The organism is Nitratiruptor tergarcus DSM 16512, from assembly GCF_027946175.1.
GTDB lineage: Bacteria > Campylobacterota > Campylobacteria > Campylobacterales > Nitratiruptoraceae > Nitratiruptor > Nitratiruptor tergarcus.
Window position 1 is genome coordinate 1,611,774 of the sequence record NZ_AP026671.1, and the last position, 115,343, is coordinate 1,727,116.

Genomic DNA, 115,343 nt, shown 5'->3' on the forward strand with positions numbered 1-115,343 from the left:
CCCAAAAGGAGAAAAATCACTCCAGCAATTTTGGAGTGTTTCTCAAACTTTTTTAATAGCTCTTTATCTTGAAGTAGATTATTATATCCGACCATAATATCCTCCTATAGGGTCAGATCCATTATCTCTTTGGCTTTTTCAATAAGCTCATGAGATACGGCTCTGTTTTCTTCATCAATCTTTTTCATAATGCGTGCTAAAACAAGAGTCAAACCACCCACAATTTCAGGTAGACTCTTTTCAAGTTCAGCTTCAAGCTCTAAGAGTGGAGGATATGTTGCAAGGCGATCTAAAATATCTTTGAGATCCAACTCTTGCTCAAGTTTTTTAAACTCATTTATTGTCTCTTCTAAGCCTTTTGTTATAGGAAGATCATACTTCCAAATCACATCTCGCCCATTATATTTTGCAGCTTTTTGTCCCATAAGGAGCAAATCATACAACTTTTGCTCAACAATATCAGTTACCTCTTTTGCATGTCCTTTTTTGATATCAAGACTTGCACCTCTTCTAAAAAGTTCTTCTAAATGATGAAATCCAACTACTGCCATGTCTCCTCCTTTATTTTTTTCGGGGCAAAGCCCCTAGATTATTTATTGATTGTTTTGACCGCTTTTTCTTTGAACTCTTTGAGTTTTGCTATGAGATCTTCAAAGAGTTTTTCTGCACTATTTTTACCTTTGACCTCTTTTTCTATTTTTTCTATCTCTTCTTCAAGCATCTTATATGTTGTATCAGAATCACTTGTATATCCTAAAGCTTCTGCTTTTTTAAGGGCATTTTTAGCACTTTTGAGCATATCAAGGGCTTTTTTTCGATCTTTTTTTGCAGCATCTTTTGCTACTTCTACAAGATGAATCGCTTGCAAAAGAGGAATAGGTGTCACTACATCTACCTCAACAAACGTTGCCAAAGCTTGATTGAGAACATTTTTTGCTTCATCTACACGGTTTTCATGCAAAAATTTTGCTGCAAGTTTCAAAGCAGCTGGGTATGATGCCAATGGTAAATTGATAACTTTGAGCACAATCTCACTACGCAAAGTATCAAGGATTGCTCTTGCTTCTTGAACTTTATTCTCTGCAAGCAGTGCCTTTGCGCTAATGAGAGCTGTTTTAATATCTTGCACACTTCCAGGAAAATCGACTACCTCAATAGCACTATCGATTGGAATAAGTGCAGGTGCATGAGGAGCTGAGAGAACTACTTCAAGCTTTCCTATGGCTTTTTCAAGATCTTTAATAGCTTCATCCTTTTGACCTTTATCTAACTCCACTAATACTTTATTTGTCAACGCAACAGCTTCAACAGCCTCATTAACAATTTTTACCTCTTTTTGCTCTTTAACAATTTTCGCCTTTGCTTGGCTTACAGCTTTGTTTGATTCAGCTTTTGTTGCAGTCGATGCAAATGCACCAGTGACCAAAAGACCAGCAGCTACACATGAAAGTAGCAGTTTTTTCATTATCAACCTCCTTGAGTTTTTTGGTTGATAAAATTTTAGTACTTTTTTATCAAAGATACTGCTACTTTAGTTGCAACCGATCTAAAAGATTCGCAATATTTGTGAGTTTTATCTTCTTTCTCTCGACTTCTAGCGAGCCCTCTTTTTTAAGTTCTTGAATATGGCGGTTTACCACATGGCGCACAGTTCCTATTAAAGAGGCCAACTCTTCATGAGGGAGATCGTGAATGAGTTTGAGTTTTGCAGTTTGGGGGTCAAAGTGTTTGAGCAAAAGCTTTATAAAGCGCGTAGAGGTATCAAGGAGGCTAAGATCTGTTGCTAACTCTTCAAGACTGCGCATCTCACCTGCAACATAGCGAAAAAAAAGTTTTCTAAAATCTGCATTGGTATCGATCCATTCACGCACACGATCCAATGGAACACGCAGTGCCTTAGAATCTTCATAGGCTTCAGTAACTACATCATGGGGTTTATTGTCTAAAAGAACAATTACATCAAACATATCCCCTCGTGAAAGGATCTTAATAGTCTGCTCTTTTGATGTCTCGAAATTGAACTGATAGACTTTAATACGCCCTTCAATAATGAAATAGAAATACTTCATCGTATCGTCACTGCTCATAGCAGGCATGTTTTTATAAAACTCTACAATTTTGCCATAGCGATTAATATCATCGATGATGAATTTTGGCACAGCAGAAAAGAGCTCAATATTATACTCTCTCGCCTCCATTAAAACTCCAATCCAAAACTGCCAAAATTTGCCATATGCGGATTGGTATGTCCAAATTTAGCAGCCCAGCTTTGCAGCATTAATATATCGTTCTTTGGATCAATTCCTTGAGGACAAACCTCTGTACAGTTACCGCAGAGTATACAATCCCAAATACCATCAGTTACTACTGCATCAATATGATCTTTTTTATCTTCTTCTCTGCTATCAGCAACATAGCGGTATGTTCTGCTCAGTGCAAATGGCCCTAAAAAAGAGAAGTTTGTCTCATACACAGGACAACTGCTATAGCAGCTATTGCACAAAATACAATCACTCTGCCGCTCTATAAGTTTCTCTTCCTCTTCACTCATCCCTGCATGCATAGCTAGAGGATAGGTTTTAGCACTTTTGAGCTTTTCTAAAGGACGAGATAAATCAACCACTAAATCACGGATACAATCCACAAAATTTAAAGGCTCAATATAATCGCCCTCTTGCACACGATATTCACACGCTAACACCTCTTTGCCATTGACGCGCACTGCACAACTACCACACACTCCACTGCGGCACATAGAAGAAAATGTAAGAGTTCTATCCTTTTCTTTTTTGATAAATTCCAAACTCTCTAAAAGCGTTAAATCTTTTGGAACTTCATACTCCATATCTATTGATGGAGGCTCAAAATGTGGATGATATCTTCGTACTTTTATCTTCATATCAACTTCTCTTCTCATTATTATGCATTTCTATAAGTAATTATAGTGCAATTTGATTACAATTATATTAAGAAAACAGATGGAGAAAAATATGAGTAAAACTTCTCTTAAACGCGTTGTCACACTTCCTTATCTCGTTTTTTATGGAGCTGGCAATATAATAGGGGCTGGAATATATGTGCTCATCGGAAAAATTGCACAAATAAGTGGATATTATGCACCTTTTTCCTTTTTACTTGCATGTATTGCAGTTCTTTTTACAGCTCTTTGCTACGCTGAACTTGCAGCGCGCTACCCTTATGCATCAGCAGAAGCCTATTATCTTGAGCGTGCATTCTCTTTATCAAATATTTCTACTCTTGTGGGTTTAGTTATCATTATCACTGGCATTCTCTCATCTTCCGCAATAATTAGTGGATTTTACGGTTATCTCAAGCCCTTAGTCGATATAGGTGAGCTCGCAACAGAGTTTTTGATAATGCTATTTTTAACTGGCGTTGCAGTATGGGGAGTAAAAGAGTCTGTTACATTAACTGCACTCTTTACCCTTATTGAAATTTTTGGTCTCTTGCTCATTATTTTTTACGGTTTTGTATCGATAGATGTAACAAATATCTCATTTGAGCATTATATCCCGCCATTAAAAATCGATGTCTGGATCAATATCGCACTTGGGAGCTTTCTAGCATTTTATGCATTTATCGGTTTTGAAGATATTGTCAAACTCTCTGAAGAGGTAGTAGATGTACAAAAAACAATGCCTAGAGCCATCATTATCACACTCATCCTTGTAACACTCCTCTATATACTTGTCACTTTTGTGAGTATCATTACATTAGATCCCCAAACTTTAGGAGAGAGTGATGCACCTTTGGATGAGGTATTCAAAAAGCTCACCGGGGATAAGCATCACATTTTAGGAATCATAGCACTTTTTGCTATTGTCAATGGAGTACTTGTGCAGATTATTATGGTCTCAAGGATGCTCTATGGTTTAGCAAAACAGAGAGTCTTTCCAAAATTTTTAGCAACTATTCATCCTGCTACCCAAACACCAATCTACGCTACTCTCATTACCGGATTTTTCATCCTCCTATTTGCCTATTTTATCGATCTTGTTAAACTTGCAGAGCTTACAAGTTATGGTATTTTTATCGTTTTTATCCTCATCAACATAGCACTCATAAAAATTAAGAAAAAAGAGCCAAACTTTTCTGGATTCAAAGTTCCTCTATTCATACCCTATATCGCTATTTTTATTAACGCAACACTGCTTTTACTCAAACTCTTCTGGGATCTTTTGAAAATCGGCACATAAAACGCCATCTTCTTTCCATATAAGAGTGTGCGCATCGAAAGCGCTATTTTGTTTTGGATAATCCGTGCGAAAGTGTGCACCTCTACTCTCATTTCTTTGGATTGCTCCTACGAGCACTGCTTCAGTGATTTCGAGCATATTGCCATACTCTAAAAATTGTACTAATTCTTTGTTATAGAGAGGGCTTTTATCTTTGATACCCATAAAAGCGAGCTCTTTTTGGTGTTGGCGTACAAGGCTCAGTACCCCTTTGAGCGAGAGCTCTTCACGAAAAACTCCAGCATTTCTATAGAGCACCTTATGCAAAAAATCCCTTCTTTCTATGAAATCTATTTTATTTGGCAGCCCGAAAACAGCCTTGATAAATTGCTCATCAATAGTAGTTCTCTCATATTTTTTCTCTTGGGGCTTATCTTTTATCTGCACAGCACTTCTTGCTGCAACTCTCCCCATCACCACAAGTTCTAAAAGCGAATTACCTCCAAGCCTGTTTGCACCATGGAGTTTTACATTAGCACACTCTCCCACAGCAAAAAGCCCTTTAATATTGGTAGCACAATTTATATCCGTATCAATTCCCCCCATAGTGTAGTGCGCAGCAGGCTTAATAGGTACTGGCTCTTTTGCTGGATCGATCCCTTCATAGATGAGTGAGAGTTTTCGCTCTTGAGGAAGCTCTTTTTGTATAAAATCCTCTCCCAAATGCGTAATATCTAAAAAGACTTGATTTCCTTTTTCTATCTGCTCATAGATTGTACGTGAGAGTTTATCGCGGGTTGTGAGCTCATCAACAAAACGCTCACCATTTTGATTGATGATTTTGCCTCCAGCGCCTCTTGCAGCTTCACTTATCAAAATCGAGCTTTTCGCTAATGCTGTAGGATGGAACTGAACAAATTCAAGATCGCTCAGCTTCGCTCCAGCTCGCATAGCAGCCCCAACGCCTTCTCCAAAGCTTCCATTGCCATTAGTGCTAAATTCTCCATAGATTTTTGCATATCCGCCAGTTGCTAAAATAATTGACGAAGCTAAGAGCTGCTCCACTTTTGCTGTGCGGATATCAAGGAGCGTTACGCCACAAGCTCTCTCATCTTCAGTAATGATATTGAGAAGAAACTTTTCATGCAAAAATTTCACACCAGCTTTTATACAGTTATCATATAAAGAGTGTAAAATCTTAAGCCCCGTATAGTCTTGCGCATAACATGCGCGCGGCGCTGAGGCACCACCTAGTCTTCTTTGCGCAATTTTGTCCTCTTTTCTACTAAAGGGAACACCAATGCTATCAAGCCACTTTATAGCTTTTGGAGCTTCATTGCAAACAAATTCGATAACTCTCCTCTCACCAAGTCCAGCAGCGGAGCGCAGTGTATCTTCTATATGATTCTCAATAGAATCATTTTCACTCATTGCCGCATTGATACCACCTTGCGCCATAGAGGTTTGTGCCTGCGTAGGATAATTTTTTGTAACAACGACAACTTCAGCCCCTAGACTTCTTGCTTCAAGTGCTGCTACAAGACCCGCTCCACCACTTCCAATAATTACTATTTGCATCCTACTCCCCAAAAACTGGCTCAATTTTAACTATGCGATTTCGCTTCAAAAATATTCTGACTCTATCTCCTTTGCGAAACCAAAAACCTTTTGCATAATCGACTCGCACTACTGTTGCAATCTCTTCACCATTATCGAGGCGAATAATAAGCTCTTGGGCATTTGCTTCATTGAGTCTACTTCCTATTACTCCTCCCGCAATTGCACCTGCAGCAGTCGCTATATCATTACCGCTTCCACCTCCAAACTGATGGCCAATGATAGCTCCAATAATCGCTCCTAATATAGTTCCTTCCCCTGTATCGTGCACCTTTACAGCTCTTACAGCAATTACTTTTCCATAGCGAGGATAACTTACTTCATTTATCTGCGCTGTGGTATAGCCTCTTTGTGCGCATCCCCAAAAAAAGAGTAATAATAAAGCAGAAAATATTATTTGTCTCATTTTTCCTTCTCCAATTGGTCTGAATCTATCTCTATTATAGTATGGACATTTCCGCGTGGATTAAAATCTGCAACCAATTTCATATATCTTGGCTGCAATTTTTCATACAATGTATCAAAAATCTCATTAGCACTATCTTCATGTGAGATATAGCGATCACGAAATGAATTGATATAAAGTTTAAGTGCTTTAAGCTCTACAACATACTTATTTGGAATATAATCAAGATAGATTGTAGCATAGTCTGGATATCCGCTTCTGGGACAAAGACAGCTAAACTCTGGGAGTGTTATACGAATTTTATAACTCTTTTCGTGCTTGTTTTCCCATATTTCTAAATCTTTTTTGGGATCAAACTCTTTTATCTCTTTTTCACCATAGCGCATTTTTACTCCTCCACTCTAAAAATTCTTTGCTTTCCATTGGCTTTGCAATAGCAAACCCTTCTATAAAATCTACATTCAAAGTTTTTACTCTCTCAAGGATCTCTTGATTATCAATAAATTTTACAACACTTTTCATTCCTAATGTGTGCAATGCATCAATCCACGTTTGCAAAAGTGTACGATAGCGTATATTTTCAATATTTCTTGTAAAAAACTTATCAAAAAAGAGATAATCTACATTGATACTTTTAATATACTCTATCGATGCATTACAAGCCCCAAAATTGTCAAAAGCGATAGAGAATCCTTCCGTTTGATATTCTTGAATCACACTCCTAAAATATTTCACATCTTTATAGATACTGTTTTCATACAATTTTATGATAAAAAGTCTCTTTGGAACATCATATTTCTCAAAAATTTCAAAAAATCTCTGTGTAAAGCGCCTATTACGCACAGAATAGGGAGAGATATTAAAGCAGTAGGAAAAATCCATAAAGAGTTTATGAGATACAATTATTTCAAGAAGAGCTTCTGTTAAAGCAATATCAAATGCATTTTCAAGACCTAAACGGTTAATAGTAGGAATGTATTGACTTGGATGAATAAGTTTTCCCTCATCATCTAAGAGTTTCACAATAATTTCAGCAAAATCAAAACTTTCTGTTTTAAGATTATATACAGGCTGAAAAAGCAAAGAGAAATGTTTTTGTTTGACTATCTCTTCAATGAGTTTATCAAAATCGCTTATATTTTCCCTCTTTTTACTATACAAAGCACCTTTATTTGCCTCTTTTTTACATTCTCCTTTACAAAAGTAGAGATCTTCATAGAGACGATCAATAAGAAATTTGAGACTTTTATGATTGAGAGGTTGATAGGCCGCATAGAGCTTAATCTCAATATTGTTTATAAAGCTATTATCGTATATTTGCAAAAATTTCTCTAAGACATTTTGAAGCTGTGCTTCATCACTTCTTACAAGAAGCAGAAAATCTCCTGCTTTGAGCCTAGCAATAGGAACAGAACCAAAATAGAGACTAAAAAAACCATCCACGATCTTTGCAAATTCTCTTAAAACTCTATCTCCATTTTCAAGACCATAGCGCTCATTTATCTCTCTTATATTATCAACAGAAAGAAGTATCAAATAATTTTTCTTCTGTGCAAGCTTGCTAAAATATTTTTCAAAATAGTGTCTATCAAAAGTATCAGTGATTTCATCAAGAACCTTCTCTTCTTTTGCACGAAATATCATGAGAAAAATATAGTAAACAGCAATAAAGAGTGCTCCCACACCTAAAAATAGATTAAAAGCAAGGGAGCGATTTTCTGTAAAAATCACATAGACTAATAGAGCAGTAAGAAGTACAATAGGAACAGAAGTGCGAAGGGAAAGGAGAAATTTCTCCCTTCTTTCGGTATTTAAAGAGTACACTTATACATCCAGATGTTTGACATCTTTGGCGTGTTCTTCAATATATTTTTTGCGTGGTTCTACCTCATCACCCATAAAGAGTGTAAAAATCTCACTTGCATGCTCTGCATTATCTACAGTCACACGCAAAAGCCTTCTATTTTGTGGATCCATTGTAGTTTCCCAAAGCTGCTCAGGATTCATCTCACCAAGCCCTTTATAGCGTTGAATATAGGCACCTTTTTTGGCATTTTTTTCTACTTTTTCTAAAATTTCTAAGAGATCTTTATCTTTAAACTCTTCTGGCATTCTCTCTTCAATTTTTTCATAAATATAGACACCCTCCACATAGAAGGGATTGGTAAAAAGCTCATCATCTATAATGATCTCTTCAAGTCCATCTTCTGTTTGCACATAGAGATGAATCTTCTCCTCATCAATCGTCTTATTAAGGATATTAAATCCTTTTTGTCCAAGAAAATCTTCAATTTTTTTATAAAGCTCCTTATTTGGGAGTGCTGGAAGATCTTTATTTTCAATGAGATAGCGTACCACTTCAATGAGAGCGTAGCGCTTTTCAAGATCTTTTAAAATCATCCGGTAATGTGCAACAAGTTTGAGAAAATCTATGAGATCGTATCTGCCCAGATTCACATCTTCTAGCAATACATCTACACCATTTTCTATCAAAAACTGGTTGAGCTCATGCTCATCTTTGAGATACACCTCTTTTTTTCCCTTTTTATAGCGATATAGAGGAGGCTGTGCCATATAGAGATAACCCTTTTCTACTACAGGATATAAGAAGCGAAAGAAGAATGTCAAAAGAAGTGTTTGAATATGGCTCCCATCTACATCTGCATCTGTCATAATAATTATTTTGTGATAGCGAAGTTTATTTTCATCAAACTCTTCGCCGATGCCACATCCAAGAGCAGTAATGATATTTTTAATCTCTTCAGATTTTAAGATCTTATCAAGCCGTGCTTTTTCTACATTAAGGATCTTCCCTTTTAAAGGCAAAATCGCTTGAAAAACTCTATCACGCCCCTGCTTGGCACTTCCACCAGCACTATCTCCCTCAACCAAAAAGAGCTCGCTCATTGCAGGATCTTTACTTTGACAATCCGCAAGTTTACCTGGAAGGGTACCCACACTCATACTATCTTTTCTACGTACTAGCTCCCTCGCTTTTTTCGCAGCCTCTCTTCCTCTGGCAGCTGCTAGTGCTTTTTGCATAATTGCTTTAGCATCGATGGGGTTCTCTTCAAAATATTTTGTTAATTTTTCATATGTGAGCTTTTGCGTGATAGGACGCACATAAGAAGATCCTAATTTTCCTTTTGTTTGCCCTTCAAATTGCGGCTCAGGTACTTTGACGCTGACTACAGCCACAAGACCTTCGCGTACATCATCTCCCGTGATTTTAATGCTTTTTTCACGCTGATTTGCATTTTGTGCTATGTAGTTTGAGATGGCACGTGTGAGACCTGCACGAAATCCGCTCTCATGGGTGCCACCTTCTGGTGTGCGGATATTGTTGACAAAGCTAAGAACCTTCTCATCATATCCAGTGTTATAAAGCAGAGCTATATCGACTTCTACATCATCAACTTTGTCTTGGAAATGGATTGTTTTAGTAATCTGCTCTTTTTTACTCAGATCCTCTACAAATTGAGAAAGTCCCCCTTCAAAGTGGTAGACCTCTTTTTTCTCTTCTCTTTCGTCTTTAAAAGTTATTGTAATGTTTGGATTGAGGTATGCAAGCTCTTTGAATCTACGAGCAAGGATATCGTATTGAAAATTGACAGTTTCAAAAATCTCATCATCTGGCCAAAACTCAATAGTCGTACCTGTACGATTTGTCTCACCAATAGTTACAAGATCGGTAATAGGTATACCTCTTTCAAACTCTTGACGCCATATTTTTCCATCGCGTTTAATAGTCATAATAAGCTTTTTAGATAGAGCATTAACTACGCTTACACCAACACCGTGCAAACCTCCACTTACTTTATAAGCACTGTCGCCACCAAATTTTCCTCCTGCATGGAGTACTGTGAGTACAACTGTTGCAGCAGGGATCTTTTCAGTGGGGTGAATATCGACAGGAATCCCTCTTCCATTATCACTTATTTTTGCGCTTCCATCTTTTGTAAGAGTAATTTCGATTTTGTCACAATATCCTGCCATCGCTTCATCGATGGAGTTATCTACTACTTCATAGATAAGATGGTGAAGGCCTTTGATACTCGTATCGCCAATGTACATCCCTGGACGTTTACGAACAGCTTCAAGACCTTTGAGAACCTTTATTTTCTCAGCACTATATTGACTCATTGATTCTCTATCCCTTTAGTAAAATTATCTCTATTATATCTTTTTTTAGATAACGATAGGCATAACTATAGTGATGAAGTTCTCTTTTTTAAGCTCAAATGGGAGCTCCGGTTCATTGATACCCATTAAAAATTCATTATCTTCAATATGTGTAAGAAAGTCAAGGATATAACGGCTATTTACTGCCATAATAAACTTCTCTTCAAAAGGAGTTTCTACTTCAAGCTCTGTTTGCGCTTCAATATTTTCTTGCGAGAGATTTTTGAAAATGATCCTATCTTTTAAAAATGTAAGTTTAATCTCATTAGAGATAATTGTAATTTGCTTAATTGCTTCAATCATCTTATCTTTTGGAAGGGTCATCTCATATTGTAAAGATTTTGGAAGAATACGTTCATAGTCTGGATATTTACCACTTATAAGTTTGGTAAAAAAGAGATATTGATTGTTTTTGAGAATGAGATAGGTCTCATCGTAGTGCATATCGATTTCATCAAAAAAGAGCTTTTGTATTTCAATGATTGCTTTTTTAGGAATTATAAGGTTGAACTCTTTGTCCATATTTTGCAAAAGTGTAACGAGAGCAAGACGCTTTGTATCTGTTGCTACAAAATTTATGCGATCACTTTTTATATCAATAAGAGCTCCATTGAGTTCAAATTTAGGATTGTTATTATCAATTGCAGGAGTGATTTTTTTCAATGAACTTATAAACTTATCACTCTCTATAGCGATTTTTGGCATTGCATCAATTTCTGGGAATTTTGGAAACTGTTCTGCATCAAACATTGGAAGCTTAAATTTAGACTGATTTTGACTGATTTGGAGGTGATCATCCCTTGTTTCTATTGTGATGGTACCATCTTTTAGGATGCGTACAATATCAAGGAGTTTTTTACCGTTTGCAGTAGCTTTTCCTTCTTTGATGAGATTTATCGAATCTGTTTGCGTTTTTAAGCCTGTTTCATAGTCGGTAGCTTTGATGGTAAGGGTACCATTGGATGCTGCTAAGTATACGTGTGATGTAATTTGGCTGAGATCCTTTTTTTCCAAAAAAGGTTGCATTTGTGAAAGGATCTGCTCGAGCAGCGATTTTTGCATTTCAATTTTCATTGTGCTCTCCGATTAAGGGTTTTTTAATATTGTATATTCTATTTCGTTAAAGTTTGCTTTATATTATTTAAATTAGATAGATTTAGTAGTATCATGGCGTGAATTTGTGAAAAAGTTAGATAAAGGGCTTTGTTAGATAGGATATCTCTTTTGAGGGATAAGTTTTTTGTTCACATCTATTCACTGTTCGCGTGTTTGATTTTATGGAGGAGTTCATCGATTTGGACTTTGAAATTGGCATCTTTTTCCATGAGTTCTTTAACTTTTTTCATTGCATGACTTACTGATGTATGATCTTTCATGCCAAAAAATTGTGCTAGTGATGGCATAGAGTTTGGTGTGAGGTTGCGTGCAAGGTAGATGACAATGCGTCTTGCATTGACTATTTGACGGTTACGACTTTTGCTTTTAATTTCGCTTGGTTTGATGTTAAGTTCATTAGCTACTACATCTACAATCTCTTTGAGTGATATCTCTTTTTGTTGCTCTCTTTTTTGCTCATTGAGGACATTTTTTGCAAGCTCCATGGTAATCTCTTGATTGACAAGAGTGGAGTATGCATTGAGTTTGAGAATGATCCCTTCGATTTCTCGAATATTACTATCCATATTTGCAGCAAGATAGTTGACAATCTCATCTTCGAGTTGAATACCGTTGAGCTCGCACTTTTTCTTGATAATTGCTATTTTGGTTTCAAGTTCTGGTGGTTGAATATCTGCTATGAGTCCCCACTCAAAGCGGCTTTTGAGTCTCTCTTCAAGTCCAGCAATCTTTTTAGGAGGTTGATCGCTTGTAAGGACAATCTGCTTGCCATCTGTGTGGAGTTCATTAAAGGTGTGAAAAAACTCCTCTTGCGTTCCCTCTTTGCCGCTGAGAAACTGGATATCATCAATGAGTAAAATATCACATTTTCTATACTTTTCTCTAAAGTTTTCTATAGTTTTTTGTCGCAGATGATAGGTGAAATCATTCATAAACTGTTCAATGGTTGCATAAATAATAGTCTTGCTTTTTTTAAGATTGAAATTGCCTATAGCGTGAAGAAGGTGTGTTTTTCCAAGCCCTGTTCCGCCGTAGATATAAAGAGGGTTATACACCTCTCCTGGCTTTTCTGCAACGCGGTGTGCAGCAGTATAGGCAAACTGGTTTGAGCTTCCTACGACAAAATTTTCAAAAGTATATGTTGGATTGATTTTTGTACTTGTTGTTGGTTGATTTATTTCTGGTTTTTTTTCTGCAAGTTTTTTGATGCTTGGCTCTTTTTTTGTTGTAATCTCTACAAAGGTTTCCACTCCCGTTTCAAGCTCAAAAAGCTGTGAGAGCTTTTTACTATATTTTCTCTTTACCCAATTGGCTACAAAGAGATTGGGAGCAATGAAGACGGCATGATCGACTTTTGAACGCTTCTCATCGTAGCGAAGGTTTTTGATATAGCGCTCATACTCGATTTGAGGAATCTCCTCTTTTAATTTTTCGATGATCTTCTCACCAAGCACCAGTGCCCTTTATGTGAATAATTTTTTCAGCGTGATGTGAATAATAGTGCTATTGTATCTAAAATAGCCGAAAATTGGCTACAATTTTTTGTGAGAATAGTTGTTCACATTGTGAATAATATGTGAATAATTTTGTGAAAATGTGTGAATAATCACCAAAAACAGGGATATTTGAAAAGGTGACAAATGTGAATATTTTAGGAATAGATCCAGGAAGCCGCAATCTTGGTTATGCAATTATTTCACTACAAAATTCACAAATGCGTTTGATAGAAGCGGGACTTATAAAGATTACTCCGCAAGATTTTCAGTATCAACTCTCTCAAATGATCGAGGGGCTTGATATGGTTTTTCAAAGCTTTGCAATAGATGAAGTAGCTATGGAGGATATATTTTATGCCTACAATCCAAAAACAGTTTTAAAACTTGCCCAGTTTCGAGGAGCGTTAGCGTTACGGATTATTCAGATGCATGGAAATTTTAGCGAGTATACTCCCTTGCAGGTAAAAAGGGCTCTTACTGGAAAAGCAAAAGCCTCAAAAGAGCAGGTTGCTTTTATGGTAAAAAAGATTTTAGGGATAAAAAAAGAGATTAAACCGTTAGATATTACTGATGCAATGGCAGTTGCAATTACTCATGCCCAAAGAGTGCGTTTGCGTTAAGAGTGGCTTATATACTCTTCATAGAGGTATTTATGATCCTCTGGGAGTGCATCAAAAATTGCAAAAGCTAACTTTCTTATCTCCCAAAGAGCCGATTTAGAGCTGCGGAGGGCAAGGAAATTTTGCAATGAACGAGCGTTAATAGTCCAGGTAAGCTCTGTTTTATAGCACTCTGGCAAGCAATATTTTGCAAAATCGTTTGAGACTCCCTCTTGTAGCACTTTTTGGAGGTTATTAAGCGCTTTAATACTCATACTATCTACTAGCTCATTGCCTGTGAGGACAATATATTTGCTTGCACCTTCAAAGTCATTTTCATCAAAAGGCTCGGCATTTTTGAGCTCTTTGAGGGTGTAGCGGGTAGATTTTACACTTAGACTTGCCATGCGGTGGCGGGCAAGCTCTTGCAAAAGGGCGCGGCTAATACCTTGAATATAGAAGGTGTAGACAAGATGCTCGAGTGTTGAGGCATGTTTATACTTGTTACCCACCCGATCGATAAGCTCTTGATCTTTTGGGCCTCCACCATCGCTTTTATCAAAGCTTTGCCAGCAAGTACGTATTGCATGGGCAGCAATTGGTAGAGGAGTATAGTGGAGCAATGTCACCTTCATGAGCATCCTTTTGCTATAATTGAGTAAGATTATACCAAAAAGGACTACCATGACTGCTCGCTATATTCCAGAATATACCTATGAAGACTATAAACAGTGGGAGGGGGATTGGGAGCTTATTGATGGAGTGCCAATTGCAATGGCGCCAAGTCCTGTGAGTGAGCATCAGATGCTACTTTCTCGTATTGCATATGAGCTGGAAAAATCATTAGAGGAGTGTGATGAATGTTTTGTGTTAGTAGAAGAGGATTGGAAGATAGATGAGAAAAATGTAGTGCGTCCAGATATAAGTGTGGTATGTGGGGAACTTACCGATTTTATCCAAAAAGCTCCTTTTATTATAGTTGAGATTGTAAGTCCATCAAGTGCTACAAGAGATGAGGATATAAAATTTGCAATGTATGCTGAGGAAGGAGTAGAGTATTATATCCTCGTCTATCCAAAAGATTATAAAGCAAAAGTTTATAAGCTTAAAGATGGAAAATATAGGAAGATTGGCGATTTTTTGAGTGAAAAGGTAAAACTTGAAGGAAAATGCGATGTAGCAATCGATTTTGCTAATGTTTTTAGAAAACTAAAAAAACTCAAAAATGCAGTGCACTGATCGGTTTTATCCAAGTATCAAAGATTTTCGCGACTCCTTTTATCGCGATCGTGATCGCATTATCCACTCTTCTTCTTTTCGCCGCTTAGAATATAAAACACAAGTCTTTATCAACTATGTAGGTGATTATTTTCGTACGAGGCTCACACATTCTCTCGAAGTTGCACAGATTTCACGAACCATTGCAAGAGAGCTTGGTCTTAGTGAGCCTTTGGCTGAAGCTATCGCGCTAGCGCATGATCTAGGACACACTCCCTTTGGGCATGTGGGGGGAGATGAGCTTGATAGACTTATTAAAGATCGCTTTAGTGCAAATGGTTTTGAGCACAATTTCCAATCCTTTCGCGTTGTGACAAAACTTGAAAAGCGCTATAAAGATTTTGATGGGCTCAATCTTACCTTTGCAACACTCGAAGGAATTTTAAAACACTCCTATCCCTATAAAAAGCCATTTTTGAGTAAGTGGTACGATGAGGTATTCAAACTTGATCGCCATCCAAGTCTTGAAGCGATGATCGTAGATAAAGCAGATGAGATAGCCTATATCAGCGCCGATATCGATGATGGTATTAAATATGGGCTAATTAGTTTTGCAACAATTGAGGAGAATGAGCTAGTACAAGAAGTAATACTAGAAGCACAAACAGAAGGATATAAAAAGGAAGAGAAGCTTTTTCGCTACCGCTTCACTTCGCTACTCATTGCTAAAATGGTAATTTCCCTCATAAATGAATCAAAAAAATATATTCCAAAAAGTGATAATGTGCTTTGTGCGACTATTCTAGCAAGCGAGCCTTTGCCGATTCGATATCCAGATGCTTTAGCTACGCAGATCAAAAAACTGAAAAAAATCCTTTATGAAAAACTCTATCGCCATCCACAGATTTTGCGTAAGATGTATGCTGGTAAACAGTGTATTGAAGGGCTTTTTAAAGCATTAACAGAAGAGCCAAGACTTATGCCAGATGAGTATTACCAAAGAGCACAAAAAGAGAAAATTTACCGCGTAGCAGCCGATTTTATTGCTGGGATGAGTGATCGCTATGCTATGAATATATATCATGAAATATATGGGATTAAGTTATAGAAAAGGCGCAAAGCGCCTTTTTATTAATTTCTTCTAATTTTTCTACTTCCTGCAAATCCAAAGAGAGCTGCCAAAAATCCAAGAGCAAGTGGGGAGAGAGGAACAGTGACGGAAGGTTGAGGCTGTGGAATATATGGTCCGCCCGGGTCTTTGATGACACCGTTGACTCGGCCATCAGCATCATTAACTCCACCATCGACAAGAGTAAAGCTTATAATAGTTTGATTATTGTCCGGGTCATGCCGTACATTGGCCTCTATTGGAAACCATTGGTCATCTATCTTTTTGATATATCCCATTATGTTTGGATTGTAAGGATAAGCGAGCGAAACAGTCGTACTTTCTCCTGGATTGTTTACTTCTAAATCAAAGCTTATTATCCCATAGGGAAGTTCTATCTTTTTTCCGCCTGGTAAAGGAATATCTAACGGTTGATTATCTACTACCTTAACATCCATAAGTCTGCCTGATTCAACTTTTACGGTAAGACTTTTTTGTTGTTCCTCTAAACCCGGTAGAGATAGAGGAATACTAATAAATGTTCCATTTACTTCCTGACCTGGCAATGTTCCATTTACTTCCTGACCTGGCAATGTTCCATTTACTTCCTGACCTGGCAATGTTCCATTTACTTCCTGACCTGGCAATGTTCCATTTACTTCCTGACCTGGCAATGTTCCATTTACTTCCTGACCTGGCAATGTTCCATTTACTTCCTGACCTGGCAATGTTCCATTTACTTCCTGACCTGGCAATGTAGATGGGCCGATAAATTGTCCAAAGACAGGACCATTGGTTCCAACATCTGTAATGGAAGCTATAATACTGTTAGTAGCGGTATCAATGACACTAATATCACTCGATGTTACATATATCCTATTACCATCTGGCGTGATTGCTATTCCTAAAGACCCATATTCTATATTAATTGTAGTGATAACACTATTTGTTTTAGTACCTATGACGCTAATGATAGTATCACTATTATTTACTACATATACCCAGTAACCATCTGGAGTGATAGCAATGCCTAAAGGACCTTTTCCTACATTTATTGTAGCGGTGACATTGTTTGTTGCAGTATCGATAACACTGACGGTATCGCTATAATTATTTGTTACATAGACCCTATTACCGTCAGGAGTGATGGCAATATTTGTGGGCCCATCACCTACATTTATTGTAGCGGTAACATTGTTTGTTGCAGTATTGATAACACTGACGGTATCGTCACTGTTATTTGCGACATAAACTTTACTGCCATCTGGAGTTATAGCAATACCTTCAGGACCATTTCCTACATTTATTGTAGCGGTGACATTGTTTGTTGCAGTATTGATAACACTGACGGTATCGTCACTGTTATTTGCGACATAAACTTTACTGCCATCTGGAGTTATAGCAATACCTTCAGGACCATTTCCTACATTTATTGTAGCGGTGACATTGTTTGTACTGGTGTCAATGACAGTTACGGTATTATCACCACGGTTATTTGTTACATAGACTCTACTTCCATTTGGAATTATAGCAATTCCTACGGGTCCATTTCCTACATTTATTGTATCTGTAATTGTATTTGTGGCAGTATCGATGACACTGACAATATTATTATCTATATTTGTAACATAAGCAAACGGAGTGGCATACGCGAAATGTATCGTAAAGAGAAAAAGAAGGAATTTTCTCATAATTTTTCCTTTCAAAAGTATTATAATCTTTCATTTTAGAAAAATATAACTGTGAGATAACTTAAGTTAAATAAAAATTTAATAGGCAGTTTGCTATAGTAAGTTTTACAAAGGAGAGAAATGAAAAAATTTGTAACTCTTTATGTTCTCTATCTTGCAATCGCCTTTTTTCTTGTAGATTTTGAGCCTATGAGAAAAGCTTTGCATATCGAGTCTTTTTACAATAGTTTCATAGCATCTCTTTCAGCCTTTTTTATTCATATGCTTGGTATTGTGGTTACTGCCACAAATGATACGCTCCATCTTCCTCATGCAGATATGATTATCAAGTTTGGTTGCAACGGTCTTGAGGCAGTGCTTATCTATCTTGCGGGAGTCTTTGCCTATCCGGCAAAATCAAAATTGAAGATTATTTATGGCATTTTTGGGACGATTATTTTAGAAGTGATAAATATAGCCCGTATAGCTTTGCTTGCTTGGACGATAGAGCACTATCCAAAATATTTTGAATTGATGCACACATATCTCACCCAAAGTATCATGATCGTCTTGGCATTTTTGGCTTTTCTTTTTTACTTGCAAAGGGTAAGTGATGAAAAGCCATCTGCTTAAGCTCTTTGTGCTCTTTTTGCTTCTTCTATTTCCTACGATTTTGGGATGGAGTTATATCAAAAATTACTACAACTTCTTTATTTCCAACACAGCATTTGGTATCGCCGCAAGATATTATGATCTTGCTGTACAAAAAACCGATATAAAAGGAAAAGAGATTATTTTTAGCATAAAAAATGCTACTCCAATTAAAGATATAAATGGAAAAAGTCATGACTTTGCAATGGATATCTCTTTGGATATGGAAGCAGTGACATTCAATGTCCCACTAACGCTTTCACTCCTTTTAGCGATAGTTTTAGGATTCAAAATGCCTTTAAAGAAAAGATGGGAGATATTTTATACGGGAATGCTTCTGCTTTTTATGCTTCACTTTTTTTCTATGCTGCTTTTCTCTTTTTGTACAATAGCTCCTGTTGCCAATATAAATCCCTATGTGCACTTCTATCTTGCAAGACACTACTTGGCTGGAGAAATACTTTGTGCCATCAAAGATTTTTTCATCAACTATGTTGCAAGGTTTGAGCCATTTTTGATTGGTGTCTATGGGTGGTGGGAGGTGCAGAGAAGATGAAAATAATAAGGTATAAACTATATTTAATGAATTTTATATTATTATTTTTTTAAAAAACTAATAAAGGATTAAGTATGAAAAGATTACGCTCTATCTTATGGTTTGTATTGTTTTTTCCTGCTTTTGTGTTTGCTCTGTCAGAACCTGTTACTATTATATTGACTAAGTATATTGCCCCTCCACCTATTGAAACCGGATGTTCTAGCCGTGAGAGTTTTGACAATTATGTCAAATTAAATACTCCAACTTTATCAAGTGTATTAGATGCTGTATGGGGAGCAGGTGTGGAATATGAAATATTGGAAGTCAATGCATCGGGAGATTGTGAGGTGGGGGGTCCACCTGATTATAATGTGAGTTTCTGTAGATCTACAGATAATTGTAATAGACATATTCATAGAGAGTCATTATCAAAAGTTATCGAAGAAGATGAAGATTTTATTATTCACACCTTTTATATAACAATTGAAGATTACTACTTTTCTTGCCAAGAGGATGACAATACGACTGAAGATCCAACAGTAGATATCAACCACGATGATATGAAAGATGCATGCGAATATAATGTAGCCACTCCACAAGGAGGAGATTATCTTATAGGAGTAGCTACTGATGAAACTAATAAGCTCTATCATGTTGTAAAGGATGAGACTCCTAAAATTGTTACTACGCAAAATGGCGAACAGATAGAGCTTCCATATGGAACGGTAAGTTTCGACATTAATGTAAGCAATGCTGGAGATAGTGCAACTGTACATATTTACTATCCCTATAATCCAGATATAACAGGATATGCCAAAGAGATAAATGGTAATTGGGTAAAAGTTGATTCAACCGTACAGCATGACCAAGCACATAATCAGACAATTGTGAGTTTTACTCTCACTGATGGGGGAGCTTTAGATGATGATGGTATTGCAAATAAAGTGATCAAAGATCCAGGAGGAGGATACATTGGCCAAGGGCAACCACAAACATCTGTTACTGTTCCCCTTTCACCATTAGCTCTTGGATTTTTAATAGCTCTTTTTGGATTTGCAGGTAGTAGAAGAATTCAAAGGAGATAAAGAGAGGCGCTTTTGCGCCTTGAAAAAATTATATTTGTGAAATAGTAAATGCTAATTTAAAATTAATAGAATCAAGCTTTAAGAGATAATAATATCTCTTTTAACTCCTCCACACTTTTAATAGCATCTTCATACTCACTCCATCCCCAATTAACTTTCAAAAAGCCAATACTTGCTGCTTGAGCAGCTTCTTCATCAGTTTTTCCATCGCCAATAAGCATGATTTCATTTTTATCACATTCAAAAAAATCAATAATTTTAAAAATCATATCGGGAGCTGGTTTTGGATGAGCTACCTCATCACCACAAACGATTATTTCAAAGTAATCGTAAATTCCAAGATTTTTGAGAATTAGCTCAGCACTCACGCGATAAGCATTTGTGGCGAGGGAGAGGCAAAAGTAGGGCTTTATCTCTTCAAGAAGCTCCTTTACCCCTGTATATAACAGGGTCTCTTTATGGTGATTGTTGGCATAGTACTCTCTAAACCACTCTACATGTTTTGGTTCATACTCTTCTACACCATAAAAAAATTTTGGTCTGTGGATAGAGGTATCGTTGACTGCTTCTAAGATTACCTTTTTATCCATGGGCGGAAGTCCAAGCTTGCTGCGCACATAGTTGATTGAATTTGAGATAATTGCAGAGCTGTCAATAAGTGTGCCATCCATATCAAAAATCAAGTAATTAATCATTTAATCTCTCCTTTTGCAAAAGGGTAGTAAAATAAGATAAATTTTAGATTAAAAAGAGGAAATGGATGCAAAATATTCGCAATATTGCAGTTATAGCACACGTTGATCATGGAAAAACTACCCTTGTAGATGAGCTTTTAAAACAATCAGGAACAATTGAAGCGCACAAAGAGCTTGCTGAGCGAGCGATGGATAGCAACGATTTAGAAAGAGAGCGGGGAATTACGATCCTCTCAAAAAATACAGCGATCCGCTATGGCGGTTTTAAAATCAATATTATTGACACCCCAGGACACGCTGATTTTGGTGGTGAAGTAGAGCGGGTACTCAAGATGGTTGATGGAGTTTTACTCCTTGTTGATGCTCAAGAAGGGGTAATGCCTCAAACAAAATTTGTGGTCAAAAAAGCGATTAGTCTTGGACTCAAGCCGATAGTAGTTATCAATAAAATTGATAAACCAGCAGCTGAGCCAGAGCGGGTAGTGGATGAGATATTTGATCTCTTTGTAGCGATGGATGCCAGTGAAGATCAGCTCGATTTTCCTATCCTCTATGCAGCAGCGAGAGAAGGATATGCTAAATGGAATTTAGAAGATGAAAATAAAGACATCACTCCTGTTTTTGAAGCTATTATTGAGCATGTTCCAGCTCCAAGTGGTAGTGCTGATAATCCAGCGCAGATGCAAGTATTTACACTCGATTATGACAACTACGTAGGGCGTATAGGAATTGCGAGGATTTTTAATGGCCGCATTAAGCGAGGGGATGAGCTTTTGCTTGTCAAAGCCAATGGTGAAGAGAAAAAGGGGCGCATAAGCAAACTCATAGGCTTTTTGGGGCTTAATAGACTCGAGATTGATGAGGCTGAAGCTGGAGATATTGTGGCAGTTGCAGGATTTGAAGATATTGATGTAGGTGATAGTCTTGTAGATCCTGCAAATCCTATGCCGCTTGATCCCCTCCATATCGAAGAGCCAACTCTGAGCGTCTTTTTTAGCGTCAACGACTCACCTCTTGCTGGACGAGAAGGTAAGCATGTCACATCCAATAAGCTCAAAGATCGTCTCATGAAAGAAATGGAGACAAATATTGCTATGCGAGTAGAAGAGGTGGGCGAAGGGCGCTTCAAAGTGAGTGGCCGCGGTGAGCTACAGATTACAATCTTGGCAGAGAATATGCGAAGAGAGGGGTATGAATTTAGCATCTCTCGTCCTGAAGTTATTATCAAAGAGGAAAATGGTGTGAAGTTAGAGCCGTTTGAGTATCTTGTGATTGATACGCCAGAAGATTATAGTGGGACAGTTATTGATAAGCTTGGACGTCGCAAGGCAGTGATGAAGTCAATGACACCTATGGATGAGGGGAGTGTGAGGATCGAGTTTGAGATCCCAGCACGAGGACTTATTGGATTTCGCAGTGAGTTTTTGACAGATACTAAAGGTGAAGGAGTGATGAACCATTCATTTTTAGATTTTCGCCCCTTTGTTGGAGAGGTTGAGCATCGCAAAAATGGAGCCCTCATCTCTATGGAAAATGGCAAAGCTTTAGCTTACGCACTCTTTAACCTCCAAGAGCGTGGAGTGCTCTTCATAGAGCCAGGTACTGAAGTCTATGTGGGGATGATTATTGGAGAGCATTCACGCCCCAATGATCTAGAAGTGAATCCCATCAAGGGAAAAAACCTCACCAATGTGCGTGCAGCAGGAAGTGACGAGGCTATCAAGCTTACTCCACCACGCAAGATGACACTCGAGCGAGCGTTAGAGTGGATAGAGGAGGATGAGCTTGTAGAGGTGACGCCAAAGTCCATTCGACTGAGAAAACGCTATCTTGATCCGCATGTAAGAAAAAGGATGGCAAAACAAAAGAAATAGGAGAGCATTATGAGTAAATTGCAGCAGATCCAATCTATCACACAAGAGGCGAGGGAGCTAGTAGAGGAGTTTGAAAAAGAGTTAAATGAAAACATCCAAGAGTTTAATGCAACGTTAGCTGAATTTAAAAGCCTCAAGGATGCTATTGCCCTTTCTCATCTTGAAGAGATGAAAGAGGCTTTGAGTGAAATTAAAAATATTCCCCAAATTGCATCTACACCGATTATTGAGTGTGAGGATAAGGAGCGAATTGTAAAAGAGATAGAACCACTAGAGCCTTTTGAAATCAAAGAGCCGCGCTCAGGCACATTTGGGGCAAAATTTTGGGGAGTGCTCACAGCACTTATAGTGTTTTTTGGTTTTGGAGCAGTGGGTGCATATTTTAAAAAGCTCAATTTTGATCCTAATATGATAGATTTGAAATTTTTTGAGCAAGCTTATGGATTTTATAGCGATCTCTTCACAGGTACAAGCGGTGCAGCGCCAGCTTTGGGAATTGCATTTAGCGTTCTCGTAGCTTTCATATTTGGATATCTTGTCTACTACCTCAAGATGCATGCAGCAGCTTCAAGCAACTTAGAAAGAGCAAAGGCACTCTTTGAATCAGCTAAAGAGTATGTGAAGCAGCAGCAACCTCTCTTGGCAAAGGTACGCAATCTCAAAGAGTCTCTCAAAAAAGCAATCTTTGCAATAAAAGGTTCAAAACTCTTTGCTGATGAGATGAGTGCGAAAGTTGAGCGCATCAAATTTTTTGAAGGGGATGATTTTAATAACTATGTGCAAAATTCAAAGAGAGATATTGAAGATCTTTTGATTCTCAATGACAAACTCATAGCAGTTGTTCATACAGAGATCTTTGCAGAGGATGAGGATCTTGCGCGTGAGGTAAAGCAGTTTTTTGATGAAATAAAAGAGGTTGTAGAGAAAATAAAGGGACGCGTCTATGGAGGATAAATTTCTTGCTGCAATGCAGCGACGATTTGCATGCAAGAGATTTCTTCAAAAGAGTATCCCGCAAGAGGAAATTGAAGTCATATTAGAGTATGCAAGGCTCAGTCCAAGCTCTTTTGGGATGGAGCCTTGGAGACTGCTTGTAGTAACAGATCAAAAAATAAAAGAGGAGTTGCAACCTCTTTGCTGGAATCAAAAGCAAATAACTACATGTAGCCATTTGGTTGTTATTAAAGCTGATAGCGCGGTTGTGCAAAATAGAGAGTATATAGCAAAGATGTTTGCTAGGCGTGGCCTCAGCCCTGAGGCTACGAAGGCATATATCGATCGCTACTTTGCATTTTTGCAAAAGCAAGATATCGATTGTTGGGTGCAAAAGCAGTGCTACATAGCAGCAGCCAATATGATGACAGGAGCTGCATATAGAGGGATTGATAGCTGCCCTATTGAAGGGTTTGAAAAAGAAAAAGTAGAAGAGTATTTGCAACTGCACAATCAAAGTGTAGCGCTTATGGTAGCTTTTGGGTATTGTGCTATGGAGAGACCACCAAAAAAGAGACTGCAAAGAGATGAAATAGTAGAATTTCGCTAAAGGAGGAAACATGGAAGAGAAAGTTTTAGAGCTTATCAAAAATAAAGCGATGAAAGCTGGCGAAATCGCAGAGGCTTTAGGAGTAGAAAAGAAAGAGGTTGATAAAATCATCAAAAAACTTAAAGCCGAAGGAAAAATCGAATCTCCAAAACGCTGCTACTACCAAGCAAAAGTATAAATTTTAAAGCGGCCAATTTATTCTTGGCTGCTATGAGATTTTTTTATATTCCAAAAAGAGCACAAGGCTTGCAAGAAGTGCTACTCCTGCAGCATACATAAAAAGATACTTTCCATACACTACACCTGCCAAGAGACTTCCTACCATTCCTCCCAGTCCAAAGCTTACACCTCCAAAAAACTGCTGTGCAAGTGTTTTGTTTTTGTAGAGAAAAAAGAGATGACTAATTGCAGCTGTGTAGTAGAGTGCAAAACTAAAAGCGTGGAGCGATTGGGCAAAGTAGAGCAGTGGTAGATTTGTAGGGAAAAAGTGGAGTATTAGCCATCGTCCAGCAGTAATGAAGCTACATAGTTGTAAAAGTTTTAAGAGATTTTTTTTGAGAAGAGGCCCTTGAAAATAGAGCATGAAAATTTCAGCGATAACACCAAATGTCCAAAGATAGCTAATGGTAGTGTAATCAAGTCCATGCTCTTTTTCATAAATTGTAAAAAAGTTATAAAATGGCCCAAAACTTACCTGCAATAAAAAGATATTTACCCATAATGGCCAGTGAGCAAGGAGTGAAAAGCTCTCTTGCGAGGCCTCTTTACTCTTTGTTAAATCCTCTTTTGCAAGAGCAAATCCAAAAAGAGCAGTAAAGCAGATTGCACCAAATAAAAACCAAAGTGCTATCTTAGGACTCTCCATAAATTTTGCTAAAACAAGTGCTATAACAATAAAACCAATCGATCCAAATAGCCGGCTTTTGCCGTACCGCTCTTTACCAATATGGGCTAAAGCAATTGTCTCTACAAAGGGGAGAGTAAGTGCAAAAGATATTCCAAGAAGTGTATTTGGAATGGTGAAGAGATAGAAATTATCGATTGTAAAAAAGAATAAAATTCCAGCAATGAGTGCTAAAAAAAGTGCGAATTTATAGATTTTTGGTGTAAGTTGCCACTTTTTAAGGAAAAAAAATGGGGTGAGAAAGCGTGTCAATGGTGATATAGCAAAAATGATACCAATTTGGAGCGAAGTGTATCCCAAAATATCAAGAACTTTTGGAAGATAGATCACATAAACGCCAATAATGGCGAAGAAAAAGAAATAAAATGCACTAGTAAGACTAAATATCTGCAACCTTCACAAGCCTTGTGAATGATATAAGGTCATGGAGCGTCTGTTTATCTTTACGAAAGAGGGCAATAGCAACTCCAATAACAGAAAGAATAGAAATTGGCATAAAGATATAGCGTAGGAGTGATTGAAAAAAGTTTGGAAGTCTGTTGGGATCGTTAAAGCGCGTGATTTTAATATCATAGGCTTTCATACCTGGAGTCTGCCCCTTAATACTCCAAAGAAGTGTGACGATGAGCATGTGAGGAATAATAATATAGAGCCATCCTTGTGCCATATGATCGCGAAAACCCTCTCTACTTCCCATTATGAAATAGATCACAATATAGATAATAGGCATAGTAATCATAAATGTATCTGTTAAAAAAGCTTTGAGCCTATCGGCTATAGGAGCTGGCGTAAAAGCTGTTTGAGGCTCATTGTATTGTTGTTGTGGAATTTTGCCTTTTTTGATATCACGCCAGCGAGCCATCAATTGCCTCTGCTACCAGGTTTTATAGGAGTTGAGCCCTGTTTACAGAGTGGACACTCTTGTGGCTCATATATTGGAAAAGTAAAATCTGCAAGTGCAAAAAGTGGTTTGTCGTTAGGGAGCTTACATTCTGGCTGCGATTTTTCTAATCCCCCCTCTCTTTTGCATACGCCTCTATTTGCTAAGGCAGCAAATCCTACTACTTCTGCACCTCTTTTTTGGATCTCCTGGGCAGCTTCCATAGCGGAACCACCCGTAGTGATAATGTCTTCGCAGATGAGTACCTTTTCACCTGGCTCTACACTAAAGCCTCTGCGCAATGTCATCTTTCCATCTTTGCGCTCGGTAAAAATAAAGCGCACACCAAGGGCACGTGCCAGTTCATATCCGGCCAAAAGCCCTCCGATAGCTGGAGAGCAGACAGTATCTATTTTTATGCCAGCATCTTGAATCTGCTTTGCTAGCTCTTTGGCTAATATCTCAGCTCTTTTAGGATCTTCTAATACTTTTGCACTTTGAAGATAATTGGTACTGTGTTTGCCAGAAGAGAGCAGAAAATGCCCTTCAAGCAGTGCACTAGAATCTTTATAAATCTTTTTGATATCTACCATTTTTATCCTTGCTGTGAAGAGTTTGCGTGACTCACTATAGCTAGTAACCGAAAACTATCTTCGTTTTACTCAGCTTTGTTTTCTTCAAGGTAACCCAGCTATTCATATGCTCATCACTAAAATTGTTGATTTTAGGATTCGTATATATTCATAGCTTTTTGCTAAGACACGCAAGCAAAGCAGTTTGCTTGCTCAGCCTTCGGCTGGTCTTAGCTACACCTTCATGATCTCTTGCTCTTTTTGTTTGACAAGCTCATCTACTTTTTTGACAAACTCATCTGTGATTTTTTGTACCTCCTCAAGAGCTCTTTTTTCTTCATCTTCTGTAATTACTTTATCTTTGAAGAGTTTTTTTATCTTATCATTTGCTTCCCGTCTTACATTGCGGATTGCGATCTTTGCTTTTTCGCCAAACTGTTTTGCTTTTTTTGCTTCAGCTTCTCTTTGCTCTACCGTCATTGGTGGAAAGAAAAGTTTTATCTGTTCACCGTCATTATTGGGATTAACACCAATATTTGCCTCTTGTATAGCTCGCTCGATTTCTCCAAGTAAGGATTTATCCCAAGGGGAGATTACGATTGTTGTTGCATCAGCAGCAACTACACTTGCAGCTTGATTGAGAGGAGTTGGGACTCCATAGTAATCTACTTTAATGTTTTCTACAACTGCAGTAGTAACACGTCCTGTGCGCAAAGTATTGAAGTCTTTTTTCAATACTTCAAGACTTTTTTGCATATGATCTTTGGCAAATTCATACACTTCATTCAGTTCCATCTCGACTCCTTACTAAAATTTTTGTATTAATTTTACTATGTTTTACCTTTATAATTACCCTTACACGATCTCTTTTGAGTTTGTAGCCAAGGTATTCATTAACAATACCATTTTTTATTTTTACACGTTTCCAACCATAATCTGTAACATAGAGCCATCCAGTGGTATATTGTGGAGACACTTTTATTTTTACATTTTCTAAAATACCTGTGCGAGGATAATGTATGGGTGCAAGCCATTGTGCGTTGAGATGCTGAATGCGAAGCTGTTTTGCAATATTGCTTTTGCCTACAAGTGCTATGCGGTCAAGATCATAAACATCTGATGTTTTGCTAATAGCTCCTATGTTCTGATTACAAATTGCACTAAATCCAAAACTTTTTATAATCTTTTTGACTCTCTCATCATACTCTCCATAGGGGTAAGCATACGATTTTGGTTGCATACTTAGATGTTTTTGAAAAAGTTGTAATGCCTGTTGAGTATCTTTTTGGATCTGATCATTTGAGAGATTAACAAGATGTGGATGAGCGTGGGAGTGTAGACCAATTTCACCAAACCGTTTGATGAGACGTAAATCTTCCCAGTGCAAAAAGTCTCCATACCTGTTTTCAATGGGCTTAGTAGCTATAAAAATAGTAAATGGGTATTTGAATTTGCGAAAAAGAGGGAGAGCTTTTAAAAAACTTTTATAGCCATCATCGATAGTGAGCACTACCCATTTATCATCGATTTTTTCTCTGTTTTTGAGTGCATCTACAAGCTGCTGTAAAGGGATAACTTTATAGTGATGCTCTTTGAGATATGTAAAATCCTTTTTTAGTTGCTCTAAAGATGTATTGGTAGCAGGATAGCGTGGATCATCGAAACGGTGATAGACAAAAATATGCGCATCGCCAAAGAGGCTGAGCGCAAAAAAGAGACTACTTCGTAGAAGGAGCTTGCGGAACATCTGTTTTTGGTGCAGGAGTAGGTGCTGGAACTGTAGGAATCGGTGATGTTTTTTCTGTCTTAATTTTATCTACTACAGATTTATTGTACTCTTTGTTATACATATAGCCTAGCAAAATAGTATTGAGAACAAAAACCGTAGCTAAGAAAAATGTAGCTCTTGCTAAAAATCCTTGTGGTCCTTTTGCACCAAATACCGATTCATTGCTTCCACTGTATGCCCCAAGCCCAATTGAAGAGCTTTTTTGTAGTAAAATAATAATAGTTAAAATAACCGCCAAAACGATCTGTAAAATAAATAGGATCTTTATCATCTGGTTCCTTTGCAAAAATTTTGCCCAATTATATCGAATGTAAGGTAAATATATATTGAAACATATTAAAGAATTTGATAGATTTGCTTCCGCCTACCAACGCCAAAAGATTATTCAAACAAAAGTAGCAAAATATTTAGTTGAAAACTCTCCTTTTCAAGGAAAATATATTTTGGATCTTGGTGCTGGAAGTGGAGAGGTATATAGGGCTATTACATGGGATTTTGAGAAATTTTATGCCCTTGATCTCTCTGCAAAAATGCTCTCGTTTCATCCTACTACAAAGGTAGAGAAGATCTATTGCAGTTTTGATAGCGAACTTTGCTGGCAAAAGCTAAAAAAAAGAAAAATTGACCAAGTTTTTGCTTCATCCTCACTGCAATGGAGCAAAGATCTTGATACCGTTTTTATGCATCTGCAAAATTTTCCTCATCTATCGGCAGCTCTTTTTACAAATAATACTTTTCGCTCGATTCATGAAAAATTAGGTATCAAATCTCCAATACGTCCAGTCAAAGAGGTTTTGGACATTGCAAAAAAATATTTTATGGTAAACTATGAGATACGGGAGTATAAACTTTTTTTTCCAGATATAAAGAGTGCTTTTTTTTATATCAAAAAAAGCGGTATAAGTAGTGGAGAAAAGAGAGCTTCAGTAGCAAGTCTGAGGCAATTTATGCGAACATTTGATAAAAATTATCTTGAATTTGAAGTGATATTTCTATGGTGCGAAAAATAGTACTCATCCTTTTCCCTCTGTTGATTGTTGCAGATATTGTCTGTCAGCAAGAGAATGAGAGAATAACATGTACATATTTTATTCAAAGATCTGATAATGCACATGGGCTAACGGTTGAGTTTCACTGGTACTCTCCCAAAGGAGATGATGATCGTATCAAAAGATTTAAAGTACCACCATTTTATGGCTCAGTATATGATTATCGCTTTGTGCCAGGAAGAGAAGAGGGTAGATGGAGGGTAGTAGTAAGAGAACTTGAAACAAACAAGAGTGCAACAACTTTTTTTGATTTAAATGGAAGTAGTGAAGAGTTTTTTGCAGACTAAAGCTCTTTTTCTATATCGTAAAGTTCATAGCGAATAGTTTTAAAAAGTTCTGCATAATTTGGATCAATGAGCTTCAAAGCTTCTTCCAATACCCGTGCAGACTCTTGCGCTCGCTTCATATTGGCTTTTATAATCTCTTCAATAGTTTCTCTTTGCATTTCACTTTTTGTGCTTTTTTTGAGAACATCATTGCGTATATCTCTGTATTGAAGAAGCAGCGGATCATCAAATCGTATTTGATGGCGAATTTTTTTAAGTCTCGATGCTGTTTCTTTATTATCGTAGATATAGCGTACAACATCTTCGACTACGCGAATGCCTTCGCGTAGCCTGTTGATATTAGCGTCAATGAGTCTATAGAATTTAGGATCATTAGATGGAGCTGTATCACTCTTCATTACCAAAAATTCCTAAAAGTTGTAAAAGAGAGATAAAGAGGTTGAGTACGTCAAGATAGAGTGCAATTGCAGCCTCTACCGGACTTGCAAAGTTTCCTCTAATAATGTTTTGTGTATCAAAGAGAATAAATGCACTAAATAAAATTGCGCCAATTGCTGCAATTGCTGTTTGCAAAAGAGGGCTTCCAACAAAAATATTAATGAGTCCAGCAACTACCAAAATAATCAATGTAACAAAAAGGAATTTTCCCATGAAAGTAAAGTCTCTTTTTGTATTTATTGCAAAGAGGCTGATGCCACCAAAAGCAACTCCTGTAAGAAGCAGTGCATTTGTAACGATTGATGCCCCAGCTGGAAGAGCTAATATTGCGCTAAGAAGTGGTGTAAGTGTTAAACCTGTCATAAATGTAAAGACAAAAAGCATTAAAAGATTGATACCGGGTTTATTTTTAGTAAAGTAGATACCAAAGAGAGCTGCAAATTCTAAAATTACTAATCCCCAATACCAAGACGCAATGGCTGGTGCCATCTGCATACCTATATATGCACCGGCAGTTGCTGCAATGAGACTTGCTGCAAAAAGTTGATATGTCATTTTTATAAATGTGGCTATATCATACTTTTTTTCCTCTGTTGTTTTGGCTTTTTGAGAAGCTATTCGCTCTTTCATCTGTAAAATATCGTTATCGTAAGCTTTCATATTTTTCCTCCTGTTGTTATTAGTTTTTGCAATACTATAATAGATATAGAAAACCTGTCAAGCATAATGATACAGAAGAATGATAAATTATTGCTATATAAACCATCTTAAATCACTTGTTTCATTATAGAAAAATTTTTATGGCTTAAATGCAATTATGTATATTGGAGTTATACAACAGCTTGACAAACACACTAGATTAAAATATAATTCCGGCTCCAAACGCGAGAGAGGTCTTTGGGGAGACCAGAGCGAGAGGGGGAAGTTGAGTGACTCTTGACAAAGAGCTGAAAGTTTGGCATAATTTCAGTCCTCGAAAAAAGAGGGGAATTGAGAGAAATCTGAAGAGAGATTTCAAAGAGCTCTTGACAAAAATCGAGAGATTGAGTAAAATAACGCCCCTTGAAAAAGAGAGCTGAGAAGAGTTCAAATCACTTATCTTGAGTGAAGATGAGTGAGAGAGTTCTTGTGAATTTAGGATCTTTGACAACTAGACAGAGACGAGTCCTTTGAGTTTTAAAAGAGGATTTTAAAACTTCATAAAGATATTTATGGAGAGTTTGATCCTGGCTCAGAGTGAACGCTGGCGGCGTGCTTAACACATGCAAGTCGAGCGAGAACGGCTCTATCCTTCGGGATAGAGTGTCAGCTAAGCGGCGCACGGGTGAGTAACACGTAGCTAACCTGCCCCATAGTGGGGGATAACAGCCCGAAAGGGCTGCTAATACCCTATACTCCTTCCATACGAAAGTATGGTTGTGGAAAGCGTTAGCGCTATGGGATGGGGCTGCGGCCTATCAGCTAGTTGGTGGGGTAAAGGCCTACCAAGGCTATGACGGGTAGCTGGTCTGAGAGGATGGTCAGCCACACTGGAACTGAGACACGGTCCAGACTCCTACGGGAGGCAGCAGTGGGGAATATTGCACAATGGGGGAAACCCTGATGCAGCAACGCCGCGTGGAGGATGACGCCCTTCGGGGTGTAAACTCCTTTTGACAGGGAAGAAGATGACGGTACCTGTCGAATAAGCACCGGCTAACTCCGTGCCAGCAGCCGCGGTAATACGGAGGGTGCAAGCGTTACTCGGAATCACTGGGCGTAAAGGGCGCGTAGGCGGTCTGCTAAGTTGGATGTGAAAGCCCACAGCTTAACTGTGGAACTGCGTCCAAAACTGGTAGACTAGAGTCCGGAAGAGGCAGGTGGAATTGGTGGTGTAGGGGTAAAATCCGTAGAGATCACCAGGAATACCCATTGCGAAGGCGACCTGCTGGGACGGTACTGACGCTGAGGCGCGAAAGCGTGGGGAGCAAACAGGATTAGATACCCTGGTAGTCCACGCCCTAAACGATGGATGCTAGTCGTTGGGGTGCTAGTCACCTCAGTGATGCAGCTAACGCAATAAGCATCCCGCCTGGGGAGTACGGCCGCAAGGCTAAAACTCAAAGGAATAGACGGGGACCCGCACAAGCGGTGGAGCATGTGGTTTAATTCGAAGATACGCGAAGAACCTTACCTGGGCTTGACATCCCTGGAACCCTCTAGAGATAGAGGGGTGCCTCCTTTTGGGGGAGCCAGGTGACAGGTGCTGCACGGCTGTCGTCAGCTCGTGTCGTGAGATGTTGGGTTAAGTCCCGCAACGAGCGCAACCCTCGTCCTTAGTTGCCAGCACTTCGGGTGGGCACTCTAAGGAGACTGCCCGGGTAACCGGGAGGAAGGTGAGGATGACGTCAAGTCATCATGGCCCTTATGCCCAGGGCGACACACGTGCTACAATGGCGCGTACAGAGAGAGGCAATACCGCGAGGTGGAGCAAATCTCTAAAGCGCGTCCCAGTTCGGATTGCAGTCTGCAACTCGACTGCATGAAGTCGGAATCGCTAGTAATCGCGGATCAGCCATGCCGCGGTGAATACGTTCCCGGGTCTTGTACTCACCGCCCGTCACACCATGGGAGTTGAGCTCACCCGAAGCCGGGGGACCGACCCGAAAGGGAGGACCCCTGTCGACGGTGGGCTCAGCGACTGGGGTGAAGTCGTAACAAGGTAACCGTAGGAGAACCTGCGGTTGGATCACCTCCTTTCTAGAGTGATGATCCAAAGATTCGTTTCTTTGGATGGAAGAGTCAATAAGTACTCACACTTATTGACTCAGGGGGCTCGTTCTCTGTCTAGTTGTGAGAGATCAAGGATGTTCTTTGAAAAGGAAAAGTGGAGTCAAGAGCTAAGAGAAGCCCTTATCAGGGGCGGAGCTTTAATAATGGGCCTGTAGCTCAGGTGGTTAGAGCGCACCCCTGATAAGGGTGAGGTCAGAGGTTCAAGTCCTCTCAGGCCCACCAGTTTAGTTGAATCTTGCCTAGATTTTCCAGCTCACGTACTCAGTTGTACGCTACGCTAAAAAATCTAAACAATTCACAACTAAACACAAGATGGGGTCTTAGCTCAGCTGGGAGAGCGCCTGCCTTGCACGCAGGAGGTCACCGGTTCGATCCCGGTAGACTCCACCAAGATAAAAGCACGTAGTTGGGAGTGTAAGAGAGATTACATTGCCGACTGCGTGCTTTGCACGGGAGGAGCGTAAAGCAAACGACAACTGCTTGTCGTTTGTAGCTGCGCACGGCGATGCGTATATGCGCGAGCGGAGCGAGTGCATAGCATACGCCTGTGAGAGGTTACCGGAAGGGTCATCGGTAGACTCCACCAAAGTCTAAAAAGAATCTTCAGAGGAAGATTGTTTTTAGACTTTTAAGTCTAAGGTTATTTGACAACTCATTGTTCGTAGTAAAAGAGGTAAAAACAATAGGCAAGCTGTTTTACTTGACTAAGGTAGTTGAGTAAGGCGGCGGTGCGTCTTAGAAGTAGGTGTAAGCTACAAAGGGCGTACGGTGGATGCCTAGGGTGATGGAGGCGATGAAGGACGTGCTAGGCTGCGAAAAGCCTCGGGGAGCTGCCAAGAAGCGTTGATCCGGGGATTTCCGAATGGGGCAACCCGGCCAGTAGTAATACTGGTCACCTGACTATGTCAGGGGCGAACCCGGGGAAGTGAAACATCTCAGTACCCGGAGGAAAAGAAATCAACCGAGATTCTCCTAGTAGCGGCGAGCGAACGGGGAGTAGCCCGCCTCTGTGTAGCCTACATTATAGTTGAATTACCTGGAAAGGTAAGCCATAGAAGGTGATAGCCCTGTAGACGAAATAGTGTAGGTGGGACTAAGCAGAGGCCTTGCGAGTAGGTCGGGACACGTGTTATCCTGACTGAAGATGGGGGGACCACCCTCCAAGGCTAAATACTACCATCACACCGATAGTGCACAAGTACCGTGAGGGAAAGGTGAAAAGAACCCCAGTGAGGGGAGTGAAATAGAACCTGAAACCGTATGCCTACAATCATTCGGAGCCCTATGAGCTTCGGCTCAGGGTGACGGACTGCCTTTTGCATAATGAGCCTGCGAGTTGTGGTCAGTGGCGAGGTTAAGCAAACGCGAAGCCGTAGCGAAAGCGAGTCTGAATAGGGCGATTGAGTCACTGGCTGCAGACCCGAAGCCGGGTGATCTATCCATGGCCAGGCTGAAGTGGGGGTAAGACCCCATGGAGGGCCGAACCAGTGGAGGTTGAAAACTCCTTGGATGAGCTGTGGATAGGGGTGAAAGGCCAAACAAACTCGGTGATAGCTGGTTCTCTGCGAAATATATTTAGGTATAGCCTCAGGAAGTAGCTACAGGGGGTAGAGCACTGATAGGGCTAGGGCTGCTCACCGCGGTACCAAACCCTGTCAAACTCCGAATACCTGTAGTGTAATCCTGGGAGTCAGGCGTAGGGTGATAAAATCCTATGTCGAGAGGGGAACAACCCAGACTGCCGACTAAGGTCCCCAAGTTGTGACTAAGTGGAAAACGATGTGGGGCTGCTTAGACAACCAGGAGGTTGGCTTAGAAGCAGCCATCCTTTAAAGAAAGCGTAACAGCTCACTGGTCTAGCGGCCCTGCGCGGAAAATATAACGGGGCTAAGTCACACACCGAAGTCGCAGGTGCATACTGGTGTATGCGCGGTAGCAGAGCGTTCCAGTCAGCGGTGAAGCTGTACCGGTGAGGAGCAGTGGAGCGGCTGGAAGTGAGCATGCAGGCATGAGTAGCGATAAAAGTGGTGAGAATCCACTTCGCCGAAAACCCAAGGTTTCCTACGCGATGCTCGTCAACGTAGGGTTAGTCGGGTCCTAAGCCGAGTCCGAGAGGGGTAGGCGATGGGAAATCGGTTAATATTCCGATACCTACTTACTACAAGGCGATGGAGGGACGCTTAGGGCTAGCCGGGGTCCGTGATGGAATACGGGCTCGAAGGGTGTAGGCTGCTAGGTAGGCAAATCCGCCTAGCGTGAGGCCGAGACCTGACAGGCCCCCAAAGCCCTTCGGGGCGGCGGGGGAACCGGTGATGCCGTCGAGCCGAGAAAAGCTTCTAAGCCGTTTAAGTAGTAAGTAGCCCGTACCGTAAACCGACACAGGTGGGTGAGATGAGTATTCTAAGGCGCGCGGAAGAACCCTGGTCAAGGAACTCTGCAAACTGGCACCGTATCTTCGGTATAAGGTGTGCCCGTAGTAGGTGAAGGCCCATGCGGCTGGAGCCGAGGCGGGTCGCAGCGAAGCGCTCCATCCGACTGTTTATCAAAAACACAGCACTATGCTAACTCGTAAGAGGATGTATATGGTGTGACGCCTGCCCGGTGCCGGAAGGTTAAGGGGATCGCTTAGCTCTTCGGAGCGAAGGCGTGAACCGAAGCCCCGGTAAACGGCGGCCGTAACTATAACGGTCCTAAGGTAGCGAAATTCCTTGTCGGTTAAATACCGACCTGCATGAATGGCGTAACGAGATGGGGGCTGTCTCGACCAGGGATCCGGTGAAATTGTAGTGGAGGTGAAAATTCCTCCTACCCGCGGAAAGACGGAAAGACCCCGTGGACCTTTACTACAGCTTGGTACTGCCATCGGGATGAGGATGTGCAGGATAGGTGGGAGGCTGAGAAGCCAGGGCGCCAGCTCTGGTGGAGCCGTCCTTGAGATACCACCCTTCCTCATTCTGGTGGCTAACTCGCCACAGTTATCCTGTGGGAGGACAATGCCTGGCGGGTAGTTTGACTGGGGCGGTCGCCTCCTAAAGAGTAACGGAGGCTTACAAAGGTTGGCTCAAAGCGGTTGGAAATCGCTTGGAGAGTATAAAGGCATAAGCCAGCCTGACTGTGAGAGAGACAACTCGAGCAGAGACGAAAGTCGGTCTTAGTGATCCGGTGGTTCTGAGTGGAAGGGCCATCGCTCAAAGGATAAAAGGTACCCCGGGGATAACAGGCTGATCTCCCCCAAGAGCTCACATCGACGGGGAGGTTTGGCACCTCGATGTCGGCTCATCGCATCCTGGGGCTGGAGCAGGTCCCAAGGGTATGGCTGTTCGCCATTTAAAGCGGTACGCGAGCTGGGTTCAGAACGTCGTGAGACAGTTCGGTCCCTATCTTCCGTGGGCGTAGGAAGGCTGAGGAGAGCTGACCCTAGTACGAGAGGACCGGGTTGGACGTGCCACTGGTGTACCAGTTGTCCTGCCAAGGGCACCGCTGGGTAGCTATGCACGGAACGGATAACCGCTGAAGGCATCTAAGCGGGAAGCCGACTCCAAGATGAGCCTTCCCTGAAGGACGGTGGAAGACTACCACCTTGATAGGCTGGGTGTGTAAGCGCAGCAATGCGTTTAGCTGACCAGTACTAATAGTCCGTTTGGCTTACACATAACATATGCACCGCCGCCTTACTGAGCTACCGCTCTTTGCTACGAACAATGAGTGTTCTTTAAATAAAACTATTGTCTCAATGACAAGAGAAGAGAGTCTTTTAACTCCAAAAGCCTCTCTTCTCTTGTCCTGGTGCCTATAGAGCGGAGGAAACGCCCAGTCCCATTTCGAACCTGGAAGCTAAGCTCCGCATCGCTGATGATACTGCAGCCTTCGGCTGTGGAAAAGTAGGTCGGCGCCAGGCCAAGATTTTTTCTCTTCAATTTTTACCTTCCACAATTATTAAGTAGGTTTCTCCTTCATATCACTATAATTTTACCAGTAAAGATTCTTCTATCAGTTTTTGATCCTGACTACTTTTTTTAATCTTACTACAAAAAGTATCACTTATATGCAAATTAACATTTTATTAACCTATTATTTAATCTCTATTTATTTTTATGACGCTATAATACTTACTTGTAAATTCATTTTGAAGGAGACTACATGAAAAGAATTGCAAGCATTATCTTTGCAGCACTTCTAGGAGCAAGCTTTATAAGCACAGCAGCATTTGCTAGTGCAGATAAAGGGCAAAAGATCTACCAAAAGAAACTCAAAAAGGTATGCGGTTTTAACGGTGCAAAATTTGCAGCGAAACATACCCAAGATGAGTGGGAAGAGATTAATGAGGCTGGAAAGTTTGAAGATGAGATCCAAAAACTCTGCCCAAAATATAAAAAAGGGTATCTCAAACCTAGCCAACTCAAGCATATCTATGATTTTGCGTATGAGTATGCAAGCGACAGTGGTAACGTACCTAGCTGTTAAAAAATTTTATAGATGAGGGTCTCCTCATCTATAAAAAAAATTAATAAAAATTATTTCATCTCCAATTGAATTCTTAAGTTTCCTTTAACTCCTAATCTACTATAATGAGATACAATTTACCAATAAAAAAGGAGAGGTAAAAATGAAAAAGTTGATAGCTATATCTGCTGTTGCTGCATTTGCTACGATGAGTTTTGCAAGTGGCGGACCTTCGACAGGGAGTGATGATTTAAGGGCTGAACTCGAGCAACTCAAAAAAGAGATTGCAGAGCTTAAACAAGCACAAGCAAAAATCAATCTTAAAGCATTGAAAAAGCAGATTCGTGAAATCAAAGCACACGATGCAGGTGATAATATCAAGTGGAATGTTGATTTTAGAACAGCTTATGATATTATTGGATATAAATATGCGTCTGGTACAAGTGATTGGAATCAGATATTCTCTAATAGATTGTGGTTAGGAATGGGTTTTGCACCAACAAATAACCTTGTATTCAAAGGATTACTAAGCTACTATAAAGCTTATGGCCAAATGGCAGGTGCAAAGCAGGGATTTAACTATTTTGACTGGATTGTTAATGAGACTCCAAATCCAGCAGGAGAACTACGAGTAAAAGAGGCATATTGGCTCTATTTTGGAGAGAGCTTCTTAGGTGCAGATATTCCTTGGACAGCAAGTTTTGGTAGAAGACCAGCTACAGATGGACTTCTTGCAAGTTATAGAGAAGATCAAAATCCAAAATCTCCTCTTGGTCATATAATTAATACTGAGTTTGATGGTGCAAGTTTTAAATTTAACCTTGAGAAAGTCACTGACATTTCTGGAATGTATTTTAAACTCTGCATGGGTCGCGGTATGACTAATGCAAATGTTCGTTATGCAGCCATCAATCAAGCACCAAATGGCACTATTACAGTCTCTTCATTTAAAGGAAGTGAATACACTAAAGTTCCAGGAGCAAAAACGGTAGATCTAGCTGGTTTTATCTTTGTTCCATATGATGATGGACAATATTCAATTCACACCACAGCATTTAAGGCGTGGAATTTGCCAGGTCTTATAACACAAACAATGAATGTGTATGATATGGATGGCAACCCAAATACCCGAGCTGATCAAATGTATATGCCTACTTCATTCCAGTTTGGACCAACTGGTGATATGTATGGTGCAGCAATTAGCTTGTTAGCAGAGGGAATTGGTGATGGAATTAACGATTTTCTTGATGATACAAATTTCTTTGTAAGTTTTGCATGGAGCAAAACAGATCCTAGTCAAGATGCAAGCAGTGTACAAGCAAATATCATAAATGCTCAAAATGGACAAAACATTGCATCAGTTAATATGCCAAGTCAAATAGGAATGCTCGGAAGTACTGACAAGAAAACAGGTACATCTATTTATGCTGGAATCAATTGGCCTTGTCAGCTCATCGATAATGCCAGAGTAGGTGTTGAATATAATCATGGAAGCAAATATTGGAGAAGCTTTACATATGCTGAAGATACTCTTGCAGGAAGTAAGCTTGCTACACGTGGTGATGCATATGAAATTTGGTTTAATAAAGAGTTAATAGGTAAAACTCTTACTGCACAAGTAAGATATACATATATGGATTATGATTATACAGGAAGTAATGGATTTTTCGGAGATGGCGGTAACCCAATCGATACTGATAGCCAGATGGCAAAACAGATGGGAGCTTTAGAAAAAGCGCAGGATCTTCGTCTCTATATCCGCTATAGATACTAAAATCTAACCGCCTTTGGCGGTTGGAAATGAAGGAAGGGATATTTTCAAGTTTAGAAACTGGCTTATTGTTTTTATTATTATTCTTCTTATCGCATCTTCTATTTTTTTATATATCTTTTCTTTGAACATCGAAAAAAATCTTCATAAAAAAGTAGCAGATACGATAACAAATTATCTCAATATGAGTCTCAATAAACAAAAATCACAAGCTTTGACAATGACAATTCTTCTATCACAAAATGAAGCCTTACAAGAAGCGCTCCTTGATCTAGATGAAGATAGAGGTTATGAGATTCTTTCTCAATCTCTCAACATACTCAAACAATATACCAATATCCAAGGTATTAAAGCGCAAGTTATAGCAAAAGATCTCACGATATTTGCACGAAATTGGGATAGGGATTTTGTTGGAATGCCACTTGAAGGATTTCGTAAAGATCTTTCAAGTTTTAAAATCAATAAACCAAAGGTCTCTATAGAAACAGGAAGACTGCTCTCTATTAAGGCGACTGCACCGATAAAAAAGGGTTATAAAACAATAGGATATATGGAGATAATATCTTTGTTTGAACCACTTACCTTGCAACTGAGGAAAATTGGTGTTGAGTTGTTAGTATTGATGCATGAAAAGTATCTTAATGTTGCAACGCTTATGCGTGATAACCCAATGATTGGAAAGTATGTGATTAGCAATAGAAATTATAATAGATTTGTTGTTGCTAAGATTACGCCCTCAATTTTACAGCAGATAGAGCAAAAAGGATATTTTTATAATGGTAAAAACCTATACTTTTATCACCCGATGTTTAATAGTAGAGGAGAGCGTTTAGGGATCTTTTTAATGGTTATAAATAATGAAGGAATAGAGAGATTTCAACATTACAAAGATACACTCTCATTTTTTCTCTCACTAGATAATAGTGAATTTCGTGATGTAATAAATGAATGGGAGCGACCTGAAGGTGGTTTTCGATCTGTTTATGATCGTAGTGTTGCCCAGTTTCTTAGCAAAAATGTAGATAGTGAACTAAAAAAAGATTTTGAATTTGAATTGAGAGAGATATTACAAAATTACACAAAAGAGGAGCTAATTGATATTATTGTAGAAAAAAATAGAATGACAAAAAAACGAGGAGTCATCAAGTGAAAATTATGGTTCTAGAAGATGAATATGCTCTTCGTATTAGTATTGAAGAGTTCTTGAATGATCTTGGCTTTGAAGTGATAAGTTTTGAGAGGGGTGATGAGCTTCTTGATGCACTTTACAGTGAGCCTTGTGATGCTCTTTTATTGGATGTAAAAGTTCCTGGAATCAATGGATTTGAACTACTTAAAGAGTTGAGGGAAGCTGGCAACGAAATACCCGCTATATTCATAACCTCTATGACACATGTAGATGATCTTGCAAGAGGGTTCGAGCTAGGTTGCTGTGATTATATAAAAAAACCATTTGATCTTAAAGAGTTGGAAGTACGGCTGAGAAATGTTTTAAAAAGAGAGTGTTTTGGTGCCAAAAAAGAGATTGTTGAGTTGCCAAATGGTTATACATATGATTTAGCAGCTTTTGAATTAAAGCAAAATGGCAAAAGCATACCTTTAACAAAACAGGAAAAAAGGATCTTGGAGCTTCTTATCAAGCAAAGAGGGAATGTTGTAAGCATTGAACAGTTTTGCGATGAAGTATGGGGAGAGTATGTGGATTCGGCCAATATTCGTGTGCATATAACGAAGCTGAGAAAAAAAATAGGTAAAGATATAATCAAAAATGTTCACGGGTTAGGATATAAAATTGATTCTTGATGCAAAAAAATACTCTTATCGCTATGCTCTTTTTTATACTTTGATTATAGCAACGCTTCTTTTTGTACCACTATTTGTCTATACCTCTTTGGTTTTAGATATTAATGAAGCCAAAAATGAGCGTGATCTCAAAGAGAAGGCTTTGCAAATAGTAGGTAAAATGGAAGAGTACAATAATGATGGTATTTTTCAATATCCCCGTTTTGCCAGTTTCAAATCTGGACTCTATGATGAGAACTTTAAACCAATTTTTTCACTTTTGGATTTTATTCCGGACTCTTTTAATTTGGGATATCATAAGCAACAAACAAAACGCTACTATATTGTAGAGCTTCCAGATGAACACTATTTTGGAGCAAAATATCTCATTGTTGCAAAAGAGTTTGATCCATGGAAAATATATAGAACCAGTTTTTTGATAGGGTTAGGGATTGTATTAATTCTTTTTCTCTTCTCTTACATTGTTCTTAAAAATTTTAGCCGCCCTTTTGAAAAAGTCAATCAAACACTTGATAATTTTATTAAAGACTCTATGCATGAGATTAATACGCCGCTTTCTATCATTAATGTCAATATTGATCTTTTCACAAGAAAGTTTGGTGAAAACCGTTATCTTTCCCGCATTAAATCAGCAGCAAAAACACTCAGTAATATCTATAATGATATGGATTATCTTATTAAAAAAGATCGCATTGAATACAAAAAAGAAAAAATTGATTTTTCAGCATTTTTGCAAGAGAGGGTTGATTATTTTCAAGAGATTGCAAATTTAAGACAAATTAAACTAATTGCCAAAATTAAACCAAACCTTTGTATTTATATAAATAAAACAAAACTACAACGAATTGTTGATAATACTCTTTCTAATGCCGTTAAATACTCAAAAGAGCGATCAAAAGTAAAAATTTACCTCATACGAGTTGGTCAAAAAGCGGTACTTACAGTAAAAGATTATGGTATTGGAATAGAACAACCGCAAAAGATTTTTAATCGCTTTTATAGAGAGGAGCATGACAAGGGAGGTTTTGGAATAGGTCTTAGCATTGTTCATAACATTATCAATCAAGAAAATATAACTTTAAAAGTTGTCTCCAAACCTTCGAGGGGAAGCGCTTTTATCTACTACTTCAATTTATCTGCATAATTACATAAATCATTTTTACAATTTTTTTACACTTTATAGTTACCATTTTGTTACCAATCAAGAAGGAGCCGATATGAAAAAAGGATTGATTGCAGTGGTGCTCTCCTCTTTAGTGCTTACTAGCCTGAGTGCGAAAGATTACAAAAGTGCCATTGAGTCGCCTGATGCGACGAAGATTTTAGAAAAAGATAAGCTCCCGCCTCCAAAAAAGTACATAATGCCAAAAAACTGTATTACAAAAGATCCTTTGGCAATCGCGAGAGGGAAGTTTATTTTCCATAATCTCAATGGAAAAAAGGCAAAAAAGGCACCTCCTACAGGTCTTACGCGCTATGTGGTTGTTAAGGGGAAGAAAAAGCCAAAGCAGTATGGAAACTGTGTGGCTTGTCATAATATCGAAGGTGCTATAGGTCCTGGAAATGTTGGTCCAGATTTGCACAATTATAAAAAACACTTTATAGATTCTGGTGTCAGAGACTATCAGTATGTCTATCAACAAATTGCAGATCCAAGAGTGTTTAATCCAACAACACACATGACTGTGAATCTAACTACAAAACTCTTTACGCCACAAGAGATTTGTGAAATTGTATCGTATATAGTAAGTGAGAAAAAGGAGAAATGATGGAAAGAAGAAGTTTTTTAAAAAGTTTAAGTGCTGTTCCAGCCCTTGGACTCGTGAGTCTTGGAAGTGTTAATCTCTTAGCAGATGCAAAGAAGGCGAAGCCAAAAGGAAAAAATGCGATTACCTTTAAAAAAGCACTCTCTGTAATAACAGATGGGAAAGGTGCCAAAGAGAGTAGTAAGGTAAAACTCATTGTTCCTGAAATTGCAGAAAATGGAGCTGTTGTTCCAGTTAAAGTGAATGTAGATGAGCCTATTGAAAATGTCAAATCGATTCATGTTTTATCTACAAAAAACTCTAACGCAAGATGTGCGGATGTTTTTTTGAGTCCAAGAAATGGAAAAGCCTATTTTGCAACGCGTATCAAACTGAGCGGAACACAAGAAGTCGTAGCTGTAGCGGTGTTAAAAGATGGAAGTGCTATTATGGCCAAAAAACCGGTTAAAGTAACTATTGGTGGATGTGGATAAGAAAAGGAGTAAACAATGGCTAAAAGAAAATCAATTATCAAAATCAAACCAAGAAAATATAAAGTAGGAGATGTAGTAAAAGTAGATTTTATTGTAATTCACCCGATGGAGACGGGGATGAGAAAAGATAAAAAGACAGGCAAAATCAAACCTATGCACTATATCAATGAGGTGAAGTTTTACTTCAATGATGAACTTTTTACGACAATTTTACCGTGGGAGACAGTTTCAACAAATCCCTATTTTTCAATCAATATGAAAGTAACAGGTCCTGGGAAAATCAAAGTTGTGTACAGAGATAATCTTGGTGAAGTACACGAAAAGAGTAAAAAAGTAAAGCCGAAAGGATAAGCCATGAAGAGATTACTATCCTTTGCCCTCTCGCTTGCTTTGGCCTCTTCATTGGCCATTGCTGATGAGAAACTGAGCATGACAGAAGCAGATCGTGCCCTTTATCAAGAGATGCTTGAAAACAATCCAGCAGACATTTTCGTAGAAGAGGGTGCAGAACTTCTTGAAGAGCTTGGTGGAGAAGAGGCACTTGCAAAATTTTTGGGAGTAAGCGAGGAAAAACTACCAAAATATATTGCAGGATTTCCAAGATATATCGACAAAATAGGAATGGTTGTAAGCATTGATCAGATGCTGCAAGCCTTTATGTATGACCAGGGTAAAAAGCCATATAAGCTCAAATCTGCATTGATGGATTCTTTGCAGGCCTATGTAAAGTCGATAGCTAATGGAGAGAAGATCAATATCGATGTGAATGCCAATGAGCATATGAAAAAAGCCTATAAACTAGGCAAGCAGATGTTTGAACTCAGACGAGGTAAAAGAGGCCTTTCTTGCTATAGTTGTCATAGTCCAGATGTTGTAGGTTTGCGACTTAGAATGCAGATACTACCAGATCTTGGTGATCCAAAAGTGAAAGCTGCCGCAACCTGGCCAGCATATAGAATGACAAAAGGAAAGATGTTTACACTGCAAAAGAGATTTCAGCAGTGTATGAAAAATGCTCTTTTGGCCAAAATCCCTTTAGGAAGCCCGCAGATGGTGGCGCTAGAAGTGTATGTAACGAATATGGCTAAGGGAGAAGAGATCCATATTCCAGGGTTAAAAAGGTAGATCATGAATATCAATAGACGTGATTTTTTACACATTGCAGCAGCCCTGGGCCTTATGGGTGTAAGTGGTGGAAAACTGCATGCGGCAAAAAGAGCCGATGAGGTGACAGCAAACGATATTTTGGATTTTGATCCAGTGGGAAAGGTGACGCTGCTTCATATTTGTGATATGCATGCGCATCTCAAACCACTCTACTGGAGAGAACCCTCAACGCTCATTAGTGCTAAAAATCTTGTAGGAACTCCAGGATTTTTGTGCGGAAAAGCCTTTATGGATTTTTATGGGATAAAGCCAAATACGTTGGAAGCCTATTTTGATACTTATCTCAATTTTGAAGAACTAGCAAAAAAGTTTGGGAAAATGGGTGGCGTAGCCCATATGAAGACGATTATAGATGAGGTGCGAAGAGACCGAGGCAAAGATAATGTATTGCTTTTAGATAGTGGCGATACTTGGCAAGGGACTGCCGTTGCACTAAAAACCAAGGGAGAAGCGATTGTAGATGCGCAAAACTATCTTGGTGTGGATGTGATGGTTGGACACTGGGAGTTTACCTATGGCAAAGAGCGTGTGATGGAGCTTCTTGATAAGCTCAATGCCGATTTTGTATCGCAAAATGTGGTAGATAATGATCCATTCAGTGATACATTTGAAGAAACCGTCTTCAAGCCTTATACTATCAAAGAGGTAGGCGGTGCAAAAATAGGAATTATTGGACAATCTTTTCCATTTACGTCCACTGCAAATCCAAAACGTTTTACCGAAGGGTGGAGTTTTGGTCTGCGGTTAGATTCTTTGCAGGGGTATGTGGATGAGTTAAGAAAAGAGAAAAAGGTTGATTGCGTTGTGCTTCTGAGTCACGATGGATTTAGTGTAGATCAAGAGGTGGCCAGGAAAGTGCATGGTATAGACTTTATCCTCAGTGGCCATACACACGATCCTGGACCAAAACCTATCACGATTAATGGGACAACTATTATTATAGCAGGAAGTCATGGGAAGTTTGTAGGAAGACTCGATATCGATATCCAAAAAGGGCGCGTGAAAGATTTTCGCTATAAGCTGATTCCTGTTGCATCAAAACTTATTCCTGCAGATAAAAAGGGAATAGAGCTAGTTGATAAATGGTATAAGCCATACAATAGAGAGCTGAGTCAAGTACTAGGAAAAACAAAAGGAACGCTTTATAAACGAGATACTTTCTATTCAACATTTGATGCACTCATAGGTGATGCAATACGTGATACGATGGATTGTGAAATATCCTTTACACCAGGGTATCGATGGGGAACCACGCTACTGCCTGGTGACGATATTTTGGTAGACAATGTTTATGAGATGACAGCAATTACCTATCCAGAAGTCTATACATTTGAGCTTAAAGGTGCAAAAATAGCGGCTTTACTTGAGGATATTGCAGATAACGTTTTCAATGCGAATCCTCTCTACCAACAGGGTGGGGATATGAGTCGGCTTGGTGGTGTGAGTTATGATATTAAAATAGCAGCACCTAGTGGTAAAAGAATTAGAAATCTCAAAGTCAACGGTAAAGATCTCGATCCAAATCGCAACTACGTTGTAAGTGCTTGGGGCGGAAATTTGCAAAATGCTGGCGAAAACCTGCGAGAAGCAAAAATCAAGCCAGTTTATGATGTGGTTGTAGATTATGTAAAACGTAAAGGAAAAGTGGATATTAGCAACAAATCCAATGTAAAAATTCTGGATTACGACTGTGGATGTCCCCAAAAAGGTGGGATATGTTCATAAATAAAGGAGATGGTATGAGATTATTAAAATTGAGCTTAGTAGCAGCAGTATGTATAGCAGGTGCCACAGCAACAACTGCAATGGCAAAAGAGAAAAGGACGCTTAAAGGTAATATGACACTCAAATATAATGTTTTGCCAGGTAATGCTGAAACTTTAAGTGAAATGTTTACAAAAGGGGAGTGGTATGGGAGAGTTCGCTTCAACTCCTTTCTTTGGGATTGGGATACAGAGTATGCAGGAAAGACAAAAGATAACTGGGCTATGGGAATTGGTGGTAGCTTAGAGTATAAAACTGCATATTGGAATGGACTAGGGGCAACTGCAGCTTTGTATACTTCTCAAAATCCATGGCACATGGACAAAGATGAAGTGAAGTTTGTTAAAGCTGGAAAAGATACTTTTTCAAGATATAAAGTTAAAAAAGATGGAACTTTTGGAATGACGGTTTTGGCACAAGCCTATCTTGAGTATAAACGGAACAAAACAAGTCTTAAAGTTGGACGCCAGATTTTTGAGAGTATGCTGACAAAAAGCAATGATACAAAGATGATCCCAAATACATTTGAAGGGTATAGCCTTACAAGCAGATATTTTAGTGGTACAACAATTAAACTCGCTTACTTTTTAAAGCAAAAACTGCGAGATCATACCTCTTTTCATGATGTGATCACTTTTAAAGATGCAAATGGCGAGAGCTGGGCAAATAATGATGATAGTGCAGTCAATAAAGCTTTGAGTTATGCAAACTTTGTGGCTGCTGGCAAAGATGCCAATCATGATCTAATTGTTGCAGAGATTGCAAACAAATCTCTTGTTCCAAATCTTAAAATCAAACTCAACTACACTATGGTTCCAGAAGTAGTAGCTCTTGGGGGAATAGAAGCCCACTATAAAATTCCTCTAGGAGACTATAACCTTGTGCCAGGATTTCGATATATCAAGCAGTGGGATAGAGGTGCAGATGATATAGGTGCTCTTGGTGTTGCAGTTGCAAACCTCAAAGGTAAAGGTGTAGGATACGATGATCCAGGCAGTGTTGATAGCTCTATCTGGATGGCGCGACTTGATCTTAAAGCCAAAAACAAAATCTGGTGGGCAAGAATTGGTTATTCCGAAGTAGCAGATGATGCAGATATCATTGCTCCATGGCGTGGTTTTCCAACAGGTGGATTTACAAGGGCAATGGCACAGTACAACTGGTATGCAAATACCAAAACGTGGATGGTGCGAGGCGTAGTAAATTTGGATAAAGCAGGAGTTGTTCCAGGACTTAAAGCAAGTTTGCGCTACGCAATGCAAGATTTTGATGATGATAAACCTGGTGTACAAGCAGATAGCAATATTATCCATTTAGATTTAGTTGAAAAGATCAAATCTGTTCCAGGACTCTATCTCAAGTTTAGAACAGGTATTGTGAGCGGTGATGATGATACTATAGCAGCGGATGGAAAACTTAAGAAAGATCCATCCTATAATGAATATCGCTTTGAGATTAATTACCTCTTCTAATGAAAGCAATACTTATTCTTTGTGCCTGGCTGAGCATAGCTCTTGCCTGGCACTACGAGCTTCATCCAGTAAAGGTAAGTGAGGGAGTAGTCTGTTTTTTTGGTAAGAACGAAGTTCCTACTCCTTCTAATGGAGGGGCAATTAGCAATAGTTGCTATATTGATGTAGGGGATTACTGGGTGGTTTTCGATCCTGGTCCCACTGCTCTTTTTGCCAAAGAGGCGTATGCAAAGGTGGCTGGGGACAAGCCAGTGAAGATAGTGCTAAATTCTCATGGTCATGATGACCATACTCTAGGTAATGCTTTTTTTACAAAAAGTACTATCATTGGAGCTGAAGGGATTGAAGCTTTTATGGAGCCAAGGCTATTGAAATGGTTGAATAAAGAGCAGCTACAGGGCAGTTTTTTAAAAATTCCTGATCTGCTTTTGAGCAAAAAAGCAAAAATAGCAAGCAAGAAGAGAATAGAGCTTTATGTAGTGGAAGCTCATACGAAAGCGGACTTAATCGCCTATATGCCAGAGCAAAAGATTCTTTTTGCTGGTGATATAATCTTTACCGAGCGCCTCCCATCTATTCGGGATGGGAATTTACAAAAATGGATAGCGGTGTTGGAGTGGATAAAAAAGCTTCATCCTCGTATCATCGTACCAGGACATGGCAAGAAGTACGGAGCAAAGGCTTATGCTATGACGCTAGGTTATCTCAAAGATCTCAAGGCAAAAGTAGCAAAGGCTCTCGAAGATGGCATAGAGTATGATGAGGTAACGAAAGTAGTGGATATGAGCAGATATAAAAATTTGGCTTTGTATAAAATGCTCAATAATCTCAATATTTTAGAGGTTTATCAGCAGCTGGAGATGGAGATAGAATGAAAAAAATTCTTTTAATGATTCCATTGATTATGTTTGGAATAGACTACTATTCATACAAAGATGCAGTTAAAAAAGCAAAAGAGTTGCATAAGCCTGTGATGATTGAGATTACGTCGAGTCGTTGCCACTACTGCAAATGGATGGAGAGTACTACTTTGCAAGATAAAGAGGTCGTATCTTTTATTCAAAAAAACTTTATTCCTGTGCGCATTGATGTGAGCAAAGAGGAGATTCCTAAAGGAATAGAGTATAGTATGACACCAACTTTTATTTTTATGGATCCAAAAGGGAGAATTATCAAAAAGATTCCTGGAGCTTGGAAAAAAGAGGATTTTTTTAAGATCTTAAAAGAGGTGAAGGAATGAAAAAGATAATAGCCCTTCTTTTTGGAGCGCTTTTACTCCTGGCTGATACAGAGTTTGCTGAGCCAAAACCAAGCATAGACAATCCCAGAAAGATTGTCTTTCCTATTACTCATGGGGATGATGAATCGATCAATCACGTTTTAAGTTCAGCCAATAACGTGATGAAGTTTTATGGGCCAGAAAAGGTAATGATAGCGATTATCTGCTATTCAAAAGGTATTCGTACACTGCTAAAAAAAGAGAAGAAGATTGCCGCAAGAGTACGAAGTCTCATGACGTATGATGTAGAGTTTATTGCTTGTGGCAATACGATGCGAACGAAAAATATAAAAAAAGAGGATCTTATCGAAGGGGTGGAGATTGTTACTGCTGGTATTGTAGAGTTGGTAGAGCGAGACCTCAAAGGTTGGATCTATATACGACCATAAGGAGAGAAGATGAAAAAGATACTATTACTACTTGCTATGGCACTTTTTGTATTTGCCAATGAGGAGATAATTCTTTTCTCAACTACACAAAAAGTAACGCCTATACAAATTGAAGAGACTTTTCAAAAGGCGGGATACTCTATTCAGCAAAATAGAGATATGAATGGGCCTTATAAAAAGCAGTTCAAACAGACAGATTTTACAATTTATAATCTCTTAACAGTCTACTATCCAAAAATTGCTATGGATCTTGTTTTGCAAGAGCCAGATAGTGGAATTTTTGCTCCATTTAGTATTGTTATCTATCAAAAAAAAGGTGAGAAAAAGCTCTATGCTGGAGTACTGAGCGCTAAGGCTAAGGCGAAAATTTTGGGACTAAAGTATAGCGATAAACTATTAAATGAATTAGAGAAAAAAAATATCGCAACTTTGAAAAAAGCTCTACCAAATGCTAAACGAGAAAAACTTAGCTACAAACCGCAACCTGTAAAAGAGAAACTTCTAACAAAATATAGCTTTGAAGTAGAGGAGAGTGAGGCATTGGATGCCAAAGATGAGCTTGAGATGATGATAGAAGATGGCTTGAAACCTATTGGATTTGTTATGGCAAATTTTAATGATTTTAACTATGATCTCAAAGAGGCTGGTATAAAAGATTTTATCTTCTATGATACCTATTCACTCTGTAAGCTCAAAGTAATCTACAATATCTCAAAAATCCGCCCAGAAGCTGGAGTCTTTGCACCATGTACAATGGCAGTGTATCAAAAAAAGGGAACAAATAAGATGCATATCGTTTTTCCCAATATTTTCAACTGGATTGCAACGCTTCATATAAAAGATCCAAAAATTATTGCGATTCTCAAAAAAGCACAAAATGATATGATTGATGTTATTGAAAATGCCTTGCCCTGAGGGGTAAGGTATTGTTACTTTTTGTTTTTCGTCAAATTACTCACAATTTATTCAATTCTCCTAATGCTTGAAAATATTTTTTAAGAGAGTAATCTTATCACTCAAAGTTGTTGAGGTTTTTTTAATGAAGGAACAGTATTAACTCTCTGGTATCATTGGTAGTTTCCACAATCCCAATTAAATGGATAAAAAATAGGTTTTTACAATATTTTGGAACACGATATTAAAATTGATAAAGAATCTACAAAAAATACTGACATTATCCTACAACCAATAAACTCTTTTCGCAATATTTATAAGATTGTTCCTTTTTATAGGATTTAGTTATAAAGTTGATAAGATATGTCTATTATTAAGTATTTATAAAGAACAAAATGATATTATGAGTAATAGCTTACTTTAAAGGATATGCCATGAAACTACTTAAATTCTTCATTATTAGCTTGGCAATGATAATAGCTCTTGTTAGTATTGAAGCTAATAATGATGTGCAAAGAAGTGTTATTTATAGTTTAAAAAATAGCTCTTCTGATATCGTATCTATCACCGGTACCTTGGCTAATAAACAATTTCCTATCAAAGGATATTTTTCAAATTATGGTACAGGAGCCTTTGATTGGATTTACAAAACTTCTAATTCAAAAGGTCTTTATAAACTTAACGGGATGGATGAGAATGGCTATTTCAAATGGATAAATCTGACAAATTATATCAGTTCCCATGTAGAAAATGGCAAAATTATTATAGGTCATATGCAATATAATGGGAATGAAAATATCTCAAAAATAGTAAACAAATTGGAAAATAGAGAATTTCCTATCAAAGGATATTTTTCAAATTATGGTACAGGAGCCTTTGATTGGATTTACAAAACTTCTAATTCAAAAGGTCTTTATAAACTTAACGGGATGGATGAGAATGGCTATTTCAAATGGATAAATCTGACAGAAAATTTCAATACAACCCAAGTCCAAGATAACAAGATTATAATTGGTGATACTCTTGGTCAAAACATAAAATTAGAATCTGTTATATGTCTCAATACCAACAATATGGAAGCGGGTAGAAATATTCAATTAAGAAGTATCATTGATGCTCCTGATGGTATAAATATTGTGATTGTATATAAAATCCTTCCTAATGGAGTAGACAATAATGTAACAGGTACATATATTGCAAGTGACAGATTTGTAGCTAACCAGAGTAGAACCATAAGAGAGCTTAATGCAACACTTCCCTCTTCACTTCAAAGTGGTACATATAAAATAGTCGCAGTTATGAATGATAATGACGCATTTGCACCTGACTATAATCTCAGTACGGCACAGACAGATCAGTCTACAAGTACCGAACCTTTTTATGTTCAAGCAAATGATGGAAAGCCAGATTTGGAGGTAATATCATTTAAAATCAGTACCAATACAAATGCAAGAATAAACAATCGTTCTATAACTTCTGAAACACCGACTCTTATAACGTTCGATGTCGGTGTTGTAAAAGGCAAAGTTATTCTAAATAGTAGAGGGATTTCACTAGACGGTATCGTTGGTGTCCAAGATTATATTGCCAAGGCTGAAAATTTTAAAATATCAGCATGTATTAACATTGGAGACAGCTGCCGGCCGATAGAGATGTATAGTGTTGATGAGACAAACCAGACACACTACGATGCATTTATGACAGTAAAATCTGCTGAACCTGGTGACCCAAAAACAGTAGTCTTTAACGGAATCATCCGTGGCCAATTACTCAACGATATTGCAAATAAAACAATGGAAGATGGAAACTTTACAACATCAATCAAAGTATTAATAGGAGGTATTGAGGAATCATCTACACAGATCCCCCAAAGAAACAGTAGCTCTACTGCTGTTAAGTTTTCGCCAGTTTTCCTTAACCAGGCTAATATTGACAATACAAACGACAGGGTCGCATTGGCGATGAGTAATTACAGACTTAGTATGAAATCCTATATCGACAAAATCAAAGCAATCGATCCTACCTATAATGTACAAGTGAGTAGTGGTGGTCTCAATCTTTTTAACCCCAACCTGCAATGGACTGTAACCGATCCTATCGAAGGTATTGCCCTACAACAACAAAATGTTCATCAGTTCACCAGTGAACCGATTCAGCTAAGGCCGATTGTAGAGCCTTCCAATATCAAAATGGTTCCTCCAATGATCCCACAGCCAAGTGGTATTAATAAGAAAAACGATCCAATCAACAATATCCAGCCAGTCGAAGATTATATTGCATACCTGACAATGAATGCAACAATCTCGCCAGCATGGAAAAAAACTATTGAAAATGCTGAATTAACAACAGATGAAGTTTCATATAAATATTTTGGAATAGATGCTGACATCCCACTCATGCTCAATAATGATGTAGGTTTAAAAGGGAACATAGGTGGGTATGCAAAATTTGACTTCGGAGGTGTACATTTTTTGGGATATGGTGGAATTAAAGTGTATTTAATAGATACCTGGTACGACTTTCTCGACATTGAGGCACGTCAACAAACGACACCTGGGAACCTGGAACACACAGGTTACAGCTTTCAACTTGGCTTTTTGGAGAAAACTGTGTATGAGCAATCCAGATATGTTACCGATGGAGATGGAATATTTACTTCCCATGCGGCGACACTCCGTGAAAGGATAAAGGAAAATATAGAAACACTTGAGAATATAAATGGAGATATTCTCTCTTATCATGATGCCTTAGGATGGGCAGATGGTTATGATGATGGAGGTACTTTTTGGGCCTCAGGCATACCAATTGCCTATAGATATGGATATGAAGGACAGCTTGGTGTTAAAATGGACCTTGACATCAAGAGTCTTGGTCGCATCGATGCAGCTGCAACTCCGTATATGGAATTCAGTGGTTATGGATCAGGAGGAATAGGCATTGAATACTACGGATTTGGAGTTTCGGTAGGTATTGAAGGTGATCTGCAGCTTATTGATGAGAAATTAATTTGTGGTGGAAGCGCAGGGATAACATTTGTTACCGGGGATAAAGGGATCGAAAGCTATATTGGTGAACTACATGAAAACATAACTAATGAATTTATCGGTCCAAATGGAGGAGTATATGTTTATGCTAAAGCTACTCTACTTGGAACATACAAACATAAAATTGCAGATTTTGACACTGTAAACTCTACCAAAGAGCTACTCGATAAACATCAAACTCTCTTTAAGGTCGTGTTGCCTTGAGCAAAAAAAAGCTTCTACTTATTGCGCTGCTGCTTTGTATAGTAGCAGCACTTTTTGCTAGTTATCAATTTTTTGCTAATCAAGAAAAATATATTCATCATTGCAACAAATCCCACTATTCTTACATCATCAATCAAAAATTGATCTACACTTTCTCATCCAAAGTTACAATACGTCTACTTGAACTAAACCGTTCCAGTACCATTAGTACATTGATGAAAGGTTTGCTTAATGTACGTTTTTATGGACATGACTCCAATGGTACCATTGCTTTGATGCAACTTTCAAATCTCTCTCTTGACCTCGGTAACCCCGAAATAGAAAGGATATTAAAAAAGGTCTATTCTCAAATGTTTGTAGTACATTTTACGGCTGATGGGCATATCTTTAACTATACGTTCAAAGGAAATGATGAAGACTCAAAAGGTTTGCAGCAATTGATCAGTGAATTTCAGATCGTTTTAAAACAGATGCCGGACTACACTACAGAAGAAAACACAGCGGATGGAACAGTTTATGCGCAATATAAAAGAGATGAGATATTACCTTGCTTTTTAAAAAAACAGAGACATGGATTCTATATAAACAAACAGCAGTCGTATAAAAAAAATATTATCAAATCAGATGCCAATGCTACAATCGCAAAAAGCTGGATAGAAACTTTTGATTCAAAAGAGATTATAGAAGTTGTATCCGGAACAAAGAAAATTTCCGAATACGTCAAGCAGATTTCGCTTACAAAGGTGGAACAGCCTATCGACAACACTTTGGATATTTGGCGATATAGTGGAGATATCAATAATCTAATTGAACACTATAAAAACGACTCAGAAGAGAGTTATATCAAAAAGGCCTCAAAAGAAGCAGCAAAAAAATATATAAAGCAAAATAGAATTTCTCTTGATTCTCTTCTTCTTAGTATCAAGGGAAAGGATCCTCAACAACTCATGAAGATTGCAGAATATCTAAAACTTTTTCCTGATGAAGCTACAAAACTGTTACCATTCATCAAAAGTGCTGATTACAAGATGGCCGCAGATCTTATCTTTGTTCTTCAGCGTGCAGGCACAGTACAGGCTCAGCTTGTATTGCAAAAGATTGTACAAGATACTGACTATAAACAGGTTAATCGTATACGTGCCATTATTGCTTTGGGTGGAGTTAAGGAGCCGTCCGAGGACACCATCAATTTTCTTTGGCAAATCCAATCTAAAAGAGACTCTTTAAACGACAAACGACTATCTGATACTGCCTTACTCAATATTGGAAGGTTTGGAAAGAACTCACCCTATGCAGACGAAATTAAAGCAAAACTTTCTGAACTCGCTCAAAATATACCCAATGATAGTTCAGAAAAAAGAATTCTCCTATTAAGTATGAAGAATGCAGACGCACAATATTTTGAAAGCGATATAGTTGATGCACTCAGAAGTAGCAATCCGCGTGTACGCTCTGCTGCTGTTAAGGCACTTTCCAAGCTCAACAAAGAGTCTGTCAGAGATGAACTACTGCCGCTGTTTACAACGGATGAAGATCTTGAAGTACGCCAGCAGCTTGCAAAAACACTTCTCACTATTGATCCGAATGGTGCATTGATGTCTCGTGCCAGGGAAAATATTCTCAAAGAGGATGATAGCCTTGTAAGAAAAAATCTCATCCTGTATCTTTTAAAATATAGGGAGAAGTACCCTGAAAATGACAATATACTCAAAAAACTCCGAAAAATAGAAAGGGATAAAAATAATCAGATTCTACTGATTAAAAATGGTTATTAATTAAAGCAGATTGGTGTACATTCTTGTTATAAAAAATGTACGATTATCAAAAAATATGAAGAAAATAAAAATGAGTAGAGGCAGTAGAGTAAAAAGTGATACATTTTAGGTTGTATTTGATAGGTTTGAGCAACTAAACTGAAAATGACTTGCCCTAAAGGGTAAGGTATTGTTACTTTTCGTTTATCTTCATTTATCTACAGTTTGCCCAATCCCCCTATAATTGTAATGCTTGTATACAGGTATTAAACCAAAAGGAGGATTTATGAAAAAGTTCCATAAAATCTGGATATCTGTTGTGATTGCTGTCTCAATGGCAACAGCTGCGCAGATTAAAGGGCAAGGAAATAGTGCTAATACATATATGCAAAATCCACAGTCACCACAAGATACAATGTTACCGCCAATGAAGAGGTACCATCGTTATAAGCTTGTAAATAGGATTTTTCAAGAGATTGATCTCACTCATGAGCAAAAAGAGGCACTCAAAGAGTTAATACGTCAGCACCGTCTAAAGAAAATGCAAGAGTGTGGAGAAAAGAAAAGGATAGATATCTCTTCCTAGATCAATGAGAACGGATTTGATAGTGCTAGCTTTTCTCAAGATATGATTGCGAATGCAACAAAGCGCATAATAGACAGAGCCGATTATATTAAAAGTATTATCGATATTTTAATACCTCAACAAAGAGTAAGACTCAAAAAGATTTTGCAAAAAAGAGCTCTACGTCAAAGAAAAAATCTTCGTTATTAAGAATATAGTATATGCAAAGAGAATATTCAAGATAATCTTAGTTATTAGTTTTGAGTGCCTGTTTCAATTTTGATAATAAAAATCTTTGGAAAATTTCATTAACTATAATGCAGTATAAATGGGAATGGATGCGATGCAGGTGGTGATGGTCGAAGATGATCTGGAGATGGCGGGGCTTCTTTACGAATATCTTACTAAGTATAATATTAAGGTGAGCAATTTTACTACTCCGTATTTGGGTTTGAGTGCTTTGCAAGCCCAAAAGTACGATCTATTAATCCTTGATCTTTCACTGCCGGAGATTGATGGTTTGGAAGTATGCAGAATGGTGCGGGAGTTTTCCGATATTCCTATTATTATCTCTTTAGCTAGAAGTGATATGGATGATAAGAGTGTGTGCTTTTATATGGGTGCAGATGATTATTCCTAAGCCTTATGAGCCCAAAGAACTTCTTTTACGCATCCATTCCATCCTGTGCCGTCTCAAAAAAAACCAAAGAGTCACAAGAGAGCATTGTTTTTACATCTAATGAAAAGAAGCGAGAGGTGCGCAAAAATGGAAAAATAGTGCATCTTACAAACGCAGAGTTTGAAATCATGCACTATCTTATTAAACGATCAGGTTTTGCTGTCTCAAGAGAGGAGATACTTACCAATATCGAGTCAATTAAATTATGAAAGCTCCCTTAAAAGTATTGATATACTTATCGGAAGACTTCGCAAAAAGATTGAAGATGATCCTAAAGCCCCGCTATATAATCTCTTTGCGTGGGATTGCATATAAGCTGATAATGAATAAGCACTCTCTTTTTTTGCATATCACACTCTTTTTTGTAGGGCTCTTTGTCATTGTCAATCTCCTTATTTTCTATGAGTGGCAAAGTGAGCGAAAAAAATGCGCTCTATGAGAGTCTGGAGAAATTTAAATATATAAAAGAGGTGCTTTTTCGAGCCCGTCAAGAAGAGTTAGCTTTTGATTTGTAAATGTGAGACTGTAGGATACACTTGGAGTTACAATGCTAAAAAATCGTACTCTTCCAAAAAAGAGTAAAGAGCGCTTTGAGCAGATTCTTTCAAGGCTCGATTTATTGCTAAGAGAGTTTGCGAAAGTAGAACGGGTAACATTAGATGAGTTTACTCTCAATCCAAAAGAGTTTCGTGTTGTCGATCTTTTTGATCATGTGTTAGATCTTTTAATGGTAGACCTCTCCAAAATAGATATCTATATTGAGGGTAATGAGATAATCTTAGCTGATTTTGAAATGTTTAGCGTGGCGCTGAAAAATCTTATCGATAACGCCCTTCGCTACTCATCAAGCAAACCAAAAATAGTAGTAAGAGGAAAGAAAATTTCCATTATTTCTACTGGAGAACCTTTAGATACGCAGATGTTTAAGAATAATTCAATAGAAAATTTGAAGAGAGCCAGGGAGGATTGGGACTTGGAATCTATATCGCAAAAAGTATAATTCAAAAGCATAGATTTGCTTTATTGTATGAGCATAGAGATGGCAAAAATATTTTTACTATCGAGTGCATAAATGCAGCCTAGCGCTGCATTTTAGAGGTTGAAATCTGTTGTTGCAAGAAGTTTGTCTACTATCTCTTGATAATATTTTTTATGTCTTGCTTCTCCCATAGCTACAGGAGGCATTCCCTCATCACTCAGTGAGCGGATCTCTATCTCCAAAGGGATCTGCCCTAGAAAAGGTATATCATATTGGATACTGAGAGCCTTTCCGCCATCACTACCAAAGATGTCGTAGCGTTTTCCGGTATCTGGGGCGATAAAGTAGCTCATATTCTCAATAAGTCCCCCAATATGTACACCAATATCTTTAAACATCATGATGGCTCTACTTACATCATCGGCTGCTACCATTTGTGGAGTAGTTACTAATACACCTGCTGTAATTGGAAGCTCTTGTGCCATTGTAAGCTGGATATCGCCAGTACCTGGGGGCATATCGATAATCAAAAAGTCAAGCTCTCCCCAGTCAACATCCTCTAAAAATTGAATCAAGGCACTCACTGCAACACTGCTACGCCACACAAGTGGAGTATCAGGACTTGGGGTTGTGAGACCTACACTCATAATTTTAATACCAAAATTTTCGCTAGGAATGATTTTGTCATTATCTCCCCAGCGCAATTTTTCATGCTCGACCCCTACCATTCTTGGGATATCAGGACCATACACATCTGCATCCAAAAGACCTACTTTGTACCCTTTTTGCGCTAAGGCAATAGAGAGGTTAGTACTCACTGTACTTTTTCCAACCCCACCTTTACCACTTGTCACGGCTATAACATTTTTTGCATAGGGTGCTCGGTTGTTAGGATTAGCGGTAGATCCATAATGTATATTTTTTTTAGGTTGCGCTTTGAGCTTGACTTCTACTTCATACCCTTTGAGTAGATCCTTGATAGCTCCTTCAATAAGAGGAAAGACTTCCTGATTAGCAATATTGAGAGTAATAGTAATAGTATTGCCATGTCTCTTTATTGCATCTATTGTACGCAGTTCAACTATATTTTTATCAAGTCCAGGATATTTGACTGCTTTAAGTTTATTAAGTATCTCTTTTTCCATCTCTTTCCCTATTCGTAAGGATTCATACGAGCACGTTGCTGTAAAAGCATCAGTGTTGCACGAGTTTTTTGTATATAACTACCTATAATATCTTGTGCGTAAGGGTAACGATTTGCAAGAGTAGTGTACTCTTGTATACGGGAATTGAGCAGCTTTGTAAAAGCAGCTATGAGTTGTACCATTTTATTCTCTTCCATCGCTTTTTTGAGGAGTGTTTTGAGCATCTTCTCTCGGTCAGCCAAATCGAGATCTATGCCAATTTCTTGGGCAAGTTGCTGAAATTCAAAGTTTGTAATATAGCTGCCATTGTAGTGGAGCGCTAAAATTTGCTTTTCTAAAAGAGAGAATCCTTGCTGTCTCATGCTAGCTTCTCCAGGCGTAGTTGTGCTGCTTTACTGACATCTTTATCAACATCATCTGCAAGTTTTTGGAGAATCTCTTTTGGTGTTGCAGGGTTTTCAGCCACACGCAGTCTTACTAGCTTGTCTGTATCTTTAGCAAGCTCTTCTAAAATCTCTTGTGGAGCATTTGGATTGCCGCTAATCCCATCTCTTACAATCTTTTCATCCTGCATAAAAGTATAGAGGCATGTGGTTGGGGTATTAGGATTTGTAGCAACTAAGGCGCGTACAAGATTGACGCTATCCTTGGCTAGTTTTTCTAAAATTTCTGCAGGAGTGTGAGGATTTTTCGCTACAGCCCACCGGCTTCCCATATCTGGTACTTCACTGAGCGCAATAAGCAGTTCAGTCATGATAGGACTTTTGCCTTTTTCTCTATCGTATACACTTGTTCTCAGGCTCAAATTCATAGCTACCATACCTACAATCTCCATATCGTTGTGAAACTCCTCAAAAATCTCTTTCACTCTTTCTAGAGAGAGATTTTTATCTTCTAATAGTTCTAAGGCTTCTTCCCTTTGCATTGTGTCCCTTTTTCCTTTTTTGATTATAGTAGCAAAATTTATATATCAATTTTATTTTTTTGTCACATCAAATATTTTGAATCAAAACATGATATTGAGTATATACTAGCCATTTTTATTTAAATTTATGGCAAAAATGGGTTGTAGCAAAAACGTTAAGCCTCTATTAAGTAGCTATATTGTTATAATGATGTCGAATGCATGAAAGCCCGAAAAATCGGGTATAAGTGCGCCTGATTACTTTTATAAGGAGTTATAATGAAGAGGTTCATTCAAGCCCTTTTGGTGCTTGCCTTCATGGCTGGTGCTTCTTTTGCAAAAGAGCAGTTGACAATTAGCGCAAAAGAGGCCTATAAGCTTATTGGCAAACCTGGTGTAGTGTTTGTAAGTGGTGACAGTGAAACTGCCTTTGAGAATGGTCATATCAAAGGCTCAGTCAATATGTATGCGCACCATTTGCACCACTCTGATATTATGGGTCGTATGCACTGTGCACCTCTGTTTCAGTGTCCTGAAGATGCAGCTCATCTATTAGGAACACTTGGTATTAGCAATGACACAACGGTGATTGCGTACGATAACTGGAGAGGGCCAAATGCAACTGGTGTTTTGGCATTTATGAAAAGCTATGGACACAAAAAAGTCTATGTTCTTGATGGTGGAGTTGATGCTATAAAAGCACTCGATCCGAATCAGAAAAAATATGATGAGCTCAAAGCTAAATCTAAAAAGATCAAAAAAGCGTATAAAAAAGCAAAAAAAGCTGGCAAGATGGATGAGTACAAAAAGCTCAAAGCCGAATATAAAGCTATAAAAAAAGAGATGAAAAAGCTTGCAAAAAAACTCATCATCCAAAGAGGTATCAAAAAAGTAGACCTTGGCCATGGTCATTATGCTTATATGTGTCCAGAGAGTGAGAGAAAAATTACTCCAACAGAGTATCACATGGATCCAAAAAAGTTTGATTATAGCTGGGTTGCAGGAAAAGATGAGGTCTATCATGCAGTACTAGATAGACTCAAAAAGGGTGATAAGAGTAAATATGTTGTGATTGATACAAGAAGTATGATTGAGATTATTGGTGAGAGAAAAATGGATAATGTTGCTCGCGGTGGACATATTCCAACTGCAAAATTTATTGAGTGGAAAAATATCACAGATTTCAAGAGAAAACTAAGTTTTAGAGATAAAAAAGAGTTAGAAAAGGTCTTCAAAAAATATGGTGTAACGAAAGATAAGGTCATCTATGCTTACTGCCAAGTTGGTACGGGACGAGGTTCAGATATCATAACAGCACTGAAACTTCTTGGGTATCCAAATGCAAAAGTGTACAGCGGTAGCTGGGATGAGTGGGGCAACGATATGAACTTACCTATTAGACGATAAGGAGAGGGTGTATGAATACGCAAAGAAGAGATTTTCTTAAAATTTCCGGTGCTACAGCAGCTCTTGTGGCAAGCAGCGGAAGCCTTTTTGCCAAAACAAATGTTGTCAAAGTAGAGAACGGAAAGCATAATTATCCAAATACTACTTATACTGAGCAGATGTATCGTAATGAATTTGGTTTTACATACGGGAAAAAAGAGGAGCATGGTTACGCATATCACTGTGTAAACTGTCAAGGTAACTGTGCTTGGGAAATTTGGGGTAATAATGGTGTAGTTACTCGTGAAAATCAAAGTGCGAGGTATCCACGCATTAACCCAAAAATTCCTGATTTTAACCCTCGTGGATGTAATAAGGGAATTCAGCATTCACAAGTAATGTATGAAAAAGATCGCATCCTCTATCCTATGAAAAGAGTAGGTAAAAGAGGAGAGGGTAAATGGAAGCGCATTAGCTGGGATGAGGCAGCAGAGATCGTTGCACAAAAAATCTGGGATGTTATGACAGATCCTAAAAAAGGTCCAGAGAGGCTTATGGTACATGCTGGAACAGGTCTTTTGACTGAGGGTAGACGTGGGGCACCTCTTCGCTTTTCTACTCAACTTGGTGCATACAGAATCTATCCTGCATCCTACCTAGGAGATATGTTCAGTGGTGCAGCAGTTGCTTATGGTGAAGGAAACGTTGGATGTACCTATGATTTCATGTATACAGTAGATACTGCAGTATTTTGGGGAGGTAACCCAAGCGTATCAAGAATTCCTGACGCGCACTTTGTATGGGAAGGAAAATATAACGGAGCAAAAGTAATCGTTATTACGCCAGAGTTTAACGGCTCTGCAAAATCAGCAGACCTATGGATCCCCATTAAACCTGGAACTGACCAATTCTTGGCAATGAGCGTTATGTATGAAATTATCAAAAATAAAATGTATAAACCAGGATTTATGAAAATCTATACAGACCTTCCATTCTTGGTAAGATTGGATAACAAAAAGCTTCTTCGCCGCATAGATATTGAAGATCCACATAATGAAGAAGAGCATGAGCATTATGAAGCGCAATTTTATACAATGAACAAGAAAACTGGCAAAATCGCTTTGATGCCAGGAAGTGAAGGAAGTGAGCATAAAACACTCGATATAAAAGAGCGCGGAATTGATCCAGAGCTTGAAGGAGAGTGGGAAGTAACGCTTAAAGATGGTAAAAAAGTTAAAGTAACTACTGTTTTTGAGATTTTGAAAAAAAATGTAGAGCAGTTCTCTCCAGAAAAGACTCAAGAGATTACTGGAGTGCATCCAGATACTGTAAGAGTTTTGGCAAAAGAGATAGCACTTCCAAAAGTTGTAGAGATTACAACTGGATTTAGTTTGAATAAATACTTCAATGGTATCCTCAATATATGGAATATCGCATCTATCTGTGGCTTGACTGGACGCCTTGGACCATATGGTGGTCTTAACACTGAAAATGAATTTAGCTTAAGTGGTTTAGGTGCACTCTCTGGTTTTGGTGGAAAATATAAACCGCGCTTTGGATCTGGATTTGTAGGCGAGTTTGTCTTTGGTGATGGAATGGATACATTTAAAAAATATTTCAGTGACGAGGATGTGAAGCGAGCTACTGGTGGAAAAATTAGTAAAGATGAGTATATTAAGATTGTAGAAGAGGCTCTTAAAGCTGGAGAAGATGGAAAAGATAGAACGGAAGAGGAAGAATATTACAAACCTTGGTGGACACCAGAAGTGGCTGTGATTGTTGCAGACTCTAAATTTAGACGAAACAAAGGAAGCGAATATCGCAAAGCATTCCTCAAGAAAACGAAATTCTTCGCATATGTTGACTATAAAATGAGCGAAGCAGCGATGTTTGCTGATGTTTTACTTCCAGCAAAAAGTCACTATGAAGTGTATGATATTAGAACAAGCCCAGGATACCATCGCTTTACTAACCTTGCACAACCACTTGCTAACATGAAGCCAGTTGGTGAAGCGAAAGATGAATGGAGTATGTTTGCATTCCTAGCAAAAAAACTAGAAGAAATAGCAAACAGACCCGAAAACAAGAAAAAAGCAAAAGTCCCAGATAGCAAAAAGTATGCAAGAACTGGATATAGAGATCTAGCAAACTTCTATAAAGAGTATACTAATACTGACGAAGAGTCTGAAGCGGCGATGGAGCCATATTTGGGAACAGATAAACTTGCCGTACAAGCAGCACTCGAAAAATGTGAGCAGTATGCACCTTGGACAATGGAGAAGATGTATCAAGCAGGTGGTTTCTTACAGCTTAATGAAAAAGCTGCAAAGTTGAGTCCACTCTATGCAGATAGACCATACAATTCTGGTGAGTTTACGCTCTTTAAACTTGAGCCGTTTGAAACATTAACAGGAAGACAAACGTTCTATATAGATCATCCAACATATTTAAAACTAGTCAATGGTACAAACTATGCTCTTAAACCACTTGCGCCGCAAAGCAAGAAAAACCCATTTATGCTCATGACACCGCATGCAAGATGGTCAATACATTCTAACTGGAAAAATAGTAGAACATTGCAGCGTCTACAACGTGGGGTGCCATATGTTGCAGTGAATAGAAAGATTGCCCAGATGAAAGGTATCAAAGATGGTGATACCATCAGAATCTTCAACGAGCTTGGTGAATTTTATGCTATGGCAAAAGTGAGCTCTTCTGTAGCTCCGGATACTCTTGTTATGGAACATGGTTGGGAGCCATATCAATACCTCTTTAATAAAGGGCACAATGAGGTAGTTCCAATGTCACTCAACCTTCTTGAATTAGCAGATGGTTGGGGACACCTCAAATTTGGTGGTCTTTGGGATGGTAACCAGTATGCCTATGATGGGGCAGTTGATATTGAAAAATCTACGAAGTTTACATATTAATAGGAGCGTGGCATGTCTAAAAGACAACTAGCAATGGTAATGGATCTGAATAAATGTATCGGATGCCAAACCTGTACAGTCGCATGTAAAACACAATGGACCAATAGAAATGGTCGTGAATATATGTACTGGAATAATGTTGAAACATATCCAGGCGATGGATATCCAAAAAAATGGATGGAGCTTGGTGGTGGTTTTGATGCTGCAGGCGATCTCCAGCCTGGCATCATTCCAAATATTGAAGCAGATTATGGTGTGCCTTGGGATTACAACTATGAGTCACTTGCAGAACAAAACTTATTGAGTGATAAACCAGAGCCTGGTTTTAGACCAGATCAAAGTCCAACATGGGGACCAAACTGGGATGAAGATGAGGGAGCAGGTAACTTCCCAATGGACAATTACTTCTTCTATCTTCCACGGATTTGTAACCACTGTTCAAATCCAGGATGTCTTAGCGCTTGTCCAAGAGATGCAATTTTTAAACGAGAAGAGGATGGTGTAGTTTTAGTGGATCTTGATAGATGTCAGGGATACCGCTACTGTATCGCGGGATGTCCATATAAAAAGATCTATTTCAATCCAAAAATCTCTAAGAGTGAAAAGTGTATTCTCTGTTTCCCAAGAATTGAGCAGGGACTCCCGCCAGCCTGTGCACAGAGCTGTGTTGGTCGTATTCGATTCGTAGGCTTTTTGGATGATGAAGAGAGTCAAGTTTATAAATTGGTACATAAATATAAAGTTGCATTGCCACTCAGACCAGATTACGGCACACAGCCAAATGTTTACTATGTACCGCCAACAGAAGCGCCACCAAAATTTGATGAAAATGGTAAAATTATTGAAGGCAGCAACAGGATTCCTATTGAAGAGCTAGAAAAACTCTTTGGACCAGCAGTACATGATGCTATTAAAACAATCAAAGCTGAGCGTGAAAAACGTAAAAAGACTGGGAAATCAGAGCTTATGGATATATTGATTGCATATCAGCATCAAGATATGTTTAGACTCGACCATAATTACTATGTAGAAGTTGCGAAGAAGAAAGGTATGAAGCCACTGCCACTTGTTGATGAGAGATATGTGGCTGGAAAACATACAAAACCATCTTCAATATCTCATTTTAAGGTGCACGCATGAGAAGAGTAATAACATTTACAGCAGCCCTCAGCTTGGCTGCAGTAACGGCAATGGCTGGAAATGTGGTAACCGCTGTTAAGGTTAAGAGTTTGAAAAATCTCCAATGTGGTGCAAAATTGGTACGTAAACATGCAAAATTTGTGCCTGTAACACTCTATCCACAAACTACTGTCAAACTTAATGATAAAAAGGCACTTGAGCTTAATAAAGATGCAAAAGCAAAAGTGGCTGAAGTAGCTGCATTTACTGATGGAAAAAATGTAGCAATCATTATGCGCTGGCCAGATAAGAGTAAAGATGTTTACAAAGGCTACGAAAGCGACAGCTATCCAGATGGATTTGCTGTACAATTTGCAGCAGATGCAAGCAACCCTCAAAAGCTTCCGTATATAGGTATGGGAAGTGATGGCAGACCTGTTGAGATTTTCATTAGAAAAGCTTATGGACAAGGAGTATATGAGCCAAATGGCAATGGAGATGTTGCACATCAAGTAAATGAGCACAATACCAATTATTTTGGAAAAGGACTCAAAAAATTTAAAAAAGAGGTGAAAAAACTTGGAGTACTTCCATATCAAAGAGCCTTTGTGAGCGAAGGTTTTCGCAGTATGACGGAAATCAAAGATGGAAGTGTTAACTACCGCACTGATATGCATTACGTCAATAAAAAAGGTGGAATGTGGGGTGGAATGGTTGTGAAGCCTCTCAAAGATGCTTATGCAGCACCAAGTAAGAATGAGTTAGCTGTTGCTGTGGCAGCGTGGGACGGAAAAGAGCTGCAAAGAGATGGTCTCAAAAGACTCTCTAGCTGGATTGCCGTCAAACTTCCTGGAGCAAAAAATAAGGCTTTAGAAGCAGTTGTAACAGAAAAAGCCAAAGGTGATGTTGCTAACGGAAAGAAAGAGTTTGAGACTAATTGTGCAAGCTGTCACCGTGACAGAAATTTCCAAAATGCTCCTCTTTACATGGCACCAGGTCTTGAAAATATAGGTGGGCAGACTACTGCTGCATATATTAGAGAATCGATTCTTGATCCAAATGCGGTTGTGGTTCCTGGATATAACAGAAATGCTCATCCAAACTTTGCGTGGTATACAGTGGATGACAAAGGTAACAGAACTTCAACTATGCCACCATTCAACTATCTTGATAAAAAAGTTGTAGAAGATATCGTGGCATATCTGCAGACACAAAAAGCGGAGGTTGCAAAATGAAAAAAATAGCGCTTTTAGCCCTTGTGGCTGCTGGCATGCTTTTTGCTAGCAGTGGTGAAAAGGGTGAGTTTGAGAAAAAAGGTTTTTTGACAACAAAATGGTGTGCGCAAAACGATCTTTTTGCAGACTGTCGTCTCGAATCTTACCATTGTGGTAGTGAAGGGTGCTATCGCAACTGGGTTCCTGGAGAACCAGGAAAAACAGAGATAGTACTTTATGTACATGATGAAGGAAAAATCTATGAAATCAAGCCAAGTGGCGTGCATGTGAGTGAGCTTTTGGAAAAGGCTGCAAACCGCAACGAGGTGACAATCATTGGTAAATTAGAGAGCGATGGTAAAACTATTGAAGCTATGGAGTTTAAAGCTCCACCACCTCCTAAAAAGTCTTTCTTTAAAGGTTGTCTCTAATTCCAAACCGCCTTGGGCGGTTTTGGCTTTTAGATATGAAAATTCGATACAATTGCTAAAATTTTTATATCTAAAGGGTTTGTGTGGACAATAAAGCAAGAGCATTTGTGTATGCATTTTTATCAAGAGTCTTTGAAAAAGAGTTAGGAAAAAAAGAGATTGAAGATCTCAAAAAGAGCCCCGATCTTCTTGCAGCTATTGGAGAAGAGACAAAAAACTACTTCAATGCTACTGATACACAGGAGATAGAGGAGGCTCTCAATATCGATTTTAACTCCCTTTTTATAATAAATTCGCAACCAGTTGAATCACTTGTTATTGATTCAACCGGAGAGATTTTGGTGGGACTGCAAAATCCTGTTATGTTCTTCTATTTTGAAAATGGGTATGAGATAGATATGAACCGCACAGAAATCTTGGCTCCCGATCATTTGGCAATAGAGTTTGGATTTATGCAAAACCTGGCATATAGAGATGAGGACAAGACTGCACTTAAATTTTTACAAAATCATCTTTTACAGTGGGTACCTCCCTATTTACTCGCGATGCAAAAGGTAGCACAAACGCCATTTTATAAAGATATTTGTGATTTTACTACTGATTATCTTTTTAGTGACTATGAGCTTTTACGTAAGGAAATAGGTGATGATGGAGTATAAGCAAAAAGGAAAGCTCTTTACCTTTGATCTGCTTAAATGTTTGCGTACTGACTATTTTCATAATGACTGTAAAAAATGTATGGAGATCTGTCCTGAAAATGCATTCTATTTTGATCGCAAACGTTTGAGTATCGATTTCGATAAATGTACTAACTGCTCTGTATGTCTTGGTGTCTGTCCAACTGAGGCTCTTACTTTAGATTTTTTTGACCCAAACGATTACATACTTAAGAATGAGACACATCTTTCATGCAAAAAAGATATACCATGTTTGAGTGCATTTTCAAGCGAGCACTTTATTACTATCGCTTTGCGTCATGGCACTTTAAGCTGTGATCTTTCACATTGTGAGGGGTGCCATCTCAATCCAGAGAATAAGACACTTCACTCAATCCGTGAGCGACTTGAAGAGGCTAAGCGATTTTTAGATGAGAGTGGTGCAGAAGCTGTTATTGAAGAAAAACCTTATCAAGAGGATAGAAGAGGCTTTTTTAAAGCGATTTTTAGTGCAGCCAAAGAGACAACAAAAGAAGAAAAGCTCTCCTCCTTGCAAAGCGATCTCAATAGAGTCCCTTTGAAGCTCACACTTTTGAAAAACTCTTTAAAAAAAGCGAGCAAAGATCTTACAAATAAAGAGATAAGCACTGCGTATAGCTTTCTTGGCAATAAAAAGATTGATGAGAATTGTACAAACTGTAGAGATTGTGTGCAGTTTTGCCCTACAAATGCGCTGTTTACTTCCAGTGAGGGAGATGCTATCTGGTTTATTGCAGGTAAATGTATCGATTGTGCAATATGTAACGGTATTTGTAAACCAAAGTCGATTACAGATGCGCAGACTCTCGATCTCGTAGCCTTTGCTTTTGATAGAGGTGAAGAGCTGATTCATCACCAAATTGAGATTTGTAGTGAGTGTAAAACTCCATTTGCCTATAAGAGTGGGGAAATGCTGTGTGACCGCTGCAAAAGTTTTGTAGATGAGTTTGCTGATATATTTAAACTTGCAAGTGATATGGAGTAATGCACTTTAGTTTTGAATACCCTTTTGCATTTTTTTGGCTTTTTATACTTTTTTGTTTTTTTCGCTGCAAAAGAGAGTATTGCAAAATCTATTTTGCAAAAACTAACTTCTTACCACGCACACTTTTAAGCAAAGATTATCTCCCTCTCATTATCGCAGCTCTTTTTATCACTGCCCTTGCTTCACCATTTACCTATTCGGCTTTTGCAAAGAGTGGAAAAAAGGGGCGCGATCTTGTGCTAGCTATCGATGCAAGCGGTTCTATGGGAGGAGATTTTGGTCAAAGAAGTAAATTTGATACTCTCATTGATCTTGCTCGTACCTTTATTCAGCATCGCTACGATGACAACATTGGTGTGGTAGTCTTTGGTACCTTTGCATACCCTGCAAGTCCAATAACATACGATACTAAGGCACTGCAGTTTTTATTAAACTATCTTGAACTCTCTATTGCAGGCAATAATACTGCCATAGGCGATGCGATTATGGAAGCGGTGAAGATGCTCAAAAAAAGCGATGCAAAAGAGAAGGTCATTGTACTCTTTACAGATGGTTACCACAATAGCGGAAGTATCTCACCAAAACAGGCAGTAAAAGAGGCAAAAAAGATTAAAGCCAAAATTTATACTGTAGGAATTGGAGAGGAATTTGACAAAAAACTGCTTGAACGAATCGCTAAAGAGACAGGGGGAGAGAGTTTTAGTGCAAAAGATGAGAAGGCTTTGGCTGCAGTAATGGAACGCATTGATGAGCTTGAAAAGAGTCCTCTGCGCAGTGGCGTCTATATCGATAAACGAACTCTTTTCCCTTGGATTGGAATAGCGTTAGTAGGGTTATTGCTCTATGATATAAGGCGAAAAATATGAGCTTTTTATATCCATATCTTCTCTTTTTTACAATACCAGCACTTTTACTCACCTTTTTAATAAAGAAAAAACGCGCAAAACTTCCATTTAATCCAAAAATTGTTATAGCAAACCAAAGTGTCAATTATCTGCTCTTACCCTTTGTTCTTGCTTTAGTCATAGTTGCACTTGCTAGGCCAGTTCTCAAAAAACCGCTTCTAGCGCAAAAATCCGTCCAGCCACTCTTTATAGCTATCGATTTTTCCAACTCGATGCGTGCTGAAGGGCGACTTGAAAAAGCAAAGAGGATCGCACTTGATTTAATACAAGAAGCCCCTTTTAAAATTTCTTTGCTTATTTTTACTACCAATCCACTCATTATCGCTCCTCCAACAAGTGATAAAGAGGCATTAAAAATGGCACTTGCAAGTATCAATCAAGATGCAATTTTGACAAAAGGCACCGATTTTGCAAAACTGTTGGAGTTTATAGGAGAGTTTGAAGGGAAAAAGAATCTTGTTATTATCAGCGATGGGGGAGATTTTAAAGATCCATCAATATTGGAAAAAATAGCGAAAAAGCATGATATAGCAATATATAGTGTTGGTGTTGGAAGTCGCAGTGGTGCACTCATTCCAACACGTGAAGGGTATCTTAAAAGTGAAGGCAAGCTTGTAGTAACAAAACGCAACCCCAATTTTGAAAAACTTGGGAACTTTTATGATGAGCAAAATTATCTTGCAATTGTAGATGATATTGATAAAGAGCTGAGTCAGCAGCAGCAAAATGAGATTGTAGAGCTTTTTTGGATTCCGCTCTTGATTGCATTTTTGCTTTATTTCCATGCCTATACCACACTTTTTGAAAAGCTCCGTACAAAAAAACTTTTTCTTCTTGCTTTGGCTATAGGTGTGCATGCTTCATTATTGGATGAATTTGCACTCCAAAGAGGCTATAAGCAAATAAAAAATCACCAATATAGTGATGCTGTGCAAACGCTCTCTTCCATACCCTATCTTGAAGCACGCTATGCTTACGCGGTAGCGCTCTTTCATCTTGGGAAAGTTCCTGAAGCTCTTAAAGTTTTTAAAACAATACGGAGCAAAGATCCAAAAGTAAAAGCAAAAATCTACTACAACATAGGTCTTTGCTATGAAAAGATGAGAAAGTATGAAGAGGCGTTGCGCTTTTTTATCAAAGCCTGTCAACTGCAAAGAGATGGAAAATGCCTCAAAAAAATAGAAAAGCTTGCTTTCAAAAAAAATCAAAAAAAGCAGCTTCTCCCCTTTGCGAAGCAAAAGATCGTACCAAAGGCAGGAAAAAAGGGCGAAAAGAGCAAACAAAAAAGCGCAGGAGGATCTAATATCAATCTTGCAATGCAGAGTGGAAGTGCACAAGGGGGCAAGAAGAGTAGGGGAGGGAGTCTTAGCAAAAAAGGAGAGGCACATCCAGTTAGTTCAAAAGTATATGAGTTAATTAATAAAGGATATATTGATGAGAAGCGTCCTTGGTAGTATTCTATTAGTTGTAGCGCTCTTTGGTGCAGATGTGCAAGTGAGCACTACTACGCCATTTTATAAAGAGCCGGTACTTCTTACATTTACATATAGCGATCCAGAGCCACAAAAGATTGTTTGGGTAAAGTTTTCTCCCGTTAAAGATCCTGCAATAGAGAGTCACTTTCTCAAAAAAACAGTAAATAGTGGATCGTATACGTTCTCTTATCTCCTTTTCCCTCTCAAAGAGGGCGAAATCACGATGCATTATATATTGAAGGTGAAAAAGTCGGCTGTGGAAGTGATTCAGCAAGATATTTTAGGCACAGGATATGAGCAGACAAATCCAATAGAGGGAAAAGTGTATACCATCGATGTGGCACCTACAATATTCCATGTAAAGCATGTGAAGCCAGTAGATCTCTATGGTGATTTTCATATTACATTGGATGTAGATAAAAACAAGGTGGAGAGTTATGAGCCACTCTATGTGAGTGTGCGGCTGCGAGGTGTTGGATATGTACCACAACTAGAAGATCCTTTGCAAATTCCTGGAGTAAAGATTCTCAAAGATAAACCACAAAAGAGTGTGCAATTTACTCCTAAGGGAGCTGAAGTTGATTATATCTTTCGCTATGCAGTTGTGAGTGATCATAACTTTACGATTCCAGCACTGCGGCTCAAAGAGTTTGATTTTGCTCGCTATAAAGATCTCACAACTCCTGCATATACAATTACAGTAATTCGCCCAAAAAATCTTGTTGATAAAGAGAATAATCCACTAAAAATAGAGCCAACATTTGAAAAGTTTCAAGCGGTTTTACTCTATGTGGCAGTTTTTCTTGCAGGTGTGTTAAGTGGAGTGATTCTTTACTTGCTATGGCGAAGAAAAGAGATAGAGGATATTTTGCTTGCACGCAATCATAAAGAGCTCTTAGCACTTTTGGTGGTACGCTATCCTAACTGTTTTGCAAAGGAGAAAGAGGCGCTTGAGCGTGAAGAGAATCTACAAAAAATCAAAAAAGAGATTATCAAAGGATTGAAACAATGCAAATCATCCAAGCACTAAAAAATGAGGTAAAAAGAGTTATTGTTGGCCAAGAAGATATGCTTGATGCGATTATCGTGGCACTTTTGAGTGAAGGGCATATACTGTTAGAAGGGATGCCGGGACTTGCAAAAACCACCACTATTAAAACTTTTGCTCATGTTGTAGGTTTAAAATTTCAGCGTGTCCAGTTTACCCCTGATTTGCTACCAAGTGATATCATTGGAGCCAATATCTACAATCCTGCCGAGAGTAGATTTTATATAAGAAGAGGGCCCATTTTTACAAATCTCTTATTAGCAGATGAGATCAATAGAGCTCCAGCAAAGGTGCAATCAGCTCTTTTAGAGGCGATGCAGGAGCGCCAAGTTACCATTGATAAAGAAAGCTATAGACTCGATGAGCCTTTTGTAGTCATGGCAACGCAAAACCCTATTGAGCAAGAGGGAACATACAATTTACCAGAAGCACAACTCGATAGATTTATGATGAAAATAGTGCTTACATATAATACAAAAGATGAGGAGTTTGAGATACTTAATCGTTCTGAGAAAGGATTTGCTACAGATTTTGCGCAAGTTATTACAAAAGAGGATCTCTTACAGGCGAAAGAGCAGGTGAGTAAAATATTTATAGATGATGCTCTCAAGCGCTATATTCTTGATATCATCTTTGCTACACGCAAGCATCCTGATCTCTTCTATGGTTCAAGCCCAAGAGGAAGTATCGATCTGCTTAAAGCTGCGAAAGCGAAAGCTTACATGCGTGGGAGTGATTTTGTAACCCCAAGAGATATTTTAGAGATGGCCAAGCCAGTACTTAGGCATCGGGTGATACTCAGTTATGAGGCAAAAGCGAGTGGCAAAGATAGTGATAAGATTTTAGATGAGATCCTTACAAAAGTGCCTATGCCATGATTGATACACTCATAATAAAGACAAAAAGAGATGTTTTTAGTAAAAGCAGTGGTGTTTTTAGTTCCTCACAGCTAGGAGAGGGGTTTGATTTTTATGAGATGCGTGAATATAACTATGGAGAAGATGCAAGAAAAATAGACTGGCTTGTGAGTGCCAAACTGCAAAAGCCGTATGTGCGCATCTATCAAGAAGAGAAACTGCGCAATATTGTACTTGTCTTTTTGCTTGGAGGCTCACTCTATTTTGGATCAAAGCGACTGAAAATCGAAACTCTTTTAGAAGCCTTTTTACTCATTGCTTTAAGTGGCGTGCGGATGGGAGAGAGAGTGATTGGCGTTGCCGATACGATGCAGCAGCTACCTAATATTTTCACTGTGGAGCAGTTTGTAAAAGATGTAACAGCAAGAAAGCTTCTTGGCAGGAGTGTAACACTCGATCTCCAGTCGCTCTTTTACGCAATTCATGAAAAATCACTTGTAATCTTTTTAGGAGATTTTTTAGATCCTATAGATTTACGCCTCTTTGCTGCAAAGCATGAAGTAATTGCGCTTGTAGCGAGAGACTCTATAGAAAACACATCGTTGCATAGTGCATGTGAGGTTGTGGACTGTGAGAGTCTTAGAGAAAGAAGTGTAGTCTTTCATAAAAAGACTCTTAGCTCATACCGCTCAAATATACAGCAAGCTCTGGAGCAAAATTTTAAGGAGTTTCAAAAACTCCATATAGACTATCTGGAACTGTATGATACGGATGAGGTTTTTGGAAAATTAGCAAAATTTTTTATAGGAAGATAGATGGAGTTGCTTCCTTTACCACCCTTTCATCATGCTTTATTGTTTGGTGTGTTTAGTATCTTTTGTATTGTAATTGTTTGGATATTGATGCGAAGAAAAAAGCGAGAGCCTCTACCAAAACTACGCAGCAAAGAGGATATTTATACCTTTTCTAAGCAGTTGCAGCTTCTTGGAAATGATGCAGAGATCCAAAAGCTTTTACAAGATTTAGCCCAATATAAATACTCTCCTCATCCTCCAAAACTTCCAAAAGACCTGCGCAAAAAGGCACTTGTTCTTTACAAAAGACGCCTCCAAACTCAAAAACAGAAAGGCTTTTTACAACTTCTGCAAGCATTAAAAAAGAGGCATTGACTAAACAGACCCAATAAGAGTGTAAATTTTTTACCACTCCAAAAAGTTCAAAGTGCAAAAAGCTACGCTGCCCTTCGAGTGCGATGCACTTTTTAACGCTTTTTCTTGGTTAAACTTACAACTGTTTCACTCTATTTACTCAGTACCAAAAATATTGATATGTATCAATGACATTCCAGTGACACACCATTATAATTAGGAGTAAATTTATCTTAATTAGGAGGTTGCTATGGAAGTTATTCCACAGGATGCACAAAAGGTCGAAGTTGAAGGAGCAACGGTAGATTTTTATAAATTTCAAAAGGATGGTGTTACTTACTACGCTTTTGATACATCACGATGTGGTCCTCCTGAACCTATGGTCAATGCAATGGCAGGACTCAAACTCATTACTTCACCAGATGTGAAACTCATAATGATTAATCACAAAATGCCTATGGGGCTTTTGAATAAGATTGAAGAAAACTTCAATATAGAAAAAGAGAATCTCGATGATGGAAGAGTGAAACTGGTTTTTAGTTATAAGCCAGGAGCGAGTGAAAAAGCAGATCTTGCAGATAGCGCCTGTCACGGTTAAAAAGGAGGGGGAGGGTGTTTAATATTTCCAAAGATTTTGCGCCACCATTTTCATTAATATCACCATTTTTCGTTGCTGGTGTTGTCTTCTATCTACTAGCAACTGTGGCGTTGCTATTTTACGGGGTAGATTTCTCCTACATGCAGCCTCAAATTGCTGGATGGGTACATCTCTTTTTGCTTGGCTATGTAATGATGATAATTTTTGGGGCAATGGCGCAGCTTATTCCAGTAGTTTTAGAGACAGGACACTTTAGTGTAGATTGGTACTATCTTATCTTTCCACTGCTATTAGTAGGTGTTGTTGGATTAGTAATAGGTTTTTGGCTAGATCCTTTATGGCTCAGTTTTGGTGGCATATTTGTACTCATTGCAATGATTATTTTTGCAATTGATGTATTTTTGACGGTAAAAAAGAGTAGTATTGATACCTTTGTGCTTAAAGCTGTGAAATATTCCAATATCTTTTTACTCCTAGGAATTTTGAGCGGGTTTTTGATGGCTTTGACACTTAGTGGATTTATGGGAGTCGATATTGCACAGGTACTTAAACTCCATGTTTTTGCTGTTGTTGGAGGGTATGTACTCCTTACAATTTATGGCATTAGTCTTGTATTGCTTCCTATGTTTGGTTTAGCCCACGGTTTTGATGAAAAACCTGTACACAAAGCACTCTGGCTTATGGTGGCTGCAGTTGGATCTATTTTTATAGCAGTTTTGTTTGATTGGCAAATTTTTGCATATATGAGCTATATCTTTGCTCTTCTCTCAGTCGCACTCTATTTTTATCAGGTTTTTCTCATCTACAAAACACGTGTACGCAAAGAGCTTGATATATGGTATCGCTCTATGCTCTTTGGGTATGCAAGCTTTATGCTCGCTACAATTTTAGGAGTGCTCTATCTTTTGAGTGGACTCCAAAGTAGCCATCTCTTATATGGAATGTTTTGGTTTTTGTTTGTTTTTTTCATTTTTCTCATAAATGGGCATTTGTATAAAATAGTTCCGTTTTTAGTCTGGTTTCATAGATTTAGCGATCTCGTAGGCAAGCAAAAGGTACCAATGCTCCATGAGATGTATCCAAAAAAGCAGGCTGATTATCAGTTCTTTTTTACTGCTCTTGGAACTTTGTTTGTTGGTGTTGGATTGATAGCAAATAATGTGCAGTTATTCCATGCAGGTGGGAGCTTTATGGTAGCTGGAGCTCTCTTTTTAGTTACAAGCCTTCGATGGATGTTACAGTTTAGGAGTACACATGGCTAAGGTGACAAAAGAGCAAGTCTATGATGCGATACGCACTGTTATAGATCCCGAAGTGGGATTTAATCTTGTGGATCTTGGACTTATCTATGATGTAGATATCGATGAAGAGAATAATGTACATGTAAAAATGACACTCTCCACACGGGGATGTCCACTGCATCAGATGATGCAGCAGTGGGTGAAGGAGGCGGTAGAGCGCATACCTGATGTAAAAAGTGTAGAGGTAGAGATTGTTTGGGATCCACCTTGGAATATCTCTATGGCGAGTGATGTTGTGAAAAAAGCGCTGGGGGCGAAGTGAGAGAGCTGCAAAGCTTTCTGCGCCACTTCTATGGCGCAGGGATTCTGTTTTTTTACTATATGAAGTGGCCTATAGTATTAGGTCTGCCAGTACTCTACTTTTATCTTGGTTATCCAAGATATTGGCTACTCGATTTGCTGTGGCTCTACTGCCTTGGACTTATAATCAAAGATATTGTTGTGGTTGTTTTACGCTGGAAGAGAGGAGAGAAGATATGGAGATAACACTCGATACAAAAATTTATGATTTACTTCAAGAGTATCCATTTTTAGAAGAGGAACTCATAAAAATCAATCCAAAATTTAAAAAGCTCAAAAATCCCATTTTGCGTAGAACTGTTGCAAGAGTAGCTTCAATCAAACAAGCAGCAGCTGTAGGTGGTATGGATGCGGTAGAGCTGCTCAATGCATTGCGCAAGCGGGTGGGGCAAGAGCCAGTAGAAGTGGAAGTTACAAAAGAGCAAGAGAGTGCTCCTAGTTGGATTGCGCAAGAGCCAAAAGCTATTTTGGATGCAAATGAGCTTTTAGATAGTGGCAAAAACCCTTTGGCTGAGATGAGTAAACTTTTAAAAACGTTGCAAGAAGGTGATATTATTTTGCTTAAATCCGATTTTAAACCAGAGCCCTTGATTGAGGAGATGCGCAAAAAAGGTATTGCAGTCTTCTCCCAGCAAGTGGGAGAGAGTGAGTTTTTTACTTATTTGAAGAAATAGTAAGAACTCTGTTCCAATTCTCTTTGTTAAGTAAAATCTTCTCAACACGCTCTTGCCAAAGGGACTGGAACATCTTTTTCTCCTCTATACCTGCTTTCCCCATTATAAGTAGTTGCATAAGCTCTTTCATTTTTGGATTTGGCGGCACACTTGATGGATCGTAAGCTAGATCTACATACTCCCCGTTATCTACTCGCTCAAGTCTTACTTGCCCTGATATCGGAGCATCATAAAAAAGTTTATTGCTTCTATTAAATCTGCCCCCTATACCCTTAAAGCCTGCTTCATCGCTTACACCGCAAATGTAGGCAATGGTATTACCGATGACCCCATTAACCTCTGCATCCTTTTTCCCTTTGACTAAAACTTTTATTTCACCTCTGTGGGGCATTGCATCAGGAAAGAGTTTTTCAAGCCCAAGTTTTGCCATAAGGTATGCACCTGCGACAGTAGGGCAAGAGTGACCAGCAAATTTCACCACATCTAAATAGGTGATCTCTATAACGCCAGATTCTATTGCACCAAGAAAATCTGCAAGAGGATCATAGAGCATTATCGATTCCACACGGTCAAAAAACTCTGGATATGTCATAAGGATCCTTTGTTTAAAATTTTTTAATGATAACAAAAAATGATTCAAAAAAAGTTGACTAAAATCAAAATAGGAGTAATTTTATCTTAATTTATTCTTGGGAGTTTTAATTAAATTTGATTTATGTCAAGGATTAAATAACCTTATACTTGTAAAATGGATAGTGTGAAAAAATACGCTTATCATGTAAGCAGTAAAAGAGGAGGCTTCAATGGCTTTAAGTAGACGTGATTTTCTCAAAAGCACAGCTGCAGCAGCTGCGGCGAGTGCAGTGGGACTGAGTGTTCCAAAAGAGATGGAAGCTGCCGCAAACAAGGCAGAGGCTGGATGGCGCTGGGATAAAGCGGTGTGCCGCTTCTGTGGTACGGGATGTGGTATTATGGTTGCTACCAAAGATGACCGCATCGTTGCAGTCAAAGGTGACCCATTAGCTCCAGTTAACCGTGGTCTTAACTGTATCAAAGGATACTTTACAGCAAAAATTATGTATGGAGCTGACAGACTCAAAACTCCACTCCTTCGTATGAATGATAAAGGGGAGTTTGATAAAAAAGGAAAATTCCGCCCAGTTAGTTGGAAACGAGCTTTTGATGAGATGGAAAAGCAGTTCAAGAGAGCTTACAATGAGCTTGGACCAACTGGTGTGGCATTCTTTGGTTCTGGTCAGTACACTGTCCAGGAAGGATATGCTGCTGCTAAACTTATGAAAGCTGGATTTAGAAGCAACAACATCGACCCAAATGCACGCCACTGTATGGCAAGTGCCGTTGCTGGATTTATCCAGACGTTTGGTATAGATGAGCCAGCAGGATGTTATGACGATATCGAGCTTACTGATACTATCGTGCTTTGGGGTTCTAATATGGCAGAGATGCACCCAATTTTGTGGGCGCGCTGTACCGATAGAAAGCTTTCAAACCCAGATAAAGTAAAAGTTGTAGTACTCTCAACCTATACGCACAGAAGCTGTGACTTAGCAGATGATGTAATTATCTTCAAGCCAAACACAGACCTTGCTATTTGGAACTATATTGCTAGAAGTATTGTTTATGATCATCCAGATGCAATCGATTGGAAATTTGTAAAAGAGTATACTGTCTTTGCTACCGGATATCCTGACATCGGCTACGGTATGAGAAATCCAAAACATGCCGAAAAGCTTGGATATAGCAAGAAAGAGATGGAGACAGTATGGCATCAAGATCATAAAAAACTCTCAGAAGAGGAGAAGAAAGCCCTTGCTCCATTTGGATATGGTAAAACTGACGTAATGAAGATGAAGCATGCTAAAGCTGCAGGTAAACACTGGGCTATCAGCTTTGAAGATTTCAAAAAATCACTTGAACCATATACGCTTGATTATGTAGCAAAAGTAGCTAAAGGTGATCCTGATGAGAGCCTTGAGAGCTTCAAAGCAAAACTTAAAAGACTCAAAGATCTCTATGTAGAAAAAGGGCGAAAAGTTGTAAGCTTCTGGACAATGGGTATGAACCAGCACACCAGAGGTACTTGGGATAATGAGCTTAGCTACGTAGTACACTTCTTACTTGGTAAACAAGCCAAACCAGGTGATGGAGCATTCTCACTTACTGGACAGCCAAGTGCATGTGGTACAGCACGTGAAGTTGGTACATTTGCTCATAGACTACCAGCAGATATGGTTGTATTCAATCCTAAACATAGAGCAATTTCTGAAAAAATCTGGAAACTTCCTAAAGGAACGCTCAATCCAAAAGTGGGAAGCCATATCGTAAAAATTATGCGTGATCTTGAAGATGGCAAAATCAAATTTGCTTGGGTACATGTATGTAACCCATGGCAAGATACTGCTAACGCGAACCACTGGATCAAAGCAGCACGTACAATGGATAACTTTATCGTTGTGAGTGATGGTTATCCAGGAATTAGTGCAAAAGTTGCAGACTTAATCTTGCCAAGTGCAATGATATATGAAAAATGGGGAGCATACGGAAATGCTGAACGCCGTACGCAGCACTGGAGACAGCAAGTAACGCCAGTGGGTGATGCGATGCCAGATATTTGGCAGTATACTGAGTTTGCGAAACGATTTAAACTCAAAGAGGTATGGAAAGAGTGGAAACTTCCTGATGGAACAGTACTTCCAAACGTGCTTGATGAAGCGAAAAAGATGGGATATAGCCCAGATGATACACTCTTTGATGTACTCTTTGCAAATGACTACTATAGAAGCTTCAAATGGCCAGATCCTATTGGAGAAGGATTTGCTAATACTGAAGCTGAAGGTGACAAGCGTAATGTCATTGGTGCAGATGGTAAACCGTGGAAAGGGTATGGATTCTTTATCCAAAAAGCTCTTTGGGAAGAGTATAGAAAATTTGGTGAAGGACGTGGTCACGACTATGCGCCATTTGATGTTTACCATAAAGTTAGAGGTCTACGTTGGCCAGTTGTAAATGGTAAAGATACACCATGGAGATTTAATGTCAACTACGATCCTTATGCGAAACGTGAAAAAGAGCTTGGCCATGTGAAAGGTGAGTTTGCATTCTATGGACATGCACTCAAAGCTATTCCACAAGGCTCACTCTCTGGTCCAGATAAATCTAAGCCAAAAATTCACTTGCCAAACAAAGCAAAAATCTTTGCAAGACCTTACATGGAGCCACCTGAAAAACCAGATAGCTACTATGATACATGGCTCTGTACAGGACGTGTGCTTGAGCATTGGCACAGTGGTACTATGACTATGAGAGTTCCTGAGCTCTATAGAGCGGTTCCAGAGGCTCTATGCTATATGCATCCAGAAGATGCGAAAAAACGTGGTGTAAAACGTGGTGAACTTGTATGGATTGAGAGCCGCCGCGGTAAAATCAAAGCAAGAGTTGAGACAAGAGGTCGTAACCGTCCGCCACGTGGACTCGTATTTGTACCTTGGTTTGATGAGAGGGTATATATCAACAAAGTTACTCTTGATGCAACATGTCCAATCTCTAAACAGACAGATTACAAAAAATGTGCTGTAAGGATTACAAAGGCGTAATGCCTTAAGGGGAGGGGATAATGGATAAAAACAGAAGGGCTTTTCTCGTATCGATGGCACAAAATGTTGCCATTGCTGCGACAGGTGGATTTTTGTGGGCTGCCTATGTGGATGAAGTAAAGGCAAACCCACTCATTTTGCGTCCACCTGGAGCAAGAAAAGAGGATGAGTTTATTAGTCTTTGTATCAAGTGTGGGCTGTGTGTAGAAGCTTGCCCCTATGATACATTGATGCTGGCAAAACCAGGAGATAATAAGCCTCTTGGAACGCCATATTTTATACCGAGGGATATCCCATGCTATATGTGTGATGATATCCCTTGTGTGCCTCCCTGTCCTACTGGTGCTCTTGATATTGAGAGTGTCAGTGAGGTAAAAAATGGGCAGAGGGTCTTTGACATCACAAAGATGGATATGGGTGTAGCGATAGTGGATATGAAAAGCTGTATCGCATACTGGGGTATCCAGTGCGATGCATGCTACCGGGCGTGTCCACTCCTGGATCGTGCAATCTATATGGAGTATCGCAAGAATGAGCGCACAGGGAAGCATGCAAAGCTTTTGCCTGTAGTAGATCCTGATCACTGTACAGGATGTGGGCTTTGCGAGCATGCCTGTGTGACAGAAAAAGCAGCAATCAGAGTACTGCCAAGAGAGGTGGCGTTGGGAAAAGTTGGAAGCCACTATGTCAAAGGATGGCAAAAGAGTGATGAAGCGCGTCTCAAAGGAAGTAAAGGAATCCAAACTACGATTACGCCAAAAAGTAAAAAGAGTGCTGTAGATACACTCAATGAAGGGATAGATTTTGAGTAAATTATGGAAAAAATATCGCTTCCTTATTTTGAGACGCTTCACACAGATTGCTATCCTTGCTCTCTATATAGGTGCAAATCTATGGGGATGGAAAATTTTGCAAGGGAATCTTAGCTCGTCTAAGCTTTTTGATGTAGTTCCTCTTGCAGATCCTTATGCGGTACTCCAGATTTTTGCTACGGGAAGCCTTGTAGCTGCTGATGCACTCATTGGTGCAATTATTATCACGCTTTTTTATGCGACGGTTGGGGGAAGAGCATTTTGTAGCTACGTCTGTCCAGTCAATATGGTAACAGATTTGGCAAATTTCCTCAGACGCAAATGGAATTTGGATAAATTTGAGAAAAAATGGTGGGCAAGTAGGAATATTCGCTATTGGGTGATAGGAATAAGCTTTATCCTCTCGTTTGTGCTTGGTACAGCAGCTTTTGAGTTAGTAAGCCCTGTTTCTATGACACATCGTGGCTTGATATTTGGTATGGGGTTTGGTTGGGCTGCGATTGTGACAATATTTTTGTTTGATCTGTTCATTCTCAAAAATGGATGGTGTGGGCATATCTGTCCATTAGGGGGCTTTTACTCACTCATTGGTCGATTTAGCCTCTTTCGTGTGCGTCATAATCAGCCAAACTGTACACTCTGTATGAAGTGTAAAGAGGTGTGTCCTGAAAAAGAGGTGCTCTATATGATAGGCAAAAAAAGTCAGATCGTAGATATGGGCGAATGTACACTCTGTGGCAGATGTGTAGAAGTATGTGATGATGACGCACTCGGGTTTAGTATACGTAATTTTGTAAAAAAAGGAGATCAAGATGAAACTTAAAAAATTCTTGGGAGTTTCTGCAGTGCTTGCAATGCTCTTTGCAGCAGGGTGCGGTGCAGCAACTGCACAAAAAACTAAAGTTGTAAGTGAAGATCAGCTCAGCTATCAAAGTAAAGGAACTCCACCAAAAGTAGAATATTCTAATGCAGCTCCTGGGACTGCAAAAAAATTTGCTAGAAGTTATGAGAATGCTCCACCTATGATTCCTCATAGTGTAGATGGGCTTTTACCTATTACTATAAAAAACAATGCGTGCCTTGGATGTCATATGCCTAGTGTTGCAAAAAGTATGGGGGCAACGCCAATACCACCTACACACTTTAAAGACTTTTTCTTTGCAACGAAGAAAAAGCTTATCAAACAAAAACTTTATGAAGATAAGCAAGCGTATGAGAAGAGACTTGCCCTTATGGCAAAAAAAGAGGATATAGCACCACAACGATATAATTGTAGTCAGTGCCATGCACCACAGGCAAATGCGAAACCGCTTGTTGCAAATACATTCAAGCCAGATTTTCGCGATCCTAATGCGAAGCACAGCTCGAAGCTTTACAAAAACTTGATGGAGGGTGTGAAATAGTGAAAAGACGTGAGTTTTTCACTTCACTTCTCAAACCTGTAAAACAAAGAAAAGAGGAACAACCTCCTCTTTTCCCTCCCTATTTTAATGATATTAAAGATTTTGAAAAATGTAGAGAGTGTGAAAGTAAAGCATGCGTAGCAGCGTGTGAAGAGCAGATCATTGTTATTGTTGATGCAAAACCCTCTTTAGATTTTTCAAAATCTGGCTGCACCTTTTGTGATGCATGTGCAATTGCTTGTGAAGATGGTGTTCTTACTGTAGAGAATAAGCAGACTTTGCCAAAATTAATGATTGATATGTTAGGATGTCTTGCATGGCAAAAGACAATATGCAATATGTGCAAGGATGTCTGTTTAGAAAATGCGATAGAATTTAGTGGGCTTTTTAATCCACAAATAAATGATAGATGTACTGGATGTGGGTTTTGCGTGGGAGTTTGCCCTACGCAAGCAATAAAGGGGGGAGAAGGGTGAAAAAAATAGCATTGTTTATCTATTTAATATCCTATGTTTTTGCAGCTACTGCTATAGAGCCTGTAAAAAGAGCAAAAGTTGATGCTGCAATTCTTGATATGGCTATTGCCAATGGTAAAATATATTTAGCTACAGATGCAAGTGAAGTTGTTATTGCAGATACAAATCTCACTATTTTAGATCGCATTAAAGTGCGTAAAATCAAGGATTTTATGGGCACGCTTAACAATGCAGATATCTATAGTGTTGATGTATTAGACGAAAAGGTGCTCTATTTAGCGCAAGCAGAGGGTGGATATGCAGAGCTTTTTGTTTATGAAAACGGAAAGAGTGTAAAAGTACTTGATAAATCTTTGATGCTCTATGCAAAGGCAGCAAAGTTTGTAGATAGCAAAAGAGCAATTATTGCCCTCATGAGTGATGAGGTTCTTCTTTATGATATAGCGAGCAGAAAGATTCTCAAACGTGTAAAGGCAGGGGAGTATTTTTACTCTTGTATGGCTATAGAGAAGGGAAGAAAATATGTAGCCATAGGAGATGAGGGTGGAGAGGTAATCGTTGTTGACACACAGACACTGCAGCGAGTAAAACTTTTTAAAGATGTGAATAAAGATAAGATTCTCTCTATTTATATAAATGGGAATCTCATTGCTGCCGGAAGTAGAGCCGATAAGACACTAGCACTCTACTCATTAGATGGAAGTAGACCAAAAGTCTATAAAAATCCGGATTTTTTTATCTATGTAGTAGGACTAAGTCCAAATAATCATTATGTTGTCTTTGGTGATAATGAGAAGTATATTCTTAAAGTTGCTGATACAAATAGTTTAGATATTCGCTATAAACTTATAGGACATAAGAACCTTGTTAATGTTGTAAGGTTTTTAGATGCAAATAGTTTGCTTACAGGAAGTGAAACCGGAGAACTTATTAAATGGAGGTTAAAATGACACTCAGTAGTTGTGTGATACGTTGCAATCCGCGTGATTTAGAAGATGTAAAAAAAAGAGTTGAAGAGGCAAATGTATGTGATATCCATATTGTAGATGAGAGTGGATATATTGTTGTTACAATTGAGGGTGAAAATACTGCCCAAGAGATTGATAAACTCAAAACATTGCAGTTTTTAGATGGTGTGCTCTCAGCTGATCTTATTTATTCATATAGTGAAGAAGAGTTGGAGGCTTTGCGTGAAGATCTTGAGGTGCAAGAGCCAGTCCCTGAAATTTTAGAAAAAGATGTACCTGCAGAGCAGATTGTGTATCACGGTGATTTGAAAAAGAAATATATTTAGGAAAAAAGATGGATACTCGTTGGGATATGTTTATAGAAACAGAAGTACCACAAGATGAGCTTATCATCTCGCGCACCGATCTCAAAGGTATTATTACGTACGCCAATGAGACTTTTGCGCGCATTAGCGGATATAGACCAGAGGAGTTAATTGGAAAACCTCATAATATTTTAAGACACCCCGATATGCCAAAATCTGTCTTTAAAGATCTATGGGAGACAATCAAAGCAGAGAAAATTTGGAAAGGCTATGTGAAGAATCTTCGCAAAGACAGGGGCTATTATTGGGTATATGCCGAAATTAGCGGAGTTTATAAAGATGGAAAGCTTGTCGAGTATAAATCGATGCGCAGTTGGATACCTAAAGATAAAAGAATCGAAATGCAAAATCTCTATGACAAAATGCGTCTAGAAGAGGGGATTAATATTCGAGCAGTGAGCTATTTAGATGGTAAAACGTACCAAAATCTTCTTGATAAGAGTCAAAAGGCAGGAGTAACGCCAGAAAAACTTATCGCTAATTTAATCAATGAAGTAGAAAATTGATTTAAATCAAGGAAATAGAAATTAAGTTTTTTATATGATGTTAATAACATTTAGTTAACGAGATGTAATGGAACAATGTTAATTTAACCAATTCAAAGGAGTAAGAATGAGAAAAATTCATTTAAGTCTAGTATCAGCAGTGGTACTTGCTGGAGCAATTACAAGTGGAGCAAGTGCAGGAGTATTGGAAGATATTATTTCCAATCCGAAAGTAAGCCTGGAAATTCGTCCACGCTTTGAATATGTAGATCAAGATGGAGTTAGTGATGAAGCAAATGCGGTAACTGTACGAACGGCACTTGGACTTAATACTGCACTCTTTGGTGTAGAGGGACTTGGTGCACAATTGCAGGTTATGAATGTTACTGCATTAAATGATGATTATGCGCCTGAAAATGATTCAGGACATTATCCAGTAGTAGCAGATCCTGAGCAAACAAGAGTAACACAGGCGAATGTAAGCTATGCTGCAAATGGATTTGTAGGTATTGTTGGTAGAAAAATGGTCGTACTCGATAATGCTAGATTTATCGGTAATGTTGGTTGGAGACAGATGCCACAAACTTATGATTTGGCAGCTGTAATCTATAATGGAGTAGAAAATCTTAGCCTTTTAGGTGCTTATGTATGGAATGTAAATAGAATTTTTAATGCTGATGGAAATGGTCCAAAGAAAAAACACCTCTCAACTGGTTCAGTGTTGTTGCATGCAAGCTATAAAGTCTCACCAGCACTAAATATAACAGCTTATGATTATATGATAGAAAACCTTATGGATCACATTGGTCTAAGACTTACTGGAAAATTTGATCTCAATGATGTAAAACTTAGCTATGTAGCTGAATATGCATTGCAAGATGATCCAAGTTTGGATGACAGTGATGATCCTCTCTACTCTCCAAACAGAGAGCAAGACACTGAGTACTATAACCTTGCTTTGAATGCAAAATATAATGCTTTTGTAGCGGGAATAGGTTTTGAGCATTTAGGAGATAAAGGTTCAGGTGATATGGCGTTTACTACTCCTCTTGCAACACTCCATGCAATGAACGGTTGGGCTGATGTATTTCTCGGAACTCCTGCTGAAGGTCTTGAAGATTTGAGTGTGAAACTCGGTTACAATTTTGGAGAGTATGGAAATATTGTGGCTATTTATCATAGCTTCTCATCAGATACTAACAATGCAGCAGGAGATGATGATCTCGGAGATGAACTCGATATTGCATACAAATATAAAATCGATAAAAATCTTGGATTGTTACTCAAGTATGCAGATTACAATGCGGGTGATGCCTCTTTTGGTAAAAAAGATGTAACTAAATATTGGGTACAACTCGACTATAAATTTAGCGCAGAGCTTTAATATCTTCTCCCTTCGGGGAGAATAGAGAGCAGCACATTTTGCCAGTTTCATCCCCTCCCTTGTGCTGCTCTCTATTCAAAAAAAGAACGAAGTCCCTCTTTGTTTGCTACTATGTATTGATTCCTCTCTTTTTGTAAAATCTTTGCTTTTTTAAATTTTGAGATGATACGTGAAAGAGTTTCAGGCGTGATATTAAGTAGTGTTGCTATTTCATTTTTCTTTAAGTTCATGAACTCATATTCATGCTCATAGATAAATTTTGCTACTCTCGCAGTAGAACTGAGTACTAAATCGTTAGTAATAACATGCTCCAAATAGCGGATTTTATTTGTGAGTGATTTGATAATAGTAAAAGCTACTTCGGGATCTTTTAAAAATTCATTTTCAAAAATATTGTAATCAATGAGAATAACTTTCCCATCTGTGAGAAATTCACCAGTTGCAGGATAGGGCATTTTTTCGAAATTGACCACTTCGGCTATAAGATTTGGAGGGTAAAAGACATGCAAAACAATCTTATTTCCTTTATGATCTGTTTTGTAAATTTGCAATATACCTTTTGTTAGTATCATTAAATGATTAGTAATCTCTCCCTCATAAAAAGCAATAGAGCCTTTTTTGAACTCTTTTGTCTTAGAAATCTCTTGAAGCCTCTGGAGCTGCTTCGGTGGTAAGTTATCGAAGAGGTAAAAGTTTTTAATTGTTTCCATGTGCCTATCTTACTACTAATTTATATGGAAAAAAATTATAGTTGTAAACTAATTAAAGAGAGATTAAACAGTGTGTCAAAATTGTGACATTTGACTAACATCAAACATTTGAATTGAAAATATCTATAAAATAAATCTGTAATATGAATATTAAGAGAAGGAGAGGCAATGGAATATTACATGCAAGATATTCCATATCAGGACTTTTTACCAATCTTTGTTATCTCGGCCGCTGTTATTATGTTTGGGATGATGTATGCCGGATTTTTTACTTTGGTAAAACTTAGATTGGTAAAAAAGTTCTTTATGGTATTTGCATATCTCTCCTGGTTTGCACTGGTTGGGTGTATGTACTACCTAGGTGAACTTTTGCGTGTAGAGCCTTATACGCAAAAAGTTCTCATTGGTGCCATGGTTGGCTATCTTGTCTTTCCGCATGTTGTCTATTTTCTTTTAGAGAAGGTACATGCGAGATTTGAGCATAATGAGGCTATCAATTCATAGAAGGAGGCAGTATGGAAAATAGGCCATCAGTGTGGAGCTCTAATCGCTTCTGGCGAAGGTCTGCTACATGGGTAACGGGTGTATCGGCAGTATTGCTGATATTTTTAACGATGGATTCAATGTCCCAGATGACAATGGGAACAGCCAAAGATATCCAAAATAAAGTCACCAAGCGCATTCCATCACCGGTAGTGATCAACTATAAGATCGACTATCAGCTCAATAGAAAGCGCGGACATGAAGTGCCAATTATTGGTGGCATGGATGCAAACGGCAATAGTAAATATGAAGAGAAAGAGAAGTTTTTTGGGAGAGACGATTACAGTGAAAAAGAAGCACAAGCTCTTATTCACAAAGGAAAACTAACAATCCAAGCGAAAAACTGTATGGATTGCCATACACTTTTAGGAAATGGTGCATACTACGCTCCAGATCTCACTAAAGCATGGCTCGATCCAACATGGAATACATTAGCAGCTGCATATGGAGGCAAAGAGTATGCAATAGCAAAATTTTTAGAAAATCCGCCTGCTATGGCTATGCATGAGCGCAAAATGCCAAATTTAGGTATTACACCAGAAGAAGCAAAAGCTGTGGTTGCATATCTTAAATTTATGGCGGCAATTGATACAAACGGATTTCCAAGAAACTTTGGAAAAATAAAAGGAGCGGTAGATGCAAGGAAATAATGTACAACTCTACGAAGGACAGAAGTTAGCACTCAAGTACTTTACGGTTGCGATTGCACTTTTTGGTGCACAGCTGCTTTTTGGGCTTTTGGCTGCAATTCAGTTTTTGTATCCAGATTTTCTATTTGGAGTGATCGATTTCTCTATCAATAGAATTTTACATATCAATGCACTAGTAGTTTGGCTTCTCTATGCGATGATAGGTGCAGTTTATTGGCTGCTGCCTGATGAGGCCGGTGTTGAAGTAGTTGGTGTTAAGCTAGGAAATTTAGCTTTTTACATACTCACTGCAGCAGTTGTAGTTGTTGTACTTGTCTATTTGCTTGTGCAAATTGGACCAGGTAAAGAGTCTACAATTTGGTTTATTACTGAAGGTCGCGAATATATTGAAGCACCACGATGGGCAGATATTGGTATCGTTGCAGTGGTATTAGTATTCTTGTTTAATGTATATGCTACTGTAATGAAGGGACGCCATACTGGTATTTTGGTTGTATTGATGGCAGACCTTATCGCACTAGCTGGTCTTTACTTAGCTGGTATGTTCTATACTGATAATATCGCAGTAGATCAATACTGGTGGTGGTGGGTTGTACACCTCTGGGTTGAAGCTACTTGGGAAGTCTATGTAGCAGCAGTTGGTGGTTATATTCTTATCAAAACTCTCAATGCTAACAGAAAAGTGGTTGAGATGTGGCTATGGATAGAGGTAGCCATGATGTTTGGTTCTGGTATCCTAGGTCTAGGTCACCACTATTTCTGGATTGGTACGCCTGAGTATTGGTGGGAAATTGGAGCACTCTTTAGTGCACTCGAGCCAGTTCCATTAGTAGGTCTCTTTGTGCATGTTCTCTATGACTGGGGTAAAGAGAGAGGTAAAGGAAATACAATTAAAAATGTCCCAGCTTTTGCATGGCTTACTGTTGAGACTTTTGGAAACTTCCTTGGTGCAGGTGTTTGGGGATTTATGCATACTCTCCCTCAAATCAACCTCTATACTCACGGAACGCAGTGGCCAGCAGCACATGGACACTTAGCATTCTTTGGAGCATATGTCGCAATAATGATTGCTGCAGTCTATCTTGCAATTCAAGGAAAAGCAGGTTTGAAAGAACTTAAAATGACAAAAGCTGGCTGGTGGGCAATCACTTTGATTACTGTAGGTGTGCTTTTGATGACTGTTGCATTGACACTCTCAGCATACGTGCAAACAATGGTTGAGAGAGGTATGTATGGAGGTACTTGGGAAGGATACTTTGTAGCGCAAGCAAATCAATGGTTTGTACAAGGCTTGGGATGGAGACTTGCTACAGGTCTTATGGTTATAGCTGGTTATGTACTTTTGGTATATGATCTCTTAACTTGTACTAAAAAACAACCATCTGAAGTGTATGAAGCAAGTGGAGCAGCTGCAGCAGCGTAATGCTGCACTGCTTATTAGCTAATAAAAATTTTGAGAAGGAGTTATTATGATAGAACCATGTACCGATATAGTATGTAGTTTTTGGTCAATACTCAATCAAGGACCAATGACATTGACTATTACACTACATACATTGATTGTATTGCCAATGATTTGGATCTACTTCGATGAGAAGAAAAAGATGGAAAGAGGCGATATTCCTCAAGAGTAGAAGGTAAGATTGGGGAAGGGGGAAATTTAACCCTATGAAAGGAGTAACAATGAAACTCAAAATTGGAATGAGTGCTGTACTAGCAGTAAGTGCCTTTGCAAGTGTGGCTTTAGCAGGAGGAGATATATATCTCGGCTCTGATGAGATGAAAAAGGCAACGCAGATCTATTTTGATAGATGTGCGGGATGTCACGGGATGTTAAGAAAAGGAGCTCTTGGTCCAAACTTGCTTCCTAAAAAAACCAAAGCAATGGGGACTGAGACGCTAGAGTATATTATTTATAATGGTACTCCTGGTGGTATGCCTGACTGGGGTGCATCAGGTGAGCTTACAAAAGCTGAAACGAAGTTGATGGCAAAATTTATCCAACTTCCTCCAGTATCACCTCCAGAAAAGAGTATGGCTGATATGAAAAAGAGCTGGAAGCTTTTGGTACCACCAGAAAAGCGTCCTACAAAGCCAGAAACTACGAGAAATTGGGAGAACTATTTTGGTATAGTACTCAGAGATGTGGGTAAAGTAGCAATTGTTGATGGCGATACAAAAGAGCTTGTAAGCATTGTACCTTCAGGATTTGCAACTCATATCCTCAGAACCTCTAAATCTGGCCGCTATATGTATGCGATTGGGCGCGATGGTAAAGCAAGCGTTATTGATCTTTGGATGAAAAAACCACAAAATGTTGCGGAAATTAGAACATGTAACGATGCAAGAAGTATCGATACTTCAAAAGCAAAAGGGTATGAAGATGAGTATGCAGTAGTTGGATGTTACTGGCCTCCTTCAATCGTAACACTCAAAGGTGATACGTTAGAGCCAATTCAAATCGTATCAACTGCAAGCTATACCTATGATACAGGAGAATTTACACGAGAAGCTCGTGTTGCTTCTATTGTTGCAAATCACCATAAACCTGAATGGGTTATCAACGTTAAAGAGACAGGACAAGTATGGCTCTATAACTATGCAGATCCAAGAAACCCAGATATCCATATGCTTATGGCTGAGAGATATCTCCATGATGGTGGTTGGGATTTGACTAAACGCTACTTCCTTGTAGCTGCAAACGCAAGAAACAAAGTAGTTGCAGTCGATACAAAAGAGGGTGAAGTTGCTGCAATTATTCCAAGTGGCGGTACAAAACCACATCCAGGACGTGGTGCTAATATCAACCATCCAAAATATGGTCCACTATGGGCAACTGGTCATATCGGCTCAAATGATATTAGCTTTATTGGTACAGATCCAACATATCATCCACAATATGCTTGGAGAGTTGTGAAAAAAATAAGCTTGCCAGGTGATGGTGGTGGTAACCTCTTTATCAAAACACACCCAGCTTGTAAATATATCATTGCTGATAGACCAGTTAACCCAGATAGAAAGCTACAAACACAACTCTATGTTATAGATAAGAACAAACTTGAGGTTGTAAAAACTATCAAAATTCCTAAAAAATATGTGAAAGAGCGCACTGTAAAAGTTAACGGTAAAAAAATCAAAGTTAAACCTCGTGGTCCAGTGCATATCGAGTTTAACAAAGATGGTGATGAATTTTGGGTAAGTGTATGGGGTAATAAACTTCTCCCAAGTGCAATCTTGGTATATGATTCTGATTCACTTAAACTCAAAAAAGCAATCACTGGCGATTGGGTACGTACTCCAACCGGTAAATTCAACGTATTTAATACTAAATACGATATCTATTGAGAGAATGGGGCTCAGCCCCCTCTCAATTTTTTTTGTGTAAAATAATGATGAGCAAGAAGTGATAAGGCGACTTATTAGTTCTTGCTCCTCAAAGAGGAGTAGAATATGAAAAGAGTCTTTTTTTCCCTTTTTTTTATTGGACTACTACATGCTGATGTGCTCATTCATGAGTTAGAAGCAAAATCCTCGCAAAAAAGCGGTTATGATATCTATTATAAATATTGCTCCATGTGTCACGGAAAGCAGAGAGAGGGTATCTCTGCTCCTCCCCTTTTACCATCTTTTATAAAGCGTATGAGTGATGAGAGATTGCGAGATATTATCAAAAACTCTCTCCCGCAAACACTCATGCCAAAATTCGATTTTTTAAGTGATGGAGAGGTTGCAAAAATTATCGCATATCTTCGATCTCCAGCGAAAAATATACGTTGGACAAAAGAAGATATTAAAAAAAGTAAAGTAGCATTTAACAATCCTAAAAAAAACCTCGGCATCAAAAATATTGAGAATATAACACTAGTAGTGGAGCGTGGAGCAAACCGTGTGTGGGTAATGGAAAATGAGAAGGTTTTAGATAGATTCTCCTTTGTGAATGTGCATGGAGGATTAAAATATACGCTTGATGGAAAAAACTTTTATGTGCCTACGAGAGATGGGTGGATAGGTCACTATAGTCTTGAGCATGGAAGAGTAGAGCATAAAATCAGAGCCTGTGTTAATCTACGCAATATCTCTTTGAGTCGTGATGGAAAATACCTCTTTGCTACTGCATAAGTTCAAACACATATGGCACTCCGAGAGGGAGAGTGAGGAGTGCAAATCAAATACACGTTGCCAGGGCTCAAAGGATATAAAAGATTAGAGAGGATATACTACAATTCGCTTATGATAAGCGAAGAGGCAAAAAGAAGAAAAAAGATATTGGAGTTTTGGGAAAAATATGGACTAGCAGCAACAACTGAAGCTTTTGGAGTAAGCAGAAGAACACTCTTTCGATGGAAAAAGAGTTTAAATGATGCAAATGGCGATATCAAAGCCTTAAATCCAAAATCACGAAGACCAAAAAGAGTAAGAGAGTCAAAAGTACCAAGAGAAGTTATTAATGAGATAAAAAGATTAAGAAAAGAGTATCCCAACATCGGCAAAGCAAAACTCTACCACCTGCTTAAACCTTTTTGTGAAGAAAAAGAACTTAAAACTCCCTCGGAATCCACAATAGGAAGAATAATCGCAAAAGCACCAGATACAATGAGACTTTTTCCCTACCGCATCGATACAAAAGGAAAAGTGAAACCAAAAAAGAAGACACAAAAAAACAGAAAACCAAAAAACCTCAAATCTAAACCATTTGAACTCTGGGCAGTCGATACCATCCAAATAGTATCAAACGGTATAAAACGATATATCCTTACTATGATTGACCCACTCACACGTATTGCATTCGCAGTAGCAATTCCATCTAAAAGAGCAAAACATACTGCATATGCTCTTGAAGCTTTAATTGATGGAATAACCTCCATCAAACAAAAACGTAAACTTGCAATTCTTTCAGATAATGGCAGTGAATTTAAAAAAGAGTTTGATGCTCTGCTTGAACAAAAAGGCTTTACACACTACTGGACATATCCAAGGAGCCCTAAAATGAATGCACACAATGAAAGATTCAATAGAACAATTCAAGAACAATTTATTCAATACTATGAAGATTTACTCTTTACAGATTTGGATGAATTCAATAAAAAATTAGCAAAATGGCTCATCGATTACAATACCAAAATACCACACTCTTCTCTTAATTTTAAATCTCCGGTACAATACCTTCTTGAAAATCATTATGAGTGCCATATGTATTGGACTTATACAGCTACTTGCCTGCTCCCACAAATGGTAGTAGTATTCGATAGAGCAAACTTGGTTCCTGTGAAAACCCAAAAAGTTCAAGGCAAAATAAGTGCGCTCTATGAGCTTTATAGCAAAGATGAAGCAGTTTTTACGCTGCGCAACAAACCTGAACTCTATAGAGTAGATACGAAAACATTAGAGTTTAAAAAATTTCCACTTGATAAACCGATTGAAGATTTTTTTATTGATCCTTTTGAAGAGTATATAATTGGCACTACGCGCCACGGAAAAGATCTGCGTGTCTATGAGATAGATTCTCTCAAAGAGGTGTTTCACGCTCCAATGGAAGGGATGCCACATCTTTTTAGTGCAACTTACTGGTATAAAGATGGAAAATTCTATTTTGCGACACCACATTTGCGAAGGCCTTTTATCACTGTATGGCAGATGTATGATTGGAAACTTGTGAAAAAAATTGATGTAGGAGGAGATGGATTTTTTGTCAAAACCCATCCTATGAGCGATTTTTTATGGGTAGATAATGGTAGCGATGAGCTTGTGTTAGTGGATAAAAGCTCGTTTGCTCTCAAAAAAATCGTTCCACGCAAAGGTAAACGCTATATTCATACAGAGTTTAGTGGAGATGGCAAATACGCATATTTGAGTATTTATGAGAGCGATGGGGATCTTTTAGTATGGCAGACAGATACATTTAAAGAGCTCAAAGACTACTCTGCAAATGTACCTGTAGGAAAGTATAACTTTATTAATAAAAACAGGAAATTTTACCCGAGACTTTTTGGTCTATCTCTCTTTAAAGAGAAGTGTTGGGGATGCCATCATCAAACGGCTATGGCTTTTGGCCCTCCTTTTGCAGCAATTGCAAAAAAGCGGACACGGGATGAGATGATCGCGCAAATTCTTGATCCAAAAAATATGTATAAGCATTTGGGATACAAGAGAAACTCTATGCCAGCATTTAAGCTCTCTCCTAAAGAGTTGCAAAGTATAACTGATTATATTATGAGTTTTAAGGATAAGTAGTGTTTAGATTAAGTAATCTACTCAAATCCACTCTGGAAGAGAAACCTTCAAGAGCTTTAAATGGTGCAATAGCGATATGGAATTTTACAAATCGCTGCAATCTTAGTTGTCTGCACTGCTATTCTAAAAGTGGTCTTGATGCAACAGATACGCTTACAACAGAAAAGATTCTCTCTACTATTCCCCAGCTTAAAAATGCTGGAATCAAGTTTGTTATCTTTAGCGGAGGAGAGCCGCTTACGAGAAAAGATATCTTTTTGATTGCCAAAGTCATGAAAGATGAGGGAATAATGACCTATCTTTCTACAAATGGGCTCTATATTAATCCTGGAAATGTAGAAAAAATTATTGATACATTTGGCTATATAGGTATTAGCATAGATGGAGATGAGAAGACGCATGATAGATTTAGAGGACTCGTAGGGTCGTATGCTAAGAGTCTGCAAGCAATTGATTTGATCCATCAAGCAGGTGGAAAAGTTGGGATACGTTTTACGATAACAAAAGAGACAAAAGAGAGCCTTGCACATATTTTTGAGCTAGCTGAGACAAAAGGTATTGATAAAATCTACATCTCCCATCTTGTCTATAGTGGTCGAGGCCTCGATAATCTTGCTATGGATCTTACAAAAGAGGAGCGTAAGGAGGCAGTTGACTTTATCATTGAGAAGGCTTTTGCTTACTATGATGAGGGGCGTGATATCGATATAGTTACAGGCAATATGGAGATGGATGCAGTAGTTTTTTTAGAAAAATTGAGACAAAAATATCCGCACAAAAACCACGTTTTAGAAGAGAAACTTCGACGTTGGGGTGGAAATAGTGCAGGGAGAAACTTAGTCAATATCAATAGCGAAGGTGATGTAAAGCCAGATCCCTTTTTTCCAATAACTCTTGGTAATATTTTTGATAAACCATTTGATGAAATTTGGCTGGATAATGAAAATCCCTATTTGCAAAGGTTGCGCCAATTCCCGCGAAAAATTGGTGGTAAATGTGCTGCGTGTGAATGGATTGAGATATGCAATGGGGGTAGCCGTCCAAGAGCATGGGCAATAAGTGGAGATCTGTGGGATGAAGATCCTAGTTGCTATATTGTGTAGATTTACTGCGAAAGGAAGAAAATGCGAATAACTCTTTTGATTTTTTTACTTCTTAGTGCACTTTTAGCTCGCGAGAAGGTATTTGTGGTGGAGCGAGAAAACAGTGCATTAGCTGTGATAGAAAATCATAAATTGAAAAATGAAATACCAAATATGCACAATTTCAATCATGCAGTTGTGAAGTTTATAGAAAATGATGGGTATGCCATTACACGTGATGGATATTTGATTAAATTTGATCCACTGAAAGAGAAAAAACTCAAAGAGGTCAAAGCGAGCCAAAGTGCTATTGGTTTTACATTGGCAAAAGATTTTGTAGCAGTAGCTAATTATGCCAACAAAACAGTAGAGATTTTTGATAGAGATCTTCATAAACTCCAAACTATCAAAACAGGCTCACGCAATGTAGGAATTAAAACATACAAAGACTACCTCATTTTTGCAGCAATGGATAGTGATGCAATATGGGTTATGAAAAAGATTTCTACAACCACTTTTGATAGATTTGGTGTGCCACACAAAAAGATTTTTTTTAAAAAAGTAAAAGTTATTGAAAATGCTGGAGAGGTTCCTTTTGATGCAATGATCAATAAAAATCTCTATGTGGTGGGATTTTTCAACTCCCCCTTTGTTGGCGTATTGAATCTTGATACCTTTGAATATAAGCAAGTCCCACTGCAACTAGAAAAAAGGACAATAGTATTAAAAGTTCCCCATTTTGGCTTTTGGTCTATTATGAAAGATAAATTTTTCATCCCAGCCGTAGGGGATAATAAAGTCTTTGTGTTTGATAAAGATTTTCATTTTATTAAAGCTATTGAAGTAGAAGGAAATCCAGTCTTTACTTCTCTTAGCCCTGATAGAAAATTTTTAGCAGTGACATTCAGTGGCAAAAAATTTCCTATTGTGCAAATAGTTGATACTAAAAGTTTGCAAGTTATTAAACGATTTGATTTTGGCGGAATGGTGCTGCATGTAAGATGGAGTGCAGAGGAGCCTTTGTTGTACGTTTCTAATAATGGAAAAAGTGAAGTTATAGGGATGGATACCCGAAACTGGCAAAAGCTTTTTAGTGTAGCTGTGCCAAAACCTTCAGGGATTTTTATATTCAAATATTGATGTAGGTCATTGTTTTTGATATGATGAACATATACAATGTGATAATTAATGTAAAAGGATAAGCAATGGGAAAGGTCTATCTTACTGGTGCTGGACCTGGTGATATTGAGCTTTTGACGCTCAAAGCTGCAAGGGTTATTAAAGAGGCCGATGTTATTATTTATGATAGACTTGCCAATCCTGAAATTTTACAAATGGCTAAAAATGGCTGTGAATTTATCTATGTCGGTAAAGAGGATGGTAAACATATTCTCCCTCAAGAGCAAATCAATGAAGTTATTTACAAAAGCGCTCTGCGTTATGATGTAGTAGTACGCTTGAAGGGCGGAGATCCTTTTGTTTTTGGAAGAGGAGGAGAAGAGGGAAAATATCTTTTTGAAAGAGGAGTTGATTTTGAAATAATTCCAGGAATCACATCTTCAATAAGTGTGCCAGCCTATGCAGGAATACCTGTGACACATAGAGGCGTGAGTGTGAGCTTTCGCGTAGTAACTGGCCATGAAGCTCCTAATAAAGAGGCGAGCCAAATACCCTGGGAAAACTTTAAAACAGATGATACTATCGTTTTTTTGATGGGACTCCATAACCTCCAACAAATTGCACAAAAACTTATTGAAATTGGCAAACCTAAAGATTTTCCTGTCGCAGTAATATCAAAAGGCACTACTCCTGAACAAAAAACAGTCGTAGGTACTTTAGAAAATATCTATGAAAAGGCAAGAGATCTTCCTACTCCTGCACTCATTGTAGTAGGTAAAGTTGTTAATTTAAGAGAGAGTCTTAACTGGTTTGAAAAGTCTGCTCGGCAAAACGCACTTGCCTACGCTTAGCAAGCATTTTTATAAAATCATTGATATAAATCAATTTCTTTAAAGAAATATTTCGCATTATAAAATTTATGAAAATTTTTACACTACAAATACTCCAAAAAGTGGCAATTTTATGACAAATCTATGTCTGTCACCAAAATGTCACAATTCTTAAACCCTTTTCATTTTTTTGATAAAAAAAAGTAAAAATTTTTATAAAACTAGGTAATTTTTAAGCTTTGAGTAAGGGACGTTGGCCTATAATTTTTTTAACGCCCATTTAACATAAAGGAGGTATCTATGAGGCGAACATTTAAACGGCTCTTAAGTCTTGCCGCTGCGGTAGGGCTGGTCTCGAGTGCTGCTGTTGCGCAGAGTGAACTTGAAAAGATCATGAAAGAGCGGGGTCTTACCCAAGATGACATTTTGGCTGCTGCCAAAACCTATACTCCATCAGGAGGAAGAGATAAGTATATAGTATTCAGTTCTGGTGGACAGTCTGGTCAGATAATGGTTTATGGCGTTCCATCAATGCGTATATTGAAGTTTATAGGTGTTTTTACGCCAGAGCCATGGCAAGGTTGGGGTTATGATGATGATACAAAAAAAGTCCTCAAAGAGGGATGGTATCGAGGTAAGCCAATAACATGGGGTGATACGCACCACCCAGCTATTAGTGAAACTAATGGTGTATATGATGGAAAATGGCTTGCAATCAATGATAAAGCAAACCCAAGAATCGCTATTATTGATCTCAAAGACTTCGTAACAAAACAGATAGTTGTTAACCCTGTTTTTAAATCAGATCATGGTGGTGCATTTTTTACACCAAATAGTGAATATATTCTTGAAGCGTGTCAGTATGGTGCACCATTTGATAATGAATATCATCCGATGGAAGAGTATGCAGATGTTTATCGTGGTGGTGTGACATGTTGGAAATTTGATCATGAAAATGGTCGTGTAATAAAAGATGAATCTTTTGTTATAGAGATGCCACCATATATGCAAGATTTGAGTGATGCAGGTAAAGAGATGAGTTATGGATGGGGATTTACTAACTCATTCAACTCAGAGTTATATACAGGTGGTATTGAAAAAGGTCTTCCTCCATTTGAAGCGGGAATGAGTCGTAACGATACTGACTATCTGCATGTATATAACTGGAGAAAGCTTGCAGAACTTGCAAAAGATCCAAAAAATGTGAAAGTTATTAATGGAATTAAAGTAATTCCTATTGAAGTGGCAGTAAAAAATGATTGTCTCTTCCTCATTCCAGAACCAAAATCACCACATGGTGTTGATGTAAGCCCAGATGGACGCTATATTGTTGTGTGTGGTAAGCTTGATACCCATGCAACTGTGTATGATTTCAAAAAGATTATGGAAGCAGTGAAAAATCACGATTTTGCTGGAAAAGATCCTTACGGTATTCCTATTATTGATATGAAAAAAGCTATGCATTGTCAAGCTGAGCTTGGTCTTGGACCACTACATAACCAGTATGGACCAAAATGGAAAACAGAAGGGGAAATTTATACTTCACTCTATGTTGACTCTCAAGTTGTAAAATGGGATTATCTCACCTGTGAAGTAAAAGATAGAGTAAATGTGAATTACAACATCGGACACCTTTGTGGTATGGAAGGAAAAACTGAAGATCCACAAGGCGAATATATTATTGCATTAAATAAACTTGCAATCGATAGATTCAATCCAATTGGACCACTTCATCCACAAAACCATCAGCTCATTGATATCAGTGGTAAGAAGATGAAGTTGCTCTATGATATGCCAGTGCCACTAGGTGAGCCTCACCAAGCAGTTGCAATTCGCGCAAGCAAACTCCATCCAGAAGTACGCTACCCAATGGGAACTAATCCATTTACTGGAAAGGTTCATGAAGGAAAAACACTTGCTGGACAAGAAAAAATTGTTCGTAAAGGTAATCATGTCTATGTATATGGTACACTTGTTAGAAGCCATATCAACCCAGAGCACGTAACTGTGAATAAAGGTGATATTGTCACATTCTACCTCACTAACCTTGAGCGTGCAGAAGATGAGACACATGGGTTTACAGTTGACTGGTACAATGTCCACGCATCACTTGAGCCTGGTAAGACAGTTGCTGTAACATTCAAAGCAGACCGTGAAGGTGTATTCCCATACTACTGTACAGAATTCTGTTCAGCATTGCACCTTGAAATGATGGGTTACTTGCTTGTAAAAGATCCAAACAAAAAATATAAATCTGTCAAAAAAATCAAACTCAAAAAAATGAGCAAAGAGCAGCTCATGAAAGAGTATAAAAAAACAGTTGCTCTCAACGAAGCGACTAAAAAAGTTATTCAAAGCGTAGTGAAATTCCTCAAAGAGAATCACTATGAAAAATATCCTGTTGTAAAACAGCTCGTTGAAGATGCTATGGATCAGTTTAACAAAGTGCCAGCTGAAGAGAAAAAAGCTGAAGAAGCGCTCAAAAAAGGCGATATAGAAACAGCTATCAACTTCCAATATCAAGCTTGGCAATATCTTGTAAAAACTGCCGATGTTGGTATTAGAGCAAAAGACTTGCTAGTAAGAAAACTTGCTACTCCTATGAGTGAAGCTGCAAAACGTGGTGAAGCTGCATTTGCAGAAGGTGGATGTAACGGATGTCACGTTATCGGTAAGGTGAGCTCTGGACCAGACCTTGTAGGTGTTCTCAAACGCCATGAAAACGGTGAAAAATGGGTAGCAGAATTTATTAAAAATCCTGCTAGCAAATATAACGATCCGTATGTTAAAGCGATGATTGACTACTTCAATCTCCGCATGCCTAATCAGCATATGAGCGATCAAGAGATCAAAGATATCATCGAATACCTCAAATGGGTTGACGAAAACGCCAACCTCTTCTAATTCTCAAGGGGCCTTTTTGCCCCCCTTTTACTATACACATCAATGTTATTTTTATTATTTGTTTTGTAAAGCCACAATATCGCCATACTTTTATAATATAATCAAATAATAAAAATAACATTTGGTAATTTTTGATGTATATCATTATACTTTGATAAAAAAAAGTGGTAAGATACTACTAATACTCAATGAAGGAAGAGAAGATGAAGAAGTATCAAGTCTACGCTCTCATTGCGTTGGCAATATTGCTGTATTGGTTCGTAGTGCCAGCAGTTTTGACACATGATGTAAACTATTTGGCTAAACAGGGTAAAGCGGATAAAATTCCTCCGATAGCCTATAAGGTGTGGGATTACTATATGAAGGGACGCTATGTAAGTCCTAATACTCCGCCTGAAGCATTGGATAAAAACAAAAATCCAATTCTCAAAAAGATGATAGAGTACAATGCTGAGATTGGTGTTGCAAGTGCACCGATCTGGTATGTAGCACTCGAAGCACCTAACTATCCAAAAGATGCATTTCCTGAAGGGATCCCTGTCTATTACCATTTCGATGGTTTTAGCGGTGATGTGCATGAGATGAATACAATTAATCACTTTATTGGTATGGATCCAATGGAAAGAGGTGCTCCATATTTACGTATGATTGCACCATATGTACTTGTACTTTTGGCTTTTGCGTATGTTCTCTTTATTCTCTATGATTGGAAATGGCTTAACTTAATAATGTGGATAGCTGTAGCACTTCCTCTTATCTTCTTGGGATTTTACGCTTACTGGCTCTATTGGTTTGGTCACCATATGCACGATTGGGGAGCCTTTAAAATTAAACCGTTTATGCCAACAGTCTTTGGGGATGGAAAAGTGGCGCAATTTACCACACACTCCTATCCAACAATCGGCTTTTGGCTACTATTAGCAATTAGCCTCTTTACGCTTTTAGCAATTATTTCAAAAAACAACTATCTCAAGCAAAAAGAGGCTTAATGCGCAGAGTAGCCCTGCTAGTATGTATTGGAGCTGTTTTGCACGCCAATATTTTGCAAGAGGCGATCAATAAAGCTAAGCCTGGTGCAAGGCTAGATCTGCCAAAAGGCGTGCTCAAAGGCTCTATTACGATAAATAAGCCTCTCATGCTAGTAGGGCACGATACGATTATTGATGGAGAAGGTAAAGGTACTGTTATAAAGGTTCGTAGTTCTAATGTTATTTTGCAAGATCTTACTATCCGCAATAGTGGGAAAGAGCATGAAAAGGTAGATGCTGGGATTTCAGTAAAAGATGCTGCCTTTGTACAAATACGCAACTGTAAAATTCTTAACTCGCTCTTTGGTATAGATTTGCAAAATGTCAAAAACTCAAAAATTATAGGAAACTATATCACTTCAAAGCCTTTTCCTCTTGGTATTCGCGGTGATGGGGTAAGGTTATGGTATAGCAATGATAATGTTCTAAAAAATAACCATCTCTACAAATCGAGAGATTTTGTAGTGTGGTATAGTCATGGTAATCTCATTGAAGGTAATATAGGGGAGTATGGCCGCTATAGTTTGCACTTTATGTATGCAGGTAAAAATATTGTGCGCAAAAATATCTATAAGCACAATAGTGTTGGAATATTTTTTATGTATTCGCGAGATACTATTGCAGAAAATAATATTGTCATGAGCTCTTTAGGCACAACTGGTATGGGGATTGGGCTTAAAGATGCTTCCAATTTTGTTATAAAAAATAATACAATCCTCTACTGTGCGAAGGGGATGTATATTGATAGATCCCCATTTGAACCAGGTCAAAGTAATAAAATTGTGGGAAACAAGATTCTCTATAACTCAATAGGAATGCATTTTCATTCACTAAGCACTGATAATGTGATTACAAAAAATATCTTCAAAGGCAATATGGAGAATGTCTATGATGATTCGGGGCAGGGGAGGATTCATGCAGTTATGAATAAATGGTATGAAAATTACTGGGATGATTACCAAGGGATTGATAAAGATGGGGATGGAATTGGAGATATCCCCTACACGCTTTATTACTATGCAGATAAACTCTGGCTGCTCAATCCCAATGTGCGTTTTTTTTATGCTTCGCCAGTTATTAGTATTCTCAACTTCTTATACAAACTTGCTCCAATTTCAGAGCCTATTAAGCTCTTGAGCGATCCAAAGCCTTTGATGTATGAAGAGGGGGTGTCATGAAAGATAAAAAAAGAAGAGATTTTGTAAAGCAGATGGTAGGGCTTGGCGTGCTTGGAGTGGCAGCAGCCGGAACCGTGTGGGGTGGCAAAGAGCTGCTAGAACGAGAGGAGTCCCCACTGCGTCCTCCAGGTGCAATGCCAGAGCATCAATTTTTGGCTCTGTGTATTAAATGTGGACAATGTTTGCAGGTGTGTCCTTATGATGCGATTATGTTAGAAGATGTTAATGGTAAAGCCGGAGTTGGAACTGCTTATATTGATCCAGATAAAAGAGGTTGTTATCTTTGTAAGGCATTGCCATGTATTTTAGCTTGTCCAAGTGGTGCACTCAAGCATGAAGATGCTGATGATGTGCGCAAAACCCATATGGGTGTGGCTATCATTGCTAATGAAAATGCATGTCTTGCCCTTTATAATAAACCGGTTCCAGAAAGTGAGAGAGATCTCATATATGATCATACAAAAGTGTTGACGCCTGCTGAGAGAAGAGAGAAAAAAGTTTATGATCTTCCAAATCCAAGTGAAAAGAGGACACTACAAGTTGAGCTTTTGAAAAAAGTAGAAAAGTATGTAGGGAAACAGTGTACAATTTGTGCTGATCTTTGCCCCTATCCTGAGCAATCTTTAGCTATTGGAATGGTGCAAAAAGGAAAAGGTTACATTCCAGAAATTAGAAGCAAATGTGTAGGCTGTGGAGCCTGTGTAGAGCTCTGTCCTACTGATGTACTCAAAATAATTCCAAGAAAAACCTATGATGAGGTTTATGGAAAAAAGGCTTAATAAATGAAAATAGGTAATAGTTTAATCATAATAGCTTTGCTTTTTGCACTGAGTGGATGTGGTGAAAAGAAAGAGCAGCAGGAAAAACAAGCGGAAGCTCAGGGGCAGATAAAGGTAACTGAGGGTGTTGTTAAAGAGAAAAAGGCACAGAAAAAATCTCTTGATAAAGGAGAGTTTTACTACTCCTACAATGAAGGGAACAAGAAAAAAGAGGAAGTTGAGGATGAAGGAAGATATACAAGGTTAGGCGCATATCGCCATGTTGTAAACAACTATCAAAAAGTGCAGATTTCACTGTGGGCAAATAAGCTAAGTAAAGATTTTCTCATCTACTGCTCTGCTTGTCACGATGACTATGCAAATGGAGTCATTGGGCCATCGCTTTTAGGTAAAGATGGGGCTTATATTTATAAGCAGTTACAAGATTTCAAATCCGGTAAGAGAAAAAATGTGCTTATGGTACAACTTGTAAGGCGTTTAAGTGATGAGCAACTCAAACACTTAGCAGATGAGATAGCAGCATTTAATAAAAAAGTGCAAAAACTTCTTGAGCAAAATGGACAAAAGGATCAAAAATGATACGACACATCATAGCAGCAATAGCAGCAGCATTAACTGTATGGGCAATTTTGTATATGGCAAAGCTTGATCAAGAGGTAAATAGATTACAGATGATTCATGAAATTATCCAAAAGAGCAAGCTTGAGGTACCTATGGCGAAGAAAGCCACACCAACACAACAGCCGCAAAAAGCTGAAGAGAGTGAAGAGGAGAAAAAGCTTAAGGTCCTCAAAGAAAAAGCAGGACGTATGAGTGCATTTGAAGTAAGTACCACTTATAGAAGAAACTGTGCATCATGCCACGGTATCAATGGAGAGGGAGCAGTGGGACCAAAACTTATTGGCAAAAATAAAGAGTATATTTTGCAAGCACTCAAAGATTTTAAATCTGGTAAACGTAAAAACTATGTAATGTATGGGCTTTTGCAACAGCTTGATGATAAAGAACTTGATGATTTGGCAACGGAGATTGGATCATTTGCTCAAAAACTCAAAGAGGCACAATAAGAGGGGGAGGAAGTGGATAAATATAGCTGGAGTGTGAGGGAGCTTATTAATGCTCCTTTATGGTCAACTCTCTACTACCGTACAAAAGAGGGAAAAATCCGCCCAACCTGGCGGTTTTGGCGATGGCTTAGTGTCATTATCATCAATGTTGCCTTCTTTTTATCCTACCATATAGATATACAGTTTTTGGAAGGGACATTGACGGGATCAAGGCTCCTTGGATTTCACCTCATTGATCCGTTTGCTGCATTAGAAATTTTAGCAGCTGAGCATGAGGTACATACCAATATCATTATTGGTGTCTCTACCATTGTGGGGTTTTATTTTTTGGTAGGAGGAAAGGCTTTTTGCGGATGGGTATGCCCCTATGGGCTCTTGAGCGAGATAGGGGAGTATTTTCATCAAAAGCTTGTGAGTAAACATATTATCAAAGAGCATAAATTCAATCCAAAAGTACGCTACATCTTTTGGGCGATTTTCCTAGCAGCAGCTGCGATTGATGGTTATATGGTTTTTGAAGTGATAAATCCAGTAGGGATTTTAAGCCGTTTTATTGTGTATGGTTGGAGTTTAGCTATTGTTTGGGTTTTAGTAATACTTTTAATAGAGATCTTCTATTCTCGCCGTGCATGGTGTAAGTATGTCTGCCCTATTGGTACAACCTATGCTTTTATTGGCTGGGTAAGCCCTATGAAGGTGCAGTGGGATATGGATAAGTGTGATCACTGTGCTGCTTGTTTTATTGCTTGTCCAGAGGAACATGTTTTAGAGCGTTTTAAAGCTAAATATGATGAAGAGCGCAAAGAAAAAGGGATTACAAAAGAGTTTGTTAAAGATGGTGATTGTATAATGTGTGCGAGATGTTTTGATGTGTGTCACGAAGATGCATACAATTTTGAGTTTAGGTTGAAGAATCTGGTATGATAGTAATTAAAGAGGCTGTGAAGCGCTTTTTAGATGTCAATGTCTTAGATCATGTAAATTTAACTATAGAAGATGGTGATAAAATTGCTCTCATGGGGCCCAATGGAGCTGGCAAAACCACTCTTGTGCGTTCCATTTTGGGCTTTTACCATCTCGATAGTGGCTCCATTGAGGTAGATGGCCTCTCTCCAATAAAGATGCGCCAAAGAGTGCTCACAAATATCAGCTTCATTCCTCAAACACCGCCACCTATTAAACTGAGCCTCACTGAGCTTATTGAGTATGTGGCAAAAAGCTCGCAAGTTGTGCCTCAAGCTATCTTTGAAGAGGCAAAGAGACTGGATCTTGCACTTGAGCAAAACTTGAGTAAGCCATTTTTTAAGCTCAGCGGCGGAATGAAGCAGAAAATGCTCATAGCCATTGCATTGGCAAAAAAGAGCAAGATGCTTATTTTTGATGAGCCAACAGCCAATCTCGATCCGAAAGCGAGAGAGAAGTTTTATAACCTTTTAGAGGAGCTAGATGCTAAAACTTCGACAATATATATAACTCACCGTCTTGAAGAGGTAGAGAGTCTTGTTAATAGAAAAATATATATGGATTTAGGCAAAGTGGTTGAAGATGAGAGAGTTTAGATATTGGACAGTAGACATTAGATATTGGATAATTCTAATTTTTATCTCTTTAGCTTTTTGGGGATGCTCGAAAAAAGACTATACCAAAGAGCCAGCAAAGATGCACTGGGATCGAGACATGTGCGAGCGGTGTAAAATGGCAATTAGTGAGCGAAAATTTGCAGTGCAAGCGGTGGATGAGCAAGGAAGAGTATATAAGTTTGATGATATTGGATGCTACTTCTTATGGCATAAGCTCGAGCATCCTGAAATAAAAATCAAAAAGATCTGGATTACTGATGCCAAGACGGGTAAATGGATCGATGCAAAAAAGGCAAAATACGTGCAAAACTATATTACACCAATGGGGTATGGATTTGGAGCGCTTACCCCACAAGAAGCGCCAAAAGATGCTTTGAGTTTTGATGAGGTAAGAAAAGCCGTAGAGAAGATTGGACGATGAAAAATCTCTTTTTGATAGCAAAACTCGATATTAAAGAGTCAACGCGTAGCAAATGGTTTTTTGTTTATCTCCTTGTATTTGGCGGATTGATGGCGCTCTTTTTTGTTACAGGGATTACAGATAGTGTTGTCATGGGATTTACCGGCCTTAGTCGCTTGCTGCTAGTTTATATGCAAGTGACAATCGTTATTTTGCCTATTTTTATTTTGATAACTACTGTCAAATCTATCTCCGGCGATCGTGAGAGTGCTATTTTAGAGTATATGCTCTCATTTCCGGTATCGCTCAAAGAGTACTACTGGGGAAAGATGTTGGGACGCTTTTTTATCGTCTTTTTCCCTGTGTTTTTAGCACTTGTTTTAGGAATTGTTTGGGGAGTATTTAAAGGTGGGGAGCTTCCGTGGAAGATGCTTTTTGTCTATAGTGGATTTTTGTTTAGCCTGTGTGCTGCATTTTTAGGAATAGCATTTTTTATCTCTACTATTGTGAAATCTCACGATGTTGCACTGGGGGCTAGCTTTGTAGTTTGGATAACGCTTCTTGCCTTTATCGATATTGCTCTTATAGGACTGATGCTTGCAAATAGATGGAATGATGATCTCATTATTGCTCTTTCGCTTCTCAATCCTTTAGAGGTGTTTCGCGTAGGGGCTATTAGTCTTTTTGATCCAGAGCTTACAGTGATGGGGCCTGTTGCATACTTTTTGCTTGATACCTTTGGTCATACGATGATACTGTTTTATGCAGTGCTCTATCCTTTAGTATTAGGCATACTCTTTGCGATGTTAGGCTATTACTTTTTCAAAAAACGGGATCTACTCTAAAGGAGTGTATATGAAAAAAATTTTTGCAATATTTCTCTTTGTTACGCTACTTTTTGGACAAAATGCGTCAAAGGATAGTAAGAGCTCTCAAAAAGCAACTCTTGACCCTATTTACCATCTTGATGTAAATAAAAATCCTAAGTTCCAGGCAAAAATAGAGCTTGCAAATGGCAAGACAATTCTCTTTTGCTGTCCTAAATCGATGTTTTATTTCTATTTGCGCCCCTACGAATTTCCTGAATATAAGATAAAAAAGGAGACCGATTTTAAAAAGCTCCTTGTCAAAGACTACATTAGCGGAGAGTGGATAAAGGCCGAAGGTGCGCTCTATGTTTTTGGAAGTCGCTTGCAAGGGCCAAAGGGGGATGATCTCATTCCTGTGCGCAATAAAGATACTCTTAATATCTTTCGCCTCAAATATGGTGGTAGTAAAGTGCTAACCTTTCCTGAAGTAGTTCATAAAGGTGTTGGACTCATCTATTTTCTTGATGCTCCGTAACACTCTTGCCATAGTGAGCCATCAAGAGAGGGTGAAGCAAAATAGAATTTAAAGCGATTGTACTTTTGGCACCCCTCTTGGAAGGGTGCATACTCATACTCAACTGCATAGACGGCTTTATTTTGCTCTATAAAGGGAAGATACTTATCGCATTCGCCATTTTCCACACACTCTTCCACTATGGCAAAATCAAATAGTTTTGCAAGCGTTTTTGCTTGGAATGGATCATTTTTTAAAGCGATGAGTAAACCTCTTTTATGTGCTTCGTATGCTAAAAATCTATTAAATCTTAGCTGATCGCTATAACTGAGGGAGAATCCTGTATCATTGGTAAATCCATCAACATTATCAGGTTCAATACCATCACACCCTTTTTTAAGAGCAAGATCGATGCGCTTACGCATGATCTCTTTTACATGGCTATCGCGAATATCAAGCCATCTTTCACCTGGCCAATCATTGAGAGGTTCTCCTATGGCGGTTTGAGGAAAGAGAGAGATATCAGGACGCCAATTCTCATACGTTCCTGCACTAAAGTAGCAAATCACTGTTTTGTTATGTTCATGAAGCTTTTTTATAAGAGTAGGAGAGGAGTCAAAAAGATCGATATCGTAGATTTGAGCATTATTGAAATTTGTAACATTCCCATCAAGTTGCCAGTAAAAGCTCATGGAAGGTGTTATTGGTTGAGCTTGAAGGAGCAAAAGTGCTAAGAAAAGTTCGCGAAAAATCTGAATAGCACTATGCATTATTTTTTGAAAAATTCCTTCACCCAGGCAAGCTCTTTTTGATTGAGTGAGAGTGTTTTTATAACTGTACCATTATCGTCTAGAATATGGAGTTTATTGCCTTCAACTTTGAGATGTTTCTCTCCCCACTTTTTGAGCATCGCATCATATGCTAAATAGACTTGTGCATTTGCAATATCGAGATCTTTGCCTGTACGTTTATTTACAATATCCACGCCTCCTAACTCTTTTGTAATTTTATAAGGAAAATAGGGCAAAATAGCTTCATAGACTCTTTTGTTTTTTGGTGCTGGCATATTTTCTAACAGCGCAGTAATGCTTAAGAAGATGAAAATAAATAGAAATGCCCAAATCAGTTTCTTACTAAACATTGTTATCCTTTGAAGTGTTTTTGTATATACTCTTTTGCCTTTTTATCAAGAAGCTCCATTCGCTCTTTGCCTTTGGGAAGAGTTGCACGCAAAGTTTTAAGCTCTTGCAAAAAGGAGGCGATATTTGCTGGGAGGAGCTTTTCGATAGCGCGGCGCAGATATTTTGATAGAGCAGGTGAAGCGCCACTTGTAGAAAAGGCAATAATGAGTTCACCTTTTTTGATATAGGATGGAAAGATAAAATCACAATACTCTACGCTATCAACTGCATTGCAAAGAGCTCCATATTTTTGGCACTCTTCGTAGATTGTTTTTTGGACTTCAAGATCATCTACTGCTACGATGACAATGAAAAAGCCCTCTACATCTCCTGTTTGATATGATCTTTTATGATAGGGGAGGCTATGCGTAGTAATGAACTCTTGCACTCTTTCATCAATTTCTGGAGCAATGATGGTGATGTTGTGTGTAAAATCAAGAAGATGAGAAATCTTGTCTCCTGCAATTTTACCACCACCCACTACGAGGATCTTTTTGTTATCAAGTTTGAGATATGCTGGAAAAAAACTCATATAACTCCTTTGCGTAATATTAACCAATTTTACCTTGGAAGATTTTGATAGGTATCAAGGATACAAAATGGTAAACTCATTACAATTATGAAAAAAAGAGAAGGAACCGGATGCGTGAGGAGTTTGTGACGCTTATTCAAAAAGAGTTTCCCATAGCACAGCGTCCCTTTGCTGCATTAGCAAAAGAGCTAGGAAGTGATGAGGAGAGTGTTCTAGAGCTTTATAAAGAGTTGAAGGCACAAGATATTATTCGCCAAACTTCAGGGATATTTGATACAAAATCGTTGGGATATAAATCAAGCCTAGTAGCTTTTAAAACTAAAGATATAGAAGAAGCAGCAGCTATTATCAATACCCATCCTGGAGTTTCACATAATTATGAAAGAGATCACGATTTTAATCTCTGGTTTACCATTGCCGTTGAGCCACGAAGTAAATTGGGGCTTGAAAAGACAGTGGAGCTTCTAGCGCAAAAGAGTAATGCACAAGAGTATATAATTTTGCCTACAAAAAAGATGTTTAAAATCAAAGTGCAGTTAGATCCCAGGGGTATGGGGAAAAAGAAAGAGAAAGTAGAGAAAAAGAAGAAAATATCTTTTGAACTCACTCCCCTGCATTATCAACTTATAAAGCTACTTCAAGAAGATATTGATGCAGTATATGAGCCTTTTGCAAAGGTAGTAGAGGAGCTTGGTATTGATTATGATACATTGATGCATGAGGCTAAAAAATTGCAAGAGGGCGGATATATGCGCCGTTTTGCTACCATTTTGCGCCATCGCAAAGCGGGGTTCAATGCCAATGCAATGGTGGTGTGGGATGTGGATGAAAAGAGAGCTGCAGAGATAGGAGAGAAAGTGGCGGCGTATCAGGCTGTGAGTCACTGCTATTTGCGTCCAACCTATCCCAACTGGCCATATAGCCTCTTTAGTATGGTGCATGGAAAGAGCAAAGAGGAGGTAGAAGAGGTGGTAGAGGAGATTGCAAAAGAGATTGAGCCGCGCGATTATCGCTATCTCTATTCTACGAGGGAGTTTAAAAAGCAACGCATCAAATATTTTAGTGATGCGTTTGCAGCATGGGAGAGAGAAAATGTTGACTGATTTTTTTCGTGAAGAGCTGGTTTTTATTCTTATAGCGCTATTTGTTTTTGCAATTGCTGTTTTTGTGGTAACGCGTCCCTTTGTGGAGGTGAATGCAAAAAAAGTATTGAGTATTATAGGGATCTTTTTGCTTGTGGGATTGATTGCGCACTACACTTGGCGGCTCCATCATATGGAAAGTGTAAAAAAAGCTTTTGCTGCAGGGAAGAATATTTTATGTATCGATAAGACCAATAAAATTGGCTATGTTCTTATTAATCGTGGAGAGTGGAAGATCGTTAATGATGAATTTGTGCACCCTGAGTTTCCTCGGGCGTACAATATCAGACAGTGTGTAGTGGAGTAATTATGGAAGAGAAAAAAGAGGTAATAATTACGGGGCTTAAGATCCCCTTTTGGGATCTTGTGTGGTTTATGGTAAAGTTTACCCTTGCTTCAATCCCCGCTTTTGTAATTTTATATGGAGTTTTTTGGCTTCTTTCCTTTTTCTTTGGAGCATTAATTGCCCTTCCTTTTTGAGGGGACATTGCAAAGTACGGGATAGCTAAAATCTCTCCATGAACCAAGATCGAGCATATGATCATCAATAGTGTCATGGACAAGGTAGGTATAGTTTGTAGGAAGATTATGGTTATGGTAGGTGAGGATATAGTGTCTATCTCCTGCTTCAAAAAAGGCAGTGGTGTTATTCTCTATTATATAGCTTTGATCGTACCTTTTTAGATCTAAATCTTCGAGAAACTTCTTCTTATCTTCTGCTTTTTTATACGCTTTTTTAATATCTTGCCACTGTGCTACTGTAGCTTGAGGACCAAAGGTGCTTTTGCATATCGCATCAAAATCTTCATAGGGTGTATAACTTTGACTTGTAGGGAGAAAGTCAGCCATAAGAGTCATGCTAAGAGCTAGAGGGAGTAAAAACTTCATATTGCACTCCTTTTTTCTTTAATTATACCTCAACTACTCGTATCATATTTGTAGTACCCTCTTTTCCAACAATACTTCCCATTGTAAGGATGATTCTATCTCCTGGAGTCACAATATTTTCTCTTTGTGCTACGTCTAAAAATTTTTGGATGAGGTGCTCTGGATTTTTGATTTTTGGCATCTCTAAAATCTGCGCTACTCCCCAAACTAAAGAGAGCTTGTGGGAAGTATTTTTATCATGTGTCACAGCAATAATTGGTGCTTGAGGGCGATATTTGGCTATGCTTTTGACTGTTGTACCGCTACTTGTAAAGGAGACAATGGCTTTTGGGCTGATAGATTTGCAAAGGTCTGCTACACTTCCAGCAATCGCATCGATATCTTTTCCTTCATAGTGTTTATAAAAGGGATAGATGCTCATTGTCTCTTGAATTACTTTGCGTAGTGTCTCTACTGCTTCAACTGGATATTTCCCGACAGTCGTTTCATCGCTAAGCATTACTGCATCGCTCCCATCCATTACCGCATTTGCTACATCACTTACTTCGGCTCGTGTAGGAAAAGGGGAGTTGACCATGGAGAGCAGCATCTGTGTAGCAGTTATAACAGGTTTTCCTAAGCGATTGGCCTCTTTAATGATACGTTTTTGTATTACTGGAACCTTTTCAATGCCTACTTCAATCCCGAGATCTCCCCGTGCTACCATAACCCCGTCGCTGGCCTGTAAGATTGATGCAAGATTTTCTACCGCTTTTTTTGTCTCGATTTTTGCCACTAGCCAAGGGTTTGCCCCCTCTTGGTGCAAGATTTTGCGCGCTTTTTCGATATCTTGATCTGTATTTACAAAGCTTATTGCTACGATATCTACTCCCTCTTTTGCTCCAAAGCGTAAGTCCTTTTCATCTTTTGGTGTGAGGGCGCTGAGGCTAAGATTTGAGTGGGGGAAGTTGATACCTTTACGACTGGAGAGTACTCCAGAGTTTTTGACAAGGAGTGTCACACTATTATACTCCTTTGCAATTACTTTTGCCCTAATGGTGCCATCAGCAAAGAAGACATACTCACCAACTTGTAAATCATCGATAATTTCTGGGTAACTGATAGTGAGATCATACTTGGAGTGTGGCATATCTTTGACAAGACGGATTTTGTCTCCTTTATTAAGCTCTAGTATCCCATCTATCTCACCTATTCTAATCTTTGGACCGCTTATATCTTGCAAAATTGCAGTTTTGCTTCCTAGTTTTTTTGCAGTTTCTCGAATCTTTTTGATTGAAGTATGATGGGTTTTATGATCAGCATGGCTAAAATTGAGGCGAAAGACATTGACTCCAGACTCAATAAGTTGTTCTATTTTATCAATGGAACTGGGTCCGAGTGTTGCAACAATTTTTGTCATTTTGGCTCCTTCTTACATTATAATATCCTAAGATTTTAACAAGAAGGTTACCCATGCTCAAAATCGCAATCGATAGAGGCGGAACATTTACAGATATCTATGCAGTTATTGATGATAAACAGGTGATAACAAAAAAGATTTTGAGTGAAAGTCCTCTTTATGAGGATCCAAATAGCTATGGTGTGCAATTGATACTGGATGAAATGGGAGCTACGCTGGATGATATTGAGTGGATCCGGTTTGGTACCACGGTAGCTACCAATGCACTGCTTGAGCGCAAAGGGGTTGATCTTACATTTGTTGTGACAAAAGGATTTAGAGATATTTTAGAGATTCGCTACCAAAATAGAGCCGATCTCTTTGCGCTGGATATCAAAAAGCCTCAGCCTCTTTATAAAGAGGTGATTGAGGTTGATGAGCGAGTTATTCCCAAAGGAAGTGACTTTGAAGTGCTACAACCTCTGCAAGAAGTGCCAAAGCCAAAGCATAAGCATGTGGCTGTAATGTTTTTGCATAGCTACGGATTTGATGAGCATGAAAAACGTATCAAAGAGATATTACGTGAATTTGATGTAACAGTTTCAAGTGAAGTTATTCCCTTGCAAAAAGCAATCGATCGAGCAGATACTACAGTAGTGGATGCCTATTTAACACCAGTTGTGCAAGAGTATGTGCAAAAGATCCTCAAAAACCTAGACAAACAAAAAAACATATATTTTATAAAAAGCGATGGAGGGCTTTGCAAGCCTGAAGAGTTTCGCGGCATCAACGCACTACTTAGTGGTCCGGCTGGCGGTGTGGTAGCCCTCTCAAGCATCTATGATGGAGTGCCACTCATTGGTTTTGATATGGGAGGAACGAGTACTGATGTGAGCCGCTATGATGGAAAAGTAGAGCTTAAAATGAGTGATGAGGTAGCGGGCTGCTACATCCACTATCCTATGGTAGATATTCACACAGTAGCAGCTGGAGGAGGCAGTAGACTTTTTGAGAAAGAGGGGATGTTGGTAGTAGGGCCTGAGAGTAGCGGGAGTGATCCGGGACCAGTATGTTATGGCAGAGGAGGAGAGCTGAGCATTAGCGATGCCAATGCGGTTACTGGTAGGCTTGAACCCGACTTTTTGCCAAAAGTCTTTGGAAAAAGCGGCAAGGAGCCTCTTGATATTGCAGCAGCCTGCAGTGCTTTTATGCCACTAGCAAAAAAGCTTGGAAAAGCGATAGAAGAGATAGCATTGGGCTTTATCGATGTAGCAAATGAGCATATGGCAAACGCAATTAAAGAGATAACTATCAAAAAGGGTTATGATCCCAAAGAGCATACGCTCTGCGTTTTTGGAGGAGCCGGTGGGCAGCATGCTGTGGGGGTGGCGAGAAAACTTGGCATCAAAAAGATCCTCATCCATCGCCACAGTGGTATCCTCTCAGCTGTGGGTATCGCGTACGCTGATATCAAAACAGAGCGCATTGCAATGGCAAGCGGTAATCTCGAAGAGGATTTTGCAAAACTAGAGGCTGGAAGTGAGAGGTATCAAAAGTATAGAAGTCTCTTTGTGCGTTTTAAAGGTACTAATACATCTTTGGAAGTGCCTTATGAAAACTATAAAGAACACTTTTTAAAGCGCTACAAGCAGGTTTTTGGCTTTGTTCCTGTAGGGGAAATAGAGATAGAGAGTATCAAAGTAACACTCATCAAACCAACTGCCAAACCAAAACGCCCCAAAATTGCAGCAGGTACAGTAGAGCCAGTAAAAATGGGACGGGTCTACTTTGATGAGGGATGGCAAGAGGTGCCAATTTTTAATGAACTCAAAGCTGGGGCTACAATCCAAGGGCCAGCCCTTATCGCACTGGAGCACTCTATGGTAGTGCTTGATCAAAAAAGCCGCGCTTCAATTAATGAGTATGGAGATATTCTCATAGAAGTAGAGCATGCAGAGCAAAGAGTTATCCAAGAGGCAAAACTCTCTCTTTTAGCAAATAGATTTGAGTTTATTGCCAAAAAGATGGGTGATATTTTGCAAAAAAGTGCAAAGAGCGTGAATATCAAAGAGCGTGCCGACTTTAGCTGCGCTATTTTTGATCCAGATGGCAATTTGATTGTCAACGCTCCCCATATTCCAGTACATCTTGGATCTATGAGCAGTGTGGTAAAAGCGATTATTGCCAAAGGGTACAAAAATGCCACATATATTACCAATGCTCCTTATGAGGGAGGCTCGCATCTGCCAGATATTACAGTAGCTACGCCCTATATTGAAGATGGCAAGACTCTTCTTTGGGTGGCAAGCCGCGGTCACCATGCAGATATTGGAGGGAGTGTGCCTGGAAGTATGCCGCCATTTTCAAAGTTTTTACATGAAGAGGGGACAATTATAGAGAGCTTTGCAGTAGTAGAGGAGGGAGTATTTGCAGAAGAGATTTTGCGATCTATTTTTGAGAGTGCTGGTGCGAGAAATATTGAAGATAATATAAGTGATATAAAAGCGCAGATTGCAGCAAATATGGAGGGGATTCGTTCGCTCCTTCCTTTAAAAGAGGAGCTTTCTTGGTTTTTTCGTGCAATAAAAGAGGTGAGCGCAAGGAGCGTAAGAAGCTTTTTTGCTTCATTACAAGCAGCAAGTGCCGAAGATTATCTTGATAACGGAGCAAAAGTTGCTTTGCAAGTCTATAAGAAAAATGGCAAAGTAGTTTTTGATTTTAGCAACTCAAGCCCGCAGCTGCTTTCTAATCAAAACGCCCCCTTTGCAGTGCTTAGAAGTGCAGTACTCTATGCCTTGCGCGTGATACTACAAAGAGATATTCCCCTCAATGATGGAATATTGCAAGATATTGAGATTATCGCTCCAAAAGGGACGCTTCTCAATCCCGATAAGGAATTGGCAGTAGTTGGTGGCAATGTTACAACGAGCCAGCGCATAGTGGATGTGATATTTAAAGCTTTCAAAGTAGCTGCAGCAAGTCAAGGGTGCATGAATAATGTTATCTTTGGTAATGAGCGTTTTGGCTACTACGAGACCATTGCAG

General features: G+C 38.7%; 116 protein-coding genes, 2 tRNA genes, 3 rRNA genes and 3 pseudogenes (2 of these 124 cut by a window edge). 91 read left to right on the plus strand and 33 right to left on the minus strand.

The genetic code is table 11. The annotated features are described in order from the left end of the window. From NITER_RS08520 to NITER_RS08540, 5 genes are all read right to left on the minus strand, one after another. Positions 1-95, minus strand: partial view of an HdeD family acid-resistance protein gene (locus tag NITER_RS08520; protein WP_084274959.1) — the beginning only. The gene continues 487 nt to the left of window position 1, outside the view; the window shows 95 of its 582 coding nt (coding positions 1-95); the start codon lies at positions 93-95; its stop codon lies off the left edge, out of view. Positions 96-104: 9 nt separating this feature from the next. Next, positions 105-551, minus strand: coding sequence for a DUF1931 family protein (locus tag NITER_RS08525; protein ID WP_084274958.1), 447 nt, complete (start codon positions 549-551; stop codon positions 105-107). Positions 552-589: 38 nt separating this feature from the next. Beyond that, positions 590-1,465: a YfdX family protein gene (locus tag NITER_RS08530; RefSeq protein WP_084274957.1), complete on the minus strand. Its 876-nt coding sequence runs from the start codon at positions 1,463-1,465 to the stop codon at positions 590-592. A gap of 61 nt (positions 1,466-1,526) precedes the next feature. Then, a complete protein-coding gene (locus tag NITER_RS08535; protein WP_084274956.1) occupies positions 1,527-2,198 on the minus strand; it encodes a Crp/Fnr family transcriptional regulator in 672 nt (223 codons plus the stop codon). Beyond that, complete coding sequence (locus NITER_RS08540; RefSeq protein ID WP_197685275.1) at positions 2,198-2,917, minus strand: succinate dehydrogenase/fumarate reductase iron-sulfur subunit; 720 nt, start codon at positions 2,915-2,917, stop codon at positions 2,198-2,200. Before NITER_RS08540 ends, NITER_RS08535 begins: the two co-directional genes overlap by 1 nt. A 73-nt stretch (positions 2,918-2,990) precedes the next feature. Between NITER_RS08540 and NITER_RS08545 the strand changes: the two genes are divergently transcribed. Continuing rightward, positions 2,991-4,217 (plus strand): APC family permease, encoded by a 1,227-nt coding sequence (locus NITER_RS08545; protein ID WP_159445299.1) that lies wholly within the window; start codon positions 2,991-2,993, stop codon positions 4,215-4,217. Here the strand turns inward: NITER_RS08545 and NITER_RS08550 are convergent. The 7 genes from NITER_RS08550 to dnaA all read right to left on the minus strand — a co-directional run bounded on the left by NITER_RS08550 (position 4,176) and on the right by dnaA (position 12,974). Further along, complete coding sequence (locus tag NITER_RS08550) at positions 4,176-5,774, minus strand: FAD-dependent oxidoreductase (RefSeq protein WP_084274954.1); 1,599 nt, start codon at positions 5,772-5,774, stop codon at positions 4,176-4,178. The two genes, NITER_RS08545 and NITER_RS08550, sit on opposite strands and share 42 nt — an antisense overlap. Position 5,775: 1 nt before the next feature. Further along, entirely contained in the window at positions 5,776-6,219 is a 444-nt protein-coding gene (locus tag NITER_RS08555; RefSeq protein WP_084274953.1) for a glycine zipper 2TM domain-containing protein, read from the minus strand. Continuing rightward, positions 6,216-6,605 (minus strand): preQ(1) synthase, encoded by a 390-nt coding sequence (queF, locus tag NITER_RS08560; RefSeq protein ID WP_084274952.1) that lies wholly within the window; start codon positions 6,603-6,605, stop codon positions 6,216-6,218. Before queF ends, NITER_RS08555 begins: the two co-directional genes overlap by 4 nt. Beyond that, positions 6,592-8,043: an EAL domain-containing protein gene (locus tag NITER_RS08565; protein WP_084274951.1), complete on the minus strand. Its 1,452-nt coding sequence runs from the start codon at positions 8,041-8,043 to the stop codon at positions 6,592-6,594. The genes queF and NITER_RS08565 overlap by 14 nt, the downstream gene beginning before the upstream one ends. Further along, positions 8,044-10,362 carry a DNA topoisomerase (ATP-hydrolyzing) subunit B gene (gene gyrB / locus NITER_RS08570; RefSeq protein ID WP_084274950.1) on the minus strand — a complete coding sequence of 773 codons (2,319 nt, stop codon included), beginning with the start codon at positions 10,360-10,362 and terminating at the stop codon, positions 8,044-8,046. Between the two features lie 45 nt (positions 10,363-10,407). Further along, the gene (gene dnaN / locus NITER_RS08575; RefSeq protein WP_084274949.1) at positions 10,408-11,475 is read right to left on the minus strand and encodes a DNA polymerase III subunit beta; all 1,068 of its coding nucleotides are present in this window, start codon (positions 11,473-11,475) and stop codon (positions 10,408-10,410) included. A 176-nt stretch (positions 11,476-11,651) separates the two neighbouring features. Continuing rightward, the gene (gene dnaA / locus NITER_RS08580; RefSeq protein WP_084274948.1) at positions 11,652-12,974 is read right to left on the minus strand and encodes a chromosomal replication initiator protein DnaA; all 1,323 of its coding nucleotides are present in this window, start codon (positions 12,972-12,974) and stop codon (positions 11,652-11,654) included. A 185-nt stretch (positions 12,975-13,159) separates the two neighbouring features. Between dnaA and ruvC the strand changes: the two genes are divergently transcribed. Further along, positions 13,160-13,633, plus strand: a complete 474-nt coding sequence (ruvC, locus tag NITER_RS08585) for a crossover junction endodeoxyribonuclease RuvC (RefSeq protein WP_084274947.1) — start codon at positions 13,160-13,162, stop codon at positions 13,631-13,633. On the opposite strand, the gene thyX is transcribed toward ruvC, so the two are convergent. Continuing rightward, on the minus strand, positions 13,630-14,247 hold the full coding sequence (gene thyX / locus NITER_RS08590; protein ID WP_084274946.1) for an FAD-dependent thymidylate synthase: 618 nt from the start codon (positions 14,245-14,247) through the stop codon (positions 13,630-13,632). The genes ruvC and thyX overlap by 4 nt on opposite strands. 49 nt (positions 14,248-14,296) lie before the next feature. On the opposite strand from thyX, the gene NITER_RS08595 reads away from it, so the two are divergent. Together NITER_RS08595 and NITER_RS08600 are read left to right on the plus strand one after the other, a co-directional pair. Then, on the plus strand, positions 14,297-14,851 hold the full coding sequence (locus tag NITER_RS08595) for a Uma2 family endonuclease (RefSeq protein WP_084274945.1): 555 nt from the start codon (positions 14,297-14,299) through the stop codon (positions 14,849-14,851). Beyond that, positions 14,838-15,938, plus strand: coding sequence for a deoxyguanosinetriphosphate triphosphohydrolase (locus NITER_RS08600; RefSeq protein ID WP_084274944.1), 1,101 nt, complete (start codon positions 14,838-14,840; stop codon positions 15,936-15,938). The genes NITER_RS08595 and NITER_RS08600 overlap by 14 nt, the downstream gene beginning before the upstream one ends. A 23-nt stretch (positions 15,939-15,961) precedes the next feature. On the opposite strand, the gene NITER_RS08605 is transcribed toward NITER_RS08600, so the two are convergent. After that, positions 15,962-17,629: a YVTN family beta-propeller repeat protein gene (locus tag NITER_RS08605; RefSeq protein ID WP_281847670.1), complete on the minus strand. Its 1,668-nt coding sequence runs from the start codon at positions 17,627-17,629 to the stop codon at positions 15,962-15,964. Between the two features lie 120 nt (positions 17,630-17,749). Between NITER_RS08605 and NITER_RS08610 the strand changes: the two genes are divergently transcribed. The 3 genes from NITER_RS08610 (at position 17,750) to NITER_RS08620 (ending at position 19,882) form a co-directional block, all read left to right on the plus strand. Next, a complete protein-coding gene (locus NITER_RS08610; protein ID WP_084274943.1) occupies positions 17,750-18,241 on the plus strand; it encodes an archaeosortase/exosortase family protein in 492 nt (163 codons plus the stop codon). Next, complete coding sequence (locus tag NITER_RS08615) at positions 18,222-18,815, plus strand: exosortase H-associated membrane protein (protein ID WP_084274942.1); 594 nt, start codon at positions 18,222-18,224, stop codon at positions 18,813-18,815. The genes NITER_RS08610 and NITER_RS08615 overlap by 20 nt, the downstream gene beginning before the upstream one ends. A 74-nt stretch (positions 18,816-18,889) precedes the next feature. After that, on the plus strand, positions 18,890-19,882 hold the full coding sequence (locus tag NITER_RS08620; protein WP_084274941.1) for a choice-of-anchor U domain-containing protein: 993 nt from the start codon (positions 18,890-18,892) through the stop codon (positions 19,880-19,882). 71 nt (positions 19,883-19,953) lie between these two features. Here NITER_RS08620 and NITER_RS08625 read toward each other — a convergent pair whose 3' ends face one another. Continuing rightward, positions 19,954-20,577 (minus strand): HAD family hydrolase, encoded by a 624-nt coding sequence (locus NITER_RS08625; protein WP_084274940.1) that lies wholly within the window; start codon positions 20,575-20,577, stop codon positions 19,954-19,956. 65 nt (positions 20,578-20,642) lie between these two features. On the opposite strand from NITER_RS08625, the gene typA reads away from it, so the two are divergent. Genes typA through NITER_RS08645 form a run of 4 tightly spaced genes read left to right on the plus strand, consistent with a single transcriptional unit; the run spans position 20,643 to position 24,172 of the window. After that, complete coding sequence (typA, locus tag NITER_RS08630; RefSeq protein WP_084274939.1) at positions 20,643-22,451, plus strand: translational GTPase TypA; 1,809 nt, start codon at positions 20,643-20,645, stop codon at positions 22,449-22,451. 9 nt (positions 22,452-22,460) lie between these two features. After that, entirely contained in the window at positions 22,461-23,405 is a 945-nt protein-coding gene (locus tag NITER_RS08635; protein ID WP_084274938.1) for a hypothetical protein, read from the plus strand. After that, entirely contained in the window at positions 23,395-23,994 is a 600-nt protein-coding gene (locus tag NITER_RS08640; RefSeq protein ID WP_084274937.1) for an NAD(P)H-dependent oxidoreductase, read from the plus strand. The genes NITER_RS08635 and NITER_RS08640 overlap by 11 nt, the downstream gene beginning before the upstream one ends. 10 nt (positions 23,995-24,004) lie before the next feature. Beyond that, entirely contained in the window at positions 24,005-24,172 is a 168-nt protein-coding gene (locus NITER_RS08645) for a helix-turn-helix domain-containing protein (RefSeq protein ID WP_084274936.1), read from the plus strand. A 30-nt stretch (positions 24,173-24,202) separates the two neighbouring features. On the opposite strand, the gene NITER_RS08650 is transcribed toward NITER_RS08645, so the two are convergent. The 6 genes from NITER_RS08650 to secG form a co-directional block, all read right to left on the minus strand. Beyond that, entirely contained in the window at positions 24,203-25,291 is a 1,089-nt protein-coding gene (locus NITER_RS08650) for an MFS transporter (protein WP_197685274.1), read from the minus strand. Continuing rightward, on the minus strand, positions 25,278-25,760 hold the full coding sequence (locus tag NITER_RS08655; protein WP_084274935.1) for an RDD family protein: 483 nt from the start codon (positions 25,758-25,760) through the stop codon (positions 25,278-25,280). The genes NITER_RS08650 and NITER_RS08655 overlap by 14 nt, the downstream gene beginning before the upstream one ends. After that, a complete protein-coding gene (pyrE, locus tag NITER_RS08660) occupies positions 25,760-26,371 on the minus strand; it encodes an orotate phosphoribosyltransferase (protein ID WP_084274934.1) in 612 nt (203 codons plus the stop codon). Before pyrE ends, NITER_RS08655 begins: the two co-directional genes overlap by 1 nt. A 213-nt stretch (positions 26,372-26,584) precedes the next feature. Then, positions 26,585-27,145, minus strand: coding sequence for a ribosome recycling factor (gene frr, locus NITER_RS08665; protein WP_084274933.1), 561 nt, complete (start codon positions 27,143-27,145; stop codon positions 26,585-26,587). After that, on the minus strand, positions 27,132-28,097 hold the full coding sequence (locus NITER_RS08670) for a polysaccharide deacetylase family protein (protein ID WP_084274932.1): 966 nt from the start codon (positions 28,095-28,097) through the stop codon (positions 27,132-27,134). Before NITER_RS08670 ends, frr begins: the two co-directional genes overlap by 14 nt. After that, the gene (secG, locus tag NITER_RS08675) at positions 28,069-28,410 is read right to left on the minus strand and encodes a preprotein translocase subunit SecG (RefSeq protein WP_084274931.1); all 342 of its coding nucleotides are present in this window, start codon (positions 28,408-28,410) and stop codon (positions 28,069-28,071) included. The genes NITER_RS08670 and secG overlap by 29 nt, the downstream gene beginning before the upstream one ends. Positions 28,411-28,465: 55 nt before the next feature. On the opposite strand from secG, the gene NITER_RS08680 reads away from it, so the two are divergent. Together NITER_RS08680 and NITER_RS08685 are read left to right on the plus strand one after the other, a co-directional pair. After that, on the plus strand, positions 28,466-29,149 hold the full coding sequence (locus NITER_RS08680; protein ID WP_159445296.1) for a methyltransferase domain-containing protein: 684 nt from the start codon (positions 28,466-28,468) through the stop codon (positions 29,147-29,149). Continuing rightward, positions 29,134-29,475, plus strand: coding sequence for a hypothetical protein (locus NITER_RS08685; protein ID WP_084274929.1), 342 nt, complete (start codon positions 29,134-29,136; stop codon positions 29,473-29,475). Before NITER_RS08680 ends, NITER_RS08685 begins: the two co-directional genes overlap by 16 nt. On the opposite strand, the gene NITER_RS08690 is transcribed toward NITER_RS08685, so the two are convergent. Next, a complete protein-coding gene (locus NITER_RS08690) occupies positions 29,472-29,873 on the minus strand; it encodes a thiamine-phosphate pyrophosphorylase (protein WP_084274928.1) in 402 nt (133 codons plus the stop codon). The two genes, NITER_RS08685 and NITER_RS08690, sit on opposite strands and share 4 nt — an antisense overlap. Next, positions 29,863-30,573: a Bax inhibitor-1/YccA family protein gene (locus NITER_RS08695; RefSeq protein WP_084274927.1), complete on the minus strand. Its 711-nt coding sequence runs from the start codon at positions 30,571-30,573 to the stop codon at positions 29,863-29,865. The genes NITER_RS08690 and NITER_RS08695 overlap by 11 nt, the downstream gene beginning before the upstream one ends. A 548-nt stretch (positions 30,574-31,121) precedes the next feature. On the opposite strand from NITER_RS08695, the gene NITER_RS08700 reads away from it, so the two are divergent. From NITER_RS08700 to NITER_RS08830, 25 genes and pseudogenes are all read left to right on the plus strand, one after another. Then, positions 31,122-32,652 (plus strand): 16S ribosomal RNA (locus NITER_RS08700). A 178-nt stretch (positions 32,653-32,830) separates the two neighbouring features. Next, a tRNA-Ile gene (locus NITER_RS08705) sits at positions 32,831-32,907 on the plus strand. A gap of 92 nt (positions 32,908-32,999) precedes the next feature. Then, positions 33,000-33,075: transfer RNA gene (locus NITER_RS08710), tRNA-Ala, on the plus strand. Between the two features lie 355 nt (positions 33,076-33,430). Then, positions 33,431-36,338: ribosomal RNA gene (locus tag NITER_RS08715) — 23S ribosomal RNA — on the plus strand. Between the two features lie 129 nt (positions 36,339-36,467). After that, a 5S ribosomal RNA gene (gene rrf / locus NITER_RS08720) occupies positions 36,468-36,583 on the plus strand. Together the 16S, 23S and 5S rRNA genes with 2 tRNA genes alongside form the textbook arrangement of a ribosomal RNA operon. 242 nt (positions 36,584-36,825) lie before the next feature. Further along, positions 36,826-37,149 carry a fimbrial protein gene (locus NITER_RS08725; protein ID WP_084274926.1) on the plus strand — a complete coding sequence of 108 codons (324 nt, stop codon included), beginning with the start codon at positions 36,826-36,828 and terminating at the stop codon, positions 37,147-37,149. Positions 37,150-37,291: 142 nt separating this feature from the next. Further along, positions 37,292-38,902, plus strand: coding sequence for a DUF3373 family protein (locus NITER_RS08730; RefSeq protein WP_084274925.1), 1,611 nt, complete (start codon positions 37,292-37,294; stop codon positions 38,900-38,902). 13 nt (positions 38,903-38,915) lie between these two features. Continuing rightward, positions 38,916-40,049 carry a hypothetical protein gene (locus NITER_RS08735; protein WP_084274924.1) on the plus strand — a complete coding sequence of 378 codons (1,134 nt, stop codon included), beginning with the start codon at positions 38,916-38,918 and terminating at the stop codon, positions 40,047-40,049. A 5-nt stretch (positions 40,050-40,054) separates the two neighbouring features. Next, a complete protein-coding gene (locus NITER_RS08740) occupies positions 40,055-40,702 on the plus strand; it encodes a response regulator transcription factor (RefSeq protein WP_231988958.1) in 648 nt (215 codons plus the stop codon). After that, on the plus strand, positions 40,692-41,846 hold the full coding sequence (locus NITER_RS08745) for a sensor histidine kinase (RefSeq protein WP_084274922.1): 1,155 nt from the start codon (positions 40,692-40,694) through the stop codon (positions 41,844-41,846). The genes NITER_RS08740 and NITER_RS08745 overlap by 11 nt, the downstream gene beginning before the upstream one ends. Before the next feature lie 73 nt (positions 41,847-41,919). Then, positions 41,920-42,471, plus strand: a complete 552-nt coding sequence (gene soxX / locus NITER_RS08750) for a sulfur oxidation c-type cytochrome SoxX (protein WP_084274921.1) — start codon at positions 41,920-41,922, stop codon at positions 42,469-42,471. Then, the gene (gene soxY / locus NITER_RS08755) at positions 42,471-42,941 is read left to right on the plus strand and encodes a thiosulfate oxidation carrier protein SoxY (protein WP_084274920.1); all 471 of its coding nucleotides are present in this window, start codon (positions 42,471-42,473) and stop codon (positions 42,939-42,941) included. The genes soxX and soxY overlap by 1 nt, the downstream gene beginning before the upstream one ends. Before the next feature lie 15 nt (positions 42,942-42,956). Further along, the gene (gene soxZ, locus NITER_RS08760) at positions 42,957-43,292 is read left to right on the plus strand and encodes a thiosulfate oxidation carrier complex protein SoxZ (protein ID WP_084274919.1); all 336 of its coding nucleotides are present in this window, start codon (positions 42,957-42,959) and stop codon (positions 43,290-43,292) included. A 3-nt stretch (positions 43,293-43,295) separates the two neighbouring features. Further along, positions 43,296-44,066, plus strand: a complete 771-nt coding sequence (gene soxA, locus NITER_RS08765; protein ID WP_084274918.1) for a sulfur oxidation c-type cytochrome SoxA — start codon at positions 43,296-43,298, stop codon at positions 44,064-44,066. A gap of 3 nt (positions 44,067-44,069) precedes the next feature. Next, complete coding sequence (gene soxB / locus NITER_RS08770) at positions 44,070-45,833, plus strand: thiosulfohydrolase SoxB (RefSeq protein ID WP_084274917.1); 1,764 nt, start codon at positions 44,070-44,072, stop codon at positions 45,831-45,833. A 14-nt stretch (positions 45,834-45,847) separates the two neighbouring features. Then, positions 45,848-47,344, plus strand: coding sequence for an OprD family outer membrane porin (locus NITER_RS08775; protein ID WP_084276551.1), 1,497 nt, complete (start codon positions 45,848-45,850; stop codon positions 47,342-47,344). Then, positions 47,344-48,219, plus strand: a complete 876-nt coding sequence (locus NITER_RS08780; RefSeq protein ID WP_084274916.1) for an MBL fold metallo-hydrolase — start codon at positions 47,344-47,346, stop codon at positions 48,217-48,219. The genes NITER_RS08775 and NITER_RS08780 overlap by 1 nt, the downstream gene beginning before the upstream one ends. Further along, a complete protein-coding gene (locus NITER_RS08785) occupies positions 48,216-48,584 on the plus strand; it encodes a thioredoxin family protein (protein WP_084274915.1) in 369 nt (122 codons plus the stop codon). Before NITER_RS08780 ends, NITER_RS08785 begins: the two co-directional genes overlap by 4 nt. After that, complete coding sequence (locus NITER_RS08790; RefSeq protein WP_084274914.1) at positions 48,581-49,012, plus strand: DsrE family protein; 432 nt, start codon at positions 48,581-48,583, stop codon at positions 49,010-49,012. Before NITER_RS08785 ends, NITER_RS08790 begins: the two co-directional genes overlap by 4 nt. Positions 49,013-49,021: 9 nt before the next feature. Next, positions 49,022-49,927: a DUF302 domain-containing protein gene (locus tag NITER_RS08795; RefSeq protein WP_084274913.1), complete on the plus strand. Its 906-nt coding sequence runs from the start codon at positions 49,022-49,024 to the stop codon at positions 49,925-49,927. Positions 49,928-50,340: 413 nt separating this feature from the next. After that, positions 50,341-53,154, plus strand: coding sequence for a hypothetical protein (locus tag NITER_RS08800; RefSeq protein ID WP_084274912.1), 2,814 nt, complete (start codon positions 50,341-50,343; stop codon positions 53,152-53,154). Continuing rightward, positions 53,151-54,929 carry a HEAT repeat domain-containing protein gene (locus NITER_RS08805; RefSeq protein ID WP_084274911.1) on the plus strand — a complete coding sequence of 593 codons (1,779 nt, stop codon included), beginning with the start codon at positions 53,151-53,153 and terminating at the stop codon, positions 54,927-54,929. Before NITER_RS08800 ends, NITER_RS08805 begins: the two co-directional genes overlap by 4 nt. Positions 54,930-55,194: 265 nt before the next feature. Continuing rightward, positions 55,195-55,494 carry a hypothetical protein gene (locus NITER_RS08810; RefSeq protein WP_084274910.1) on the plus strand — a complete coding sequence of 100 codons (300 nt, stop codon included), beginning with the start codon at positions 55,195-55,197 and terminating at the stop codon, positions 55,492-55,494. A 322-nt stretch (positions 55,495-55,816) separates the two neighbouring features. Then, positions 55,817-56,471 (plus strand): annotated as a pseudogene (locus NITER_RS10225) (response regulator transcription factor); the annotation flags it as partial. Between the two features lie 228 nt (positions 56,472-56,699). Next, positions 56,700-57,152: a HAMP domain-containing histidine kinase gene (locus tag NITER_RS08830; RefSeq protein WP_084274909.1), complete on the plus strand. Its 453-nt coding sequence runs from the start codon at positions 56,700-56,702 to the stop codon at positions 57,150-57,152. Positions 57,153-57,244: 92 nt separating this feature from the next. On the opposite strand, the gene NITER_RS08835 is transcribed toward NITER_RS08830, so the two are convergent. The 3 genes from NITER_RS08835 to NITER_RS08845 are packed head-to-tail and all read right to left on the minus strand — an operon-like array spanning position 57,245 to position 59,201. Then, positions 57,245-58,276: an Mrp/NBP35 family ATP-binding protein gene (locus NITER_RS08835; protein WP_084274908.1), complete on the minus strand. Its 1,032-nt coding sequence runs from the start codon at positions 58,274-58,276 to the stop codon at positions 57,245-57,247. A gap of 8 nt (positions 58,277-58,284) precedes the next feature. Beyond that, complete coding sequence (locus NITER_RS08840) at positions 58,285-58,638, minus strand: hypothetical protein (RefSeq protein ID WP_084274907.1); 354 nt, start codon at positions 58,636-58,638, stop codon at positions 58,285-58,287. After that, positions 58,635-59,201 (minus strand): hypothetical protein, encoded by a 567-nt coding sequence (locus tag NITER_RS08845; RefSeq protein ID WP_084274906.1) that lies wholly within the window; start codon positions 59,199-59,201, stop codon positions 58,635-58,637. The genes NITER_RS08840 and NITER_RS08845 overlap by 4 nt, the downstream gene beginning before the upstream one ends. Positions 59,202-59,459: 258 nt before the next feature. Between NITER_RS08845 and NITER_RS08850 the strand changes: the two genes are divergently transcribed. The 18 genes from NITER_RS08850 (at position 59,460) to NITER_RS08935 (ending at position 76,246) form a co-directional block, all read left to right on the plus strand. After that, positions 59,460-60,587: a sulfurtransferase gene (locus NITER_RS08850; RefSeq protein WP_084274905.1), complete on the plus strand. Its 1,128-nt coding sequence runs from the start codon at positions 59,460-59,462 to the stop codon at positions 60,585-60,587. An 11-nt stretch (positions 60,588-60,598) separates the two neighbouring features. Further along, on the plus strand, positions 60,599-63,496 hold the full coding sequence (locus NITER_RS08855; RefSeq protein WP_084274904.1) for a molybdopterin-dependent oxidoreductase: 2,898 nt from the start codon (positions 60,599-60,601) through the stop codon (positions 63,494-63,496). 12 nt (positions 63,497-63,508) lie between these two features. After that, positions 63,509-64,636 (plus strand): 4Fe-4S dicluster domain-containing protein, encoded by a 1,128-nt coding sequence (locus NITER_RS08860; RefSeq protein WP_084274903.1) that lies wholly within the window; start codon positions 63,509-63,511, stop codon positions 64,634-64,636. Then, positions 64,633-65,850 carry an ethylbenzene dehydrogenase-related protein gene (locus NITER_RS08865; RefSeq protein WP_084274902.1) on the plus strand — a complete coding sequence of 406 codons (1,218 nt, stop codon included), beginning with the start codon at positions 64,633-64,635 and terminating at the stop codon, positions 65,848-65,850. Before NITER_RS08860 ends, NITER_RS08865 begins: the two co-directional genes overlap by 4 nt. Next, complete coding sequence (locus NITER_RS08870) at positions 65,847-66,260, plus strand: hypothetical protein (protein ID WP_084274901.1); 414 nt, start codon at positions 65,847-65,849, stop codon at positions 66,258-66,260. Before NITER_RS08865 ends, NITER_RS08870 begins: the two co-directional genes overlap by 4 nt. 83 nt (positions 66,261-66,343) lie before the next feature. Further along, positions 66,344-66,919: a TorD/DmsD family molecular chaperone gene (locus NITER_RS08875; protein WP_084274900.1), complete on the plus strand. Its 576-nt coding sequence runs from the start codon at positions 66,344-66,346 to the stop codon at positions 66,917-66,919. After that, entirely contained in the window at positions 66,906-67,940 is a 1,035-nt protein-coding gene (locus NITER_RS08880) for a 4Fe-4S binding protein (protein ID WP_084274899.1), read from the plus strand. Before NITER_RS08875 ends, NITER_RS08880 begins: the two co-directional genes overlap by 14 nt. Next, positions 67,940-68,806 carry a vWA domain-containing protein gene (locus tag NITER_RS08885; protein ID WP_084274898.1) on the plus strand — a complete coding sequence of 289 codons (867 nt, stop codon included), beginning with the start codon at positions 67,940-67,942 and terminating at the stop codon, positions 68,804-68,806. The genes NITER_RS08880 and NITER_RS08885 overlap by 1 nt, the downstream gene beginning before the upstream one ends. Next, positions 68,803-70,299 (plus strand): VWA domain-containing protein, encoded by a 1,497-nt coding sequence (locus NITER_RS08890; RefSeq protein WP_084274897.1) that lies wholly within the window; start codon positions 68,803-68,805, stop codon positions 70,297-70,299. Before NITER_RS08885 ends, NITER_RS08890 begins: the two co-directional genes overlap by 4 nt. After that, positions 70,280-71,350 carry a BatD family protein gene (locus NITER_RS08895; protein WP_084274896.1) on the plus strand — a complete coding sequence of 357 codons (1,071 nt, stop codon included), beginning with the start codon at positions 70,280-70,282 and terminating at the stop codon, positions 71,348-71,350. Before NITER_RS08890 ends, NITER_RS08895 begins: the two co-directional genes overlap by 20 nt. Next, positions 71,329-72,246, plus strand: a complete 918-nt coding sequence (locus NITER_RS08900; RefSeq protein WP_084274895.1) for an AAA family ATPase — start codon at positions 71,329-71,331, stop codon at positions 72,244-72,246. Before NITER_RS08895 ends, NITER_RS08900 begins: the two co-directional genes overlap by 22 nt. Continuing rightward, positions 72,243-73,040, plus strand: a complete 798-nt coding sequence (locus NITER_RS08905; RefSeq protein WP_084274894.1) for a DUF58 domain-containing protein — start codon at positions 72,243-72,245, stop codon at positions 73,038-73,040. The genes NITER_RS08900 and NITER_RS08905 overlap by 4 nt, the downstream gene beginning before the upstream one ends. After that, on the plus strand, positions 73,041-73,394 hold the full coding sequence (locus tag NITER_RS08910; protein WP_084274893.1) for a hypothetical protein: 354 nt from the start codon (positions 73,041-73,043) through the stop codon (positions 73,392-73,394). 229 nt (positions 73,395-73,623) lie between these two features. Further along, positions 73,624-73,971 (plus strand): hypothetical protein, encoded by a 348-nt coding sequence (locus NITER_RS08915; RefSeq protein WP_084274892.1) that lies wholly within the window; start codon positions 73,624-73,626, stop codon positions 73,969-73,971. A gap of 14 nt (positions 73,972-73,985) precedes the next feature. Continuing rightward, positions 73,986-75,233: a hypothetical protein gene (locus NITER_RS08920; protein ID WP_084274891.1), complete on the plus strand. Its 1,248-nt coding sequence runs from the start codon at positions 73,986-73,988 to the stop codon at positions 75,231-75,233. After that, entirely contained in the window at positions 75,226-75,534 is a 309-nt protein-coding gene (locus tag NITER_RS08925) for a metal-sulfur cluster assembly factor (RefSeq protein ID WP_084274890.1), read from the plus strand. Before NITER_RS08920 ends, NITER_RS08925 begins: the two co-directional genes overlap by 8 nt. Next, positions 75,531-75,758: a hypothetical protein gene (locus NITER_RS08930; RefSeq protein ID WP_084274889.1), complete on the plus strand. Its 228-nt coding sequence runs from the start codon at positions 75,531-75,533 to the stop codon at positions 75,756-75,758. The genes NITER_RS08925 and NITER_RS08930 overlap by 4 nt, the downstream gene beginning before the upstream one ends. Beyond that, positions 75,749-76,246, plus strand: coding sequence for a DUF1858 domain-containing protein (locus NITER_RS08935; RefSeq protein WP_084274888.1), 498 nt, complete (start codon positions 75,749-75,751; stop codon positions 76,244-76,246). Before NITER_RS08930 ends, NITER_RS08935 begins: the two co-directional genes overlap by 10 nt. Here NITER_RS08935 and NITER_RS08940 read toward each other — a convergent pair. Beyond that, the gene (locus NITER_RS08940; protein WP_084274887.1) at positions 76,227-76,838 is read right to left on the minus strand and encodes an FmdE family protein; all 612 of its coding nucleotides are present in this window, start codon (positions 76,836-76,838) and stop codon (positions 76,227-76,229) included. The genes NITER_RS08935 and NITER_RS08940 overlap by 20 nt on opposite strands. A 211-nt stretch (positions 76,839-77,049) precedes the next feature. Here NITER_RS08940 and napA point away from each other — a divergent pair, with 211 nt between their 5' ends. The 9 genes from napA to NITER_RS08985 all read left to right on the plus strand — a co-directional run bounded on the left by napA (position 77,050) and on the right by NITER_RS08985 (position 85,753). Beyond that, positions 77,050-79,860, plus strand: coding sequence for a nitrate reductase catalytic subunit NapA (napA, locus tag NITER_RS08945; protein ID WP_084274886.1), 2,811 nt, complete (start codon positions 77,050-77,052; stop codon positions 79,858-79,860). 20 nt (positions 79,861-79,880) lie between these two features. After that, positions 79,881-80,672 (plus strand): ferredoxin-type protein NapG, encoded by a 792-nt coding sequence (napG, locus tag NITER_RS08950; protein ID WP_084274885.1) that lies wholly within the window; start codon positions 79,881-79,883, stop codon positions 80,670-80,672. Next, positions 80,665-81,495, plus strand: a complete 831-nt coding sequence (napH, locus tag NITER_RS08955) for a quinol dehydrogenase ferredoxin subunit NapH (RefSeq protein ID WP_084274884.1) — start codon at positions 80,665-80,667, stop codon at positions 81,493-81,495. Before napG ends, napH begins: the two co-directional genes overlap by 8 nt. Further along, a complete protein-coding gene (locus NITER_RS08960; RefSeq protein ID WP_084274883.1) occupies positions 81,485-82,075 on the plus strand; it encodes a nitrate reductase cytochrome c-type subunit in 591 nt (196 codons plus the stop codon). Before napH ends, NITER_RS08960 begins: the two co-directional genes overlap by 11 nt. Continuing rightward, complete coding sequence (locus tag NITER_RS08965) at positions 82,075-82,551, plus strand: 4Fe-4S dicluster domain-containing protein (protein ID WP_084274882.1); 477 nt, start codon at positions 82,075-82,077, stop codon at positions 82,549-82,551. Before NITER_RS08960 ends, NITER_RS08965 begins: the two co-directional genes overlap by 1 nt. Beyond that, positions 82,548-83,501: a WD40 repeat domain-containing protein gene (locus tag NITER_RS08970; RefSeq protein ID WP_084274881.1), complete on the plus strand. Its 954-nt coding sequence runs from the start codon at positions 82,548-82,550 to the stop codon at positions 83,499-83,501. Before NITER_RS08965 ends, NITER_RS08970 begins: the two co-directional genes overlap by 4 nt. Further along, positions 83,498-83,845 carry a chaperone NapD gene (locus NITER_RS08975; protein WP_084274880.1) on the plus strand — a complete coding sequence of 116 codons (348 nt, stop codon included), beginning with the start codon at positions 83,498-83,500 and terminating at the stop codon, positions 83,843-83,845. The genes NITER_RS08970 and NITER_RS08975 overlap by 4 nt, the downstream gene beginning before the upstream one ends. An 8-nt stretch (positions 83,846-83,853) precedes the next feature. Then, positions 83,854-84,390: a PAS domain-containing protein gene (locus tag NITER_RS08980; RefSeq protein WP_084274879.1), complete on the plus strand. Its 537-nt coding sequence runs from the start codon at positions 83,854-83,856 to the stop codon at positions 84,388-84,390. A 106-nt stretch (positions 84,391-84,496) separates the two neighbouring features. Next, positions 84,497-85,753 (plus strand): hypothetical protein, encoded by a 1,257-nt coding sequence (locus NITER_RS08985; protein WP_084274878.1) that lies wholly within the window; start codon positions 84,497-84,499, stop codon positions 85,751-85,753. 71 nt (positions 85,754-85,824) lie between these two features. Here the strand turns inward: NITER_RS08985 and NITER_RS08990 are convergent, their stop codons facing one another. Then, positions 85,825-86,463 carry a Crp/Fnr family transcriptional regulator gene (locus tag NITER_RS08990; RefSeq protein WP_084274877.1) on the minus strand — a complete coding sequence of 213 codons (639 nt, stop codon included), beginning with the start codon at positions 86,461-86,463 and terminating at the stop codon, positions 85,825-85,827. Positions 86,464-86,631: 168 nt separating this feature from the next. Between NITER_RS08990 and NITER_RS08995 the strand changes: the two genes are divergently transcribed. The 23 genes and pseudogenes from NITER_RS08995 to NITER_RS09095 all read left to right on the plus strand — a co-directional run bounded on the left by NITER_RS08995 (position 86,632) and on the right by NITER_RS09095 (position 107,198). Then, positions 86,632-86,967, plus strand: coding sequence for a hypothetical protein (locus NITER_RS08995; protein WP_084274876.1), 336 nt, complete (start codon positions 86,632-86,634; stop codon positions 86,965-86,967). An 11-nt stretch (positions 86,968-86,978) separates the two neighbouring features. Next, complete coding sequence (locus NITER_RS09000; protein ID WP_084274875.1) at positions 86,979-87,656, plus strand: c-type cytochrome; 678 nt, start codon at positions 86,979-86,981, stop codon at positions 87,654-87,656. Beyond that, complete coding sequence (locus tag NITER_RS09005; protein WP_084274874.1) at positions 87,643-89,079, plus strand: cbb3-type cytochrome c oxidase subunit I; 1,437 nt, start codon at positions 87,643-87,645, stop codon at positions 89,077-89,079. The genes NITER_RS09000 and NITER_RS09005 overlap by 14 nt, the downstream gene beginning before the upstream one ends. A gap of 46 nt (positions 89,080-89,125) precedes the next feature. Next, on the plus strand, positions 89,126-89,290 hold the full coding sequence (locus NITER_RS09010) for a hypothetical protein (RefSeq protein WP_197685273.1): 165 nt from the start codon (positions 89,126-89,128) through the stop codon (positions 89,288-89,290). 49 nt (positions 89,291-89,339) lie between these two features. Further along, entirely contained in the window at positions 89,340-91,001 is a 1,662-nt protein-coding gene (locus NITER_RS09015) for a nitrite reductase (protein WP_084274873.1), read from the plus strand. 105 nt (positions 91,002-91,106) lie between these two features. Next, on the plus strand, positions 91,107-91,775 hold the full coding sequence (locus NITER_RS09020) for a nitrite reductase (RefSeq protein ID WP_281847674.1): 669 nt from the start codon (positions 91,107-91,109) through the stop codon (positions 91,773-91,775). 39 nt (positions 91,776-91,814) lie between these two features. Next, positions 91,815-92,864 (plus strand): annotated as a pseudogene (locus tag NITER_RS10250) (integrase core domain-containing protein); the annotation flags it as partial. 21 nt (positions 92,865-92,885) lie between these two features. After that, positions 92,886-93,605: pseudogene (locus NITER_RS10255) on the plus strand (cytochrome D1 domain-containing protein); the annotation flags it as partial. A 3-nt stretch (positions 93,606-93,608) separates the two neighbouring features. Beyond that, positions 93,609-93,887 (plus strand): c-type cytochrome, encoded by a 279-nt coding sequence (locus NITER_RS10260; protein ID WP_425596375.1) that lies wholly within the window; start codon positions 93,609-93,611, stop codon positions 93,885-93,887. After that, positions 93,887-94,990 carry a radical SAM/SPASM domain-containing protein gene (locus NITER_RS09030; RefSeq protein WP_084274871.1) on the plus strand — a complete coding sequence of 368 codons (1,104 nt, stop codon included), beginning with the start codon at positions 93,887-93,889 and terminating at the stop codon, positions 94,988-94,990. The genes NITER_RS10260 and NITER_RS09030 overlap by 1 nt, the downstream gene beginning before the upstream one ends. 21 nt (positions 94,991-95,011) lie before the next feature. Further along, complete coding sequence (locus NITER_RS09035; protein WP_084274870.1) at positions 95,012-96,109, plus strand: cytochrome D1 domain-containing protein; 1,098 nt, start codon at positions 95,012-95,014, stop codon at positions 96,107-96,109. Positions 96,110-96,174: 65 nt separating this feature from the next. Then, positions 96,175-96,939, plus strand: a complete 765-nt coding sequence (gene cobA / locus NITER_RS09040; protein ID WP_084274869.1) for a uroporphyrinogen-III C-methyltransferase — start codon at positions 96,175-96,177, stop codon at positions 96,937-96,939. 279 nt (positions 96,940-97,218) lie between these two features. Continuing rightward, positions 97,219-99,822, plus strand: coding sequence for a Sec-dependent nitrous-oxide reductase (gene nosZ, locus NITER_RS09045; protein ID WP_084274868.1), 2,604 nt, complete (start codon positions 97,219-97,221; stop codon positions 99,820-99,822). A gap of 203 nt (positions 99,823-100,025) precedes the next feature. Beyond that, positions 100,026-100,811, plus strand: a complete 786-nt coding sequence (locus NITER_RS09050) for a cytochrome C (RefSeq protein ID WP_084274867.1) — start codon at positions 100,026-100,028, stop codon at positions 100,809-100,811. Then, positions 100,811-102,028: a nitrous oxide reductase family maturation protein NosD gene (locus NITER_RS09055; RefSeq protein ID WP_084274866.1), complete on the plus strand. Its 1,218-nt coding sequence runs from the start codon at positions 100,811-100,813 to the stop codon at positions 102,026-102,028. The genes NITER_RS09050 and NITER_RS09055 overlap by 1 nt, the downstream gene beginning before the upstream one ends. Further along, on the plus strand, positions 102,025-102,807 hold the full coding sequence (locus tag NITER_RS09060) for a 4Fe-4S dicluster domain-containing protein (protein WP_084274865.1): 783 nt from the start codon (positions 102,025-102,027) through the stop codon (positions 102,805-102,807). The genes NITER_RS09055 and NITER_RS09060 overlap by 4 nt, the downstream gene beginning before the upstream one ends. Before the next feature lie 3 nt (positions 102,808-102,810). After that, positions 102,811-103,386 carry a c-type cytochrome gene (locus tag NITER_RS09065; protein WP_084274864.1) on the plus strand — a complete coding sequence of 192 codons (576 nt, stop codon included), beginning with the start codon at positions 102,811-102,813 and terminating at the stop codon, positions 103,384-103,386. After that, on the plus strand, positions 103,383-103,874 hold the full coding sequence (locus NITER_RS09070) for a c-type cytochrome (protein ID WP_084274863.1): 492 nt from the start codon (positions 103,383-103,385) through the stop codon (positions 103,872-103,874). The genes NITER_RS09065 and NITER_RS09070 overlap by 4 nt, the downstream gene beginning before the upstream one ends. Positions 103,875-103,886: 12 nt before the next feature. Then, positions 103,887-104,798, plus strand: a complete 912-nt coding sequence (locus tag NITER_RS09075) for a NapH/MauN family ferredoxin-type protein (protein ID WP_084274862.1) — start codon at positions 103,887-103,889, stop codon at positions 104,796-104,798. Continuing rightward, on the plus strand, positions 104,795-105,433 hold the full coding sequence (locus NITER_RS09080; RefSeq protein ID WP_084274861.1) for an ABC transporter ATP-binding protein: 639 nt from the start codon (positions 104,795-104,797) through the stop codon (positions 105,431-105,433). Before NITER_RS09075 ends, NITER_RS09080 begins: the two co-directional genes overlap by 4 nt. After that, positions 105,420-105,875: a nitrous oxide reductase accessory protein NosL gene (locus tag NITER_RS09085; protein WP_084274860.1), complete on the plus strand. Its 456-nt coding sequence runs from the start codon at positions 105,420-105,422 to the stop codon at positions 105,873-105,875. Before NITER_RS09080 ends, NITER_RS09085 begins: the two co-directional genes overlap by 14 nt. Next, entirely contained in the window at positions 105,872-106,699 is an 828-nt protein-coding gene (locus NITER_RS09090; protein ID WP_084274859.1) for an ABC transporter permease, read from the plus strand. Before NITER_RS09085 ends, NITER_RS09090 begins: the two co-directional genes overlap by 4 nt. 10 nt (positions 106,700-106,709) lie before the next feature. Further along, positions 106,710-107,198 carry a nitrous oxide reductase accessory protein NosL gene (locus NITER_RS09095; RefSeq protein ID WP_084274858.1) on the plus strand — a complete coding sequence of 163 codons (489 nt, stop codon included), beginning with the start codon at positions 106,710-106,712 and terminating at the stop codon, positions 107,196-107,198. On the opposite strand, the gene NITER_RS09100 is transcribed toward NITER_RS09095, so the two are convergent. From NITER_RS09100 to NITER_RS09110, 3 genes are read right to left on the minus strand one after another with little or no spacing between them, the layout of a single operon-like run. Continuing rightward, positions 107,177-107,947, minus strand: coding sequence for an endo alpha-1,4 polygalactosaminidase (locus NITER_RS09100; RefSeq protein ID WP_084274857.1), 771 nt, complete (start codon positions 107,945-107,947; stop codon positions 107,177-107,179). The genes NITER_RS09095 and NITER_RS09100 overlap by 22 nt on opposite strands. Further along, positions 107,947-108,318 (minus strand): hypothetical protein, encoded by a 372-nt coding sequence (locus NITER_RS09105; RefSeq protein WP_084274856.1) that lies wholly within the window; start codon positions 108,316-108,318, stop codon positions 107,947-107,949. Before NITER_RS09105 ends, NITER_RS09100 begins: the two co-directional genes overlap by 1 nt. A 2-nt stretch (positions 108,319-108,320) precedes the next feature. Beyond that, positions 108,321-108,890 (minus strand): precorrin-2 dehydrogenase/sirohydrochlorin ferrochelatase family protein, encoded by a 570-nt coding sequence (locus tag NITER_RS09110; protein ID WP_084274855.1) that lies wholly within the window; start codon positions 108,888-108,890, stop codon positions 108,321-108,323. Positions 108,891-109,000: 110 nt separating this feature from the next. On the opposite strand from NITER_RS09110, the gene ahbA reads away from it, so the two are divergent. Beyond that, positions 109,001-109,993: a siroheme decarboxylase subunit alpha gene (ahbA, locus tag NITER_RS09115; protein ID WP_084274854.1), complete on the plus strand. Its 993-nt coding sequence runs from the start codon at positions 109,001-109,003 to the stop codon at positions 109,991-109,993. Next, positions 109,983-110,339, plus strand: a complete 357-nt coding sequence (locus NITER_RS09120; protein WP_084274853.1) for a hypothetical protein — start codon at positions 109,983-109,985, stop codon at positions 110,337-110,339. The genes ahbA and NITER_RS09120 overlap by 11 nt, the downstream gene beginning before the upstream one ends. Positions 110,340-110,491: 152 nt before the next feature. On the opposite strand, the gene NITER_RS09125 is transcribed toward NITER_RS09120, so the two are convergent. Both NITER_RS09125 and pyk read right to left on the minus strand, forming a co-directional pair. Further along, positions 110,492-110,920 carry a hypothetical protein gene (locus tag NITER_RS09125; protein WP_084274852.1) on the minus strand — a complete coding sequence of 143 codons (429 nt, stop codon included), beginning with the start codon at positions 110,918-110,920 and terminating at the stop codon, positions 110,492-110,494. Positions 110,921-110,942: 22 nt separating this feature from the next. Beyond that, a complete protein-coding gene (pyk, locus tag NITER_RS09130) occupies positions 110,943-112,319 on the minus strand; it encodes a pyruvate kinase (protein ID WP_084274851.1) in 1,377 nt (458 codons plus the stop codon). Positions 112,320-112,372: 53 nt separating this feature from the next. Between pyk and NITER_RS09135 the strand changes: the two genes are divergently transcribed. Further along, a protein-coding gene (locus tag NITER_RS09135) for a hydantoinase B/oxoprolinase family protein (RefSeq protein WP_084274850.1) crosses the window boundary here: on the plus strand, positions 112,373-115,343 show its 5' portion. Its footprint extends 407 nt past the window's final position; the window shows 2,971 of its 3,378 coding nt (coding positions 1-2,971); the start codon lies at positions 112,373-112,375; the stop codon falls past the right edge of the window.

What these genes read in the sequence shown, in the direction of transcription:
- NITER_RS08525 (WP_084274958.1), bottom strand. Translation starts at nt 551, where the DNA reads ATGGCAGTAGTTGGATTTCATCATTTAGAAGAACTTTTTAGAAGAGGT.
- NITER_RS08530 (WP_084274957.1), bottom strand. Translation starts at nt 1,465, where the DNA reads ATGAAAAAACTGCTACTTTCATGTGTAGCTGCTGGTCTTTTGGTCACT.
- NITER_RS08535 (WP_084274956.1), bottom strand. Translation starts at nt 2,198, where the DNA reads ATGGAGGCGAGAGAGTATAATATTGAGCTCTTTTCTGCTGTGCCAAAA.
- NITER_RS08540 (WP_197685275.1), bottom strand. Translation starts at nt 2,917, where the DNA reads ATGAGAAGAGAAGTTGATATGAAGATAAAAGTACGAAGATATCATCCA.
- NITER_RS08545 (WP_159445299.1), top strand. Translation starts at nt 2,991, where the DNA reads ATGAGTAAAACTTCTCTTAAACGCGTTGTCACACTTCCTTATCTCGTT.
- NITER_RS08550 (WP_084274954.1), bottom strand. Translation starts at nt 5,774, where the DNA reads ATGCAAATAGTAATTATTGGAAGTGGTGGAGCGGGTCTTGTAGCAGCA.
- NITER_RS08555 (WP_084274953.1), bottom strand. Translation starts at nt 6,219, where the DNA reads ATGAGACAAATAATATTTTCTGCTTTATTATTACTCTTTTTTTGGGGA.
- queF (WP_084274952.1), bottom strand. Translation starts at nt 6,605, where the DNA reads ATGCGCTATGGTGAAAAAGAGATAAAAGAGTTTGATCCCAAAAAAGAT.
- gyrB (WP_084274950.1), bottom strand. Translation starts at nt 10,362, where the DNA reads ATGAGTCAATATAGTGCTGAGAAAATAAAGGTTCTCAAAGGTCTTGAA.
- dnaN (WP_084274949.1), bottom strand. Translation starts at nt 11,475, where the DNA reads ATGAAAATTGAAATGCAAAAATCGCTGCTCGAGCAGATCCTTTCACAA.
- thyX (WP_084274946.1), bottom strand. Translation starts at nt 14,247, where the DNA reads ATGAAGGTGACATTGCTCCACTATACTCCTCTACCAATTGCTGCCCAT.
- NITER_RS08595 (WP_084274945.1), top strand. Translation starts at nt 14,297, where the DNA reads ATGACTGCTCGCTATATTCCAGAATATACCTATGAAGACTATAAACAG.
- NITER_RS08600 (WP_084274944.1), top strand. Translation starts at nt 14,838, where the DNA reads ATGCAGTGCACTGATCGGTTTTATCCAAGTATCAAAGATTTTCGCGAC.
- NITER_RS08605 (WP_281847670.1), bottom strand. Translation starts at nt 17,629, where the DNA reads ATGAGAAAATTCCTTCTTTTTCTCTTTACGATACATTTCGCGTATGCC.
- NITER_RS08610 (WP_084274943.1), top strand. Translation starts at nt 17,750, where the DNA reads ATGAAAAAATTTGTAACTCTTTATGTTCTCTATCTTGCAATCGCCTTT.
- NITER_RS08615 (WP_084274942.1), top strand. Translation starts at nt 18,222, where the DNA reads ATGAAAAGCCATCTGCTTAAGCTCTTTGTGCTCTTTTTGCTTCTTCTA.
- NITER_RS08620 (WP_084274941.1), top strand. Translation starts at nt 18,890, where the DNA reads ATGAAAAGATTACGCTCTATCTTATGGTTTGTATTGTTTTTTCCTGCT.
- NITER_RS08625 (WP_084274940.1), bottom strand. Translation starts at nt 20,577, where the DNA reads ATGATTAATTACTTGATTTTTGATATGGATGGCACACTTATTGACAGC.
- typA (WP_084274939.1), top strand. Translation starts at nt 20,643, where the DNA reads ATGCAAAATATTCGCAATATTGCAGTTATAGCACACGTTGATCATGGA.
- NITER_RS08635 (WP_084274938.1), top strand. Translation starts at nt 22,461, where the DNA reads ATGAGTAAATTGCAGCAGATCCAATCTATCACACAAGAGGCGAGGGAG.
- NITER_RS08640 (WP_084274937.1), top strand. Translation starts at nt 23,395, where the DNA reads ATGGAGGATAAATTTCTTGCTGCAATGCAGCGACGATTTGCATGCAAG.
- NITER_RS08645 (WP_084274936.1), top strand. Translation starts at nt 24,005, where the DNA reads ATGGAAGAGAAAGTTTTAGAGCTTATCAAAAATAAAGCGATGAAAGCT.
- NITER_RS08655 (WP_084274935.1), bottom strand. Translation starts at nt 25,760, where the DNA reads ATGGCTCGCTGGCGTGATATCAAAAAAGGCAAAATTCCACAACAACAA.
- pyrE (WP_084274934.1), bottom strand. Translation starts at nt 26,371, where the DNA reads ATGGTAGATATCAAAAAGATTTATAAAGATTCTAGTGCACTGCTTGAA.
- frr (WP_084274933.1), bottom strand. Translation starts at nt 27,145, where the DNA reads ATGGAACTGAATGAAGTGTATGAATTTGCCAAAGATCATATGCAAAAA.
- NITER_RS08670 (WP_084274932.1), bottom strand. Translation starts at nt 28,097, where the DNA reads ATGTTCCGCAAGCTCCTTCTACGAAGTAGTCTCTTTTTTGCGCTCAGC.
- secG (WP_084274931.1), bottom strand. Translation starts at nt 28,410, where the DNA reads ATGATAAAGATCCTATTTATTTTACAGATCGTTTTGGCGGTTATTTTA.
- NITER_RS08685 (WP_084274929.1), top strand. Translation starts at nt 29,134, where the DNA reads ATGGTGCGAAAAATAGTACTCATCCTTTTCCCTCTGTTGATTGTTGCA.
- NITER_RS08690 (WP_084274928.1), bottom strand. Translation starts at nt 29,873, where the DNA reads ATGAAGAGTGATACAGCTCCATCTAATGATCCTAAATTCTATAGACTC.
- NITER_RS08695 (WP_084274927.1), bottom strand. Translation starts at nt 30,573, where the DNA reads ATGAAAGCTTACGATAACGATATTTTACAGATGAAAGAGCGAATAGCT.
- NITER_RS08725 (WP_084274926.1), top strand. Translation starts at nt 36,826, where the DNA reads ATGAAAAGAATTGCAAGCATTATCTTTGCAGCACTTCTAGGAGCAAGC.
- NITER_RS08730 (WP_084274925.1), top strand. Translation starts at nt 37,292, where the DNA reads ATGAAAAAGTTGATAGCTATATCTGCTGTTGCTGCATTTGCTACGATG.
- NITER_RS08740 (WP_231988958.1), top strand. Translation starts at nt 40,055, where the DNA reads ATGGTTCTAGAAGATGAATATGCTCTTCGTATTAGTATTGAAGAGTTC.
- soxX (WP_084274921.1), top strand. Translation starts at nt 41,920, where the DNA reads ATGAAAAAAGGATTGATTGCAGTGGTGCTCTCCTCTTTAGTGCTTACT.
- soxY (WP_084274920.1), top strand. Translation starts at nt 42,471, where the DNA reads ATGGAAAGAAGAAGTTTTTTAAAAAGTTTAAGTGCTGTTCCAGCCCTT.
- soxZ (WP_084274919.1), top strand. Translation starts at nt 42,957, where the DNA reads ATGGCTAAAAGAAAATCAATTATCAAAATCAAACCAAGAAAATATAAA.
- soxA (WP_084274918.1), top strand. Translation starts at nt 43,296, where the DNA reads ATGAAGAGATTACTATCCTTTGCCCTCTCGCTTGCTTTGGCCTCTTCA.
- soxB (WP_084274917.1), top strand. Translation starts at nt 44,070, where the DNA reads ATGAATATCAATAGACGTGATTTTTTACACATTGCAGCAGCCCTGGGC.
- NITER_RS08775 (WP_084276551.1), top strand. Translation starts at nt 45,848, where the DNA reads ATGAGATTATTAAAATTGAGCTTAGTAGCAGCAGTATGTATAGCAGGT.
- NITER_RS08780 (WP_084274916.1), top strand. Translation starts at nt 47,344, where the DNA reads ATGAAAGCAATACTTATTCTTTGTGCCTGGCTGAGCATAGCTCTTGCC.
- NITER_RS08785 (WP_084274915.1), top strand. Translation starts at nt 48,216, where the DNA reads ATGAAAAAAATTCTTTTAATGATTCCATTGATTATGTTTGGAATAGAC.
- NITER_RS08790 (WP_084274914.1), top strand. Translation starts at nt 48,581, where the DNA reads ATGAAAAAGATAATAGCCCTTCTTTTTGGAGCGCTTTTACTCCTGGCT.
- NITER_RS08795 (WP_084274913.1), top strand. Translation starts at nt 49,022, where the DNA reads ATGAAAAAGATACTATTACTACTTGCTATGGCACTTTTTGTATTTGCC.
- NITER_RS08800 (WP_084274912.1), top strand. Translation starts at nt 50,341, where the DNA reads ATGAAACTACTTAAATTCTTCATTATTAGCTTGGCAATGATAATAGCT.
- NITER_RS08810 (WP_084274910.1), top strand. Translation starts at nt 55,195, where the DNA reads ATGAAAAAGTTCCATAAAATCTGGATATCTGTTGTGATTGCTGTCTCA.
- NITER_RS08830 (WP_084274909.1), top strand. Translation starts at nt 56,700, where the DNA reads ATGCTAAAAAATCGTACTCTTCCAAAAAAGAGTAAAGAGCGCTTTGAG.
- NITER_RS08835 (WP_084274908.1), bottom strand. Translation starts at nt 58,276, where the DNA reads ATGGAAAAAGAGATACTTAATAAACTTAAAGCAGTCAAATATCCTGGA.
- NITER_RS08840 (WP_084274907.1), bottom strand. Translation starts at nt 58,638, where the DNA reads ATGAGACAGCAAGGATTCTCTCTTTTAGAAAAGCAAATTTTAGCGCTC.
- NITER_RS08845 (WP_084274906.1), bottom strand. Translation starts at nt 59,201, where the DNA reads ATGCAAAGGGAAGAAGCCTTAGAACTATTAGAAGATAAAAATCTCTCT.
- NITER_RS08850 (WP_084274905.1), top strand. Translation starts at nt 59,460, where the DNA reads ATGAAGAGGTTCATTCAAGCCCTTTTGGTGCTTGCCTTCATGGCTGGT.
- NITER_RS08855 (WP_084274904.1), top strand. Translation starts at nt 60,599, where the DNA reads ATGAATACGCAAAGAAGAGATTTTCTTAAAATTTCCGGTGCTACAGCA.
- NITER_RS08860 (WP_084274903.1), top strand. Translation starts at nt 63,509, where the DNA reads ATGTCTAAAAGACAACTAGCAATGGTAATGGATCTGAATAAATGTATC.
- NITER_RS08865 (WP_084274902.1), top strand. Translation starts at nt 64,633, where the DNA reads ATGAGAAGAGTAATAACATTTACAGCAGCCCTCAGCTTGGCTGCAGTA.
- NITER_RS08870 (WP_084274901.1), top strand. Translation starts at nt 65,847, where the DNA reads ATGAAAAAAATAGCGCTTTTAGCCCTTGTGGCTGCTGGCATGCTTTTT.
- NITER_RS08880 (WP_084274899.1), top strand. Translation starts at nt 66,906, where the DNA reads ATGATGGAGTATAAGCAAAAAGGAAAGCTCTTTACCTTTGATCTGCTT.
- NITER_RS08885 (WP_084274898.1), top strand. Translation starts at nt 67,940, where the DNA reads ATGCACTTTAGTTTTGAATACCCTTTTGCATTTTTTTGGCTTTTTATA.
- NITER_RS08890 (WP_084274897.1), top strand. Translation starts at nt 68,803, where the DNA reads ATGAGCTTTTTATATCCATATCTTCTCTTTTTTACAATACCAGCACTT.
- NITER_RS08895 (WP_084274896.1), top strand. Translation starts at nt 70,280, where the DNA reads ATGAGAAGCGTCCTTGGTAGTATTCTATTAGTTGTAGCGCTCTTTGGT.
- NITER_RS08900 (WP_084274895.1), top strand. Translation starts at nt 71,329, where the DNA reads ATGCAAATCATCCAAGCACTAAAAAATGAGGTAAAAAGAGTTATTGTT.
- NITER_RS08905 (WP_084274894.1), top strand. Translation starts at nt 72,243, where the DNA reads ATGATTGATACACTCATAATAAAGACAAAAAGAGATGTTTTTAGTAAA.
- NITER_RS08910 (WP_084274893.1), top strand. Translation starts at nt 73,041, where the DNA reads ATGGAGTTGCTTCCTTTACCACCCTTTCATCATGCTTTATTGTTTGGT.
- NITER_RS08915 (WP_084274892.1), top strand. Translation starts at nt 73,624, where the DNA reads ATGGAAGTTATTCCACAGGATGCACAAAAGGTCGAAGTTGAAGGAGCA.
- NITER_RS08925 (WP_084274890.1), top strand. Translation starts at nt 75,226, where the DNA reads ATGGCTAAGGTGACAAAAGAGCAAGTCTATGATGCGATACGCACTGTT.
- NITER_RS08935 (WP_084274888.1), top strand. Translation starts at nt 75,749, where the DNA reads ATGGAGATAACACTCGATACAAAAATTTATGATTTACTTCAAGAGTAT.
- NITER_RS08940 (WP_084274887.1), bottom strand. Translation starts at nt 76,838, where the DNA reads ATGACATATCCAGAGTTTTTTGACCGTGTGGAATCGATAATGCTCTAT.
- napA (WP_084274886.1), top strand. Translation starts at nt 77,050, where the DNA reads ATGGCTTTAAGTAGACGTGATTTTCTCAAAAGCACAGCTGCAGCAGCT.
- napG (WP_084274885.1), top strand. Translation starts at nt 79,881, where the DNA reads ATGGATAAAAACAGAAGGGCTTTTCTCGTATCGATGGCACAAAATGTT.
- NITER_RS08960 (WP_084274883.1), top strand. Translation starts at nt 81,485, where the DNA reads ATGAAACTTAAAAAATTCTTGGGAGTTTCTGCAGTGCTTGCAATGCTC.
- NITER_RS08975 (WP_084274880.1), top strand. Translation starts at nt 83,498, where the DNA reads ATGACACTCAGTAGTTGTGTGATACGTTGCAATCCGCGTGATTTAGAA.
- NITER_RS08980 (WP_084274879.1), top strand. Translation starts at nt 83,854, where the DNA reads ATGGATACTCGTTGGGATATGTTTATAGAAACAGAAGTACCACAAGAT.
- NITER_RS08985 (WP_084274878.1), top strand. Translation starts at nt 84,497, where the DNA reads ATGAGAAAAATTCATTTAAGTCTAGTATCAGCAGTGGTACTTGCTGGA.
- NITER_RS08990 (WP_084274877.1), bottom strand. Translation starts at nt 86,463, where the DNA reads ATGGAAACAATTAAAAACTTTTACCTCTTCGATAACTTACCACCGAAG.
- NITER_RS08995 (WP_084274876.1), top strand. Translation starts at nt 86,632, where the DNA reads ATGGAATATTACATGCAAGATATTCCATATCAGGACTTTTTACCAATC.
- NITER_RS09000 (WP_084274875.1), top strand. Translation starts at nt 86,979, where the DNA reads ATGGAAAATAGGCCATCAGTGTGGAGCTCTAATCGCTTCTGGCGAAGG.
- NITER_RS09005 (WP_084274874.1), top strand. Translation starts at nt 87,643, where the DNA reads ATGCAAGGAAATAATGTACAACTCTACGAAGGACAGAAGTTAGCACTC.
- NITER_RS09010 (WP_197685273.1), top strand. Translation starts at nt 89,126, where the DNA reads ATGATAGAACCATGTACCGATATAGTATGTAGTTTTTGGTCAATACTC.
- NITER_RS09015 (WP_084274873.1), top strand. Translation starts at nt 89,340, where the DNA reads ATGAAACTCAAAATTGGAATGAGTGCTGTACTAGCAGTAAGTGCCTTT.
- NITER_RS09020 (WP_281847674.1), top strand. Translation starts at nt 91,107, where the DNA reads ATGAAAAGAGTCTTTTTTTCCCTTTTTTTTATTGGACTACTACATGCT.
- NITER_RS09035 (WP_084274870.1), top strand. Translation starts at nt 95,012, where the DNA reads ATGCGAATAACTCTTTTGATTTTTTTACTTCTTAGTGCACTTTTAGCT.
- cobA (WP_084274869.1), top strand. Translation starts at nt 96,175, where the DNA reads ATGGGAAAGGTCTATCTTACTGGTGCTGGACCTGGTGATATTGAGCTT.
- nosZ (WP_084274868.1), top strand. Translation starts at nt 97,219, where the DNA reads ATGAGGCGAACATTTAAACGGCTCTTAAGTCTTGCCGCTGCGGTAGGG.
- NITER_RS09050 (WP_084274867.1), top strand. Translation starts at nt 100,026, where the DNA reads ATGAAGAAGTATCAAGTCTACGCTCTCATTGCGTTGGCAATATTGCTG.
- NITER_RS09055 (WP_084274866.1), top strand. Translation starts at nt 100,811, where the DNA reads ATGCGCAGAGTAGCCCTGCTAGTATGTATTGGAGCTGTTTTGCACGCC.
- NITER_RS09060 (WP_084274865.1), top strand. Translation starts at nt 102,025, where the DNA reads ATGAAAGATAAAAAAAGAAGAGATTTTGTAAAGCAGATGGTAGGGCTT.
- NITER_RS09065 (WP_084274864.1), top strand. Translation starts at nt 102,811, where the DNA reads ATGAAAATAGGTAATAGTTTAATCATAATAGCTTTGCTTTTTGCACTG.
- NITER_RS09070 (WP_084274863.1), top strand. Translation starts at nt 103,383, where the DNA reads ATGATACGACACATCATAGCAGCAATAGCAGCAGCATTAACTGTATGG.
- NITER_RS09080 (WP_084274861.1), top strand. Translation starts at nt 104,795, where the DNA reads ATGATAGTAATTAAAGAGGCTGTGAAGCGCTTTTTAGATGTCAATGTC.
- NITER_RS09085 (WP_084274860.1), top strand. Translation starts at nt 105,420, where the DNA reads ATGAGAGAGTTTAGATATTGGACAGTAGACATTAGATATTGGATAATT.
- NITER_RS09090 (WP_084274859.1), top strand. Translation starts at nt 105,872, where the DNA reads ATGAAAAATCTCTTTTTGATAGCAAAACTCGATATTAAAGAGTCAACG.
- NITER_RS09095 (WP_084274858.1), top strand. Translation starts at nt 106,710, where the DNA reads ATGAAAAAAATTTTTGCAATATTTCTCTTTGTTACGCTACTTTTTGGA.
- NITER_RS09100 (WP_084274857.1), bottom strand. Translation starts at nt 107,947, where the DNA reads ATGCATAGTGCTATTCAGATTTTTCGCGAACTTTTCTTAGCACTTTTG.
- NITER_RS09105 (WP_084274856.1), bottom strand. Translation starts at nt 108,318, where the DNA reads ATGTTTAGTAAGAAACTGATTTGGGCATTTCTATTTATTTTCATCTTC.
- NITER_RS09110 (WP_084274855.1), bottom strand. Translation starts at nt 108,890, where the DNA reads ATGAGTTTTTTTCCAGCATATCTCAAACTTGATAACAAAAAGATCCTC.
- ahbA (WP_084274854.1), top strand. Translation starts at nt 109,001, where the DNA reads ATGCGTGAGGAGTTTGTGACGCTTATTCAAAAAGAGTTTCCCATAGCA.
- NITER_RS09120 (WP_084274853.1), top strand. Translation starts at nt 109,983, where the DNA reads ATGTTGACTGATTTTTTTCGTGAAGAGCTGGTTTTTATTCTTATAGCG.
- NITER_RS09125 (WP_084274852.1), bottom strand. Translation starts at nt 110,920, where the DNA reads ATGAAGTTTTTACTCCCTCTAGCTCTTAGCATGACTCTTATGGCTGAC.
- pyk (WP_084274851.1), bottom strand. Translation starts at nt 112,319, where the DNA reads ATGACAAAAATTGTTGCAACACTCGGACCCAGTTCCATTGATAAAATA.